A 115343-nucleotide genomic window follows, 5' to 3' on the forward strand; every position below is an offset into this window, starting at 1 on the left:
CATCATCATTCACCCCAAAATTACTTATTTTCACAGACGCTTCTTTAAGCGAGATACGCAGCAGCATGGTTGCGCTCAGCTCTTTTTCACTGCTCAACCTGATCTGTTCGGTTCTACCTGGTGCGATTTGCTCAATGAAATGATTCAACAAATCATTTTTATCTTGGTTATCTGGCACGATTTCAAATTGACCAAATACAACGGCACTGCGGTAGTGCGCACTATGGTGAAATGCAGAGCGAGCCAGTACCCACCCATCGAACAATGTAAAAGTGAGACAGGTTTGATCGCCTTGTTTGAGTGTACGCAGCAGTCTGCTGTTGTTCGCGCCATGAATATAGACAAACTCTCCCACACGCCAGGCCAGCATCGGAATCACCACCGGCCCAGACTCATTGGTGATCGCGATATGGGCAATCAAACTCTCATCGATAATCGCATGCAGTTTTTCAACTTCGGAGACCGCCTTATGTGCGCCTTTCTTTATTTGTGTTCTTTTCGTACTTGATAACATTACTGCTCTCCTTGGCGTCATCCCAAAGTTGGGACCTCAATCTTTTTTTATCAGTGTCGAGTTGCAATGTACCGTCTAACTGGTAGTTTAAAGAGAGCCAGTTTTAAACAATGGATGGATCCGGTTTGTCTTTGATTGATGTGGGTGATTTATGTGTAAGTTCAGCCAATGGAACGCTGCAGCAATCGGTGTTTTTTGCGATTAGGGAAAAGATCGTCAAAGGTCTTTGGCCTAAAAATGGAAAGTTGCCTTCTACACGTAAACTATCTCAAGAACTCAGTCTGAGCAGAAATACGGTTATATCGGCATACGAACAATTAGTTGCGGAAGGGTATCTGATTAGCCAGCAGGGCTCGGGGTTTTATGTCGCAGTAGAATTACCCGAACAGTATTTGCCGGAAAAGGTGTCGGTTAAGTCCGCAAAAGCTCCTTTAATAAAATATGACATTAACGCGCCATTTGCCCCTGGAGTTCCGGACTTGGCCGCGTTTCCTAGCGCCCGATGGCAGAAGTATCTGAATCGTCATCTGACGCGGACGTCTTTGCTTGGTAATCAACATATCCAAGGAAGCTGGTCACTTCGTTGTGCTTTATCGGCTTATTTAGCTTCAAGCCGTTCGGTTAATTGTACCCCTGAACGAATCATCATTACTTCTGGAGCTCAACAAGCGCTGAGTATTGCAACAATGGCAACTCTGAATCGAGGCGACAAGGTATTGATGGAGCAACCTGGCTACGCTCAAATGCGCAAGTTAATTCAGTTTCAGCAGTATCAATTTGAACCGCTGTTGGTGAAGGAAAAGTATGGATTCGATATTGATGTGGTAACGAGCAGTGATGCGCATGCTCTCTACATCACACCAAGTAATCAGTACCCAATGGGCACCACTTTGAATACCGAACAGAGAGGGAAGATCATCGATTGGGCTGTTCAGAATTCGTCCTGGATTTTAGAAGACGACTACGACAGTGAATTTCAGTTCGCCCATCGTCCGTATACCAGTCTACAAGGGTTAGCCGCACAAATGGGTAGGGATGATCGCGTTCTCTACGTTGGCTCTTTCAGCAAAGTTATGTTTAACGGTTTAAGGCTCGGATATCTTGTGGTTCCAGAAGCGCTGGTAGATAAATGTTTGATGGTGAAAGATGCGTTAAGTGGCGATTCACCCAGCCACGTCCAAGAGGCAATGGCTGATTTTATTGCTGAAGGGAGTTTGCTGCGCCATATCCGGAAAATGCGACGGGTTTACAAAGCGAAACATGAGCAGATGTGCCTTTCAATCCAAGCGCATTTGGGAACAAAAGTGAGTGTAATAAGCCAGGCTGCCGGACTGCATATAACATTAAAATGGCGAACGGGCATTGATGAACTGACATGGACGAAACGTGCTGAAAATGACGGCATCGTATTACGTCCATTATGTTACTACGAGCACCCAAGCTACCAAGAGCGTGATTGGAATGGCGTGGTGCTCGGTTATGGCAACGTGGCTTTAAAAGAAATTGATCCGCTTGTACAACGTTTGTCTGAGCTGTTTTAAGGGGTCATTCAATCACTTTTGATTCGCGTTTTGATCTTAATTGCTTCCATGGCAATGACAGCAGGACAAAAATCGTTAGCGCATACAGCATGGACCAACCTAAGCAGACAAAGACGCCGGTGCAAAGAATCAGAGAAATTCCAGCCAGAGCTTTGCCAACGCCTTGCAGCAGCTTGTATGCCGCGAGCATGGCAAGCAGATAAACTAACACAAAAATGCTGTTCGCGAGTTTAAGGAAAAACTCTAAATCAAGTTGAGATAGTGTACCTGCCACACAGGACACAAACAGGATGAAGCCAACCAGCAATGTTGCAGAGGAAGGAACGCCCCGATGCGAGACTTTCGCCAGTTTGCTGTCTGGACGATATTCACGAGCTTGACTCCAGACCATTCGGGACAAGCTTTGAGTGTATAAATTGACACTGGCAAAACAAGCAGAAAAGCCGATCACGCTGATGATCCACTTGGCACTGTCTCCCAGTAGCTGTGCACTTAGCCAAGGTATGGAGGCATTATCAAACTGAGGGGTGCCATAAGCGCCAAACTTTAATATCACAACCGAACATGCCCAATAGGTTGCGCCAGCAACGAAACATCCGACAATAATCGCGATAGGAAAGTCGCGTTGTGGGTTCTTAAACTCTTCGCCCATGTGTGCAAATGCTTCTATGCCGACAAAACACCAAAACATCACAGCAAGCGCTGACGTGATTGGCCAAATCGAGTCGGTTGTCACGGCAGGCATGGTTAGATCAACACTGCTGATTTCTCCTTTCCATAGAAATGCACCAACCAGCGCAAATACACTCAGTGCGATTACTGTTTGCAAACGCCCTGATGACTTTGTTCCTAGCAAGTTAACCAATATCAGCAGCGCGATGGTGAGTACTTGAGCGAATAAGTCATTATTTAGTGGCTCAGGCAGAAGTTGTTTGAGAAAACCCGAGGCAAGTGCGATAGCGGCTGGGATCCCCACCGGGATCACACTGACAAACAGCCAGGCAACACTACTTTCTAATTTTGCATTAAAGGCCTTTCGGACGAAGAAAGCGGTGCCGCCAGCGTTGGGATATCGCTTACCTAATTGAGCAAACGTCAGAGCAATCGGGCAAATTGCCGCGAACAGTAATATCCATGCCCAGAGTGAAAAATGCCCTGCAATACCTGCCGCAATCGCCGGTATCATAAATAGACCTGTGCCCATCAATGTGGTGGAAAGTTGGGCGATGCCGGATATAAGTGAGATGTCTTTTTTGAGCTGTTCCATGCTGGTCTCTGACGGTGTCGAACTAAGGGAAGTCTAAGAATAAATGAGTTCTCAAATACAAAATGCGTTACTGCACCGCCAATATGACGGTTGTTTCAAATAATTCCAACAAAATGTTGGTTTCTTATGCATTTAAAATCGTTATAAAATGAAGAAAATAAGGAAGAAGCGGTAAGTTTATGGACAAGTTTGATCACAAGATCATTGATATCCTCCGGCACAATGCTCGGCTGTCAGTCACTGAAATCGCAGAAAAAGTGAACCTCTCTCGCTCGGCGGTGACGGCTCGAATTCGTAAGCTCGAAAATGACAAAGTTATCTTGGGTTATCATGCAGAAATCGCCTCTAATGAAGGGGATTCAATCTGCGCTTATTTTGCTCTGAAGTTCGATACCTCAACCTCAACGTACTACTGCGAATCTTACGCAAATGAGTTATATAAAATTGATGGGGTGAAATGGTGTCATGCCATTAGCGGAGAAACCGATATGATGGTCTTTGTCGAGGTTCCCAACATGAACCGACTGAATGAGGTCAGAGACCAAATTCAACGCTTTCCCGAGCTTCGCCATCTCATGACTCATACTGTATTAACCGAGTTTTTTAATACCACTGGGAATAAGTTCGTTAAGTGATCGGCAAAGCCAGACGTAAGTACCATTCAATCGGATAAACAATGCTAAACCACATCAATTTAAACTTGCTGAGATCCTTACATGTTTTGCTCGAAGAGTGTCATGTAAGCCGCACTGCGCAGCGACTGAACATCACGCAGTCTGCGGTGAGTCGTCAGTTGGCTCAACTCCGCGAGCTGTGTGGTGATCCGCTTCTTATTCGCCAGGGTAATCAGCTGATTCCTACCCCAAGAGCGATAGCACTAAAAGAAAAACTGGATGCGTTACTTGCGGAATTTGACCATCTTTTGGATGACAAGCCATTTGAACCTAAAGACTGGCAGGGAGAACTCGTGATTGCGTCAAGTGATTACGTTGCCCAATATGTTCTACCGGATATTGCGTCGCACCTCAGTGAGTTCGCGCCACAACTTGATATGGCTTATCGGCTTTGGCAGCCAGACTTTCTGGACAAACTGCATGAGCTCGGCATTCACATCGCTTCTTCTATGTACCCCTCCAAACCAGAAGGCGTATCGAGCATCAATATCGGCTCGGATAATTCGGTTTGTCTGATGAAAGATTCTCATCCGCTGGCTAAGTGTAAAAGTATCAGCGCGAAGCAACTCGTCAGCTATTCGCACATTAAGGTGACGGGAGGTGGTGACAAGGACTCCAGTGCTGATCTGGCGTTAAAAGAGATGGGTCTGGAGCGTCATATCGCATTTAAAGTGCCTTTCTTCTCTGCAGCCGTAAACAGACTGGTAACGAGTGACAACCTTATGGTCGTGCCGGAACATATTGCGCTGAACCTTGCCAAGCATTGGCGTTTAGTCAATAAGCCACTGCCTTTTGCAACCCAGACACATGAATATTGGTTGATGTGGCATCCAAAATACGACACCGATCCTGCCCATCGTTGGGTTAGAGAACAAATTCGGACAGTGATGAAGCTATCGGAATACTCTATTCATTAAGTTATGATTTCAAGTCATGACCTTTATGAAAAACTTTGATTTCTATTTATACCCCTTCACTTGATAGATTGATACCAAATGAGGAGAGGATTTTATGACACTAACAGTTTGGCTATCACTTTTTACCGTATGTTTGTTGGGCGCTATGTCTCCAGGGCCTAGTTTGGCGATTGTCGCTAAACACGCTTTGGCTGGTGGCCGTCTTAATGGGTTGGCGACAGCGTGGGCACACGCATTTGGTATCGGGATATATGCATTTATTACTCTGATCGGCTTGGCAGTAGTTTTACAGCAAAGCCCGCTACTGTTTAAAGCGATCAGCTTGGCGGGGGCAGCGTACTTGGCCTATTTGGGGTTTAATGCTCTGCGTTCGAAAGGCGGTGTAGCGGCTAAGCTTGAATCTGGGCAGGAAACCACCGTTGCACAGTCGGCAAGAGAAGGCTTTTTTATTTCTATTCTCAGTCCTAAAATTGCACTGTTCTTTATCGCCTTATTTAGCCAGTTCGTTGCTTTGGGTAATGATCTGAGTAATCAAATGATCATTGTTGCTACGCCGTTTATCGTTGACGGTTTGTGGTACACGTTCATTACTATCGTACTCTCCAGCTCGCGAGTGGTTGATCGTATTCGCTCAAAAGCGGTGTTGATCGATCGCTTGTCTGGCGTCGTGCTTATGTTGTTGGCTCTGCGCGTGGTTGTAACGATATAAATTTGATTTCCAGAACATAAAAAAGCACCCAGCTTGTTCAAGGCTGGGTGTAAGCAAGGAGTTTCTCAGGAGCTTTGTTAGCTTTTGGGGACGAGGGGGTTGAGAAACACTTTAATTCTCTTATCGGCGAACTTCTTCAAATTCGCCTTCTATCGCGTCTGCTTTTCCAGTATTAAATTCATATTCTTGCTGCATCTCTTTCTGCATGTACTTGACGCGCTTCTCAATACGTTTTCCGGTAATCAGTGCCGCGATGGTCAATGGAATCGCCATGATGAGGCTAAATACTAAAGCAAAAATGCCTGTAATCAGTGCCAGTGCTGTAACGATGATCCGATTCATAAACTTGACCTCTCTATTCGTCTATGTGTTCAGATTACCCCTGTGAATATGAACGAAACATGAACAATCGGGCTCACTATGTCTGAGGAATGTCAAAGTCTGAAGAAAGTTAAATCGTATGAATAAAAAACGCCTGAGGGGAAGCTCAGGCGCATAAATGGGGAGTTAAGATTAGTAGTGCGCTTTCGCGCTTATTATAAAGAACAAATGTTGAGGTATAGTTCGCTACACCATGTGGTTAACGTTGTGGAGCAATGTTCACCTATCGAGGGAATGTTTGGTAACGAACACCCATCATTTGTTCCATACAGTGCACAACTTGGCAGCTGTAACCGAATTCGTTGTCGTACCAGATGTACAGTACACAACGCTTGTCTTGTGCGATAGTCGCTTGACCATCAACTACGCCAGGGTGACGAGAACCAACTAAGTCTGTTGAAACGATTTCAGTTGAGTCTGTGTAATCAATCTGTGCTGATAGCTCAGAATTCAGAGCCATTTCACGTAGGTAGTCGTTCAGTGAATCACGATCCACGTCTTCACCCAGGTTTAGGTTTGCAACTGCCATTGAAACGTTTGGCGTAGGTACGCGAATCGCGTTACCTGTTAGTTTTCCAGCCAGTTCAGGCAGTGCTTTTGCTACTGCTTTTGCTGCGCCAGTTGAAGTCAGAACCATGTTCAGAGATGCACTACGTCCACGGCGATCGCCTGAGTGGAAGTTATCGATCAGGTTTTGGTCGTTAGTGTAAGAGTGAACCGTTTCGATGTGGCCTGAAAGTACACCGTACTTATCGTTCAACGCTTTCAATACTGGTGTAATCGCGTTTGTTGTACAGCTTGCTGCTGAGATGATGGTGTCTTCTTCTTGAATCACAGATTCGTTTACACCAAATACAACGTTCTTGATATCGCCTTTACCAGGTGCAGTCAGAAGCACTTTCTGTGCGCCGTTACATGCTAGGTGCTGGCTTAGACCTTCTGCATCACGCCAAACGCCTGTGTTGTCTACAACAAGTGCGTTGTTAATGCCGTAAGTGGTGTAGTCAACTTCGCTTGGGTTGTTTGCGTAGATGATTTGAATGAAGTTACCGTTCACAATCAGTGCTTTGCGCTCTTCATCAATGATGATACTACCATTGAATTGGCCGTGTACCGAGTCACGACGAAGTAGGCTAGCACGCTTCTCTAAGTCGCCTTTTTTACCACCACGTACAACGATTGCACGAAGTCTTAGTGGGTAACCAGGGCCGCTCTTTTCAATAAGAAGACGAGTTAGTAGACGCCCGATGCGACCAAAACCGTAAAGAACCACGTCGCGAGCTTTCAGAGAAGAATCTGCATCACGAGCACCTTGAAGTGCTGTTTGTAGGAAATCACTTAGTGAAGAAGTGTCTTCGTGCTCATTCCAATACTTAGTTGCCAGATGACCAATATCAACGCGGCTAGACGAAATGCTCATTTCACATAGTGCTTCAATGATAGGCATTGTTTGCTCTAGAGAAAGAGGGCTTCCAGTGTATCTTCTTGCTACGCGGTGAGTTTTGAGAATGTCGATAGTTGTGGCGTTGATAAGCGTCTTACCGAACAGAACCACTTCGATTCCTTTTTCACGATACAGCTTACCGATTAGAGGGGAGATAGATTCAGCAATCGTTTGGCTAGTTTGCCAGTCTTGGAGATATTTCTCTGGACTCATTGTTGTATTGGACCTTTCACGTTTTGGGGGCTAACCATACTCGCCGCTAGTACCTCTACGGTAGAGCGTAGGAGTCTGGTGGTAATGTAATCGGGTTGTAATAATTATGGGGCGGATTCTACGGCTGAAGGGCTTATTCTGCTAGGAAAAATAAACCTAGTGGAAATCACTGTTTTATGGCTTATCTGTGGAGGATTAATGTGACTAAGGCGTCGTATTTAAGGTGTTGACATTTTTAAAAATGCAAACTTATTTTGCGATGATAATGCTTACTATCATGGGTTTTGATTGAAATATAAGATCTCATTTACATAAATATGTGATGTGAATCGATAACGCAACTCTGGAGGTAAACATAAAAGTCTTAATTATGTTCTTTATCAACTGAGACTAATGGATGGGATGAAATGTGCTTCTGAGGTTCAGATTTAATATCAAAAATTTGCATCAAATCACAATATGAACTGGGATTTATAGCGCCAAAAATACCATTAACCATATAAAGATTAGGCTTATTGTTCACGGGAAGAGCAAAATCAGAATGATCATTCGAGCTAGCGAGCCACAAAACGGGTTCAAATTACCAGCCCTGGGAGGAGAGGTTGTTGAGGTTTATCAATAAATCGACGATTAGCTGCGATAAATTCTATATCTCAAGTGACGCTGTCACAATTATGAGTCATAAATTGTGGAACACGTAGCGCAGCGATTCTTTCGCTATCTGGCGTTGTTTATTCAGATAAACCTTGTTTAAATCGATTAGATAAGCTGAAGTCACTTGGCGTTTACGATCAAAATTAGAAGGAAATGACATGTTTAATCTCGCGATTATTGGGACGAACTGGATATCTCAACAATTTGTTGAAGCAGCGATACAAACGGGGGAGTTTCGTCTCAAAGCCGTATATTCGAGAGAGTTTGACAAGGCGCGTTCATTTGGTACGCCATACCATGCGGAGACTTTCTACGACAGTTTAGACGCTTTGGGCAATGATCCGGATATTGATGCGGTTTACATTGCGAGTCCAAATTCACTTCATGCACCTCAAGCGCTGCAAATGCTAAAAGCGGGTAAGCATGTCATTTGTGAAAAGCCGATGGCCTCAAATTACGCCCTTGCACAAGAAATGTTTAAGTGCGCTGAAGAAAATGAAGTCGTGCTTTTTGAGGCATTTATGTCGCCTTATACTCCCAACTTTACTGTGTTGAAAGAAAGCCTGCCTACCATAGCTCCGTTAAGACACGCTACGATCAACTATTGCCAGTATTCCTCTCGCTATCAAAAGTATTTAAACGGTGAGAACCCGAATACGTTCAATCCGGATTTTTCCAATGGTTCGATTATGGACATCGGCTATTACTGTCTGGGTTCGGCAATTGAGTTGTTTGGCGAGCCAAATCAGGTTCAGGCCAGTGCGGTTGTCTTACCATCCGGTGTGGATGGATGCGGGAGTGTGACCCTTGCCTACGATGATTTTAACGTCAACCTTCTGCATTCAAAAGTAAGCGACTCGCTTATTCCAAGTGAATTTCAGGGTGAGCAAGGTAGCGTCCTAGTCGATATGATCTCCACGGGTCGTGGCGTCGAACGCATTCTTCGTGGTAAAGAGAAAGAATTACTGACCCTGCCACAAACCGAAAACCACATGTTTTACGAAGCGAAAGCTTTTGCCGAGCAACTTAAGTTAGGTGTGATTGATGAGAGCACCAAACAACGCTCATTGACGGTAGCAAAAGTCCTGACTGAAGTCAGAAGACAAACTGGCGTTGTTTTTGCAGCGGACAAAACGGCTTGATGTATTATACCAATCGTAGTAAATAACTGGTCATTCTAGCTTGTTAAAATACTCGATAACCGTGTTGAAATTTTTGATTGTAGAATAACTACTTATCGAAAAATTTCGCCTTGTTCTCAAGCATTTTTCCTACGCTATTTCTGAACACTTACTTACTGTGATTGGTATTAGAAGGTTGTATTTAACTCAACGAATGAAGCCCTCAATATAGAGGGCTTCATTATTGTGATATCTGATCTTATTGGTTTATCGACTTAGTACGTTTTATGCCTTTCGGACAGCGATGCGATAGTGCGACGATAAGTGAGATAAGCAGCGATGCCTGCGCAGATATTACCCAGACAAGCACCAAGCAGAAGACCTCTGATTCCCCCAAGCTGAGAACCAACCCATAAACACGGCAGGAAAAAGACGAACAGACGTAACGCCGAAACGGTTAGCGCCGTGTATGACTTACCTAATGCATTACAGATAGAAACCATAAGCATACATACGCCCAGAGAGCCTAAGCTAATCGGGACGATCATCAAATGCATTTCTAACACTTGCTCAACCTGAATATCGCTGGTCATTAATAATGCCAGAGGATTCGCGACAGCAAAGGTAATAACGGCAATTAAGAGCTGGAAGATCAGAATAAACTTAACCGCAATACTCACCAGCGATTGAATATCATCATAGTTTTTTGCGCCAAGTAATCGCCCTACCATTGGCGGTAGAGACATAGTTAATGCGAGTACAGAGACAATGGCGAAAAACTCAAAACGCGATCCCAGCGCCCATGCCGCGACGGCAGCCGTACCAAATCCAGCCAGTAGCTTAGTTGCGAGCATGGAAGACAAAGGAGGTAAGAGTTGGCTTATCATCGCAGGCCCCATGATATTGCCGATGGAACGGACACTCTTAACTACGTTTAGATCTTGCCATTGCGTTGTGGCCCAATGGCTCTTTTTGACTCGTGGAGCCACGACCAAAATACCAAAACTGAACGCGACAATTGTCGCAAGCGCTGCGCCATTAATGCCGAGATCGAAGGTAAATATGAAGATCGGATCGAGAACTAGGTTCACACCGCTGGTGATCATCATCATGGTGCCTGGCAACATGGTATTTCCGTGGGCTCGACAGATGCTGTAGTAAAAGTAGAGGAGGGCACCAGTCCAGGAGCTCAGTAACCACCATGGCCAGTAACTATCGATGATAGGCATAACCGTATCCGGTGCGCTGAGCATGGATAATATCGGGTAACGAAGCAACCAAATTAACACACTGATTATCGCAACTCCTACCGAGCCAATCATTAGAACTAAACCGCCAAGTTGTTTAGCATAGCGTGTTTCATTGGCTCCTAGTGCTTTAGAGATAACCGCTGTTGTTGCGATGCCTAAGCCAACCTGAATACCGATCACGACCATTTGCAGTGGCAGTGTGAATCCTTGTACCGCCAAAGGTAAGACGCCAAGTTGGCCGATAAAAGCACTGTCCACAAGCTGAAAACTCATCAGTGATAAAACACCAAAGAGCATGGGCCATGTCATCGAGAACAATTGCTTGGCTAATGTAGGTTGAGGACTGATCGTAGTTGAGGACATAGAAAGCTTATTCAGTTATTAGGTTTGGGATAACGTTGGTGCAATTGTACACACCACTTTGATCCGTGACAAAAACAAACCCCGAGCAAGTTGTCTTACTCGGGGTTCAAATTATAACAGAACTATTGGTGTTTATTTCTTGCCGCTAGTTTGCTTGTCTTCTTCCGTCAGTTCACGAATGCGACGGCTGATGTCACGACGTGCTTTAGAGATTTCTGCGCTCTTGATGATGTGGTCATCAACACGATCTTCGTAATCTGCTTTCATGTTTTTGATGATCGCTAAGATGTCGTCGTGAGTCATCTCTGGCTTGATGTAGTCTAGAAGGTTTTCTAGCAGGTCTACACGTTTGCGGTTATCACGGACTTTTTTCTCGTTATCAAGAAGCTCGCGTTTCAGTTTGTTCTTGCGACGAGCTTGGCTAACGATTTCAAATACGCTACTCATAGTTCCCTTTCCTAATTTGTGAATATCTTTCTCGATTAAAGCACAACATCCCGTAGCATAACAGTCTTTAGATCAATCACGACGATGAGTTGAACACTTCTCGACCAATCATTGGTTGACAAGCCTTACAGCAAGAAATTATCGCTAGTTTGTGCCAGCTCAGCCTGATTTGGCGTGCCTTCAAAGCCAAGGAAATTTCGTGATTAAAACGACTCATGCACTACTATTTCCGCACTCGAATTGTCGGCCATCGCTCAACAAAACCGGTCTTTGTGAGACTTAGTTTGGATAAATATGTGTTTAACGCTGGGTTAGAATGAATCGATGCGTTGTCATGATTGAGCCTTCACTATATTATCAGCATCATTAAATACAAAATGATGACACTTGATATGGACTCTCGTAACACTGCGGAGCAAGTCGACAGTCAAGATAGTGAACAAGTCACGAGCTCTTTGGCTGAGAAGTTAAAAACAGCATACATCAATGCGCGCAATCAACTCGAAATTACAGAAGTTGAACTCAATCGTTCGAAAATAATGATGATTGATGAAGATGGTAATCTGAGAAAAGTACCTATTCTCTCCGAGCACTAAGACCAAACCCGATTCATAAAAGGAGTCAGGTCTTAGTCTATGCTTTAGCCTGACTACCTTATAACCAAGTTATTTCAAAACCGTTTAGGTTTCAATCTGACACCTTGAAGTGACTTGAGTATAAAATTCAAATGCAAAAAATAATAAGGAATGCATTATGAAAGTTGAGCTAACGGCAATAGAAGCACGAGTAATTGGTTGCCTGATCGAGAAAGAAGTGACGACTCCCGATCTTTATCCCCTTAGTCTGAATGCACTCACCAACGCATGTAATCAAAAAAGCAATCGTGAGCCGGTTATGTCTTTGTCCGAGTCTGATGTATTAGATGCGGTAGATGCGCTGATTGAACGTCGACTAGTCAGTGACGAAAGTGCTTTTAATAGCCGAGTGAGCAAATATCAGCACCGTTTTTGCAATACAGAGTTTGGCGACCTGAAACTGACTGAGCAAGAAAAAGGCATTGTATGTTGCATGCTGTTGCGCGGTGCTCAGACCCCAGGTGAGATTCGCACCCGAACTAACCGCCTGACCACGTTTCGCGATGTTAAAGAGGTGGAAAACGTCCTGGAACACTTAGCGAGCGAAGAAAAAGGCCCATTAGTCGTAAAACTGCCACGAGAGGCTGGTAAGCGTGAATCTCGTTATATGCATTTATTCTGCGGTGAAGTGGATTTCTCTGTGATCGAGACAACAGCGACTGTGTCACCGAGCTCAGATCGTGTTAGTCAGCTTGAACAAGAAGTGGCAATGCTTAGAGAAGAACTCGATGCTTTGAAATCTCAGGTAGAATCTCTGCTTGGATGAGTGATTGTGTCGAACAAGTTTGGAGTGTTTATCTGATACGAAATAACCGGAATGCACTCTATTGTGGTGTAACCAACAATATTGAACGCCGGTTTAAACAGCATCAAGATGGCAAAGGCGCTAAGGCACTAAAAGGTAAAGGGCCATTAGTTCTGGAATGGACCATGAAATTTGATTCCAAGAGTCTGGCGATGAAAGCTGAGTATTTTATTAAGCAGCTAGCTAAAACGAAAAAAGAGCTATTAGTTGAATCAAAAGCGTCTCTTGGCCTAGATGAACACCACAGCTTGATATTTACCGTTCGTCGTTAAACGCCGATAAATGGTCGAATAAACGCATGACACCGACTTACGAAGAGCCGCCGATTCCTATAAGGCGGCTTCTTTTTATCTAAAAGATGCGTTCATAATGTTATGAAATATAATGCAATATTCGTTTGTTATGTAAGACTCATCTGACGCATAATGCATAACGAAGAAAATGTTATTGAAACCAGTACTTAGTGGAAGGTAGATTACAATAGTTCAACGCGCCCAAGTAACGGATGACTCGGCTAGATAATAAATAGAGTGAATTAGACTCGATATAAAACTAATAGAGCAACAGATGAAAAAAGAGTTAATATTCTCCCTTGTATTAGTAGCTGGTATTGCCCCAGCAGCACATCCATCGCAAGTCCTGAATGGATATTGGGAATATCAAGAGTTTCTGAAAGAATTTCCGGAGCAAAAGCAACTAACCAACGCACTGGCTGAAGCTGTCAGAGAAAAACCGATTCCGGTGACTAGCGATAAAAAGCGTGAACTGAAGATTTCTGTCGTTTACCCAGGGCAGCAAATCTCAGATTACTGGATCAGAAACATAGATGCTTTTGAAAAACGGTTAGATAAGCTAAATATTAACTATCAGCTCAATCAGGTTTTTACCCGTCCAAACGCCGATATCAAACAGCAAAGTCTGTCTTTAATGGAGGCTTTGAAAAGCAACTCGGACTATCTCATCTTTACGCTCGATACCACCAGACATCGCAAATTTATTGAGCATGTTTTAGATTCGAAGAAAACCAAACTGATCTTACAAAACATTACGACACCAGTAAGAGATTGGGATAAACATCAGCCGTTTCTTTATGTTGGTTTTGACCATGCTGAAGGCAGCAGAAAACTGGCGAAAGAGTTTAGTCAACGCTTCCCCCAAAACACTCACTACAGTGTGCTTTACTTTTCAGAAGGCTACATTAGTGATGTAAGAGGGAACACATTTATTAACCAGGTAAACCGTGACAGCAACTTTGAGCTACAATCTGCATATTACACCAAGGCGACAAAGCAGTCTGGGTATGAGGCGGCAAAAGCCAGTCTGGACAAGTACCCTGATGTCGATTTTATTTATGCTTGCTCAACAGACGTCGCTCTTGGTGCCGTTCAAGCGCTAGCAGAACTCGGGCGTGATGATATTATGATTAATGGCTGGGGAGGGGGCTCTGCAGAGCTAGACGCCATTTTAGATGGAGAGTTGGATATAACCGTCATGCGTATGAACGACGATACTGGTATTGCGATGGCAGAAGCCATAAAGTGGGATCTGGAAGGGAAGTCAGTACCAACTGTATATTCTGGTGACTATGAAGTCGTCACCACATCAGATTCTCCCGAAAGAATAGAAGCCTTAAGAAAGCGCGCATTTAGATACTCAGATAATTGATGACAAACACATCAACCAGAAAGCGTCGCTCTTTGTCGACGCTCATAACTAAAATTATAATTCTCGTTCTTGCTCCGATAATTTTAGGCATATTCGTTCAGAGTTATTACTTCTCCAAACAGATTATTTGGCAAGAAGTCGACAGGACAAAGCAACAAACTTCTGCCCTGATTCTGAATATTTTTGACAGTCATTTCGCTGCGATACAGATCCACCACGACAGCAATTCTAAAAGCGATGTGGTGCTTGATTTTTATACGAAGCGGGATGAAGAAGCCTTAAATTTCTTTTTTCTGAGCATTGACCAGAGTGATCCTGCACACACGCCTGAAATTCGCTTCCTCACTAACCATCAAGGCATTATCTGGGATGACGGAAACGCCCATTTTTATGGCATTAATGACTCGATACTCGATACTATTTCCAATAGCGTCACATTCACCAATAACTGGTACTACATTACGTCACTAACGCCAATGGGCGCTCGTCATTTGCTGGTGAGAAGAGTTCCCGTACTTGAACCCACAACGGGCGAAGTGATGGGTTACTCCTACAATGTTGTCGTTTTGGACAACAACTTTGGCTTGATGGAAAGGCTGAAAAACGAAGGTAACGTCGATAATGTTGTACTCATCTCCAATAACTTACCTCTAGCCAACTCGTTGGCTGGCGATGAGTCTTATAAAATATTTGATGTTCTGAAACGTAGAGAATCTCAAGAGAAGCTCGACCAACTATTGATTATTAAGACACCAATTGAGGTGAACGCGGCTCATACGGATTTATCACTATTGACGGTTCAGGATAATCAAAGTGTCGTTACCCTGCAGGTTCAGCATCTTTTGGCGATGATGGCTTCGGTTATCGGGATGATCTTGATCGCCTTACTGACCAAAGAGTGGATAGAGAATAAAGTAGCAGAACAGCTTGACTCCTTAATGTCGTACACACGTTCAGCTCGCGAAGAAAAAGGGTTTGAGCGATTTGGTGGCTCAGATATTGAAGAGTTTGATGATATTGGGACGACGCTAGAAAACACTTTTGAAGAGCTTGAAGCACAAAAACGCTCATTCCGTGACCTGTTTAACTTTGCTTTATCGCCGATCATGGTGTGGTCTGAAGCTGGGGTTCTGATACAAATAAACCCAGCGGCGAGAAAAGAGCTGGTGCTCGAAAATGATAATAAAACCATGCCTCCCGTGTTTAAGAGCTTTAAGGAAAAATTACTTCCTCACCTGCGTATGGCATCGCAAGGCGCAACTCTTACCGGAGTGAATGTACCGATTGGCGAAAAAGTGTATCGCTGGAACTTATCTCCCATTCTGGTGGATGGTGACCTCAGCGGTATCATTGTTCAAGGGCAAGACATCACAACGCTTATCGAGGCTGAAAAGCAAAGTAATGTCGCCAGAAAAGAAGCAGAAAAATCCGCTCAGGCTCGCGCTGATTTCCTCGCTAAGATGAGTCACGAAATTCGAACGCCAATTAACGGTATTTTAGGTGTCGCTCAGTTATTGAAAGGAGCGGTTAAATCGCAAGAACAGAGTAACCAGATAGACGTGCTTCGTCATAGTGGTGAGCACTTACTTGCTGTTTTGAATGACATTCTAGATTTCTCGAAAATCGAGCAAGGGAAATTTAATATTCAAAAACACTCGTTTTCCTTTACCGATACCGTTCGCACTTTAGAGAATATTTATCGTCCGATTTGTGAAAGTAAAGGCGTGGAACTGGTCATTGAAAACCAGTTGGATCCTCAAGTTGCACTCTTTACCGATCAGGTTCGCCTCAACCAAATCATGTTTAACCTGCTCAGTAATGCAGTCAAATTTACGCCATCAGGAAGTGTTCGGCTAAGCGCAGTATTGGATCAGTTTGAAGGGGTTGAGAACAGTGTGCTGGTGGTTGAAGTGTCCGATACGGGTATCGGTATCGACCCGAACAAACTCGAGCAAATGTTTGAACCGTTTGTGCAGGAAGAGGAAACGACAACGCGTGAATACGGCGGTAGCGGTTTAGGGCTGACAATCGTCAAAAGTTTGGTCGATATGTTAGACGGTAATGTCCAAGTTTACAGTCAAAAAGGGGTTGGAACGACATTTGTTGTAACGTTGCCAGTGAGAGACCGTGAACGTCTTTTGAGTGAAAATACACCCGACCAACATATCAACCCTGAGGATATGTTTAATCAAACGTTGAAAGTCCTGCTTGTTGAAGACAATCATACTAATGCGTTTATTTTAAAAGCCTTTTGTAATAAGTATGAAATGCAGGTTGAATGGGCAAAAGACGGGCTCGAGGCGATCGAACGGTTAAAGCACCATAGCTATGACTTGATCTTAATGGATAACCAACTTCCGCATCTCGGTGGTATAGAAACCACAAAAGAGATTCGCCAAAACCTCAAACTAGGCACGCCGATTTATGCTTGTACGGCAGATACTGCAAAAGAAACAGGTGATGCGTTTATGGAAGCGGGGGCGAACTACATCTTACTTAAGCCAATTAAAGAAAACGCATTCCATGAAGCGCTATTGGATTACAAACAGCGATTCTTAGTCGACTGGGTATAAGAAACACATCAGCTCCTATCAGGCACAACGCAAGTTGTGCCTTTTTTATTACCTAAGCTCCCTCTGCAACAAACTTCTCTCCTTGAACTTAATGTGATTTTTGTCACAAAGTTATTTACTTAGCATGCTAACTAATTTATATTACTTAGCATGCTAAGTAATTGAGTGTTTGTAATGATTCAAGACATCGACATTTTGAGAGAGCTTTCCGTTGCCGAAAAGTTATCTCGCGTCTCACGTTTATGGAAAATGGTCGCAGACCGAGAGCTTGAGCCACTGAACCTGACGTATCCGCGCTGGACGGCCTTATGGAAGTTACATCGCATGGGGGACAACGTCAGCCAGAAGCATCTCGCGGAAGCACTAGAGATAGAACTGTCGTCATTAATGCGAACCTTAAAATTACTCGAAGAGCAGTCTCTGGTAATACGACGTTGTTGTGAATATGACAAGCGCGCCCGTATTGTCAGCCTGACTGATGACGGTAAAGCTCTTATTACTCAACTAGAGAGCCGAATCTATGAGGTTCGTAGAAAATTACTGTCGGACATTAATGATGATGAGCTTAAGGCCATGGGATTAATCCTAGAGCAAATTGCTCGCAATGCACTCGATACACTTAGCGAATAAGTCAGAAAACCTAAAAAAGAGAAGTTGAATCCTATGACTCCAGACCAAAAGTTCGCGCGCTGGATTAAATATTCATGCGTAGCGTTTGTCCTTGTCTTTGCTTACTTTCTAATTGCCGACCTGGCAATGCCTCTTACGCCTCAAGCAATGGCAACTCGTGTGGTAACCAAAGTGGCGCCTCGTGTTAGTGGGCAAATCACAGAAATCTACGTCACAAACAATCAGGAAATCCATAAGGGTGAAGTACTGTTCCAGATCGATCCAGAGCCTTACCAACTGGCGGTTGAACGTGCTCAGCTCAATCTGGATCAGGTGATTCAAAACAATGACCAGCTGGATGCATCAATCGCCGCTGCTAAAGCGGATGTGGAAGCAAGCAAGATTGTTGCAGAGCAAAAGGTGAGAGAAGCGGCGCGTTTGAATAAGCTGTTCCACCGAAACGGTACTTCTCAACAGCAACTAGATGATGCGCAGAGTAGCGCTACTGCTGAAAAAGCCAACCTGTTAGCAGCACGTGCTCGCCTGAAGGAGCTTGAAGTAAGCCGTGGTGAAATAGGTGAAGATAATGTCAGCGTGCGTGTTGCGCAGAACCAACTCAAGCAAGCTGAGCTCAATTTGTCTTACACAAAAATTATTGCTGAGCATGATGGTATCGTTGCCAACCTTCAGTTGGAAGTGGGTGCTTACGCCTCTGCGGCAAGTCCTCTGGTTGCATTAGTCTCAGATGACGTTGACATCATTGCGGATTTTCGAGAAAAGAGCCTGCGCCACTTTAATCGTGACAGCCGAGCATTGGTTGCTTTTGATAGCTTGCCGGGTGACGTTTTTGAAGCTCGAATCACAAGTATTGATGCTGGCGTAAGTTCTGGTCAGTTCGATGCTGATGGCCGACTTGCCACACCGACAGAGACGGATCGTTGGGTTAGGGATGCACAGCGCATGCGTTTGCATTTAGCGATTGACGATCAAGAGCAGCACTCGTTCCCTGCCGGAGCGCGTGCAACCGTCCAACTGTTACCTGAGAATACGATCTCTGGGTGGTTTAGTAACCTACAGATTCATTTCTTGAGTGCTCTGCATTACATCTATTAATCAGGAGGTGGTATGAAGTTATGGGACCACCCCATGTCTGAGAATGATCTCAGGCAGTGCCTTCGAATCGCCACTGGCGCTACGATAGGCTTTACCGTATGTAAACTTTTCGGCTGGAACTACGGTGTGTTTTACACGGTAACGCCGATGCTGCTGCTCGGCATGGTTCCTGTGATGAGTTTGCATGCGGCTAGGCAGATGATATTTGCCGCCGTAGTTTGTGGCCTGGAAGTTGGTATTCTTGCTGGACTGTTTGGCAGTCATCCATTCATGATGACGATGATTGCTTTTGGATTGTTTCTGTACAAATTTGCTTGTATGTCGAAGGGAAGTTTATTCCTGTTTGGTGCGAGTAGTGTATTGAACCTCAGCATCATGCTGCACTTTTCCAGTTATGTCAGTACTGACCTAAATGATCTTATCTTCAGTAATCTGGAAGCGAATGTCCTTTCAGTTGTTGTTGCGTATTTAGTGACGTTTCTCATCCCAGATGCGGAGCCTCGTCAGCCGCCAGCCAGACCTTCGGAACCGAAGAAAAGCCATCGCATGCGTCATGAAGCCTTGATGGGAGCAAGCATCGTAACTATGTCGTTTCTGGTTTTCCAGGTTTTCGACTTAAGTGACTCTCTGTCGGCACAGGCGACGACGATATTGCTGTTGTTTCCGATGCATTGGAATGGTGCCCTCGGTTATGCTCGTAAAAGAGCGATGGGTACGTTGCTGGGGGTAACATTCGGTATTACCAGCCAGCTAGTACTTTATGACTGGTCAGATACCTTGTTATTCGTCGTACCTCTGCTGTGGATTGGCGCAATGATTTTCAGCTATATGCACGTTAAAGAATCCAGTGGATCCGGAGCGGGCTTTGGTGGACTCACCACGTTAGGCATTTTATTTGGTCAATACTTAAGCCCAGATGGTGATTTGATCTTTAGTGCTCTGTATCGGGTGAGCAGTATCCTGTTTGCCATTGTTGCAACGTTACTCGTGACCTATCTGATACATCGATTCCTCAACAGCTTCGAAGCAACTCGCTTTGGCGAACAATAGCCGTTCAATTTGCTTTTAGCATTAAACGTTAGTTGCTGGACAGAAAGTACTGTTCCAGCAACGCTACTTTCAACTGGTCAGTCATTGCGATTGGCTTGTCAAACTTAATGCCAATGATCCAGCCTTTGGCTAACTTTTTGATGTTTGCAATTAAGCAATGATTGTCGCTGCCTACATAAGCACTAAGTGCTGAATCAACCTTGACGTTATCACCCACTTGGAATTCCGGTTCAAATAAGGTCGAGATGCCAATCCCGGCTATCGAAAAGTCGATCAGGCTTCCGTCGTAGACATGACCGCCATGGTCAATAGTGCAGTCCATTTTCAACTTGTAACGTTCAAATTCGCGCACGGGTTTTGTGGCAAACGTGGTCGGTATTCGGACGAATAAAAGAGGGGATGGGTGGCTAATGTGCATTAACACACTGGATTTGAATGCAACTACGTGCCCGAGTTCGGTGTCAGATACGCCACGAACAACGACATCTGCATTATTGAGTCTTCTAATCGCATGATCTTCCAGAAGCTTTGTTGGAATATCAATAATCAGATAGGCGTTTTCTTTAAAGCCCAAATAAGTTGTAACGTATGAGCTGCTCTTTTGTGGACCAAGTTCCATCTCTATGGATAGCTTAGTTCCTGGTTTCAAGAAATGACTCAGTTCATCTTTCGTGTGCGTTGCTGGCATGTCGTCAAATAATATAATCCCTTATTGTTTGGGAGGCTATCAGAACACCAATTGTTCAGGCAACATACTTTATGTAAATAACTGCCTATTAGAGCTTTTTAATCTCTTCAAACACCACGCTATCCTCGTTACAGTCACAAAAGTGATTGCAAAGTGACCACTCGTCTAATAATTCCATGTTCGCAAGTATCAAACTTGTGGTCATAAAAATCTGTTTAAAAGGCTAACTCATGCTAACGATGAACAGGCGGGCGATAAGGTTGGCTAAGGTCATTTTTCATAAATATCTGGCTCGCGATAATACTGCCACACGTTACTAGCATTAGGGCAAGCCATGTGAGTGTATCGGGTTGCTCACCAAAGATTGGAACCGCCAGCAACGTAGCAATGACTGGAGTTAAAGAGCCAAACGCTGCACTGGCTTCCGCACCAATGATTCGGATCGCGTATATAAAAGTATAGGAAGCGATTAAGCCAGCGCCTACCCCTTGAAGCATGGTGTGCCCGAACAGTTCTTTCCATGGCCAGTACTTCATTGGTGTGACGGCTAAATAGCTGTCTATCCAGCCGAAACCGACCGCGATGATAAGCAGTGCTAACGAGATTATCGCTACAAAGCCAGCACAGACATGAGCATTCAGGTTGGCGACACGCGCGCTGATGGTAAAGACCGCCCACATCAAACTGCCAGTAAGAAATAGTAGATGTCCTTGTAATTGTGACCAGTTGTAATCAGTGCCCGTGTTGGAAAACAAGAAGACAAAGATACCCAATAATACCGTCGTTAGGCCAAATAAACGGTGTTTGCTCAATGCTTGTTGATAAAAGAGAACAGCGATGGCGGAGACAAATAACGGTAATGTGCCGGGTATCAGAGCACTGGCATGAGACACAGGGGCGAGGTGCATAGCGCTACCAACGAGCAGTAAGTAAGGCAGCCCACTCCCCACTACAACGCCTGCTAAGTATTTATTGGGAATAGCGCTAATGGTTTTTCTGTTCTTTAGGACAAAAGGGAGCAAAACCAAGCTGGGAATCAAGAATCTGACTAATGCGATATCGGCTGGTTGAAGTACTGAGATTGCGCCTGCTTTGAGAGAAATGAAAAAACCGGACCAGAGAAGTAAGGTCACTAATATTGCTGCGTATCCCAGAATCATGCTTAACGTATCCAATTTGTTATCGATTTGTTCATTGTCGAACAAAAAGGGCGCTCAGTGGTGGCAAGTTATGACGTGATTTATTTTAATGTTAGTGAAAAAACGCGTATAACGTATAAATATTGATGATATTTGGCAGACAATGAGAAATGGACAAAATAGACCGGCAGCTACTGAACCTGATTCAAAAAGACGCCACTCTGACGACGGCTGATCTCGCTGATCAAGTGGGGCTTTCACCTTCTCCATGCGCAAGGCGAATAAAGCGTCTTGAGCAAGAAGGGGTTGTGAATGGATACCGGGCGATATTATCCCGCGGTAAGGTTGGCATCGCGATGACGGTATTTGTCGAAGTCAGTTTGAATAACCACCAAGCCTCTTCAATTGATGAATTTGAATATTCGATCGTTGAAATGGACGAGGTCATCTCATGTCATGTGGTGTCGGGCGCGTACGACTACTTGTTGGAAGTGGTCAGTAGGGATCTTGAAGGCTATGAAAACTTCACCAGAAAACTACAGAGGTTGGAGAACGTCAAAGACATTCATACCCATTTAGCAATACGAGAAGTAAAGGGGAATGGGAGCCTTCCGGTTTATGCTTGATCAAAAAAGCGAAGTCCGTTTACTGACTTCGCTTTCGAATTCTTTACGATTTATTGGCTATTTTTGTATTGTGATATTTCACAATTGCCGGTCCGTCTATCTACTTTAAATGAGAAAGCAGCTGAATGGTATTCCCTCCCATCGCTCCAAATTGTTTCTCCGAAGATTTTACATAGGTCCAGATCACTGATTGAACCGAATTGTTTTACGTGCCTAACTACTGACAAAAACTTGGCTTTAGTAGTATTAGGGTCTTGCCTGTTACTTAGTCGATTGATAACCATTTTTGTAGCATCATCCCAGCCAGTTGTGACTATTTGTTAAACTTTATTAACGGCTAAAGTAACCAATTATTAGCCACAAGTAAAGCATTATTGTGACCTATGTCTCTTAAAATTATCCAGATTGAATGCAAATGATTCAAATTGGTGCGGCAGATTATGGTGTGGCCGAATTTATGTTTCTTTGATGTTTCGCAGATGTTAAAGCGCTTGCTTCTCTCTCGTAGACTGAGGCTAAACCAAGATAAAGTGAGGATAATTTAGTATAGTCTTCAGCAAGTTGATTCGCATTCGTCTGATACCACTCCGCGGTAATCTGGTTTGACATCTTTTCTGATAACTTACAACTTTGAGCTAATTTCTCCCAACCGTTGGCGGACCACTGAGATTGTGTACTGAGTTTGGTTATTTCACTGGCTTTTTGAGTTAATTCTTTACGGTATTGTATAGATGCGTCCAGCTGAGTTTGGAGCATATCTCGACGAGACTTTACGCGCCAAAGCATCACTAGCTCGTTGGGAGAAACTCCTTGGATAAGAGTGGTCGTTGTTTATGTTCAATCAGAAGTGCGTTGAAGACTTTGACATGCTGATTGTACTTAGACTCTAGCCTGTTGAATTCATTCAGATTATCATTCCATGAAGACGGGGTGCATGGCACATTTGAATAGCATACCGATGGGAAGACGAAAAGCAAAAGTATCCATTTAAGCTTGTTTATCATTATTATTCACGTTAGTTAAGCGACTCTTTTAACTATAGTTTATTGCTGGCGAAGTATAATCAAGTATCTTTTGGGATATTTGCCCAAAATAGAAGGGAAAAGATATGAAGAAAGCGCTTATCGCGATGATGGCTGTATTACTGCTTGGAGGCGCTGGTTTTGGTTACTATTTCTTCTTTATGCAAAAGGATCAGCCAGAACCGACAACAGAAGCCTCTTCTCCTGAAGCTCAAGTAAAAGATGAAGCGTCAAAACCTGTCATGGATTTGGAATCTGTACCGCCTGAAACGACTGAGTATTACGTGATTGAACGTCAGGTTAGCGCGTACAACAAACCAGACCATAACGCGTTAGTTGTTGATACGATCTACAAAGGGGAAAAGGTCGTCGTTTTGGAAAAGTCTAACGGTTGGTATCGCATCTCCGATTATCTCGTTTATGAGGACGGCGGTGAAGAAACGGCGGAATGGTTAGATGCAAAAGGGCTGTCGGATGCTGAACCAGTGATTAAAGAGCAAGAGCGCTTAGAGATACTCGATGGGTATTTACAGAAGTCAGACGATTTAAAAGACTATCTAGAAATATTTCGCAACAAGACACAACTGCTGTTGGACGACAATACGTGTGAGCCAGAAGATTTCACAGAACTTGGCGGGTGGGTTCGTTCTGTGACTTACAAGCAGCGAAATGTGTACTTCATATACTGTGGTGGTTTAGAGCAGGAAAACAAAATCTATCTGGACGTCAATAGTGGCGAAATATTCTATCGTTAGATGCAAGGCGTTTACGTAATGGCAAAGATGGAATCAGAGATTTAGATCTTTTTAGTTGTTCAGCTTGATCAATAGGCATACTATCATCGGGCCGGGTGAGTAAACTCGGCCGTGTTTTGTTTTAGTGAGATTTCATGCCTCTGATTTATCTTAGAAAGCTATTTTTTCTACTGCTTGCAATGGTATTACTGCCAGTGCATGTTTCGGCTGCCCAAGCAGATCAGAAAGCTCACTTACCGCATTTCAGTAAACTGCAGCCTTTTGTAGCAGCAAGCACATCCCCAATTTCAGACGATGATTTTTCTGAGGCGTCAGAAGAGTCCACGCGCGCGCCGGTATCTGAAGGTCATGCAAATTCAGATTCGTCGGCGATATTTAATTCGCAACGTTGGCTCTCTCATGTCCGAGAAGGGCTTGATGAAGAAGATGTCGATTTTGTCGGCGACCTCAATGCGCCTTTCTATGCGGATGTTGGCTATAGTTACAGCCTGATCAATATTAACTGGCGTCAAAACCAGTCCATTTTTCATCATTTCACAAGCGACTATCGCCTTTCTGGTTGGAAAGAAACCAACGCGATGTATGTTGCTCTCAATAGTCAGTTTTCTGCCTAAACACCATCACTTTGCACATTCTGTGCAATCTCAACACGACGACGGTATTCATCAGAACAGATCTGTGTTCTGAGCATTCTTTATCCTGGATTATTTTCTGGGCGTAGGTTGTCGTGTCTTGACTCTATCAAAGTAAATCTTCACCTAAGGGTGAGGGGATGATGTTTATATGAAGAAAACACCAAAACCAGCCAAAAGTAGAAAATTACTAAACCACTATTCTGCTTGGAAATATGTCGTGCTTATTGCGACAATCATTATTCTAACGCTGAGTGCCATTCCGACCTGGTTTGGCGAGCAGCCATCGATCCAAGTGACCTTCGCTGACCCAAACCAGAGTGAAATGTCACTGGTACAACTCAATCAATTGTTCAAAACGAACCATATTTCTACCGACAGAATCATCGAAAAGGATGGCAAAACAACCATCGTTTTTGGCAGTGAAGACGCACAAAGTAAAGCTCGTGCTCTACTCAATAAACAGTTGGATAAAGAGGACAGTATCACCTTCTCGTATGTCTCTGTTGCGCCAGAATGGTTGAGCGAGATGGGCTTTAACCCGATTAAGCTGGGCCTTGATCTTCGTGGTGGTGTGCAGTTCCTGTTGAATGTTGATGTAAATAAAGCGTTCGAAGAGCAAAGAGACGCACTGCTCGATGAGATCAAAGCTGACCTGCGTGACAATCGAACACGTGGCGTTCAGGTTCGCGCTGAAAGTGGTAATCGTATTGCCGTCAACAGTGAGAGTGAAAAGGCACTCGCTGAGGTAAACCAGTTCTTGCAGCAAAATTACCCAGGCTGGGTAGCAAAAAGCTCAGTAAGAGGATTCGTGCTGGAGCCTAGTGAGCAAAATATCCAGGAATTCCAGTCCACGACGTTACAGCAGAACCTGAAGATCATGCGTGGTCGAATTGAAGAGTTGGGTATTACGGAAGCACTTGTTCAGCGTCAGGGTAAAGAGAGCATTCGTATTGAGCTACCTGGAGTTCAAGACCCAGCACAAGCGAAAAATGTGATTGGTGCAACGGCAAGTCTGGCTTTCTATGAAGTGAAAGACGCAAGCAAAGCGCAAAGCAGTCAAGATTTGGTATTGAAAGACAATGATGGTCGCACCGTGACACTGAGTAAGCGTCCGGTCCTGACTGGTGAGCACATTGTGAACGCTCGTGCTGGTGTGGACAAAATGGGCATGTCAGAGGTAAACATCTCGCTTGACCATGCTGGTGGTAAGAAAATGAGTGACTTTTCTGCTACCCATATTGGTAAGCCAATGGCGACGGTTTACCGTGAATACAAGACGAATGAACGCGGTGTAACCGAGCGTAACGAACGTGTCATCAGTGTTGCGACGATTCAATCTCAGCTGGGCAGCCAGTTCCGTATTACTGGTGCAGGAAGCATGGATGAAGCACAGCAACTGGCACTTTTACTGCGAGCTGGCTCTCTGACCGCACCGGTCACCATTGTTGAAGAGCGCACCATTGGTGCTTCTCTTGGTGCCGAAAATATCCAAAATGGTTTTGCGGCACTGGCTTTAGGTCTAGGACTAACGCTGACGTTTATGGCGCTTTGGTACCGCCGTTTAGGTTGGGTCGCGAATGTGGCTTTGTGTGCCAATATGGTTTGTTTGTTGGGGCTGATCGCTCTGTTACCGGGCGCAGTTCTTACTCTGCCGGGCATCGCAGGTTTAGTGCTTACGGTCGGCATGGCTGTCGATACTAACGTGATTATCTTTGAACGAATTAAGGACAAAATGCGCGAAGGCCGAAGTTTTGCACAGGCTATCGATCTTGGTTTTGACAGCGCATTTGCCACCATCCTTGATGCCAATATTACTACCATGATTACCGCTGTGATTTTGTACGCGATTGGTAACGGTCCGATCCAAGGCTTTGCTTTAACGCTAGGTTTGGGTCTGTTAACCAGTATGTTTACCGGCGTATTTGCTTCTCGAGCAATGATCAACTTAATTTGGGGGCGCGATGCCCGTCGTGATGTGAGGGTTTAATCATGGTCAAAATATTACAGCAGCATATTCGTAAAATTCGCTACTTTACTACCTTAGTTTCACTAATTTTAACTGTGATTGCGCTAGCCGCATTAGGGATGAGAGGGTTAAACCTGGGCCTCGATTTTACTGGCGGGATGGTGACAGAAGTTAAAATAGACAAGCAGTTAACCAATCAAGATTTGCTCAGTGCATTACAGCCTGAATTGGGTGAATCGACATCTGTGACACGTTCTGGAGAAGAAGGTCGATGGGTTATCCGTTATTCAGCGCCAGAACAAGGCCAAGAGCTACCAAGTGTTGCGGATGTATTAAAGCCAATTTCGCATCAGGTCGATGTGGTCAGTAACAGTATCGTTGGGGCGCAAGTTGGTCAGGATCTGTTTGAGCAAGGTGGTCTCGCGCTGCTTGTTTCGGTATTAACCATCCTGGCTTACTTATGTTTTCGCTTTGAATGGCGTTTAGCCAGCGGATCATTATTCGCCCTCGCACACGATGTGGTGCTTGTATTAGGTTTCTTTGCGATTACTCAGATGGAATTTAACCTCACCGTTTTTGCCGCAATTTTGGCGATTCTTGGTTACTCTCTCAATGACTCGATCATCATCGCTGACCGAATTCGAGAGCTGCTCATCGCGAAGCAGAGCTGGAAAACAGAAGAGATCAATGATCAAGCTGTCATTGCGACATTTTCTCGTACCATGGTGACATCCGGAACCACATTAATCACAGTCGGGGCATTGTGGATCATGGGTGGAGCTGCGTTGGCCGGATTTTCTACTGCTATGTTTATTGGTGTTCTATCTGGCACTTGGTCGTCTATTTCAATTGGTACCGTTTTACCAGAGCGATTGAAATTGGAGCCAAAACATTATTTGCCGGTAGAGATTGACACTGCGCCTTAATGCATATTTGTGTTTATAGCTAAGAGAAAAACGCCACTCGTTCTGAAGTGGCGTTTTTTATTTCATGGGAATGGAAATACTATTGTGGGAGACAGAGAAACTATTTGGGAACGCTATTAGAGCGCTATCAGAAGTTAGCGCTATACCATTAACTCATTAATAGCCAAACTCCAACACCCATCATCAAAGTGCCAGCGACGCGATTCATAAGACGTACATTTTTTGAATGACCTAATACACGCTTTAAGCCTTTTCCTCCCGTTGCATAAAGCGACATGCAAATGAATTCAAACATCAGAATAATGGAAATTAAAACGGCCAATTGAGGCGCAAGTGCAGCATTCTGATCAATAAATGGTGGGAGTAGAGAAATCATAAAAGCCCAGCCTTTTGGGTTCGCAATCGCAGTTACGAAACCTTGAATGACTAAATTCCAGTTGCCCTGAGGCAAGGCGGATTCTGTCTCTAGATTGATTGCTAGTTTGCCTCGGGAGCGCCACATTTCAATGCCTAGGTAAAGCAAATAGGCGCCGCCGATAAATTTAAGGACGATAAACAACCACGGATAATTAAGCATAATTGCCGCTATGCCCAGCACTGCTGAGATCGACACAAGGGCAACCCCTGCGAGCTCACCCATCATCATCCACAATGCGCGGCGATACCCGACACTCATTCCTAACGTGAGTGCAAGTGTCATACACATCCCTGGCGTAATAGAGACGAAAAAGAAGGTAGGGATGAACATACTAAGCAATGTCATATTCATAGGTGGTATCGATTAGCTAATAAAAGGACGACTCACAAAGATAGTGCAAAGTCGTTACAGATGCTACTACTAACTTTTAATCACTTTTATATTTATATTATTGAACTCAATTAATTATATTAAAGTAAAATACATCAATGTTTAATCAGCGCGTCATATTAGTGCGCTTGCACCAGCTCGGAGCGAAGGTTTTAATTTGATTGTTATAGTTATAAATTAATTATTAGTAATAGTTCTCTTTTACAGTTCATATTCCAAGTTTAATTACGATACTAAAGAGGCTGTTTTAAACGTGTTAAACGTTTACATTAATATAATCAATAATTAATTTTGAACTAATACTCTATTTTTTGTTTATAAAACTCTTGGTAAATATTAAATATGATCTTATTTCACTAAATGGTGTAATTTGTTCTTGTTTTTATAAATTATTGATTTTTATGGTTTTTTGTGGTTTTCGTTTGAGTTTGTCTACGATTTAATTTCATTTTAAAACAATGACTTATATTTAATTGCTAATTATTTAACAATTATTTAACCTTTCATTGTTTGTGAGATCTAAATCAATAATACGAAAATAGACTATAGTATTATTTGAAATGTAATACTTATGGATTAAATTAAAATAAAAGGCGTTAAAGGATTTCTGCCGAATAAATTATTAAACAATTAGATTTTGTAATTAGTAGTTTGATTTATTTTCCGATAAAGAATGGAGTCGTCAATGAATAAAGTCGCTTTGATCACCGGGTCAAAAGGCGGAATTGGTTCCGCAATTTCCTCTCAACTCGTCAACGATGGCTATCGTGTCATCGCTACTTACAACACTGGCAACTATGAGTGTGCGTTGGAGTGGTTTAACAGCAAAGGGTTTACCAAAGATCAGGTTCGCCTTTTAGAGTTAGATGTTACCGACACTGCTCAGTGTGCAGAAACGCTAGCCCTTTTGCTTCAAGAAGAGGGGACGCTTGATGTTGTTGTCAACAACGCAGGTATCACTCGTGATGGCGTCTTTAAGAAGATGACCGCAGAAGCTTGGAACGATGTAATCAATACCAACCTGAATAGCTTGTTCAACGTTACTCAACCAATTTTTGCAGCAATGTGTGAAAAAGGTAGCGGGCGCATCATCAATATCTCGTCGGTTAACGGTCTGAAAGGGCAGTTTGGTCAAGCAAATTACTCGGCTGCGAAAGCAGGCATGATCGGCTTCTCTAAGGCATTGGCTTTTGAAGGCGCACGTTCAGGCGTTACCGTTAATGTGATTGCTCCAGGATACACAGGGACACCAATGGTAGAGCAAATGAAGCCAGAAGTGTTGGAATCGATTACTAATCAGATTCCAATGAAGCGTTTAGCGACACCAGAAGAAATTGCAGCATCTGTTAGCTTCTTAGTGAGTGATGCAGGCGCATACATCACCGGCGAAACACTGTCGGTGAACGGCGGCCTTTACATGCACTAAGGATAGAGATAGAGATGATGGAAAAAGTTTATATCGTAGCAGCAAAGCGTACACCTATTGGCGCATTTGGTGGAAGTTTAAAAAATACTTCAGCAGGCAATCTGGCAGCAGTCGCAATTAAAGGGGCGCTTGAAGCTGCAAATCTCGGAAGCGACAAGATTGATGAAGTGATTGTTGGTAACGTCGTTAGTGCTGGCCAAGGGATGGGCGTAGGTCGTCAGGCAGCAATATTTGCGGGTATTCCGGAGTCTGTACCAGCGTATGGCGTCAACATGGTTTGTGGTAGTGGCATGAAAACCGTGATGGATGCGGTTTCTCACATTCGCAGCGGTGATGCTCAAGTGGTTGTTGCTGCAGGCGTTGAGGTGATGTCTCAAATCCCGTTCATCGTTCCTAGTAGCGTCCGCGATGGGAATAAAATGGGCAATATGGAACTGAAAGATCTGTTGATCACCGATGGCCTAACGGACATTTACAATCAGTACCACATGGGTGTGACTGCGGAAAATGTGGCAAAGGAAGTGGGCATTAGCCGCGAGCAGCAAGACGCGTATGCTTTAGCCAGCCAACAGAAAGCGGTTGCCGCGATTGAAGCAGGCAAATTCAAAGATGAAATCGTACCGGTTGAAGTAACTCAGCGCCGTGAAACGATTATTTTCGATACAGATGAATACCCTAAGGCAAACGCGACACTTGAAGGCCTGAGCAAGCTTCGCCCGGCCTTTGACCGTGAAGGTACAGTCACAGCGGGTAATGCATCAGGAATCAACGATGGTGCGAGTGCGATCATCGTGGCATCAGAAAGCGCGGTTCAAGCTCATGGTTTGACACCTCTGGCTGAGGTTGTCAGTTATGCGCAGTCAGGTATCGATCCAAAGATCATGGGGCTAGGGCCAGTCGAGTCAGTGAATAAAGCGCTCAAGAAAGCAGAGCTTAATATTCAGGATATTGATGTATACGAGCTGAATGAAGCCTTTGCCGCTCAGGCTCTTGGGGTGATTCATCAGTTGGCGGAAACAAACCAAGTTCCAGTCAGTTCGATTCAAGATAAAGCAAACTTTAATGGCGGTGCGATTGCATTAGGTCACCCACTTGGTGCCTCTGGCAACCGAATTCTGGTCACTTTAGTTCACGAACTTCATAAGCAGGACGCCCAATACGGTGTAGCTTCACTGTGTGTGGGTGGCGGTATGGGGACAGCTGTCATTCTAAAAGCAATTAAGTAATTTTTTTAAACGGACATTTATATTCATTTATCTAGGAGATACACCATGTACACTGATTTTTTCAAAACATTCAGCGATCAAACAGAAAAAACGCTAGAACCTTACTTGAAGTTTAACAAGCTTGTGACTAAAAACGTTGAAGTACTAACTGAGCTTCAACTTAACGCGATGCGTACGTACAGTGAAATGGGTATTACGCAAATGAAAGCAGCGTCAGAAATCAAAGACGTGACTTCTTTGACTGCGTTCAATAGCCAGCAGCTAAGCGTACTGACTAAGCTTTCTCAACAAATGATGGATGACAGCAACAAGCTGCAAGCTATCGCAAAAGAATTCAAAGAAGACGTTGAGAAAATGACTTCGGAAAATCTTAAGACTGTTACTCCAGCGTAATTTGTCCGATTCTCGCCGCCCCTCGATTTGGGCGGCGTTGTTTTTTCCGAATATAGGAGTAAGACTATGTTTCAACACTTCTTTTCGGACTATCTTGTAAAGCTTCAGGAAACCAATCAACAATGGTGGCATGATTTCGAAGTCAACAAGGCAGTCGTGAATTCTCCTTTGAACAAGGCTATGCAAGAAGTGAACTTTGAGGACACTGCCAAACTGTTTGAACAAGCTGCCAATCAACCTGCTGCTATTCTTAAGCTGCAAGCTGAATGGTGGGAGCAACAACTGCAAATCTGGCAGAACGTTGTTCTGGCAGGTAACAAGACGCAAACAATAGAAGCAGAAAGGGGAGATAAGCGTTTCTCTCATGAGGATTGGCAAAATGAGGCGATGTATAGCTTCATCAAGCAATCTTACCTTTTGTTCAGTAAAACGTACTTGGACACCATCGAGTCATTAGAAGGCTTAGATGAGAAGGCAAAAGAGCGAATTATTTTCTTTTCCCGCCAAGCCATCAATGCCCTCTCCCCATCTAACTTCATTGCGACCAATCCAGAGCTTTTAAAACTGACACTTGAACAAAACGGTCAAAACTTATTAGTAGGTTTAGAGCAGTTTAAGGAAGACGTTGAGTCGAGCGCGGATATTTTAAAAATCCGTATGACCAACAACAATGCTTTCCGTGTTGGTGAAGATGTCGCCACCACGGCAGGTGATGTGGTTTTCAAAAATGAACTGTTTGAGCTGATCCAATACCGTCCGGTGACGGAAAAGGTGAATGCAACGCCATTGCTGATCGTACCGCCGTTCATTAACAAGTACTACATTCTTGATCTCACCGAGAAGAACTCGATGGTTCGCTGGTTGCTGGAGCAAGGACACACTGTATTTATGATGTCCTGGCGTAATCCCGGTAAAGAGCAAGCGAACGTTGAGTTTGGCGACTATGTTACTGAAGGTGTGGTAAAAGCTGTCGCAGCGATTGAAGACATTACTGGTCAAGAGCAAGTCAATGCAGTTGGTTACTGTATCGGCGGGACCGTTCTTGCAAGTACTGTTGCCTACTATGCGGCGAAGCGCATGAAGAAACGCATTAAATCCGCGACCTTCTTTACGACGCTTCTGGATTTTTCTCAGCCGGGAGAAGTGGGGGCCTACATTAATGATGTCATCATCAGTGCGATTGAAGCACAGAACAACGCGAAAGGTTACATGGATGGCCGTTCTTTAAGTGTGACATTCAGTTTGTTGCGTGAGAACAGCTTGTACTGGAACTACTATGTGGACAATTACTTGAAAGGCAATAGTCCGGTAGATTTCGACCTGTTGTACTGGAACAGCGATAGTACCAACGTGAGTGCTGCCGCGCATAACTTCCTGCTTCGAGAGCTCTATTTGGAAAACAAACTGATACAAGATAAAGGCGTGAAAATCGGCGGCGTTTGGATGGATCTGAATAAGATTAAAATCCCAAGCTACTTTGTATCAACCAAAGAAGACCATATCGCACTATGGCAAGGCACGTACCGTGGCGCTCTGAACACGGGTGGTAACAAGACGTTTGTACTAGGTGAATCTGGGCACATAGCAGGTATTGTCAATCCACCGTCTAAGGGCAAGTACGGCTATTGGTTGAACGATACGCTAGAAGACTCTGCAGAGGAATGGCTAAGCAGTGCTGAACGTAAAGATGGGTCCTGGTGGACGCATTGGAACGAATGGCTACTTCAGTTCAATCCAGAAGAGCAGGTTGAACCATTCCCTGTTGGCTCTGAAAACAATCCTGTGATTGATGAAGCGCCGGGAACCTACGTTAAACAGGTATTGCCTGTGAAATGACCTTAAATGGTTATGTTTCCTTCCGCATTATTATTTTGGCGATACTCTTGGCGGCCCTCGTGGTCGCTTTTTTTTATCTGGTCCGGCGTAAAACAAAACAGCGCTGAGATTATCCCAGCGCTGTTTAATGGTTGATGCATGAACAAGTTTGGAACATGGTTGCTTTCGGGTATCCATGCATTGCGTTGTTTGGATTACAGGTTCTTGTCTTTACCCAGCGACAACACCCATAGAGAAACGGCAGCGACGCCAACAAAGCCAGACAAGATGATTACTGGCATTGCGCTGTATCCAAGGATGTGCCAAATCACAGATTCGAGTGTACTCATGGTCAGTTCTCCTTATTGCCAGCCTTCTACGCCGTGCATATCAGGTAATTTGTGTGCGATACCTTTATGACAATCTACACAGGTTTTATCGCCTGAAGCCAACGCTGTAGAGTGTTGAGCAGAAGCACGAGAGCCTTGTTGTGAATAGTCCATATAGTCGAACTCGTGGCAGTTACGACATTCTAAAGAGTCGTTTTTCTTCATACGAGCCCATTCACGTTCTGCCAAATGTCCACGACGTTCCTGGAATTTCTCTGGCGTATCGATAGTGCGCAAAACATAGTGAGCAAACAACTCTTTTGAAGCCTGAACTTTACGTACGATCTTATCTGTCCACTCATGCGGAACGTGACAGTCTGAACAAATCGCTCGTACCCCAGAGCGGTTTGAGTAGTGGATAGTCTCTTTGATCTCAGCAACAATTGGCGCGTGGCAACCAGAGCAGAACTCTTCGGTGTTTGTCGCTTCCATTCCCGTGTTAAATGCGCCCCAAAACAGCAGACCGCCAGCAAAACCGAGGAATAAAACCACACCAGCGGCAGCTTTGCTTGGGCTCTTCAGTCTATTCCAAAACGCTTTAAGTATTTTCATAAGTAACCTCTTAGCACTCGCGTTTCATTTACTGAAGCGAATCTACAGCTTGGAATTCGTTTTCCACTAATGGCTTCGCATCCGTTTGCGGAACGTGACACTGCAAACAGAAAAAGCGACGAGGAGAGACATCGGCAAGCACAGCGTCTTGACGGTTAACATAATGGGTTACGCTGATTTTTGTCGCGCCTGAGTCTTTCGCATTTTTCCAGCTATGGCAGGCAAGACATTTATTCGCGTTTAAAGACACCTCATAGTTACGAATACTATGTGGAATCAGCGGTGGCTGATAAACAAAGCTATCCTCAACGATTTGATCTTTTGGGAAGTCTTTAAACTCGTCAGCAGGGCGAGTATCTTCAAGTTGAGACATGCCACGCAAAGATTCTAGTCCACCAGTACCACCTGGGTTGTTTAACTCAGCTTGTGCAATGCCTGTCACCAAAGCACCTACAGATAAAAGTGCGACAAGTAATTTTTTCATCGTTTCTTCTCCGCCTTTAAGGCTTAAGTTCTTTTTCAGGCCGCCGCGTGGGCGGCCGTTTTATTCGATATCTGAAGGGTTAAGCAATCTTAGTGATTTTGACCGGGCACTTTTTGAAGTCTGTCTGTTTTGACAGTGGGTCAGTTGCATCAAGGATTAACTTGTTAATCAAAATACGAGCATCAAAGAACGGTACGAATACCAAACCTTGTGGAGGGCGGTTACGACCACGCGTTTCTACACGTGCACGTACTTCACCACGTTTATTGGCGATCAGTATTTCTTCGCCGCGACGAACATTACGTGCTTTCGCATCTTCAGGATGCATGTAGCACACCGCATCTGGAACCGCTTTGTAAAGCTCAGGAACACGGCGAGTCATGGTACCAGTGTGCCAGTGTTCAAGAACACGGCCTGTACATAGCCATAAATCGTATTCGGAATCTGGCATTTCTGGTGGCGCTTCGTATGGCGCGGAGATGATCTTCGCTTTACCATCTGCGTTGCCATAAAAGTCCCAACCAGAGCCTGCTTTCGCGTATGGATCAGAGCCTTCTTTAAAGCGCCATTGCGTTTCTTTACCATCAACCACAGGCCAGCGTAGGCCGCGTACAGTGTGGTAAACATCGTAAGGTGCTAAGTCATGGCCATGACCGCGACCAAAGGTAGCATATTCTTCGAACAGGCCTTTCTGAACGTAGTAGCCGAAGTGATGAGAATCGTCGTTTAGTTCACGTGCTTCTTCGACAGGGAACTTGTCGACCTGACCGTTTTTAAACAGCATGTCATACATGGTTTTACCACGGTATTCAGGTGCTTTTGCGAGTAACTCTTCTGGCCATACTTCTTCCATTTTGAAGCGTTTCGCGAACTCCATGACTTGCCATAGATCCGATTTCGCTTCGCCTACCGTACCAACTTGTTGATACCAGGCTTGAGTACGGCGTTCTGCGTTACCGTAAGCGCCTTCTTTCTCAATCCACATTGCGGTAGGAAGTACTAAGTCGGCCGCTTGCGCAGTCGCTGTTGGGTATGGGTCAGACACTACAATGAAGTTTTCTGGGTTACGGTAACCAGGAAGACGCTCAGTGTTAATGTTCGGACCTGCCTGCATGTTGTTGTTACATTGAACCCAGTAACAGTTCAATACACCGTCATTTAGCATTCGGTCTTGAAGAACCGCGTGGAAGCCTGGTTTTGGTGGAATCGTACCTTCAGGCAGTTTCCAGATCTTCTCTGCGATTTCACGGTGTTTAGGGTTTGCTACTACCATGTCTGCTGGCAGACGGTGAGCAAAGGTACCCACTTCACGCGCAGTACCACAAGCTGATGGTTGACCAGTCAATGAGAATGGGCTGTTACCCGGAGTCGCGATTTTACCGGTTAGCAAGTGGATGTTGTAAACCAGGTTATTCATCCATACGCCGCGAGTATGCTGGTTCATACCCATAGTCCAAAGTGACATCACTTTTGTGTTTGGATCCGCGTATTGCTTCGCAAGTTCGATCAGTTTCTCTTTTTCTACACCAGAGATTTCCGATGCTTTCTCAACGGTGTACGGAGCAACAGACTTTTTGTACTCTTCAAAAGAGATAGCAGTCAGTTTGCCTGAGTTTGGATTTTTGGCGGCTTTTTGTAACGGATCGTCATCACGTAAGCCGTAACCAATATCGGTGTCTGCTTGAGTGAAGTTGGTGTGCTTGTTAACGAAGTCCCAGTTTACCGCGTCATTTTCGATGATGTAGTTGGCGATGAAGTTAGCGATCGCAAGGTCAGACTGAGGATTGAAAATGTAGCCATGGTCCGCCAGCTCAAATGAACGGTGGTAGTAGGTAGAAAGGACGTTAACTCGAACATGAGGGTGGCTCAGGCGACGGTCAGTAATACGTGTCCACAGTACAGGGTGCATTTCTGCCATGTTAGAACCCCAAAGAACGAATGCATCTGCGTTCTCGAAGTCGTCGTAACATCCCATCGGCTCATCAATACCAAAGGCGCGCATGAAGCCAACTACCGCAGAAGCCATACAGTGACGTGCGTTCGGGTCGATGTTATTTGAACGGAAGCCTGCTTTCATCATTTTTGCTGCAGCGTAGCCTTCCATTACGGTCCATTGACCAGAACCGAACATACCGACACTAGTTGGGCCTTTTTTCTCTAGCGATGCTTTCCACTTCTCAGCCATCGTATCGAAAGCGACATCCCAAGAAACTGGCGTAAACTCGCCATCTTTGTGGTATTTGCCATCTTTCATGCGCAGCAATGGCTGTGTCAGACGGTCTTGACCGTACATGATTTTAGACAGGAAATAGCCTTTGATGCAGTTCAGGCCTTTGTTTACCGGCGCTTCTGGGTCACCTTGTGTAGCGACCACTTTGCCATTTTGCGTACCAACTAGAACAGAACAACCTGTACCACAAAAACGACAAGGCGCTTTGTCCCATGTGATTTTGCTCTGGTCAGAGCTGGCAATCAGGTTTGCGGCAGAGGCTGGTAATGTAATACCTGCTACAGCAGCAGCCGATGCAGCCGCGTTTGCTTTCACAAACGCACGTCTTGTCATTTTCATACTTCACCCTCAATTTGGGAATGTTGTGTTCCAGTGTCTTGGTTATCTGTTTGTTCAAGTTCAGTCTCAATTTGGTGGTAAACCAAGACGGTACTTAAGACATTCGGTAAATTATTAATCGCATCGATAGTATCGGTAATGAATCCCTGGTTTTCGGTCTCCAGCACCACAACGATTTTGCCTTCTGGACTGTCACCGTATATCTCGGCGTTTTCATACGCTTCGATCTGGGCCTTGATCTCATCCAGATGCTCAGGCAGTACGTGTACTACCAAACTTGAAATATGCACTTCATTTAGAGACATATCGTTCTCTCAGTTATTGCCTTTCTATGTGTACGGATCAGGCTGTTATATTGCTCACATTGATGGATGAAGTAGGGCACACAGAGACACATGCGCCACATCCGTTACATTCATCAAGGTTTAAATTTGGTTGCGCTACTTTCCCAAGCTCCAATTTGAACTGAATCGCCATTGGGTCGCACATATCACCGCAGCTGCGGCATTCAACGTTTTGTTTTGCTAAACAGTTGTCATTTATTTGTGCTTTTGCCTGCCAAGGTTGCTCTGTTTCTGCTAAAAATAGTGGTTCGGGACAGGCATCTGCGCATTGATAGCAAAACGTACATTCATCAATGCTAAAGTCGACCGAAGGGAAGCTGCCGTCACTTTTAGTTATAATTTTAGTTTCGCAGACATCGATACACTTACCGCATCGAGTACAACCATCTGTAAACTGCTCAGGTTGTGATAACCAAGGTAAGCGTACTGCATCATTGGTGTGCGTTTTTCTTGCAAAGAGTCTTCTTCTTGAAAGGTTTACCACTTAACCACCTCAATGCGGATGTTCATCTTAAAATTTGGTACTCAAATAAGCTTAGCCCACAATTTTCATTAATAAACTGTCATTAACGCTAACGAAATTGTAGTTTTTGACATATTCGTATAAATACCTCCAAGGGGTTAATTGGGGGGTAATATTGTTTTAGATCAATTAATTCTGTCGCGAGTGATCACATATTGAGGACGCTGAAGCGTCACGGGCTCACTGCATAAGCCAGTCGGACAATAAAGTAAGGAATTCAGATTGTTTAAAAATGTGAAAAAGTCGGTAACTGGGACGATTGCATCTGCAATGCTGATCATTCTGCTGTTATCGATTGCTACCACTGGATTCGCTATTTTCACGCTCGCGTCTAGCCTTAACGATGCTGAAGCGGTGAACGTTGCAGGGTCAATGCGCATGCAGAGTTATCGGTTGGCTAATGATATTCAAATCCAGTCGCTAGATTACTCGGATCATATTGAAACTTTTGAGCGTTCGATTTATTCACCTTCGATGAAAGCGTTGCAAAACTGGTCAGTACCTGAAGACATTACCCAAGACTATTACGGATTAATTGCTCGATGGCATGAACTCAAATTAGTTCTGAAGCGAGAGGATCCGAGCGACTATCAAATGTTGGTTGCGGGGTTCGTTGCGCAGATTGATGCGTTTGTGTTTAAGCTGCAAAGCTTTTCAGAACAAAAGTTGATCAACTTAGCGTGGGTCGGTGGCCTTGGTCTTGGCGGGATTCTGTGCGCAAGTGTCTTTGTGGTTCTCTTTGTCCGCCGCGAAGTGGTTAAACCGTTGCGATCTTTGGTCGTCGCGAGTGAGCGGATTAAAAACCGCACCTTTGATATTTCGCTTGAAGTTCAAAGCAATAATGAAATGGGCATACTAACACGTACTTTTAACCGTATGGCTACCGATCTTGGCAAACTCTACCGAGGGTTAGAAAAAGCGGTTGACGAAAAAACTCGTAAATTGCAGCAGGCGAACCAGTCTCTCGAAGTGCTTTATGATTCATCAAAAGAACTGACGGCTTCACGAATCGGCCAGGATAATTTTCAGGCTATTTTACAGCACCTTGCTAGTCTGGAAGGTATTAAGGCGGTTAAGCTCGAGATCGAGCAGGTGGGGGAGCCAAATTGGATTCTTGCCGAGGGGGAAGAGTGCTGCCATGACTGCGATGAAGCGTGCCACGCAGATCCGCTCGTACTTGATGGAGAGCACTTAGGGTACTTGTATTGGAAGGCAGGGCTGCCTTGCCCAAATGAAACGCTAATTGAAAACTTTGTACAGATTCTTTCCCGAGCAGTTTATTACAATCGAGCTCAGCGACAAGCGGAACAAATATTGTTGATGGAAGAGCGGGCTACCATCGCGCGTGAACTGCATGACTCACTGGCTCAGGCTCTCTCTTACCTGAAAATTCAAGTCGCTTTGCTTAAGAGAAGCGTGAAAAATTTGCCGGATGAAAAGGCAATATCACAAGCGAATCAGGTGATTGCTGAGCTGGATACGGGGTTATCGGCTGCGTATACTCAGTTAAGAGAGCTACTCACAACCTTCCGATTAACAATAAAGGAGGGGAGTTTTGGGCAGGCATTACAAGAAATGGTTGCTACATTAAATGAACAAACGGCGACTAAGATATCCTTAAACAACCGTCTTTCTTCAACAGAATTAGATGCGCATCAACAGGTGCATTTACTGCAATTGATCAGAGAAGCAACCCTGAATGCGATAAAGCATGCACAGGCGGATAATATTGTTATTCAGTGCCTAGATTGTGACGGCAAGATCACCGTAACAATAGAAGATGACGGAGTAGGTTTTGATCATCAAGACCAAAAAATTAATCATTACGGTATGAGTATCATGCAAGAGCGAGCAACAAGACTGCATGCAGATCTTTATGTAGTCGCGTCGAAAAACAATGGTTGTACCGTAACACTAGAATTCCAACATAGTAAGGAAGTAAACATTGACAGCGTGTAAAGTAATGCTGGTGGATGACCATCCACTAATGCGACGTGGTATTCAACAACTTTTAAGTTTCGAGCCAGAGTTTGAAGTTGTTGCAGAAGCGAGTAACGGCGCGGACGCTGTTGCTAAAGCGCATGAATTGGAACTGGATTTAGTGCTTCTTGACCTCAATATGAAGGGAATGTCTGGTTTGGATACGCTGAAAGCCTTGCGAGCTGACGGGTGTGAAGCGCGCATTGTTATTTTAACGGTCTCGGATAGCCCGGCGGATATTGATGCGATTGTTCGCACTGGTGCCGATGGGTACTTGCTTAAAGATACTGAGCCAGATGAGCTAGTAGAGCTTTTGAAGCAGGCTCATAGTGGTGACAAAACATACAGTCAGGAAGTAGCAAAGTATCTTAGTGAGCGCGGCGAGCAAGAAGACGTATTTGATGCGTTAACCGAACGTGAAAGCCAAATACTCAAAGAAGTGGCGAAAGGGTTTCGAAACAAACAAATTGCAGACCGTCTATTCATCTCAGAGTCGACAGTCAAAGTGCATATGAAGAGTTTGCTCAAAAAACTAAAAGTCCCTTCTCGCACAGCGGCTACTGTTCTCTATTTAGAACGTTTTGGCGATAGCAAGTAGCAATGATCAAACCCGCCTCTATTATGCATAGAGGTGGATTTTCAATAATCTGGGCGAATAGAGTACAAGTCGCTAATATGCTTCCCACATCCTAAATAAAATTCATAAGCCGAGTCTTTGTTCTCGGCGTCAACCATCATGCGGAACATTCTTCCCTGTTCAAAATATAGAATTTCATATTCTACACAGTTATCAAGTTGCTCAACGGCAGCCATACTTAGCCTCCATAAACTATCCTAGAATTATTCAAGCAAATTATATGCCGTTTAGGGAGCGCTATTCGATTTGTTTTTTAGCCAACCAATACGCTCTAATTCACTTTTTTGCGGATAGTAGTGATCAAAAAGTTCTTTTCAAACTCTATATTCTATTAGGGTGACAACAAATATTTGTCACATCAAGGTAAGTTTGCCGCAATATTAAGTGATACCACTGATTATAGAGGGTAAACAAAAGAAAAGGGAATTCGGTAAGTGATTAAATTACATGACGTATCTAATAAAGTACTTCGGTACAGCCTTATATTGATTTCCATTTTTGTCCTGGCTGGTTGTACTAAAAAGTTTTTCTATAACAATTTAGATTGGTTTGTCCTCGAATATCTGGACGATTATGTCACACTCAACCAAGAGCAAGAAAGTTTGCTAGAAGAGCGGTTGTTATTCTTAGCAGAGTGGCACAAGCAAGAAGAGCTGCCTCGTTATGTCGACCATTTAAAGGAAATGGAAACCATGACAGAGGAAGATATTACGTTAAATTACTTACAGCAAAGCCGAGAAAGATTCCGAGAGCATTATAACCGCATTATTAGTAAGGTCGCGCCCGAATTGTTCTCATTGAGCTTGTTATTAACGCCGCAGCAGCAAGGTGAGTTTTTACTTAACGTACGAAAGGACTATAAGAAGAGAAACGCTAAATATGCGGATAAGACAGAAAAGGAAGTGAGAAAGATTGTTTTTGAAAATACGGAAGAGTGGGTGACAGAATGGATAGGAGAGCTAAATGATGATCAACAACGCTATGTGACGCAATTTTCTAATCAAGTTATTCTCAATAGCCCTTTATGGCGTAATTATCGAGCATCAATATATCAAGAGCTCCAATATATGTTCGACAATAAATCCAACAGTGTTATTTATCAGAAAGTGTTCATGCAATTAATGTTTGAGCCAGAAAGTTTTTATAGTGACCAACTATCTCAAAATATGGATCACAATCTCGCGCTGGTGGACCAACTCACCCTTTCGCTCTCTAAGTCCATGACGGAAAAGCAGTGGAACCATTTTCGCGGCGAGGTTGCTCAGTGGCGTGAGTTAGCACAGGAGCTTCTCGATTGAACGGTAGGATTAGCTCTGTTTTTAAATAGAAAATGATTCAAAGCAAGTTCTTATTCTACGTTGGGCGTAACATGCTAAGAAGCCTAGAGTAATGAGAATAATTATGAAGCATTTAGTTGAAAGATTTCTTCACTACGTCACGTTCAATACCAAATCAAACCCCAAAGTGACGACCTGTCCAAGTAGTCCGGGGCAGCTCGTTTTTGCACAACATTTAAAACAGGAAATGATTAACCTCGGCTTAAATGATGTTGTTTTAACGGACCATGGTTACCTTATGGCGAGGTTACCTTCTAATGTGAATTACGATGTGCCCGCTATCGGTTTTATCGCGCATATGGATACTGCGCCAGATGCGTCCGGTAAAAATGTTTCGCCTCAGTTTGTGGAAGACTATCAGGGGGGCGATATTGCGCTGGGGCTCGGTGACGAAGTGTTATCACCTGTTCAATACCCTGATTTGCATCAGCTTCATGGTCACAACCTAATCACGACCAATGGCAAGACCCTTTTGGGCGCAGATAATAAAGCAGGCATCGCGGAGATATTATCGGCCATTGCGATGCTGATTGAAAACCCTGATATTCCTCACGGCGATATTTGCATTGGATTCACGCCCGATGAAGAGATCGGTCGGGGTGCTGATAAATTCGATGTTGAAAAGTTTGGTGCACAATGGGCTTACACCGTTGATGGTGGTCCTCAAGGTGAACTTGAATATGAGAATTTCAATGCAGCGACCGCTGACGTTGTTTTTCACGGAGTCAGCGTTCACCCCGGAACCGCAAAAGGAAAGATGGTCAACGCGATGAACCTGGCGGCCAAATTTCAGGTTCAGATGCCGGAAAATCAAACGCCCGAAACCACAGAAGGTTATGAAGGCTTCTACCACCTTAAATCAGGCAGCCTTGGCATTGCTCATAGTGAGCTGAGCTATATTATTCGTGATTTTGAGCGAGAAGGTTTAGAAAGTCGTAAAGCTTTTATGCGTCAGCTCGTCGATGAGATGAACGCCGGTCTGAAACATGGTTGTGTAGAAATCAAAATCACAGACAGTTACTACAACATGCGTGAGATGGTCGAGCCTTATCCGCATATTATCGACCTTGCAAAGCAAGCGATGGAAGCATGTGATGTTGAGCCTCTGATTAAACCAATACGAGGCGGAACCGATGGGGCTCGTTTGTCGTTTATGGGGCTACCCTGCCCAAATATCTTTACTGGCGGATTTAACTTTCATGGTATCCATGAATTCGTGTCAGTAGAAATGATGGAAAAATCGGTATTGGTGATCGCCAAAATTGCAGAGCTGACGGCGAAGAAATACCAAAAGTGATAGTAACTGCCGCGAACAAATAGAAACAGCCCAGACGATATCTGGGCTGTTTTGTTTTTAGTGTTACTTTAAATGAAGGTTAACGAACGTCTGTTCCTTCAATTTCGATTTCTTCTAACGGCAGCCAGTCCACTTCTACGCCAGCTTGATCGAACATATCTTGACTCACCTGAATCTTATCTCCCCAGCGAGACAGAAAATCTTCTGATTGCTCTGGGCAATGTACGCGTGAGATGCCAGTCTGAATAATTTTTGCCGCGCAGTTAGGGCACGGAAAATGCGTGACCCAAATGTCACAGCCGTCTAAATCACGCTTAGAAAACAGAATAGCGTTTTCTTCTGCATGCAGTGTTTTTAAGTATTTGAGTTCTCGCTCATCGGTATCCACGCTGTCGGAAACCCCGTGTGGATAGCCGTTAAAGCCAACAGAAACGATACGGTTTTGCTTAGTAATTACTGCACCTACTTGTGTGGAGGGATCTTTACTCCAAGACGCCACCAACTCGGCCATTTGGTAAAAACGTTTCGCCCATTTAGAAATCATGTACATCCTCTCGATCGAAGGCTTTGAAATATCGAAATGATAACTCATTTTGTTGTAAAAAATAGTCAAAAAACGAGTGCTGACGCTTAATTGCTCACTTTTCATCGTTCTGTCAGGTAAGGGAGTCTGGTCGACAGGCTCTAGATGTTGGTGAAGGAGGAGAGAAAAGTAGTCATACACTGCGTTGATGTTTGATGGATTTTCATACTTCAGGATTAATAAAGATCATAAAAAAATTTCCATCGCATCACGTTAATTTTACTTGGTTTCATTTAATTACAATTAGAAACGATTTGCATAATTTATGTAGGAGAATTCGCACTCTACAGACGGTAAGGTTGAAGGGTTTTTTAATAATATCCTGTTCCATAAAAATGGTAAATACATGCAAAAGAAAACACTTGTCGCACTAATAGCGGCCACTACTATCCTTGCAGGATGCGGAGAAGTGAAAAATACCCAGGGAGGGAGTCAGGCTCCTCTCGTTGTGACACAGGATGTCATTGTTATCGACTATCAACCAAGCAAGTCGTATATCGGCCGAATTGAAGCGGTAGAAGATACCAATATTACCGCTCAAGTCTCAGGCTATCTGAAAGCGCGTCATTTTGACGAAGGGCAAATGGTAGAAAAAGGCCAGTTGCTTTATACCATCGAGCCTTCTTCTTTTGAAGCTCAGGTAGCAAGTGCGAAAGCAGCATTGGCGCAGGCTAAAGCGGCACTTAAGAAAGCAGAACTTGATCACCAACGCGGGAAAAACTTGCTTCCTCGCGGCAGTATTTCTCAGTCAGAGTTTGACGCTCTGACTGCGGCGCTATTAGGTGCCAGAGCGGAACTTGAAGCAGCTAACGCCCAGTTGAAATTAGCGGAGGTTAACCTCTCTTATACCCAGATTCGTGCACCATTTAGCGGCCGTATTAGTGATACCAAAGTAAGTACTGGTGATTTGGTTTCTCCATCATCAGGGGTGTTGACCACATTAGTTAGCCTTGATCCCGTTCACACCTCATTCAGTGTCAGTGAGCGCGAACGTCTGGCGATGGGTATGGACAAAGTAAAAGGGGATGGCTCCGCGGAATCCAGTAATGTAGAAGTACAGCTAGAGCTGGAAAATGGAGAATTCTTTGAGCACTTAGGGCAACTCGATTTCTTGGGTAACCGCATTAACACCCAAACTGGCACGATTGCGATGCGAGCGATTGTCACCAACCCTGATCATAAGCTATTGCCGGGTCAGCACATCAAAGTGAACTTGCGCGATAAGAACACAAAAGATGTGATTGTCGTGCCACGTCGCGCGGTACAAACGGATCTGGAGGGAGACTTTGTAATGATCACCACCGAAGGTAATGTGGCTGAGCGACGTAACGTTGTGCTGGGGCCGCAAGTAGAGCAAGGGATCATTATTCGTGATGGTCTGGATCAAAACGATTCGGTGATCACACAGGGCTTACAGCGTGTTCGCAATGGCGTAGAAGTGAGTATTCAAACTCCGACTGAAGATAAGCAGTAGGGGGCAGAATGCTAAGTCGTTTCTTTATACAAAGACCTAAGTTTGCTCTGGTCATTTCCATTATTTTGACCTTGGTGGGGGCTATCTCATTAGCCATCCTGCCAGTTGCAGAATACCCACAAATCAGCCCACCTTCAGTTAGCGTGTCGGCGTACTACACCGGAGCAAGTGCTGAAGTTGTCGAACAAGCGATTGCCGACCCGATAGAAACCTCGGTGAACGGTGTAGAAGACATGATTTACATGTCTTCGAAAAGTGCCAACGATGGCTCTTACAGTTTGAACGTTACTTTCGATGTTGGAACCGATCCCGACATGGCGCAAGTTAACGTTCAGAATCGAGTGTCGCAGATTGAATCCAAATTACCACAAGAAGTACGCATGGTAGGCGTGACGGTTAAAAAGCGTTCGCCTGATCTTCTGATGGTGCTGAACTTCTATTCTCCAGACGGCAAGTATGACGACCAGTTCTTGATCAACTACATTAACTTGAATGTAAAAGATCAGCTTGCGCGAGCTAAAGGGATCAGTGAAGTTAACGTGATTGGCGGCGGTGAATACGCGATGCGAGTCTGGTTGGACCCTGAAAAAATGGCCAATCTCAAGCTGACAACATCAGATGTGTATTCTGCGTTGGCCGAGCAAAACGTTCAGGTCGCGGCTGGTCGAGTAGGCGCCGCGCCATACAATAACCCGCAAGAAGTACAGTTCAACCTAGTGACAAAAGGCCGTTTGGAGAGTGTTAGCGAGTTTGAAAATGTCGTACTTCGTGCCAATTCCGATGGTTCAACCGTTTACTTAAAAGATGTCGCACGAGTAGAACTGGGTAAAAAGTTCTACGACGGTAATGGTCAGTTCCGTGGTCAAGACGCGTCTATCGTTGCGTTGTCCCTTCAGTCAGATGCCAATGCGCTGGAAAGTGGCCAAGCGGTAATGGAACTGCTTGAGCGTTTGAGTAAAGACTTCCCAGAGGGTATGGCGTACGAAACCAGTTATGACACAACGGTGTTTGTTTCTGAGTCAATTAAGGGGGTCGTCAAAACACTGATAGAAGCGATTTTATTGGTTATCGCTGTTACGTATCTGTTCTTAGGCAGTGCGCGTGCCACGTTGATTCCGGTGGTCGCGATTCCTGTGTCGCTGATCGGTACGTTTGCCATCATGCAAGTAACAGGCTTTACCATTAATACGGTTACTCTGTTTGGTTTGATTCTTGCGATTGGTATCGTGGTGGATGACGCTATCTTGGTTATCGAAAACGTGGATACAACCATGGCGAAGGATCCAACCATTTCACCGCGTAAAGCCACTCTGCTTGCGATGAAAGAGGTAACTGGGCCAATCATTACCTCAACCTTAGTGCTTCTTGCCGTGTTCCTTCCGGTGGCAATGCTTCCGGGCATTACTGGCATCATGTATCGTCAGTTCGCGCTGACTATCTGTATCTCGGTAGTGATTTCATCGATTAATGCGTTAACGCTTTCTCCAGCGTTATGTTCATTGGTGCTAAAGCAAGGTGGTGGCAATACCGCAAACTGGTTCCAGGCCTTTAACCGTGGTCTAGAGCGTGTGACCCAAGGCTATGGTCAGGTTGCAGTCTTCCTGGTGAAGAAATCACTGTTGCTCGTGACTTTCTTTGTTGTTGCAGTTGCGGCGGTATCTTTCTTTGCCAAGACAACATCCACAGCATTTGTTCCTCAGGAAGATAAAGGGATCTTGCTGGTGAATGTTCAACTACCAGATTCTGCGTCATTGTCTCGTACTGAAGAAGTAACGCGTGAGCTGATGCAAATGGTCGAACAGGAACCTGGTGTTGACGGGGTGACTGTCGCAAACGGTTATTCATTCATGACGGGAGCTGCTGCTTCAAATGGCGCTTCGATGTTCATTAAATTGCACGACTGGGAGACGCGAAACGCCTTAGACGGAGACCACTCTGCCAATAGCATTGCTAACCGTATCAACGGTCTTGCTGCGATGAAATTACCACAGGCAGTAGTGTTTGCGATGGGGCCTCCTGCGGTTCCGGGTATGGGAGCAGCGTCGGGCTTTGAATTTGTGTTGGAAGATACCTTGGGACGCAGCCGTACCGACTTGTCCATGGTGATGGGTGAGATGATTCAGGCGGCAAACCAAGCGCCGGAAATTGCTTATACCTTCAGTACATTCCGTGCCAACGTGCCGCATTACTACGTTGATATTGATCGTGAAAAGGCGCAGCAACTCGGTATTTCACTGTCTTCAATCTTCCAGACACTGCAAGGCAACTTAGGCAGTTTGTATGTGAATGACTTCACCATGTTTGGTAAGAACTTCCGAGTGACCATGCAAGCGGACAGCCAACATCGTAGTAGTATGCAGGACTTAGAACGTTTCCACGTGCGTACGGCTGGTGGAGATATGGTTCCGCTAAGCACACTGGTTAGTTATGAGCAGGTGTTTGAGCCAGATGTTGCATGGCGCTACAACATGTACCGCAGCGCGATTATTCAAGGCCAACCAGCACCGGGTTATTCGAGTGGTGACGCGATCGCAGCCATGGAGCGTGTCGCGGCAGAGGTTCTGCCTCAAGGTTACACCTATGAGTGGACGGGTATGGCTTATCAGGAAGTGCTGGCTGGCAATCAGGCTATCTATGCTTTTGCATTGGCACTGATCTTCATTTACCTGTTCATGGTGGCACAGTATGAGAGCTGGAGTATCCCGCTGGCTATTATTCTCGTCGTGCCAGTTGCAACACTCGGTTCTTTCCTCGCACTGAACTTAACTGGAACGCCGTTGAACTTGTATGCGCAGATTGGTCTGGTTCTGCTGATAGCCTTAGCCGCGAAGAACGCGATCTTGATTGTGGAGTTCGCTAAACAAGAACGCGAAGAAAAAGATGCGGACATCGAGAGTGCGGCGGTGAAGGGTGGTACATTGCGCTTCAGAGCGGTAAACATGACGTCGTGGTCATTTATCTTGGGTATTTTCCCATTGATTTTTGCGGCTGGCGCCGGGCATGTGAGTCAGAACTCTTTGGGCATTTCCCTGATTGGCGGCCTGTTATGTGTGCTTCTTGCGGGTACATTCCTGATCCCGGGTTTCTATGCTCTGGTTCAGAAACAGCGTGAGAAGGTGCATGGCGGCAATACTAAAATGGTCCCTCTTGATGATGAGTAGTGATGATCAAATGTTGGTCATCGCCCTTTAAATGAAAAAGCCCGAAGTGTCATGCACTTCGGGCTTTTTATTTGGAACTATCTTAGCGGATTAGGCGACACGAGTTTTAAACTCTGCAACGGCATCATCCATATCATGCGCTTGAGCAGAGACGGAATCTACTTCCAGCAAACACTCTTTTGCTGATTGCATATTATTTTCTGAGATCACATTGAGCTCATTGATTGAGTCGCTAACCTGATTCATCACAATACCTTGCTCCTCAATCGCAGAAGCAATACGCTCCGAGTTCCCCTGAATCGTATGCATGTCAGTGATAATTTGTTGCAGGCTAGCGTCCAGCTGCTCAGAGGCACTCAGCGTTTGTTGCCCTTGATCGTTACACTGGTCGATATCGGACACGACGGCCGACATTTGCACCTGAATATCGGTGACCACTCGCGTTATTTCTTCAGTAGATTGATGCGTACGACTGGCCAGTGCTCGAACTTCATCAGCAACCACGGCGAAACCGCGACCTTGCTCACCAGCACGCGCAGCTTCGATAGCTGCATTAAGCGCCAGCAGGTTAGTTTGGTCTGCGATTTCCTGAATGATATTTACCGCGCCTCCAATCTTATCAACATGCTGATTTAAGGAGCTGATAGATTGCTGGCTGTTAGATAAAATGCCACTCAGCTGGCCAATATTCGTCACAGTGGCTTCGACGACTGTACGTCCTTGCTCTGCATTGTTGGCGGCTTGATGAACGCCTTCTACAGCAACAGACGTACTTTCCGATATTTCACCGATGGTCGCGACCATCTGTTGAACTGCTGTCGCCATAGAGGCGGTGTGATCGGTTTGAGTGTGAAATTGCTCCATGACGCCTTCAAGTTCACGGTGCATATTGTCGGTGCTTGCGGTCAGTTGCATCGACTTCTCTTGCGTGTTCTGAATTAAACGCTCAAGTTTTTCCAGCAGATCATTAAGGTGATGGCTGATATCAAACAATTCATCTTTACCCGCTAGATCGGAGCGTATTGATATATCGTTGCTCTCGCTGATGGTCTTTATTGTTGTTAATAGGCTACTTACGCGAACGTTAATTGATCGAGATATTTGCCAGATAAGCACAAATAGAACGATCAGTACCAGAGCCGTAATGACTTGCTTAATGGTGCTCATACTCTCTTCGCGCTGAGTGGCTGCAGAATCAATCATCGACGAGAAAGTATCGAACTGCGTTTCTACTGCATGAGAGAGTGCTCGAGTCTCACCAAGTAATCCTTTGTTGTAAGCGACCCCAATGATTTGTTTCTGATTGGCAAGTTGCTTTGCAACCTTCAGCAGTTCCGGTGCATCAATACCACCTAGCGAGTTAGGTTCGAATTGACCTGCCTTTACCGCGTTATCAAAATGAATAAGTGCCAGAATCTGCTGGTGGTCGGCAAGTTTTTTCGAATCGAGCAATAGCGGTTCATATCGCCCTAAAAGTCCACTTTCACTGTTAAGACCATATTGTTGAGAAGCGGAAGCCAGAGTCTGAAATCCTCTTTGGTAAGCCAGCAAGTCGGTTCTTAGCTGGTGACTTGATGGGAGGTCATAATGCGTCAGTATTTCAGCAAGTTCCTCTTCAAGTTGGATAAATAGGTCAACATTGTCGTTAAATTTTTCTAAGTATTTTAAATCGCTACGAAGAAGAAAGTCTTTCTCATTACGTCGCAAATTTAATAAGCGAATTTCCAAATCACCCACATGCTTAATGGCGTGGTTAAGTTCATTACTCTGGTTGGCGAAATGAGATGAGGTACCCAAAAGGGTCACAATGCCTAAAATGGCGATAGCTCCTAGGAAGTAGAGTTTTTGCCGAATAGTCATATTGTTTTTTCCTGAAAAATTGCTCGGGCGTATTGAGCTGCCGGTGAGGTGAGGATGAAATTTTTACTTTGTTATCTGCTTTTGCTTAATACTGTACTTTCTTACGTTGCTGCTTTTTAGTGCCCTGCTTGTTTTTACTGTCAAGGCGACGACGTTGTGAAGCGCGGGTCGGTTTAGTGTTAATGCGCTTCTTCTTTTGTATAGCAGCAGATTCAATCAGTTCTTGCAGCCGATTCAGTGCGTCTTCTTTATTTTGTTCCTGCGTGCGAAACTGTTGTGCCTTAATAATAATCACGCCATCTTTTGTGATACGGTTGTCTGAAAGCTCGAGTAATCGCTCTTTGTAAAACTCCGGTAAAGTTGAGTGACGTATGTCAAAGCGCAAATGAATTGCAGTCGCTACTTTATTAACGTTCTGCCCACCATTTCCTTGAGCTCTTATTGGGGATAACTGGATTTCCCATTCCTGAAGTGTGACGGAGTTCGAAATTTTGAGCATGATAAGAGAATGCCGATAGGGACGATTGAAAGAGCTGATAAATTAACATTACAGATGTAAGAATAGAAGAAAAGACATGAGCACGATTGATTTCAGGCCATATCAGGGGTTCATCTTCGATATGGATGGTACCTTGCTTGATACGATGCCGGCCCATCTTGCTGCTTGGCAAGCAACCGCCGACCGGTTCGATTTTCCATTTTGTCAGGATTGGTTCCATAGTTTAGGTGGTATGCCGAGCTTTAAGATTGTCATTGAATTAAATAACAAACATGGGTTATCACTTGACCCTAAGCAAGTTTCTAAGTTTAAGATGGAAACCTTCGCGGCGATGGAATTGCACGGTGAGATTATCCCTTGTACTAACGTCGTGTTAGAAGAGTATCGCGGTTTTAAAAAAATCGCAGTAGGGACGGGGAGCCAACGCGACAGTGCGATGCGTTTACTCAGTCATGCGGGTCTGTTAGACAAGCTGGATACAGTCGTTACTGCTACAGATGTTGAAAATCATAAGCCGTTTCCAGACACATTTCTTATGGCGGCAGAACAACTCGGTTTAGAAGCGTCAGGTTGCCTAGTTTTTGAAGATACGGAGTTGGGTAAGCGAGCTGCACATGCGGCAGGGATGGATTGTGTCATGGTCGACGGTGATGAGCTGGTATTCTTCGCTAAACCGTAAATAAATGAGAAGCTTAACCGAGAGCCATTTGTAAATTGTGTGATTGCCATTAAAAAGGGGTGCGTTTGCACCCCTTTTGTCAATCAATATACTGATATCACTGAGCTTATGGTTGAACCATTTCGATTACTTCGTACTCGAATTCTGGAACCACAACTTCAACACGACGGTTTAGAGCGCGACCTTCTTTAGTGCTGTTGTCAGCTACTGGGTTTTCTTCACCCATGCCAGACACAGTCAGACGGCCTGCATCAATACCTGCTGCTGTTAGGTAATCAGCAACCGCTTGAGCACGACGCTCAGACAGTTTTTGGTTGTACGCTGCTGGACCTGAGCTATCAGTGTAACCTGTAATCTCTACGTTAGCTTGAGGGTATTCGTTCAAGTGTTCAACGAAGTTGTCAAGACGTCCAGTCGCTTCAGGTGTAAGTGTTGCACTATCAAACTCAAACGTACCTGAACCGTACTCTTCTTTGTGAGTTTTCATAACTGCAACTGGTTCTGGCTCTGGCTCTGGCTCAACTACGGCCGCTACTACAGGAGCAGCTGCGAATGTGTAGTTAACACCAACAGAGAAGAAGTTCGCATCCATATCGTCCCATACGTCATCAGACATATCTTGGTAACGTTGGTACTCAGCGCGTAGGCTTAGGTTTCGGTTTAGAGCGTATTCAGCACCTAGCGAGCCTGTTGGAACGAAATCTTTTTCGTCACCAGACATCATGTAAGCACCACCGATCTTAGCAAACAGGTTAAAATCGTCTGAAAGAGGTAGGTTTAACTTAGGTGCAAGAGTCATTGCCCACAGGTCGCCATCGATAGTATTAGCGCCTGCAGCTGTCTTGAAGTTAGCTTCGTAGTTACCTAGGAAGTCTACACCGTATTCAAGATCAAAATATTCATTAAAGCCATAGCCAACGTGCATTCCGGCCGCGAATGCTTCATCATCACAAGGGCTGTTTAGATAGCAAGCATCATCGAGTGTACTCATGCCCACTTTGCCCCCGATATACATTTCAGCTTGCGCAGTGTTCAAAAGAGCGCTACCACCAGCTACCACCGCTGCTACTGCAATTGCTACTTTGTTCATAATGTTTCCTTGTATTGATTGCATATTAATTTATACGTCGTGTTATCAAAATTAAAGAAAAAACCAGTTATTATAGGAAATTAGTTTATTAGTTAATTCATTTCATATCAAGCAACAAAATATAAGAACTAGCTATACTTTTCTGTATTCAATACCTCACAAACTTCTGATATTTCTTACATTGTAGTAAAGATTTTCAAAGGTATAAGAAAATATATGATAATTTTGAACTTTTTTCCGTAAATAAAAATTTACACTGTGTTTGATATTTAACACTGGTAGATTGTTTGCATTTATTTGCAAAAAGTGATTGAAAGTCTATGGCTAAGCCGATAAGTTACTTGCATCGAAAGTCAAAAATGAACCACAGCCCTTGTTGCTGCTTGCTTTATGAACAATATTGCAATGCTCTTAGTTAGCAAAAAGCTGGGTCATTAACAACAACCAGGATGTAGAAGTAATGTTTCAAACTGATGATGTAAGAATAAATAGAGTAAAAGAACTGTTGCCACCTGTTGCAGTTTTAGAGAAATTTCCAACCACTGAAACCGCTGCTTCAACTACTTTTGATTGTCGTAATGCTATTCATAACATCTTGGAAGGAAAAGACGACAGACTGCTTGTTATCGTGGGTCCATGTTCGATCCATGATCCGCAAGCTGCTGTTGAATACGGTAAAAAGCTGAAAGTACTTCGCGACGAGCTAGGTGAGCAGTTAGAAGTTGTGATGCGAGTCTACTTTGAAAAGCCACGTACGACCGTAGGTTGGAAAGGACTTATTAACGACCCGTACCTAAATGACACATACAAACTGAACGATGGTTTGCGTATCGGACGTAAACTGCTTCTTGACCTCACTGATATGGGATTACCAACAGCCAGTGAGTTCCTCGACATGATTACGCCTCAATACGTTGCTGATCTTATTAGCTGGGGCGCGATCGGCGCACGTACGACAGAATCACAGGTACACCGCGAGTTAGCATCAGGTTTGTCCTGTCCGGTTGGCTTTAAAAATGGTACAGACGGAAACATCAAGATTGCAACTGACGCAATTCGTTCGGCAAGTGCGTCTCACCACTTCTTATCGGTAACCAAATACGGCCACTCTGCGATTGTTGAAACCGCAGGTAACCCAGATTGTCACATTATTCTGCGCGGTGGTAAGGAACCAAACTACAGCGCGGCTCATGTTACCCAAATTAAAGATGAGCTAGATGCAGCAGGTCTGCCTAAGAAAGTGATGATCGACTTCAGCCACGCTAACAGCTCTAAGCAGTTCAAGCGTCAGATGCTGGTATCGGATGATGTATCAGAGCAGATTGCTGGTGGAGAAGATGCTATTTTTGGTGTGATGATTGAATCGCATCTGGTAGAAGGTCGCCAAGATCTTGTTGATGGTAAGGCTGCAACTTATGGTCAGTCTATCACTGATGCATGTATCGGCTGGGAAGACACTGAAGTTGTGTTACGTCAGCTTTCAGATGCAGTGAAAGCGCGTCGCAATAAGTAACACTCCTTAACCTTATATACTTATAAAGAGCCAGAGGTCGATGCCTCTGGCTCTTTTTATTTTTTCCTGACAGACATACCGATCTGAATACACTGCAGTTTGGTTATTCCCGCGTAAAAACTGCTTAGCGCCTGTGTTTTCTTAACGGCTTGGCTTGTCCTTTGAGTGCATGCAATTGCGTAAATTTCTCTGTGTTTACTCTTAAGAAAAGTGAGGACTTGCCGTTAAAGAGTTACCCGTAGAGGGTCGTGAATCAAATACTTCGTAATAGCTCAACAAATTATTACCGAATGATAACTAAAAATGTGAGAAGCATTGTCTATGTCAGTCAATTCAAATAGCAAAACTCAGGAGACTCTGGTCGGAGAGTTTGAGGAACTGGTATCAACTACGAATTTGAAAGGTGTTATCACTTACTGTAACGACGCATTTTGTCGTGTTGCAGAATATACAAATGAAGAGTTGATCGGCCAAAATCATAACATCGTGCGTCATAACGATATGCCAAAAGGGGCGTTTGGTGACATGTGGGCCCGTCTTAAGCAAGGTAAGGCGTGGCGTGGCATGGTCAAAAACAGTACTAAATCTGGTGGATATTATTGGGTTGATGCTTATGTCACGCCAATATATGAACATAATCAGGTCGTAGGCTACCAGTCTGTGCGTGTTAAGCCAAAACGTGAATGGGTTGATATTGCTGCTAAAGCTTATAAGAGTATGAAAGCGGCAGAGAAATCTGGTCGAACTTGGTCTTTAAAGATCAATGAATCGTTACGCTACGCTATTTTGCTTGGTGCACTGAGCGCACCAGCTGCTGCTTACGCTCTGTCTGCTGAAGGCCCTTTAGCTTGGATCGCCAGTCTCTTGCCTGCTGGTGTGTTAGCCCTGCTATTTCGCCAAGAATTGATTGATACTCCTCAACAACTTAAAAAATTACAGAAGCAGTATGACAGTGTTAGTAGGCTCATATACTCGGGTGATAGCGCGTTCTCTATAGCGGATTTCCATATCAAAATGCTGTCAGCACGTATTCGAACAGTGCTGGGGCGTATGACAGACTCCGCTTTACCGTTACAAGAGTGCGCCGAAGATCTTAGCCAGACAACGGCTGAAGTGCATGATGCGCTCAATCAGCAAAATATCGATATCCATAGAGTCCGCGATGCCATGCAAGAGGTTGAAATCTCAGCAAACTCTGCTTCATCCACAACCAATGATGCACATTTATTGATTGATGACACGCTAAAATCGTGTTTGATGGCAAAAGAGACCATCATTCAGACCCACAGTAATTTGACCCAGCTGAGTTTACAAGCTGAGCAAGCCACTGAAACGACGTATAAATTAAGTGATCAGGCACAAAAAGTGAGTCACTTGATGGAAGAAATCGGTGGCATCGCTGATCAAACCAATTTGCTGGCATTAAATGCGGCGATTGAAGCAGCAAGAGCGGGTGAGCAAGGTCGTGGCTTTGCCGTAGTAGCGGATGAAGTAAGAGCACTTTCTGGCCGTACTTCTAATGCAACCGAGCAAATACAGGCGTCCATCTCTACCATGTTGTCGACCATACATAGCTGGCAACAAGACATTTTGGCGAATAAAGAGCAGACGGATACGTGTTCTGAAGTTGCAAAACAAAGTACGGTACGTCTATCGGAAGTCGAACAGATGATGCAGACCATGAGCGGCTTAATGGTTGATGTGGCTCAGACCGCGGATAATCAGTTAAAACTGGCGAGTGACGTGAACTTGCATATCCAGTCTATCGCCTCGACGGCGGAGCAAAACCTGGCGGCGACTCATTCTGTGGAGAAAAACAGCCTGCAGCTAAAAGAGCAGGTCAAAGATTTCTATCAACTGGCGCTTCGATTTGAAGATAAGCCGTCGTAAGAATTCTCGTTTATTCAGACAATAAAAAGCCCCGCTGTATTAGCGGGGCTCTGTTTTTATAACAATTGCTTGAAAGCTAATCTTTGATTAAGCAAGCAATTCTTTCGCTGTGTTTACTACGTTTTCTGTAGTGAAACCGAACATCTTGAACAGTTCGCCTGCTGGTGCAGATTCACCGAAGGTAGTCATACCGATGATCTTGCCGCCGAAGCCTACATACTTGTACCAGAAGTCTGCGATGCCCGCTTCGATAGCGATACGCGCTGTCACGTCTGATGGCAGTACTGCTTCACGGTAAGCTGCGTCTTGTTTGTCGAATGCATCTGTTGATGGCATTGAAACAACACGTACTTGCTTGCCTTCTGCAGTTAGTTGCGCTGCTGCTTCAACCGCTAGCTCAACTTCTGAACCTGTTGCGATAAGGATAAGCTCTGGCTTGCCTTCGCAATCTTTCAGGATGTAAGCACCTTTCGCGATGTCTGCAACTTGCTCTGCAGTACGCTCTTGTTGTGCTAGATTCTGACGAGAGAAGATAAGTGCTGTTGGTGCATCTTTACGCTCGATAGCCAGTTTCCAAGCCACTGCTGATTCAACCTGGTCACATGGACGCCATGTGCTCATGTTTGGAGTCAGACGTAGAGAAGCCATTTGCTCAACTGGTTGGTGAGTTGGGCCATCTTCGCCAAGACCGATAGAGTCGTGCGTGTAAACCTGGATGTTCTGAACTTTCATCAGAGCAGCCATACGCATTGCGTTACGCGCGTATTCCATGAACATTAGGAACGTTGCGCCGTAAGGAACGAAACCGCCGTGTAGTGCGATACCGTTCATGATTGCAGTCATACCGAACTCACGCACACCGTAGTGGATGTAGTTACCTGAGAAGTCATTCGCTTCAAGAGACTTAGAGCCAGACCACATAGTCAGGTTAGAAGGTGCAAGGTCAGCAGAGCCGCCCATGAATTCAGGTAGTAGAGCACCAAACGCTTCTAGCGCATTTTGAGATGCTTTACGTGACGCGATGTTTGCTGGGTTTGATTGAAGATCAGCAATGATTTGGTTCGCTTTCTCTTCCCACTCTGCAGGCAGTTCACCGTTTACGCGGCGTTTAAATTCAGCTGCCAGCTCAGGGTATGCTGCTTCATAAGCTGCAAATTTCTCGTCCCACGCTGCTTCCTTAGCTGCGCCTGTTTCTTTCGCTGACCATTCTGCGTAGATTTCCTGCGGAATTTCAAAAGGACCGTACTCCCAACCTAGTTCTTTACGTGTTGCTGCGATTTCTTCTGCACCTAGAGGCGCGCCGTGACAGTCGTGTGAGCCTGACTTGTTAGGAGAACCGAAACCGATGATAGTTTTAGTACAGATTAGTGTCGGACGAGGGTCTGCTTTAGCTGCGATAATTGCTGCGTTGATTGCTTCAGGATCGTGACCGTCTACCGCTGGGATTACGTGCCAGCCGTACGCTTCGAAACGCTTAGGTGTATCGTCAGAGAACCAGCCTTCAACGTGACCATCGATAGAGATGCCGTTGTCATCCCAGAACGCGATCAGTTTGCCAAGACCTAGAGTGCCCGCCAAAGAACATGCTTCGTGCGAGATACCTTCCATCAGACAGCCGTCACCCATGAATGCATAAGTGAAGTGGTCAACGATGTCGTGGCCTTCTTTGTTGAACTGTGCAGCAAGTGCTTTTTCAGCCATTGCCATACCAACTGCGTTAGTGATGCCTTGGCCTAGAGGACCTGTTGTTGTCTCGATACCTGGCGCGTAGCCGTACTCTGGGTGACCTGGAGTCTTAGAGTGAAGCTGACGGAAGTTTTTCAGATCGTCGATAGATAGCTCGTAACCGCTCAAGTGCAGTAGAGAGTAGATCAGCATTGAGCCGTGGCCGTTTGAAAGTACAAAACGGTCGCGGTCTGCCCATTCAGGGTTAGATGGGTTGTGGTTTAGGTGAGAGCGCCAAAGAACTTCAGCGATGTCAGCCATACCCATAGGTGCACCTGGGTGGCCAGAGTTAGCTTGTTGAACACCATCCATGCTTAGTGCGCGGATTGCATTGGCAAGATGTTTACGATCCATAATAGTTACCGAATAAATTTAATTCTAGGAAAGGAAAATTAAGAGGGGAACGCAAACGTTCCCCTTTTGTGATTCTGTGTAATTACAGCTTAGCTGCGATCATGTCTTCAAGTTTACCTTGGTCAATCGCGAAGTTACGGATACCTTCCGCAAGCTTCTCTACTGCCATTGGGTCTTGGTTGTGATCCCATAGGAACTCTGAATGAGTCATTGGCGCTGGGCGCTCTTGAGTGCCTTTAGAGTCAACTAGCTTCTCAACCACTTCGCCTTCAGCCGCTTCTAGTTCAGCAAGTAGAGCTGGAGCGATAGTTAGACGGTCACAGCCTGCTAGTTCTAGGATTTCACCGATGTTACGGAAGCTTGCTCCCATTACTACTGTGTTGTAGCCGTACTCTTTGTAGTAGTTGTAGATCTTAGATACAGATAGTACGCCTGGATCTTCTGAAGCTTCGAAGTCACGACCTTCCTTCGCTTTGTACCAGTCCATGATACGACCAACGAATGGAGAGATTAGGAATACGCCAGCTTCAGCACATGCACGAGCCTGAGCGAAAGAGAATAGAAGAGTTAGGTTACAGTTGATGCCTTCTTTCTCTAGGATTTCAGCAGCGCGGATACCTTCCCAAGTAGAAGCCAGTTTGATAAGGATGCGGTCGTTAGCGATGCCAGCATCGTTGTACATTTTAACTAGCTGACGTGCTTTTGCTACGCTGCCTTCCATATCGTAAGAAAGACGTGCGTCAACTTCTGTAGAGATACGGCCAGGGATAGTTTTCAGGATTTCTTTACCGATGTTTACAGCAAGCATGTCACAAGTGTCTTGAACTTGTTGAGCTTTGTCGTCGCTCTGTGATTTTGCATACTCAATTGAAGCATCGATTAGAGGAGCGTACTCAGCAATTTGAGCGGCTTTCAGAATCAGAGAAGGGTTAGTTGTTGCGTCTTCTGGCTGGTATTTTTTGATTGCATCGATTTCACCAGTGTCAGCGACTACAGTCGTCAGTTTACGAAGTTGCTCTAATTTGTTGCTCATTCCGATCATCCTATTTCATTGGGCTCATACTTTGCTGTCAGTATGAAAAGTGCATTTGCAAGCGCGTTAGCCAGCGGAAGTAGAAATCTGTTCTGCTCACTAACTTTTAACTTTTCAGCGTTTGAACATTTGTTGTGAACATTTGCTCTAACTCTGAGTAAATGATGCCTCCATAATTATCTGATCTGTGCTAAAAGTCAATTGTTGATCTGGGGGGAAAGTGACATTCATCAATTATTTTTTCCCGCCTTGGCCCACTATTATCGAGATAAACGTTTGCCCATATAGCACATGGCTTATAAGGGCATTAACGAAGCCCTATTTTAATCTGAGAATTTGTTTTTGTGATGAGCAAATGTTGAAGTGAAGGGCGGGTGTGACATATGCTACGCTCGTGAGCGCTTGTAATGGCGTTGAGTATTTGCTCGAGTGAAGGGCACAGATAAAATACAAATCAGGTTGAATATGAGTAAATCTATTAACGATGTATCTGATGAAAGTACCGATCTTCTGACTGAGATTTCGGTTGCTTACTACCAAGATGGGGCAACACAAGAAGAGATCTCGAAAAAGTTTGCTGTTTCCCGCGCGAAAGTGGGACGTATGCTAAAGCAAGCAAGAGATGAAGGCATCGTGGAGATCACAGTTAAATATCACCCGGTATTTAGCGCTAAGATTGAGCAAAGGCTGATCGAACGTTTTGGCGTGAAGCGCGCCTTGGTGGCTTTAGATCAGCCAAGCGAAGAGCAGCAAAGGTTACAAGTCGCTGGGCTGGTATCTAAATACATGGCGAGCACGCTACAAAATGGTACTGTAGTGACGGTGGGTCAGGGGCGCAATGTGTCTGCAGTCGCGCATCACGTAGGCGTTATCCCTCAAAGAGACGTTAAGTTTGTTTGTGGTATCGGCGGTATTCACCCACGTGGAGGCATGTTTAACGCTGACCATATTTGCCGTCAGTTCGCCAAAAGCTACGGCGGCACATCAGAAACGCTATATGCACCAGCCTATGCAGAAAACCGGGAGCAGAAACTTGCTTTCATGCAAAACGCGACGGTTAAGCAGACTCTGGACCTCGCACGTAAAGCCGATGTGGCTCTGGTTGGAATCGGCGACATGAGTGAAAACAGCTATATGGTCGATCTCGGTTGGTTTACCGCAGAAGAAGTCGTGCAGTCGCGAATGATGCAAGGTGTCGTTGGAGATTTCGCGGGGTACGATTTTTTCGATATTAATGGCGTATCCGCAAAGACGGTGATGAGCGACCGTATTATCGGTCTTGGCATTGATGAATTCCGCTCCGTTTCTGAAGTGATCGCTATTGCTGCCGAGAACAGTAAACCTTTGGCATTACTCGGAGCTTTAAGAACTGGCGCGATTGACGTTATTGCCACTAGCGTGAGTAATGCATTAACGGTACTCAACCTAGATGAGCAAATGAACGGCAAAACAGTATCGGATATTTAGTACGAATAATTTGCGATTAATGCAATACGGTTGCGAGTGTTTAGAAATCACTCGCAGCCTGATTTCCTTCCTAAGTTTAAAGTATTCCTCGCGGCTCATTGGAACCCGATTAGCTCGGAGTAAATTATGAACAAGACACTTTTTTATTCGTTGATGATGGTTTTATATTCACTTGTGCTATTTAAATAAATCGGAATTTACGGTTCGTTCTAGTGATCGTTAAAATGATAATTCAATGATAATTCATTGATTTTAAATATGACTTATTCAATTCTATCACCTTGCTTATCGCCTTTCTGATCACATAATTCTTGTTGCAGTGTGCATTTTTAATGATTGCAAATTGAAGCAAAGTATATAAATATTAGCCCGCACTCGCAGTTCTCCATGGTTGGAAGAAGAACAATTTTCATTGTTTTGTTGCGAATTCAGTCAGGTTAGTCGTCGTGTTCTCCCACGCATTCTGGCTGCGATAAAGTACAGGGAAAGTTTCAATCCGTTTCTGAGTGGCACACAAATAGCGCACAAAGCTCTCATTTCATCTCATTCTCGTTTGCTATTTCTCCCTGAGCACACCATAACTTTATGAAGTATATCCAAATGACTTCAAGAAACAGGGTCAGAGCGTTGCCGTTTCTGCAACTCAGAGATCTCAGGTTATTTGGCTATAACAATCAATCTAAAAGAACAAGGAGCATTTATGTACCAAGCACTAAGGAATGGGCTAGTGGCACTTGCTGTCGTATTTTCAGCATCAACGATGGCGGAAAATTACACTATTGGTACCGGTAGTCAAAGTGGTACTTATTACCCGCTAGGTGGCATGTTGGCTAAGATTTGGAGCGAGAACTTACCGGATTTTAATATGCGCGCAGAAGTGACTGCGGCCTCTGTTGAAAACACCATTAAAGTTTCTACCAACAAACAGCTTGCTGGTATTGCTCAAGGCAACGTTGTGCTGCAAGCGTATGAAGGCACGAAACCGTTCCCTCGTAAGATGGACGTTGCGGTGTTGTTTGCACTTTATCCAAATGCTGTGCAGTTCATTGTTCCAGCTAACTCAGACATTAAATCGGTTGCTGATCTAAAAGGTAAGCGCGTTTCTCTTGGTGCTCCGGGCTCAGGTACTCGCGTTAGTGCAATCAATATCCTAAACACATTGGGTGTGACAGAAGACGACATCAAAGCTCAGTCTCTGAACTACACTGCGACCACTAGTGCTATCGCGAACAACCAGATTGATGCTGGTGTCATCGTTGGTAGTGTCGGTGTTGGTGCAATCACTGAACTGGCTCTGACTCGCGACATTCGTGTACTAAGTTTCAGCGATGAAGAGCTGAAGAAAATTGCGGCAGATCACCCTTCTTATCTAGAGCTTGACGTGCCTGCAGATGCCTACAACAAAGTGCCTGCATTTAAGGTGCCAGCGGTTTGGAACGTTTTGGTTGTGAATAAAAACATGAGCGAAGATATGGCTTATGAACTGACAAAAACGACGTTTGAGCACATCGATGAGATTCGTCAGGTATTGGGCGTAACTAAGTTCACCACCATCGAAAATATGACCAAACTGGACGGTGTTCCTCTACACCCAGGTTCTGAGAAGTACTTTCAGGAACAAACCAAGTAAATCGTATTAAAGAAGTAAAACCAATCCACTGCGGCACTTGTCAGTTTTCAATTTGAACGCATGCTCAAGCGCTTAAGTGGATTGAGATAAAGTTACATGGAGTAAGTGATGAGTAAGATTCATCCGAGTAACCAGAAAATTACCGACGTGATACTTTCGATAGCCGCCGTTGCGGCTATTGCTTTATCTGTCTTTCAAGTTTGGCAGGGGATTGTCGCCAGCCTATCGGCGCCAGTATTTCGCCCAGTTCACGTCAGTTGGGTCTTAGCGATTGCATTCTTGGTTTACCCGACCTTCAAGTCCCGACATTCTCTACCTGTTTACCTGACAGGACGAGTGATTGATTTTGTTCTCGTTGCGCTAACATGCTGGGCTTCCACCACTATTGCCATGTTTGACTACGATGACATCAGTTTCCTGCTTGATGGTTTAGGCTCGGTGGAACAAGCGGCGGGCGTTGTTTTAATCGTAATGCTGCTTGAAGCGACAAGGCGTACTGTCGGGCTGGTGATGGTAGTGATCGCAGCACTGTTTTTAGCCTATGCGATGTTTGGTGATGTGTTACCCGATAACGTCGCGAGCAAAGGGTTCTCTGTAGAAGAGATTGTTCGCTTCCACATCTATTCGACCAATGGTGTTTATGGTGCACCACTAGCGATTGCAGCTGGTGTGGTGTTCATGTTTGTTCTGTTTGGCGCGTTCTTGCAGGTGACTGGTGCTGGCCAGTTTTTTATCGATATGGCATTTGCATTGGCAGGTAAATATCGAGGTGGTCCGGCTAAAGCGAGTGTGGTTGCTTCAGCGGCTCTCGGATCCATTTCTGGGTCAGCAATCGCAAACACCGTAACCACAGGTGCGTTAACCATACCGATGATGAAAAAGCTCGGTTATAAGCCAGAGCAAGCGGCGGGCATCGAAGCGGCTGCATCGACTGGTGGGCAGATCATGCCACCGGTAATGGGGGCGGGGGCGTTTGTCATGGCGCAGTTTACCGGTATCCCATACAGCGATATTTTATTGGTCTCTATCGCTCCGGCTATTTTGTACTTTGCCTGTACCTTGCTCTATGTGCACCTGATGGCCTGTAAGCTAGGTCTTCAGGGGATGACGGTAACTGAGCAGATTTCTAAAGTGTTGAAAGATGGCTGGCACTATTTACTGCCGCTTGTTCTGATCACCGCACTGCTAATGATGAGCTACTCTCCAGTGTTGGTTGGGTGTTTTCGGGTGTGTGGCAATCCTGTTAGCGGCGATGACGCGTAAGCATAGTCGAATCAGTCTCAAACTGTTTATTGAAGGCTTGAGAGAAGGTGCGTTTCTGGCTATCCCTATTTCTGTCGCCTGTGCAACCGCTGGTATCGTGGTGGGTGTCGTTGGTCAGACAGGGATTGGTCTGCAGTTTACGCAGTTCCTGATCGCAATGTCGGGTGGCCACTTATGGTCGGTATTAGCCTTGATTGCGGTTGCTGCCGTGGTTCTCGGAATGGGGTTACCTGTAACGGCGGCCTACATCGTTCTGTCAATTATGGCGGTTCCTGCCCTGATGGACTTTGGCCTGGGAGTACTAACCGCGCACATGATTGTCTTCTGGTTATCGCAAACTTCAAATGTGACGCCGCCAATTGCGCTGGCTGCATTTGCGGGGGCGGGGATTGCGAATGCATCACCTATGCGTTCTGCGGTGCAGGCATTTAAACTTGCTCAGGGCTTTTTCCTCATTCCGGCAATGATGGCCTTTTCTGGCCTGATCTGGATTGAAGGTGAACCGATGCACTTTGTGATTGGAGTGATTTCGACAATCAGCCTTTTTGTCGCCTTTGCGGGTGGTATCGAAGGGCGTCTGTTCTCGCCATTACAATACTGGCAACGTGGTGTTTTACTGGCGATGGCTTTAGGTGTGCTGTTTATGTCAGACATTTACCGATTGGTAGCGCTCGCTGTGATCGTCGTGATCTGTATGATCAACTATCGTCAGCCGGACAAACCGGCTTCTCAGGCATCATGATGAGAAAGTAGTGATATTACTTGTATCTAAATGAAGAAAAACCGCCGTCATTTGAGGGCGGTTTTTGTTTTCACTGTTATGCAGTTTCGTGACTCGTTTGTTTGCTAAATTTCAATTGGCAAGTGAAGGCTTGAACCCCACTCCGTCCACGAACCATCGTACACAGACACATTTCGCAGGCCTAATTGATGCGCGGCTAACAACAAAATACAGGCAGTAACGCCTGAACCACAGCTGAATATAAGGCGTTGGTCATCTTGAATCGTAAGATCACTAAAAACTTGCTCTAATTCCGAAACGGGTTTGATGTGACCATCCGTCATCAGCTCCTGAAATGGTAAACAGATTGAGGTTGGAATGCGTCCGCTGCGAAGGCCAGCACGTGGTTCCGGTACTTCGCCTAAAAAGCGCGCTTTAGAACGTGCATCAATGATATTTGCGCTTTGATTTTTTGAGTGTTCGAGTACGGTTTGCGCGTCTAAGAACGCCTCTTCAAACAGAGCCCCGGTAAATGTACCTAATTCAGAAGGTGCTGAGAGTGAATCTACGATAGGGAAGCCGCTGTCTATCCACGCAGGTAATCCGCCATTGAGGACTTTTACGTTATCGTGTCCCATCGCTTTGAACATCCACCATGCTCTAGGTGATGCAAGCGTTCCAGAGTTATCGTAGACGACGATAAGATCATCTTTATGCAGGCCAAGCTGTTGTGCGCTGGTATTAAATCCATCTTCAGTCGGCATCATATGTGGCAGCGTGGAATCGGGTAGACAAAAGTCGTTGTCATAGTCAAAACGCAGTGAGCCAGGAATCCATTTATCGGTGATCTTCTTTCCCTCAGAAGGGATTTGGAAGCTTATGCTTGCGTCCAATATTTTCACATTGGGTTGGCCTAACAGGGCACTTAATTCCTTCGCGTCAATCAATGTTTGCATCGTTAAATCCTTATTATTAATACCCATATGATCTGGAGACACGCTAATCGCAACGAACAAATGAGAATGACTGTTCAATGGTTGTTTCTGTGGCTTGACTTAATGTTACCGTCGAACCGACAGGGCATACCACTGATGTTGGAACAGAAACGCGTTGTTGGCCAGTCTCGGGTGAGTTGATCGTCAGGTAGCGACGCTGACCATCTAAAGATTGTGTTAGCGTGTTATTTATTACGGTTGCCGTCACGGTTCTCTCTGTGTTTGGAGCGGTTAACCAGAGAAGCAGTAAAACGGCAGTCAAGCTGATTAAAACCAAAATGTATTTTTGGGGATTGTCCAAGATTGAGTTCCGTATGTTCAAGCCTGAGTAATCTTACTGTTTTACAGGAAAATAAATGTCTGTTCAAAGTTGGATGCCGCTTTGCGCAAAAATCGCTTTCGTCCCATAGCAAAAAGCTCAACGATAGGTTGAGCTTTTGAATGTTATCTCGCTAATTACAAACCGGGCAGGTTGGCATTTTCATTAAATTCATCTCTCGCCAGGACATACTTAGCGCGTCAAGTATAAGTATTTTGCCTTTTATTGGCCGACCGTAATTGGCGATCACTTTAATCGCTTCCATCGCTTGCACTGCGCCGACAATGCCAACCACTGGTGCCATTACCCCAGCCTCCACACAGCTTAAAGCATCACTGCCAAACAGGGCACTTAAGCACTGATAACAGGGTTGTGCTGGATCATCGTACGTGAATACGCTTACCTGACCTTCCATACGGATCGCTGCACCGGAGATTAACGGCGTTTTCGTTGCGAAGCACAGACGGTTAAGCTGGTTACGCGTCTCTACGTTATCCGATGCATCCACAACAAGCGTATGTTGTTCAATCAGGGATTGCATTTCTGCATCATCAAGACGCTTGGCAATGGCATCAATGGCGATGTGAGGGTTAAGCTCTCGTAGCGCATCGCGGGCTGAATCAACCTTGTTACGACCGATATCGACATCGTGATGCAGTACCTGACGCTGAAGGTTAGACAGCTCGACAATGTCATCATCAACTAATGTCAGCTTACCAACACCCGCAGTCGCAAGGTATTGACTTGACGCACAGCCCAGCCCGCCAGCACCAAGAATCAGGACTGAGCTCTGCTTAAGTGCTTCCTGCCCGTCAAAATCAAACTGACGCAGAATGATCTGGCGGTTGTAGCGCAGCATTTCTTGATCAGAAAGAATATCCACGGTGCAATCCTAGTAAAGTGTTGAGTTGAATAGTTGAATGTTTACCGTCTCACCGATTTCAACTCGGCCACGTTCGCGCTCCAGCACAACAAAGCAATTGGCTAAACTCATTGAGCGAAATGCACCAGAGCTTTGGTTTCCTGTTGTTTCTACAACGAACGTACCGTTTTCTAACGAATAAATCCCGCGCTGGTAATCGGCACGTCCCGGTACTTTCTTGAAAGCGGTCTTAGTGATCGCAGGGATGGATAATGGCTCTTTCCACTCTGTATGCCCGGCTAATTTAGCCAGCATTGGTTGAACCAAAACATACATCGTCATCATTGAAGACACCGGGTTGCCCGGAAGACCGCAAAACCAAGCTATGGAAAGTTTGCCAAAAGCAAAAGGTTTACCCGGTTTAATCGCCAGTTTCCAGAAGCCGATTTCGCCCAGCTCTTCAAGAATATCTTTGGTGTAATCGGCTTCACCTACACTCACGCCACCCGATGTGACAACCACATCCGCCAGTGTTTGCGCTTGTTCAAATGTCGCTTTAAGAGTTTCTGGACAATCAGGGACGATGCCAAGGTCTACTGGCTCGCAACCAAAGTTTTCGATCAGAGGTTTAATACCGTAACGGTTGCTGTCGTAGATTTGACCCGCTTCAAGCGACTCACCTAATGGTTTTAGCTCGTCACCGGTAGAGAAAAAGGCCACTTTTGGTTTACGCACGACAGTCACATGACTCACACCTAAAGAGGCGATCATTGGAATATCGCGAGGTGTCAGGCGTGCGCCTTTGGCGAGTACGATATCACCTTGCTGGATGTCGTCACCTGTAGGACGGATGTTGTTCTGAGGCTCTACATCGGTTTGGTTAAACTGGATCCCAGAATCCGTTACTTCCGTGTTTTCTTGCATGATGACGGCATCACAGCCTTGCGGTATTTGTGCGCCCGTCATGATGCGAACACACGTGCCTTGCGGCCATTCGCCTTCAAATGGCTGGCCTGCAAATGACTTTCCGGCTAAAGGCAACGTTGATGACGCTTGCAGATCTTGAATACGGATTGCATAACCATCCATTGCGGAGTTGTCGAACGGAGGTACGTGAATTGGAGATAAAATGTCTTCGGCAAGTACATAACCCAATGCTTCAGCGAGTGGCAGAGACAAAGTCGTTTGGATTGGTTTGATTTGCGATAGCATCTTCTCCATCGCTTCTTCAATTGGCATCAAGCCAGGTGCGTCGCAGCAGCCCATTGAGATAGTCCTATATTCTTATGTTTTGAGGCAACTTTATCATAAAGTGACAAAGCCCACCGATAAAATATGGATGTAATTATTCAAAAATCCGAGTATCCTTGTCACCCATCCAAAAGGGGTAAAAAGTCCTCGTGGAGTCGAGAAAACCGCTCAGTCTATTTTTGTTATGTGTTTTGGATATAAATCACTAAACTGAGCGACCGAAGCGCAAACGGAATGAATCAACGAGAAATGTGTTTCAATCTGAGAGCGGCAGTTATGAAAGAGGAAGTGTAATGTCAGGTCTTAGCGAGTCAGCGAAGTTAGTAAAAGAAGCGCTAGAGCAACGTGGATTAGAAACGCCAATGCGTCCTAATAACGTAAGCCGTGAAGAGAAAAAGGAAAAGATCGAGTACCACATGCGTGAGATCTTAGGCCTCCTTCAGCTTGACCTTACGGATGATAGCCTAGAAGAAACACCGCATCGCATTGCAAAAATGTACGTGGACGAAATTTTCTCTGGTCTGGATTATTCGAACTTCCCGAAAATCACTGTTATCGAAAATAAGATGAACGTGAGTGAAATGGTTCGTGTGAAAGACATCACTGTGACCAGCACTTGTGAGCACCACCTTGTGACAATAGATGGTAAAGCCGCTGTAGCGTATATTCCTCGTGGCAAAATCATTGGCCTGTCGAAGATTAACCGAATTGTACGCTTCTTTGCTCAGCGTCCACAGGTTCAGGAACGTATGACACAGCAGATTCTTATCGCGTTACAAACGCTTCTTGAGTCTGACGATGTGGCTGTGACGATTGACGCGACGCACTACTGCGTGAAATCACGTGGTGTTATGGACGCAACCAGTGAAACGACGACCACTGCGTTGGGAGGCATCTTCAAGAGCAACCCAGCGACACGTGCCGAATTTCTGCACGGTTTACGATAAATCGAATTGAAGAAAAAAGGATGGCCGATGCCATCCTTTTTTTATGCTTGTTTGGAGCGGGATCTGACAATTTCTGGCCAGTACATTTTCACATAGCCTGCCGACACCCAAACGACCAATACCGTAGCAATACTCAGCTCTAAAAAGCCAAAGTCATGCAGCCAATTCCATTGCGGGTGTGATTCTGCAAAAAATGTGGTTAATCGGTGCATGGCAATTGCACTGATAACCGACGGGAATGTGACCGCGGCTATAGACGGTTGGAACTTCAATCGCAGTAGTCGGAAATAACACAGGTAAATCAGCAAGGTCATTGTGATGGCGATACCCGCTAACGCTCCTGTGAGGATTGGGTCTGGCTCAGGGAAGTTCACTAAATATGCCGCGAGAGATAAATTAACTGGTGCTGCCATAATCGCAAGTGTAGGGCGTGCCTTTCTTGGTAGAGAGCCGAAGAAAACTAAGCGGTATAGCACTAGGGGTAGCATAAAGAAATAAATGCCGATACAAATAAGCGCGACGGTTTCTGAGAATACGTTGTGTCCGAACTGGGAACCAGCAAGCGAGCTACTGATGATCCCAACAGGATAAAGGAACCAGCTCGGAACAATATTCGACATTTTAAAGTTAGTGAGCTGAAAACCGAAAAAGAGCATCATCATTGAAAAATGAAGCAAAAGTGCTAGAAACCACACTGGATAAGCAATAATAGGTGAAACAGAGGCAAGGTAGTCAGTCAGGATCAGCAGCGCCATACTCATCGGAGCCATTAAACTCCCGCTCAATGGATTGCGAATATCGACCATGAACAAGCGAGGATTGGTTGCATATTTGATCAGCACCGGAGCAAGTAATAACGCGCCAAGTAACGAGAGAAATGGTCGAATCGGTTCTCCGATAGCTGGAACGTAAAGCGCCCAAGCTTGACCTAAACCAATAATACCAAGTGCCAACGCTGCCTGAGAGGGCGGGACACTATAAAACTGTACAAGTCTTCTCCAGTTCAAATCTACTCCGAAATGATTCTATTCGTATGAAACATTAATACCAGCCTGGCTTTCTGAAAAGGGTTTACCTGAAAAAATATCTCAGTGTCTATTTTTTGCTCAGGTTAAACAAAGCCAAATGTCATGGAACAATTGCTCTATCAGGCGCGAATACTAGCAAGTTTTATTGGTAGTTACTCATAAAGGTATAGGGGAACGATCATAGAATGGCAATTTTGTGAGTTTGGTATCGAATATTTGGTAAAAGATGCAAAAGTAGCAGGTAATCGGCTCCAAACAACCCTTCCGGATAAAAGATTATTTGGAGCGAAATGGGGACTAAACGCTTAAGACGCTTGATTTTCTGGTAGATCTTGTTGACGTAGCTTGTCATTTTTAAGCGTACGACGAAGTAACTGACTGTATATCGGTTGTCCGCCTAGTAACTGGGCAATAATTACTGCGCCCAGACAGGTAATGATGAGCGGTAAAATAAGGTAGTAGTTATTGGTCATCTCGATAACCAGCAGAATGCCTGTGATTGGAGCACGTACTGTCGCTGCAAATAAAGCGCCCATGCCTGCGATCGCAAACATGCCCGGTTCAATATCTAGGGCTGGTAGCAGCACTTCTGCACTAGCACCAAATGCATAACCAAATAAGGTACCCAAAGCGAGCATTGGCGCGAAAATACCGCCAGGCGCACCAGAGCCAAAACAAAGTAATGTTGTTACAACACGGCCAACAAACAGCAGCACTAACAGTGTGATGGAGTAGTTCCCGTTGGTTACGTCGGGGATGAGTGCGATGCCGCCACCCGTCAATTGTGGCACGTATAAAAGCAGTAAACCGAATACACCACCTAGAATCGATCCTGTAATAAGGTAACGCTTACGATCGTTTTTGTGGATAGCCACAAAGCTATCTTGAGCGATGGTGATAAGTTTATTGAAGATAACGCCGAATACACCAAACAAAGCCCCTAGTAGTAGGAACAGCCAAAGAGATTGTAAGGCTGGTGGCTGATACTGAGGCATGGTGATCACTGCATCTTGGCCATTAATCGCCCGAAACACAATGTTAGCCATGATGGCGGAGATGATCACCGCACGAATGGAAATCAATGAATAGCGAAATTGAGGGCGCATCTCTTCAACGACAAACATGATGCCTGCTAACGGCGCGTTAAACGCCGCGGCCAAGCCACCTGCCGCGCCTGAAGCGAGCAGAGAGTGCCTTGTGTCGTCATCTTTTACGCGGAAAATATCTGTCACCATTCGACCGACAGCACCACCCATTTGTACCGTTGGACCTTCACGGCCTAATACCATGCCTGACCCTAGCGCACCCATACCACCGAAAAACTTCACCGGTAGCACGCGCCACCAACGGACTGGACGAATATTGTCCATCGCGCCTTCTATTTCAGGGATGCCGGAACCTGCAGCCTCGGGAGCAAAACGGTGAACAAGGAAGTAACCAACAAAAGCCAACATGGCGCTAATAAGTACGGCTGCCAGCCACAGTGGTAACATGCTACCAATTTCACTTTTTAGCCATTCGGTACGAGTTTCAGAAACGAGGTGGACGGCATGTTCGAAGTAAGTTCCGACAACGCCAGCAAGTATGCCTACGATAGCGGCCATTAACAAAACCGATATTGGTGTCGACCCTCGAGAGATAAACTGGTTAATCGCATCTTTCGGCACGTGCGCTAACACAGACTTCACAATTCTCTCTCTCTTGGTCATTCACGGTTTCTCCTGCTTCTGTTTGATGGGACGGAGGAAATTATACGCCCGGAAGAGTCTAGACCTAATCGGCAAAGTTGCAATTTAGCTTTCCACTATTGGTAGCTCAAAGATTCTGACTCGATAGTATTCGCAAATATTGTGCTATTGATCTCATATCTCACGTTGTTTTTTTACAGAGAAAGCTTGTTTTCTGAGAAAAATGAACCATGCTTTAAGTGTAAAGCAACATGACTGCTTCAGAAGGAGGGATGTGACGTTTTACTCACAATTTGGATGGATTCAAACCCTACGGTAATTCCTCGTTTTAAGTTTGGGATGCATCTGTAGACTTCCCGATTCGCACACTCACGATTGAGTAACGAGGTAGAGGCGCACTTGAAATGTGCGCCTTCTTAATGTCTGTCATCTTGAATTTTTAGAGTTTATTTATTGCACCCTGCTTGATAATTTTTCATTCCACGTTAATGTTTTGCCAACTGTTGCTGCCTTGATAAAACCCAATGCGTTTCTTAACCCTTTTCTTAATTTCCTTTTGTAGTGCTTTATTGCCGCAGTCCACCTTGGCGATGGATAATCATTGGTGGCACAGCGTATTGTCTGATCAACCCTTGGATCAGGTAAAAAGCACCATTCAAAAAGGTGGCCTTTGGTATCGGTGTGATACCGAATGGAACGATTCGGAACCGTCTGTTGATACGCTTTGTTTAGACGAATTTAGCTACTACCACCAGCATTTGTACGGTGAAATTATTTTACGTCAGGAAACGGCAGAATTTGTTTTTTTGGCGCAATTCCAATGGCAGAGCTGGAACGACCTAATTCTTAACTTAAGAAAAGATGGCTTGGTAATAAAAAGTATCCATTTTGATGATCAAGAAATGGATGTGCTTAGCTCGCTGAAAAATAAGTCAGCAGACGATGTAGATAAAGAAGTCATCTTAATGATGAATCGTTACCCACCAGAAGCCAATCGGAGAATTCAGTGGGTAAGATCAAGTGAGTTTCAATCAGCGTCTCCAAGTTTGGCGGTGTCGCTGATTAGTGATGGTGAAATGATCACGCTTCGAGTTACGCGCTTTTAGGCTCGTGCTGATTTTTGTTCTCATGATGTAATGAGAGAAACGTTGCCATCGCAGACTCATCTAAAAAGCCATCTGCTTTTTTATGTGAGCGCAGATATTGGTAACCAGCGATAAGTTTACGATGTATCTCTTGCTCATCTTCTGGCAGTGTTTCGTTCATCACGTGTTGAAAAGCGACTTTATACGCCTCCAAATCCACCACTTCAGCGCGGCGATAAAGGTACCCGCACCCTGTAGCCAACCATTCAAGAGAGCAGTTTGCTCGCATCGCAATTTGGTTCGCTTTTGTTAGGCTCGGTTCACTACCTTTTAAATATTTTCTAATCAAGGCTTCTGACACTTCAACACGGCGTGCAAACCCGCTGATGCTTTCTTCGCCAATTAAAGTCGATAATCGTTGGGCAAAAGACATATTTCGTACTCCAGTTCGAATTGCGAAAGTTTACCCGTTGAGACAGCGCGAAAACAAGACTAGGATGAAAACAGATTAAATAAAGGAGAGAACCAATGGTTGCAAAAGTAGTGACTGCACCAAGTGGCCCAGAATTTTCAGAACTGGTTCAAGGATATTGGCGCGCTGTAGATTGGGGAATGACGGCTCAAGAGCGTTTGACCTTCCTTAAGCAACATGTGGAGCTAGGTATTACGACGGTTGATCACGCCGACATTTATGGTAACTACGAGTGTGAAGCGCTGTTTGGTGAAGCATTAACGTTGGACAAAAGCGTTCGTGAACACATTCAGATCGTAACCAAGTGTGATATCAACTTATGTGGTGATAAAACGCCAGAGCGTAAAATCAACCATTACGACACGAGTTCTGCGCACATTTACCAATCGGTGAACAACTCACTTGAGCGTTTAAATGTCGACGAAATCGACGTTCTGCTTATTCACCGCCCAGACGTTTTGATGGACGCTGACGAAGTGGCAGAAGCATTTTCAGAGCTGCATAAAGTGGGTAAAGTGAAACACTTTGGTGTCTCAAACTTTACGCCGCGTCAGTTCGAGTTGTTGCAATCGCGTTTGGGCAAACCACTCGTGACAAACCAAGTGGAAATCAACCCACTTAACTTTGAGGTTGCGCACGATGGTACGTTGGATCAGATGCAAATGTTGCGCACTCGTCCAATGGCTTGGTCTTGCTTAGGTGGTGGCTCTATTTTCAGCGGCGATAGTGAACAGGCGATTCGTGTACGTAATGAGCTAGAAGCCATTCGTGAGGAAGTCGGTGCGGCCAGTATTGATCAGGTGATTTACGCTTGGGTTCGTCGCCTGCCTTCTAATCCAATCCCAATTATTGGCTCTGGTAAGATTGAGCGCGTTCAAACGGCTGTTGATGCATTAAACATCGAGTTGACTCGTGAACAGTGGTATCGCGTTTGGGTTGCATCTAAAGGACACGGTGTGCCATAGAGCGCCCTCACAGCATCAATAATTGTATTAGGCATCCACATTGGGTGCCTTTTTTGTATACTTATTTTGTGTGCTTGTGACGAAGAATGTGGTTATGGACTTTAATCTTGCTTTAAAACTTTATACAGCAGAACAAGTCAAAAATGGTGAAGTGATTGCTGCGCAGATGGCTGGCGTTTCAATGTATAGCTTGATGCAACGAGCTGGGATGGCCGTTTACGAGCAATTTCTGCATCTCTACCCCAGAGCAAAGAATGTATTGGTCGTTTGCGGTAAAGGCAATAATGGTGGAGATGGTTATGTTTTTGCTTCTCTCGCTAAGCAAGCCCAACTCAATGTGAAGGTATTTCAGCTTGGAGATACTTCTTCGCTTACTGGCGATGCTCGCTGTGCTTACGAAGATTGGCAAACCGTTGATGGCCAAAACAGCAGCTGGGATGACTGGAACACCGCATTACTTGAAGCGGATGTCATCATCGACGCAATACTGGGGACAGGGTTGAGCGGTGAAGTGAGAAAAGAGTATCGCCGCTATATTGAGCAAATTAACCAAATTCGGTGTCCGGTTATTTCGGTCGACATTCCCTCAGGATTATGCGCTAACACTGGCTCTGTGTTAGGTGATGCCATATACGCAAACCACACGGTTACTTTTATCGGTGTCAAACAAGGTTTAGTGACGGCCCAGGCGAGAAGTCATGTGGGTGAATTGCACTTTCGTGGCTTGGGCGTCAATGTAGAGTTTGACTCTATAGAAGAGGAGAGTGCGTTAGGTATCGATCACCAGGTCATCCCTCGACTTTTACCTCCACAAAAACCAACCGCTCACAAAGGCGATAACGGTAAATTGCTTTGTGTCGGTGGCAATCTTGGAATGTCTGGTGCGATTCGCTTCTGTGCTTCGGCTGCTGTGCGCAGTGGGTCGGGACTGACTGCAGGGATAACCCATCCAACGAGCCTAATGCCACTGCAAATCGCTTGCCCGGAAGTGATGAGCCAAAGTATTACCGCTGATGAGTTGCGGAATACCGAAAATGAACTCACTAAGCGAATTAGATGGGCTGATGCGTTAGTTTTTGGCCCTGGGTTTGGCGACGATGAGTGGGCATACCAAGCGTATCAATATTTGTCACAGCCGCATAAACCCAAAGTCGTCGATGCCGACGGGTTGAATATACTGGCGATGCTCAGTCAGCGTTACGATGGCACGTTGGTGTGTGACAACCAACGAGTGATGACACCTCACCCGGGAGAAGCCGCGCGTTTGTTAAATGTGACCACGCAAGACGTTGAACGTGACCGGTATTCAGCCGCTAGGCAGTTGCACGAACGATTTGGTGGCGTGGTGGTACTGAAAGGCGCTGGGACGCTCATTTATGATGGCATACGAATGTATGTCTGTCTGGCTGGTAATTCGGGGATGGCAAGCGGAGGAATGGGAGATGTGCTCTCCGGTGTTATTGGTGCGTTGCTGGCGAAAGGTATACCAATCTCTATCGCTGCCAGATTAGGCGTTATGATCCATAGCCACGCGGCGGATATCAATGTGAGCCAATATGGAGAGCGAGGGTTGTTAGCCAGTGATGTCGTAGAAACGCTTCGCGTTGCCATGAATCCATGAAATTTTGGTCCGATTTTGTGAAAATCTTTGTATTTCAAGCTGCCGATTACGCTGTTACTTGCGTGGAATTTGATGGATTTGAGATATGAAACGTCTGAATCTGGTCACTGAGACGCAACGGTTTGCGCAATCGATTTAGAATTGCGTTATCTTAACTTGTTGAATTTGTTAAATAAGAAAAAGATTTGATGGTTTTAGAGGTGTTTTTGATATGCGATTTTCAAGATGGTAACACAAAAAAATTTCAAATATCAGACTTGTAGGAAATAAATCACAGCCTATAATGCTGAAAACCGGAGCGTCTGCCAACGCTCCGGTTTTTTTTGTGTCCGAAGAACAGTGAACTCGTCTGCCAACGACTTCACTACGCACTCTGAGATGACACATAGACATATGAATCAAGGAATTACACAATGCGTATCGAACAAGAACTTAAGTTAGGTTTCAAAGATGTACTGTTTCGCCCGAAACGTTCTACCCTTAAAAGCCGTTCTCAAGTAAATTTAACCCGCGATTTTACATTCAAGCATAGTGGTCGTCAATGGTCTGGTGTGCCTGTAATTGCAGCGAACATGGACTCGGTTGGTAGCTTTGAAATGGCTACTGCGTTAGCTGAGCATGGTGTAATGACAGCAGTGCACAAGCACTACACAGTGGAAGATTGGGCGGAGTTTGCGAAATCAGCAGACAAAGCAACGCTGAACAACGTGATGGTGTCTACCGGTACGTCGGATGCAGACTTCCAAAAAACCAAAGACATCATGGCACTTTCTGATGAGTTCATTTTCATCTGCGTTGATATCGCCAATGGTTACTCAGAGCACCTCGTTGAGTATGTAGAACGCGTACGCGCAGAATTCCCAGACAAAGTTATCTCTGCTGGTAACGTTGTTACTGGTGACATGTGTGAAGAGCTAATTCTTGCTGGCGCAGACATCGTTAAAGTGGGTATTGGCCCAGGTTCAGTCTGTACGACACGCGTTAAAACCGGTGTTGGTTACCCGCAGCTTTCTGCAATCATCGAATGTGGTGATGCGGCGCACGGTCTTGGCGGTATGATCATCGGTGATGGTGGTTGTTCTTGCGCGGGTGACGTTTCTAAAGCATTCGGTGGCGGTGCAGACTTCGTTATGCTTGGTGGTATGCTGGCTGGTCACGAAGAGTCAGGCGGTGAAGTTATCGAGAAAGATGGCAAAACCTTCATGAAATTCTATGGCATGTCTTCTCAGTCGGCTATGGACAAGCACTCAGGTGGTGTGGCTAAGTACCGTGCAGCTGAAGGTAAAACCGTACTATTGCCATACCGTGGTAGTGTTCACGGCACTATCCAAGACATCCTTGGTGGCGTGCGCTCAACCTGTACATACGTAGGCGCAGCAAAGCTTAAAGAGCTAACGAAGCGTACGACTTTCATCCGCGTGCAAGAGCAAGAGAACAACGTATTCGGTAAAGAGTAAATCGACTGAATATCGGAAAAATCGAAGAGTTAAGAGCCGTATTTTACGGCTCTTTTTTTGCCCTAAATTTGCCTAGTGGCGACGAAGTGGCGACAGAGCTCTAAAAATTTTGTGGCGACAGGCTATAAATTGCTAAGAGGGTTACGGGTAATAGCTTCAGATAAATGGTCGGGAGCGAAGTGTGCGTATCGCATTGTCATCGAGATATCAGCGTGGCCTAGTACATCGCGCAGAACCAGAATGTTGCCGCCGTTCATCATAAAATGGCTGCCTTTTAATTGTGCCGCTTCGTTCCAACGCGCACCAGTGGATAAACACAGCTTAACAATTTCGAGCATGTCAGTTCGTTCGTGTTGGCCTACGAGTGAAAGTAAATCGCGGATTTGTTCTGTAGTGAGGAAAGCCATATTACGTTCTGATTCTTTAAATTGTAAATCTTCATAAGAATAATTTGGTCAACAGGCTGTTGACTAAATTCCACTGCCCAATATCGTTTAAGACAATGTAGACTGAAACCTTTTTAAAGGTGTTAAATAGGAAGTTTACTTCATGCGTAAATCAGATAAGAAGGTAGAGAATCTAATTAGAGATGTGTTGACCGAAGTTTGTGAAGATACGTTAAAAGGCTACGATGGTTTTCTTTGGGTGACTCATACGGTCAAATTCTCTTCTTTTCCACAAAGCTTAGAAATAGTCTGCGTATTTGAAACGAATCAAGATAGAGCAAACTTTTTAGCGGGAGAGGGGCACCAGCATGTCTCAACAACTATCCAAAAGGCGTTTAATAAGGTAGGGGTGCAATTAAAGAATGTAGGTAAGCAAATCAGTTACGATGCACAGCAAAAGCGTGAGTACAGGTGAATTAGGGCTGGAGTGGGCATCTAAGGCTTTATTTACGAGTTTTGATATAAAGCCTGAAGACTAAGCCTACCTTCTTAGTCAGGACGACTAATTCATGTTCACTTAAATCCAGGGCTATGCCTGAGCCTCCTTGGACAAACTCACCTTTGCCCCAAAGCTTCTCAGGACTGTTCTGATGCTGAATTTCTAAGGTTGCAGTTTGACCTAATTCAAGTTATCCGAATGGCTGTCTGCATATCAACCTTAGAAGTCTTGGAGTTTTCCGCTAAAGAGGATTGCTGGTAATTACGGTGCAGTCTAGTTGGCTGAAATAGTCTTTTGCGACGGTATTGTTTGGAGAGCAGATTAAATAATCAACATCTTCAGACGTCATAAATGGGTACGGGGCTAATGCCTCAATTTTGTCCTCAGTACACAACGTAACAATAGCTCCAGCTTTAGACGCTGCATGGCGTTTGAATTCACCATCCTGATAGTGAATAGCGCTGAACCCCGCTTCTGATGACCAACCACAAATCCCCATAAAACAGAGATCAAATCGAAATTTGCTTAATGCTTCTACGGCTGTAATGTCTATGGCACCGCCAACTGCATAATTAAGCTCACCACCGATAAGAATGGTGCGAATATGTTGTCTTTCCAGTAGTCGGGTAGCTATCGCAGGGCTATTAGTCACGACAGTTAAGCCTATATCGTTAGGCAACAGGCTTGCGAGCAACATGTGAGTGCTGCTGGCATCTAAGAAAATGACTTGTTCGGCTTTGATAATGGTTAATGCTGCTAGCGCTAGAGCTTGTTTTTCGCTATTTCTGTTTCCTAGGCGTTGCTCTTGTGTCCCTGTCGGTGGTACGAGAGACAGTACTCCACCATGAATTCGTTTACACAATCCTTCATTGGCAAGAAAACGTAAATCTCGACGAATAGTGGCTTCGGTTGTTCCAAGTTGCACGGCTAAATCGGTCGCCATTACTTTGTTATGAGATTCCAGTAAATTCAGGATTAACTGATGACGTTCTTCTGGTGAAAATTTTTCCATTATCATTTTCTATTCATGAGCTAAGGCAATCATTATAAACAAACACGCTTTATGTTCATATCTGTTCGTTTACACTTGTCGAATTTCGAGATTTAAGTGGTTACGCCTTTCGTCACGCCCACTTAAAGAGACCGATTATGATTTTCTTTGGAGTGCTAGGAACTGTAAAATCGTGTGCATTACACCATCCTCATCATTCGAACGGGTAATATAGTTTGCCGCCTCTTTCGTTTCCTCAAAAGCATTACGCATAGCAAAGCTAAAATGAGCACGTTCCATCAGCTCAATATCATTGAATCCATCCCCAAATACCATGGTTTCAGCTTCCGTCGCTCCGACGATGGATTGTAGCCTTTCAACGGTGGTTCCTTTGTGAACGCCTGCATTCGCAATATCGATCCATGCGGCTTCCGAAACAACGATATAGGCTTGTTCGTCAAAGTGAGAAAGCTGAGGACGGATTGTTGGGCACTGTTTATTCTCATCATAAACAGTGATCTTAACGAAGTCAGAATCAATATCTTCATATGAATCGACCAGTTTTACCTCGGCATAAGAACGTCTCACTAAGGTGCGTAAATGCTCGGGTGTATCTCGTTTGATGGCTGCAAATTCAGGAGTACATGCAATCACAATATGTGAACCTTCGATAGATTCTAATTGCTGAATGATATTAAGACCTAACGTATTGTTGAGAAGAGATTGATAAATAAATTCTCCCTTGTGTTTGATACGAGTAGCACTGTCTCCGAGTATCCAAAAATCTTTGCTTTGCTCACCAAATAGTTCTTCAACACGTTCAACTTGCTTGCCAGTGCAAGGGGCAAATGTCACACCATGCTCCTGCATGCAGGTGACCACCTCCTGAAACAATTCACGGTTGTAATCCCCATGACTGTTTAGAAAAGTGCCATCCATATCAGTGATAATCAGTTTAATCATTATTGCATTTCCCATTAATTTAATCGGCTTTACCTAAACAATAAAAACACAAATGAACATTAATATCAATATTTGAACATTTATTTTGCCCTAAAGCGTTCATTTGTGTTTGCTTTTGTGTATGCTTCCTTCCGAGCAATACTTGATGGTTTGACAAACTAAAGATAGTCAATTTGTATGGAGAGTTGTGCAATGGTAACGATGCAGGACGTTGCAAATTATGCGGGAGTTTCTAAAGCAAGTGTATCAAGAGTGGTGAACGGCTTCGCGGTTTCTCCTAAAGTGGCTCAAAAAGTAACAGCTGCATTGGAGGAACTTGGCTATCGTCCCAATGTGCTCGCAAGAGCACTTACAACAAAAAAGAATTCAGTGATAGGAGTTATCATTTCTGAGAGCCTGAATAATGCGCCTGTTGTTACAGAGTTTCTTTCTCAGCTCTTGGAGAGAATGAGTCAATTGAATAAACCACTGATAATGTTGAATGACAAACATGAACACTTCTCTCGTTTGAAAGCCTTTCAGACATTGATAGAGCAGAGGTGTGAAGGGATTGTTCACGTGTCCACTGGCAATAATCCTTACCTGGATTCCTCATTATTTGAGTCACAACTCTGTGGCGATATTCCAATGGTTGTTATTCAAAGTAGAAAAGAACCAACCAGTTCTCGTCTTCCCAGTGACGAAAATTTGCTTGTGAGTACTACCGATGACGGCGTTATAGTGAATTCGATAAAACGGCAATCTTTGTCCATAAGTGAAAGTATTAATCGCATCACCTCAGTTTTTTCAATTTAGGCAAGGTAATGATTTGTGAGTGAATTTCAGAAAATGCTCTCTGGAGAGCTATATAATCCAAGTGATAACAATTTGAGTCTAATGCGTGCCCGGGCGAGGAAATTGATTGATAAATTTAATCATTCTTCCTTTGAGGAAGAAGAAAGCCGTTTGAAGCTACTGACAAGCTTACTGGGCAAAGCGGGTGACAATATCTCGATTCATCAAAACTTTTATTGCGACTACGGCTGCAATATCTATGTTGGCTCCAATTTTTTCGCCAATTACGATTGCGTCATTCTGGACTGTGCCGAAGTACACTTTGGCGATAACTGCCTGCTGGGGCCCCAAGTGGGGATCTATACCGCGACACATCCACTCGACCCAATTGAGCGAGCTAGTGGGCTAGAGTCTGCAAAGCCGATTCACATAGGAAATGATTGCTGGATAGGTGGGCATGCGACGATAAACCCTGGTGTCACTTTGGGCAACAATGTGGTTGTTGCCTCCGGAAGTGTGGTCACTAAGAGTTTTGGTGACAATCTGGTCATTGGTGGTAATCCCGCTCGCATTATTCGCGAACTTCAATGTTCATCGGTCACTACACCAGAAGCGAAGGAAGCGAAATAATGAAAACATATCCATATGTTGGTGACGTGGTATTGAATGAAGCTCAGATTCAGGAAGGAGTAAAACAGGTTGCTCAAAAGCTTCATCAACGATTCGATGATGCTGTCGTGATTACCGTTGTCCCTGGAGGAATATTATTTACGGCTGACCTTGTCCGCCAGTTATCTTTTGATATCAGTATGGACTATATATCTTGCCCGCATACCCCCGGAGATAGAAACAATCGTTCCAAAATTGAGTATCATCAGAACATCAATATTAAGGGAAGAGATGTCATTTTGATTGATGATGCGATTGAATCCGGAGGGACAATGAAACGCCTGACTGAGCATTTAATCAACAATTTTGATATTAAGTCTTTATCAATAGCAACACTGTTTGTGAAACCCAGTCGAGTAGATATTCCAGTTCCTCAATACTTTGCTTATGAAATGAAAAGTGATGAACTGCTGGTAGGCTATGGTCTACCTTGGCAAGATAAGTCCCGAAACCTACCTTTCATATCTAAAGTGATTTAATTTCTACCAAACACAAAAGGCTTTTCTTTATCTCTGAAAAGCCTATGCCCCTTTATTCTTTAGATATAGCACCTTCTAATATAGGGGCAGTTGAACCTTCCCTTACTTTTCTTTATCCAGTAATTCAGTAGGACTTAAATCTACTTGCAACGTTCTTCTACGCTTGTAACAAATGGACTGACAATGAAATGAAAGCTCCTTTCTTTTAGCTTTTCCTCAATGCTCTATATGCGTCATCAATTCTAAAAATACTAAAAGTTCTGTATTTATTGGGATTGAACTTGAATTTCCAAGGGTAAACACACGGGATATAAGCGTATCCATAACGTAATGTTATTAATTCTCGGTCAAAAACGTTGTTTGTTGCTTTGTTAAGGTTTGGTTACTGTTTGGTGGTGTTTTAGATCAACTATTCATTGTTGATTTAACGACTTCTGGATTAATTAAACAAAGGCGAAACTCATGAAATTTATTGGCATATATACACCGGTTATCACACCTTTTAGTAACGATGGCAGCATTGACTTTGAGGCTTATTCAAACCAAATCAAATATTTAGTAAACGCAGGTGTTCAGGGGCTTGTAATTGGCGGAACGACAGGCGAGTACTATGTAGAATCACTGGATGAGCGTATTAAGCTTTTACAAGTAGCAAAAGAATTGGCTTCAAATGACGTTCATGTTGTGTTTGGTACAGGCTCAATTAACCCAGAAGACTCTATTATCTTGGCGGAAGCAGCAGCAAAGTACCAAGCGGACGCTATTTTAGTCGCGACTCCTCCATACTCACTTCTGACTCAAGAAGAACTGGCCATTCACGCTCTCAATGTGGATAAAGCTGCCAATCTACCAGTTATGCTCTACAACTATCCAGACCGCATGGGCGTAAACATGGAGAAAGAATTCTTCGATATTGTTTTCTCTAAGTCTTCGAATTTTGTCTCTATTAAAGAAAGCTCAGGTGATATTAACCGTCTACACATGTTGGTTAGTGATTACCCTGAGTTGCAGGTATCATGTGGTATGGATGATCAAGCGTTGGAGTTCTTCGCATGGGGATGCCAAAGCTGGGTATGTGCAGGTTCAAACTTCTTACCCGGTGAACACCTAGCAATGTATGAAGCGTGTGTCGTTGAAAAAGATTTTGTAAAAGGACGCAAGATAATGGCCGCAATGATGCCATTGATGAGTGTTCTAGAGCAGGGCGGAAAGTTCATTCAGTGTGTTAAGCAAGGCGTAGAAATTGATGGTCGTGTTGCAGGTCAGGTACGCGCTCCACTTCAAGGTTTGACGGAAGCAGAAAAAAGCCAGCTCGCTGACGTGGTAAGTACTCTCAAAACAGCTATTTCTTCACTTTAATAGAAACTGAGCATCAAGGAGGATGAATATGTCAGAATTACTTACCCCTAGAGATTATCTTGATATCGCTAAACGATTGTCAGTACCGACACAGAGTTTTATTGATGGTAAATATTGTGCTGCTGTTTCAGGCAGAACCTATACCACGTCTAATCCAGCAACCGGTGAAGTCATCGCTCAGGTATCATCATGTGACGAAGTCGATGTAAACAAAGCGGTTTCGGCGGCAAAAAGAGCCTTTGATGATGGTGGGTGGAGTCTCTTACATCCCCAAGAACGCAAGTCAATTCTAAAAGAATTTACCAAACTGGTAGCTGAACACGCCTCAGAACTCGCGGTTATGGAATGCTTGGACTCGGGTAAGCCGATTCAAGACTGTGTCACTATAGATGTTCCTGAGTTTATCCACACTTTGGATTGGCACGCAGAAGCTATCGATAAAATTTACGACCAAACTGCACCTGTTGGTTCAGATGCTATGGCTATGATTGTTCGTGAGCCAATTGGTGTTGTAGGGGCTGTTTTACCGTGGAACTTCCCTTTATTAATGCTCGGATGGAAGATCGCTCCGGCCTTAGCTGCTGGCTGTTCAATAGTCGTTAAACCAGCAGAGCAAACGTCATTGACAGCAATTCGTATTGCTGAGCTTGCTCACCAGGCAGGTATTCCTAGTGGTGTCTTTAGTGTAGTGACAGGATCTGGCGCTGATGTCGGTGAGCCACTTGGACGCCACCCTGATGTAGATATGATAACTTTTACAGGATCAACGGTAACCGGGCGACGTTTTCTACAATATTCCGCTGAGTCAAACTTGAAAAAAGTGGTTCTAGAACTCGGTGGCAAGAATCCTTGTATTGTTCTTGATGACGCAGAAAACTTAGAAAAAGTAGCACAGCATGTATGCGCAGCGGCATTTTGGAACATGGGTGAAAATTGCTCCGCTGCATCTCGCTTAATAGTTCAGTCTAACGTTAAGCAAGAGCTGTTGGACTATATCCTTAAAGAAGTTGAACAATGGAAAATGGGGTCGCCTATTCATCCAGAAAACCAATTGGGAGCCATGATTGATAGCCGCCACTTTGACAAAGTGATGAGTTATTTAGAAATGGGCAAGCAGAAAGGTTATACCATTCTAACCGGTGGCAATAGCCACGATGGCGTGTTTATCGAGCCCACTATTTTTGATGGTGTAAGTAATCTAGATGATATAGCACAAGAGGAAATATTTGGCCCAATCTTATCTGTTATAACCGTAGATTCCGTTGAAGAGGCGATAAAAGTCGCCAACGAGACCAGCTATGGTTTAGCTGCTTCAGTGTTTACTTCCAATAGTGGTCGTGCATTACGTGCTGCACGTTCGATCAAAGCTGGTACCGTAACCGTAAACTGCTTTGGTGAAGGTGATATTACCACCCCGTTTGGCGGTTATAAGCAATCTGGGTTTGGTGGCAGAGACAACTCTTTGCACGCTCATGATCAATATACAGAACTGAAAACCATTTGGGTTGATCTGACCCACGACCTGTAATTGTCTATTAATCCCTTAAACAGAGTTTGCTCAGTGGCCGCAGTTCGTGGTCACTGAGCAAGGGTTTGTAAAGCTAGCATGCGAAAAGGATATACGTATGCAAAAAAATGTTAATGTAAAAAAATTGCCAACGGATATGGGTGAAGCGGCTTGGAATTCAATTTTGGGAAAACAAGCTTCCTACTCTTCGATTGACAAAAACCATTGCTATGACTGGGTCATTGTTGGAGGAGGCTTCGCTGGACTCGCGGCGGCTCGTCGACTCAGTCAGTTACTGGGTACTAGCGAACGCATCGCGGTTTTGGAAGCAAATCGTTTAGCTCATGGGCCTGCGGGACGAAACAGCGGGTTCATGATTGATTTACCACACGAACTGAACTCGGAAACCTACTCTGGCGGAATGACCGATGATCTTAGGAAAATTAAATTAAACCGAGTTGCGATCGATTTCGCTAAAGAACTTGCAGCGGAATACGAATTTGACAAAAAGATATTTGATCAGTGTGGAAAGGTAACGGCAGCATGCACTGAAAAAGGACAAAAGCACATAAGTGCTTATACAAAACACCTTGATGCGTTAAACGAAAAATATGAGCGCTTATCTGACACTGATTTAAAAAAATGGACTGGTACAGATTTCTATTCTCAGGGGTTATTCACGCCTGGCGCTGTGATGATTCAACCTGCCGCTTTTATTCATCAAAGTGCTGCTGCGTTACAGGGCAAAGTGGATATTTATGAGAACAGTCCGGTTCTCGAAATGACACTGGGTGACATGCATGTATTAAAAACACCTAAAGGCAATGTTTCTGCAAAACATGTCATACTTGCTGTCAATGGTCATATTCAATCGTTTGGTTTTTATCCTCGCCAATTATTGCATGTTTTCACCTATGCTTCGATGACTCGAAAACTCACTTCTAAAGAAGTATCCCAGTTGGGGGGCGCCTCGGACTGGGGGGTTCTACCAGCTGACCCATTAGGCACGACTGTTCGACGGATTTCTGATTACCAGGGCTCTGGGGATCGTATTATTATCCGAAATCAGGCTACATTGAATCAGTCGATTGTCGCGTCAAAGAGTAATATGGAACGCGCTCAACTATTACAAGATACGTCATTCAAAAACCGATTTCCGATGCTGAAAGGCGTCGATATGGAATACCGTTGGGGCGGCAGACTATGTTTATCGTTGAATTCGGTTCCGGCTTTTGGTGAAGTAGAACCCCGAGTGTTTTCTGCGAGTTGTCAAAATGGTCTGGGCACAGTTCACGGAACGTTATCTGGCATGATGGCAGCAGAACTAGCGGTATTAAAAAGCTCACCTAATCTTCAAGAGTTTATACAACATGAAATGCCTAAAAAGTTACCTCCTGAGCCATTCCTTTCTTTGGGAGCAAATATGACAATGCGATGGAAAGAGTTTTTAGCTGGCAAGGAGTTATAGGAACTACTTAATAGGTACAAACAGAACTTCGCATATTTTCCTAAATTTAATTATTCTATTTGCCAATCACCTACTTCGGTAGGTGATATTAATTTCACATCTGGAGAAGTCATACTTATGCTTGGCAGTATGCCTATTCGATAGACGGTGTACGTGAGTGGTTATTCAAACAACATAAATAGTACTGAAAGCAAGCTGATATTTTAAATTTAGCAATAAAAAGTATATATAAAATTATACTTCCCGTACCGAAGCAGGCTTTTCAATGGAAGAAAAGCCAGGCAGCATCGTGCGTTGTTTTGATGTTATTCGCTAAATTGACGTTGAATATCTTCACATGCCTTCAGCCAGGCCTTAAAGCCCCCTTCAGCTTGAATAATCTCCTGAGCTGTAAGAGTAAATGTGCCAGGTGTCGCAATCGAATTATTAATATCGCTGAGGCTTTGCTCAAGCTTATAATCGGCTAATCCCGTTGCCCCTCGTAATGTATGAGTCACAAGCGCTCTCGACTGCTCAACTGTCAATCCTTTACTCTGAAACCACGCACTTAATTCCGCCATAAAACCAAACACAACCCCGTTCATAACAGCTGCAACACCTGCAAGGTCATAGTCTGCTTCAGAATCAAACACCATTAACTTTCCTATCGGATTAAGTATCGACTGCGCGGTAGAATTTTGAGGAAACAAAGGCACGACGCCTTCACCAACCTCTACCGATGCTAAAGGTTGTGTTCTGACAACGGTTGTATTGGGTAGTAGAGCTTGCAATCGTTGCAGTGAAATTCCCGCTATGCATGAAATAAGCAAATGATCTGAGGTAGGGACTATTTCAGCGACTAAATTTTTCAACTGGTCAGGACGTACCGCGAGTAAAACAACCTTACATTCATCTATAACATCCTGATTACTCAAGGCTATATCACAACCATAGGAGGATTGGAGAAACTTTGCTCGCTCCTGATTGCGAGGTGATAACACTATCCTTCGCTTGTCCCCAGCACGACGAAGTGCTGCCACCGTATAGCTAGCAAGATGTCCTACGCCTAAAATGCCCAACGATTCAGCCATGTATCCCTCCATGTTTTGTTCGGTATCCAAAATTTTATCAATAGATTATTCAAAGAGAATGATGAAATAAAAATATTTTTCAATGAGTAACCCTGCATTTGCGTAACACTAAACTATCGGCGCTAGCGGGTAATCAATTGCTATCCATATAAGAAGTAATTTTAGAGATGTCATAAATGAAAATGGCAGGCTGTTTAATAACCTGCCATTTTCATTGTGACTAATCAATGTAGCCGAAAAGTCTCGGTAAATACAAGGCGAGAGGTGACCAGTAAGTGGTAATAAGCATGACCGGCAGTGCCGCAAAAAACATAAAGCCTAACGCTGGCTTAATCACCTGTGACATCCCCACGTTACCAATACGGCAAGTCATAAAGAGGATAGGCGCCATAGGCGGACTATTACAACCAATGACCACACTTGTACCTACAATTGCAGCGAAATGTACTGGATCAACACCGATATGTACCATAACAGGAAGCAACAAAGGACTGATTATCGCGACAACACTGACATCATCCATAATCATCCCAAGCAAGATTAGAAAGATATTGACGACCAGGAGGATCATGAGCTTATCTTTGAATAGATCCATCAGGACTTCAGTTAGCTCCTGAGGCACCCTTTCAAATGTGAAGATTCTGCTCGCAACAAATGAGAACACCAGTATGACCATAATCACACCCGTCGTTGAAGCTGCTTCAATAAAACAACGCCCCATCTCTTTCCAGTTGAGTTCTCGATATACGAACATCCCTACTGGGATAGAGTAAACAACAGCAATCGCCGCCGCTTCTGTTGGTGTGAATACCCCCCCATAAATTCCCCCCAATATGATGATAGGCAAGATTAAAGCGGGAAGCGCTTTCCATCCGGTCTGGCGGATATGTTTAACACGAGAATTAAACGGTAGTTTTTCAGCGGCCGGATCTGGGTGATTTCTCATTTTCAACCAGTTCATGATGCACAGCATGACAATTAAAAGGATACCGGGTCCAATCGTTGCCAAGAAACACGCAGCCACCGACTGTCGCGTTACAACCGCATAAAGAATCATGGTTATACTGGGGGGGATAAGTAGCCCGAGAAGAGATGATATACCTAGCAGAGCACTTGTATATTCAGGTTTATAACCATGCTTTTTCATCGGCTCAATCATTATGGTGCCTATGGATGCAACCGCAGCAGATGCGGTGCCTGATATAGCACCGAATATACCGCATGCTACAACCATGGAGGTACCCATCCCACTACGTGAGTTGCCGACTAAGGCTTCTACAAAATTGACCAACCGTAATGCCAAGCCACCCGCCTGCATAAGATATCCAGTCATGATAAACAGGGGGAGCGCTAAAAGAATAAGTGAGTTAACTGACCAGAATCCTGTCGTCATCAGTGATGACACGTCCACGTCGTATATTATTGAAAGAACAAGCGTCATCGCAGCAAACGAAAACACCACCGGTACACCGATCATCATAAGTATGACGACGGCAGCAATTGCGACTAATGCGCCCATAAAAACACCTTTAATCCCTTATGGTCATTTTTATTCTTTAAAGTTAAATTGATTTTCTACTCAGCATCTTTTCAAGATCGACAAAGAAATCTCGGATCAGATAGAAAATGAATAGAACACTCGCAACAAACAGACTGCTTTGAGAGATATACCAAGGCAGATGAAAGACGGTCGTCGACTGTCCTTTTCGAATCGCCCAATCCAGCAAATCATAAGCCCATATTGAGAAAATGATGGCCATAGCCAGGGAAATCGCCGTTGCTAAAAGATGGAAGAAATTAATAATTGACGTTTTTTTGCATATCACCTGGACGAAATCAGCGGTCAGGTGTGAACGTTCACGGGAAGCTAAAACAGCACCAAGCATATAAAGCCACATGGCACACATCAGAACAATCTCTTCTAATCCGAAGACTGGCTGGTCCAACAATGCACGCGTTATCACTCCATAGGACATCATGATTGCTACAGAAGCGCTGAGGATAATAACGATGGGTTTCATTAATAATGCTATCGCTACATCTAGCTTCGATATCAATGAGAGCATGCCACTCATAAACTACTCCTTGGGTTAGAAATAAGATAGTCGGCGTAAAGAGCCGACTATCTACTCTCGAAATTGAGGAACAAAATATTCAAACGATTATTCAGGAACCGAAGCGTTCGCTCGAATTTTATCCATCAACTCTTTACCAAGCGCTTCTTCTGCGACAGGCCATACATCTGCTCTTACTAATTTAACCCACTCGGACATCTCTTCAGTTGTCGGTTCTATATACTCCATACCAGCTTCCTGAGAAGCCTTGATCCATTTTTCGTCTTCAGCTTTAGCGTCGACAAACTGCTTATCAATCACGGTTTGAGCAGCATTAGCCACGATTTGCTTGTCCTCTGTATCCAACTCTTCCCAGGTATCGTTATTCATCAGTAGGGCATAAGAGGAGAAGTTATGTCTTGAATGAACGTAGTAATCAAGCTGATCACGGAAGTACTGGTAATCCCAATAGATGACATTGCTTGAGTCACCATCGACGACGCCAGTTTGGATAGCGGTGTAGACTTCGGCCCAATCGATCGGGACAGCTTGGAAGCCCATCGCTTTCATCGTCTGCGGTAAAGGAAACACCGGCTGAGAGCGTACTTTCATGCCTTCGGCAGACTTGTAACTGGTCGCATACTTACCTTTGGTCGCAATCCCCCCAAATCCTTCTGGGTAAGGACCAAAATAGTGTAAACCGATATCAGCATAAACAGGGCCCAAGATATTCTTCAACCAACCATCTTCGCCATATGCTTTAAGTGCATCTTCCCAGCCCAATGTGAGGTAAGGAATATAGTTCACAGCTAGACGTTCGTCGTAAGAAGTTTGTGGCCAAGTCAGCATCATCTGAATATTGCCTTTAACCAGCTGGTCAAAAAGTTCTTGCTGACCGCCAAGTTCACCTTGGTAGAAAATGTTAACCTTCATTCGGCCTTCGGACTGCTCTTCAATCTGCTGCGCCCACATTTGCATTGACTTACCTGAAGCAGAATCCCGGTCACCTGATTCAAGGGCAAGATTAAACTTGTAACTTTGATCACTCGCAATTGCATCTACAACACCTGTTAAGGAAAGCGCTGTGGATATAGCAATCAGTTGCGTTGTTTTCAGTAGCTTATTCACTTTGATTTGCATACTTCTACTCCATTTTGTTTACTAATATTTCGCATCCGTGCGTACAAGCTCGAGAAATACTTAATCTGCAAAGCACTCATACTGTTATTTAAATGTCTTCCAATTTACCAACCTCTATCTTTCAACCTTGCTTTTAGATGCAAGGTACAATAGATATTTGTTGTTAAACTGTTAATACATTATATTAACGTTACAAAAGCACACTCAAATGTTATATTTTTAGTGCTTACGATAACTTGTAGTTATTAATTGAAATTGTTTTATGTCACACAGCACCAATGCAGGAAAGAGGGAGTAGAAGTAATAAGTGCTAGAAGCCAGCGCGATAGGCTTTGTCAATAAATGGTTCAAACTGGCTAGCAAAACTCGCATCTGTGTAGCTAATAGTCAGCTTGAGCTGAGAGATGAATCATCATGAGCTGATTGAGAAAGCTATCAGAACATTACGTATCAGAACTCCAGCCCTAAAACGTAATGTTGAGATTAATCTAGATAAGGTAACAATAGGCTTGAAGTACTTTTAACCTTTAAAGTTAAAAAACTACACTGATGGAGGCAAATATCCGAAGGCTAACTCTGACAAAATCCAATCTCTAAAAGCTATCAACGCCGGTTCGGTAGATTTTTCTTCGCTGTACGCTAGGTAGTGGCATTTCTCTTTGTATCTCGCTTCTAAATCGCCAATCTTTACAAGCTTTCCTTGTTCGATCAATTTGTACACTAAGTGATGCCAGCCCAAACAGATGCCGTGCCCTTGAGTAGCCATATTAATCAATAAATTGTAATCGTTTGAGGTAAAGCTATAACCATTTTTTAATTGAAATGGTTGCTGCACCTCTGCAAACCAGACTTCCCAATCAACGTGCTCCGCTAACTGTGCCCTCCCAAAAGGACTTAAATTCAATAGCATTGATTCATCTAGAGACTCAGGGGGCTGAATATCAGGGTGACTCTTCAAGTACTCTGGTGAACATACTGGATAAATAATGTCATGAAAAAGAGGTTTCGATATATAGCCATTAGGAGATGTAGAAGACTTACTTATAAAGAAATCTGGATGGGCATCCGGTTCCAAACTCAAGATACTGTTGGTTGTTATTATATTTACATTAATATCTGGGTGTAGTGACATGAATTTAGGCAGGTGTAAGGAAAGCCAACACGTTGAAAATGCGGGCGAGCAACAAAGCGTCACTTCCTTCCTTTGCACATTTTGATTCTCAATTCGTTGTGCAACTTGTGCAATATTAACAAATGATAAGTAAGCAGCATCATAGAATATATTTCCGGCTTCTGTTAACTCAATAGATCTCCCGACTCTATTAAATAACTTAACTCCTAAAGCATCTTCTAATTCTCTAATTTGACGGCTTATCGCTGCTTGAGTAACACATAGCGATTCTGCAGCAGACGTGAAACTTTGATATTTTGCGGCTGCCACAAACGATTTTATTGCTCTCAATGAAGGTATTTTCATTAGGATTTTGTCTGGTTCTACATGCTTTGCCATATCCTCTAGTATCTCCCTACACCAATAAGATTGAGCACTAACTTCCTTTTACATATTACCAACAAACCATATATCTCTTCATAGGACAACGCAATAGTTTAGATACCGCCATCGCTAGCAAAGAGAGCATTGCTAAAGCGGTTCGAGGGCGCTGATAAGCGCCAAGCATGATAAAAAACGGTGTTTAGGACGAACTTACAGTAAATCTATTACTTCAAGTTATGCTTTGTGCGTACTAAATGTTTCTCGCGTAGAAATCTACATTTCATTAACATGATTTACGAAGTTATACGTTAGAAGGTCAGAAGTAACAAAGAAATAAAATAATCACTATATAAAAATATTATTTCAGTACATGTTAACCAATAAAAATTATATTTATATAACTTAAAAAGTTTAACGCCAATTAAAGAACGAAGTTTGTTTTCAGAAAATAAGTAGAGATATTCATGAACGCTAAATAAGGAAGTTACATCAATATGTGTAGGAGAACACAATGAATATAGAAACGTTTGTCAACCATATAAATAGCGCAATTTGGGCTATGCCCATTATTTTATTGCTGCTGTTTGTTAGCCTAGCTTATATGATAGCAATGCGTTTTGGAACATTGACTAAACCTAGATTACAGCTTCGATTACTCCGAAGTGGAGGTGAATCCAAGGATGGTATATCACCGTTTGAAACATTTTGCTCAGTTGCTGCTTACCGTATCGCCGTCGGAAATATAGGCGGAGTATGTGTAGCCATTATGTATGGTGGTCCTGGCGCTGTATTATGGATGCTCATCACCTCGCTAATCACTTCCGCACTAGCGTTTGCAGAGAATAGCCTGGGTCAAGTTTACAAAGTTCGACAAGATGGACAATATCGCGGGGGACCTTACAACTATATTGAGAGTGGTTTAGGCTGGAAACCCGTTGCTGTACTATTTGCTGTTCTTGCAGTAATCGGTGTACCACTGTTCGTAAGTGGTGCTGGTGCGAATAACATTGGAATGGCTTTTGAGAATAGTATGGGTATTAGCCCGGTTATTTCAGGTGCGATCGTCTCGGCCTTACTGTTCCTTGTGATTTCAGGTGGTATTCGTCGTATTGCAAAGTTTTCAACGCTTATTGTGCCAGTCATGGCTGCTTTCTATTTTATTATCACTTTAATCGTCTTAGGTGCTAATTTACATGCTATTCCTGACACACTAAAACTGATTTTATCTAGTGCACTTGGAAATGACGCCGCTTTTGGGGGATTGTTTGGAAGTGCATTGGTTTATGGGGTAAAGCGAGCTGTTAACTCTAGTGGTGCAGGGATGGGTGAAACTCCGGCTACAGCTGCTACGGCTGAATGTAAACATCCAGCCGAGCAAGGTATGATTAATGCGTTTACCGTATATATTGATGTTGCAGTGTGCTTATGTACTGCTTTCCTCATTCTCATAACAGACTGTTTTAATGTGATTGGTAGTAGCGACTACCTTTACATAGGGCAGGGTTCACAAGTTATGGCCGAACAAGCGGCTGCCAATAGCGTTGGCGTAGTATGGGTTCAAGAAGCAGTAAACTCAGTAATGCCAGACTTTGGGGGAATCATTGTTGCCGTCTCTCTACTTTTCTTTGTATTTTCTACTTCTATTGCTTACTACTATGAAGGTGAATCGGGACTGGCCTATTTAGCTCGTAACCTAAGCAACAGTGTTCGTGAAAAGATGATTTGGGTATTACGAGTATTGATGTGTGTAATGTTTTTTATGTGGTTCAACGTAACAGCTGGAATGGCATGGGCCGTAAGTGAAATTGGACTTGGTGCGATGATTTGGCTAAATGGTATCGTCCTCATCTTTTTATTCCCGCAAGTTATCAAGGTGTACAATGACTACATAGCCCAACTAAAATCAGGTAAAGAACCTCATTTTAACCCTCAAGCTGTAGGGATAAAAAATGCGGATCTATGGCTAGAAATTAATAAGTCACAGATTGAAAAACCTCAGAGTAATCGTGATCTAGAATTCGGTAACAGAGAAATAACGAAAGGTTCGGTACTACAACAAGCCGCAAAATAAACTCCTCTACTGTAAAGCCAAAGCCAACGTAAAGGTAATTACGTTGGCTTTGGCCACTAACATTCTGACCTATATAAATAGTTAATTGAAGTCGTTCATATTATCAGCCCTATTATTTCTTTCGAGTAATTCCTATGTCACAGCACAATAATCAATGTCAAATCACCAACAATCAGCAAAAGCAATTTCATATAGGTTTTGTAATACAACCAAATTTTTCTTTGATGGCGTTTACAGCGGCCATTGATTCATTAATTACCGCTAACTTAGTGCATGAACAAACTTTGTATAATATTCATACATTTGGTGTTGATTCTCGCAAAGTCTTAAGTGACATCGGTATTGAAATCGTGACGGACTCAACTATTGAATCACTAAATTTACATAATCGAGGAACACTCGACTGGCTATTCGTATGTGGTGGATACCGATGCGATACAAGCTGTGTTGATATTTTGCAATCTTGCTTAGGTTCAGTGGATAACCAGAGAGTAAGGTTGGGGAGTATTTGGAATGGAACTATTGCACTGGCGCATGCTGACGCTTTAAGTAACAAGACCGTATCAGCAGTTCATCCAAGCAGTCATAATTTTATTCGAACTAATTTTCCCGAGCTTCAACTGTCCTCGCATACGTTTGAAGTGGATGAATATCGCGCCAGTTGTGCAGGACCTAATAGCGCAATGGAGATGATGTTAAATATTATTGAAAGTCATTATGGTAAGCCTCTTGTTCGGGCTGTAAGAGAAATTTTAAGTTGTGACCAAGCATCGGAAGGCCGTCAGGAAGTTCGTTCCCGTTTAGGGCACGAAGTGATAGACAAAGAGATACCAGACACGTTGAAAGAAGCGGTATCGTTAATGGTATCAAATGTAGAAGAGCCTTTGACTCCAGATGAATTAGCTACATGTCTTTCAATATCAAGAAGGCAACTTGAGAGGTTGTTTCAACTTCACCTAGATACATCTCCATCACGTTATTACATCCGCTTTCGTTTAGCTCGTGCACATTATTTATTGGAAAACAGTCGTGAATCAATTATTCAAGTTGCGTTAAGTTGTGGTTTTGTAAGTAGTAGCCATTTCAGTAACTGCTTTAAAGATTATTTCAGCTATACGCCAACACAGCTTCGTCAACGGATCAGAAATTAAATAAAGATACATAAGGTATTGAATATACGATTTTTTAGGAAATACCTGTGTTGATAAAGCGCTTGTAATACCCCAACATAAATTGCTAATCGAAAGCAAAAGATGTTGATTGTGATTTCATCCTACATTCGGGTACGACTAGGCTGACTATCAGTGAAAAAATAAAATACAAAACAGCGTTTAGTCATTGTGACCTTCTTCCCTCAATCTAGTCTTCATCAAGCCTTAGAAATTAATCACTTGTTTAAATATTGATTAATTTATGTCATATCGGTTAGTTAGCGAACTCTCTATAATTAATCATACGTTTAATAATGAGAGTTAACTTGTGACAGATACCAGCAGGAAAGCAGGTCGTCCCAGCGATAGCATTGATGCTAGACAAAAGCTTATCGACCACGCCCGTGAACTCTTTACTGTTATGGCTTACGACAAGGTGTCAACCCGCATGATAGCAAACAAGGCGGATGTCAATGTCGCCATGATCCGATATTACTTTGGCAGTAAGGAAGGCTTATTTGAAACTATGCTGCGAGAAACACTCAAGCCGATGAAAAAACAAATGGAACTCATGGTGAAAGAGAGTTCGCAGAAAAACTTTCTCGACATTATGCGAACCTACTATCGTGAAATGTTTAAAGCCCCTCAGTTTCCACGCTTGGTATTTCAGGTTATGCATATGAGTAACTCTGGTACACAGCGTAAGCTACTTGAAAAGGTCTTCACCGATATTAGTCAACCGATGCAAATGGTGATGTTTGATAGACTTATCGAGAATAACATCTTGAAACCTGATGTCGATCCTAAGCTATGCAGGGTGTCTTTTATCAGCTTAATGGTGTTCCCTTTTATCGCCCCTCAGTCGCTCCTTGCCATTCACGGGATAGACCTTTCTGAAGAGTTCCTTAATCAATTGTTAGAGCACAACATAAATCTGATGACAAATGGCATGTTACTACTTAACGACCTTCAGGAACAAAATCTATGAGAATTAATAAGAAATTACTGTTCTTTCCGGCGCTTGCCATAGGGGTAGTCACGTTAGTGCTTGCCATAAAACTCAAGCCCGATTTGCCTATTAAGCCAGCAAGTGATCGTGCACGTTTGGTTGATACTGTCCCGTTACAACTCCGAGCAATGGCGCCACAAGCGATTGGTTATGGCAAAATTACGCCCAAGGTCGAATGGAAAGCCATCGCTGAGGTGGCGGGCAAAATCGTCTACCGTCATCCCAAACTCGAAAAAGGTCAGATTCTTCAAGCAGGAACAGAAATACTGCGTATTGACCCACTCGATTACGAACTAAAATTAGTCCAAGCTCAGGCGGATCTAAAATCTGCACAAACTTCTCTCGCCAAGCTAAACCAAGAAGAACAAAACTTAGAGGCGACGCTAAAAATTGAGCGCAATCGTTCAGTAATCGCTAACAAAGAGCTAGCGCGTAAACAAAATCTACGTGCAAAAGGGCTCACCTCCCAATCGGATGTGGATCAGCAAGAGCAAAGTGCGCTTTCACAACGCAAGCTGGTTCTCGATATTGAAAATCAAATCGGTCTGATGCCCGCCGAAAAACGAGTCGCTGAAGCTTTGGTCAAAGTTGACCTGTCTAAAGTGGAAGAAGCGCAACGTTCACTGGAAAAAACCATCATTACTTTGCCCAATGATCTGCGTATTGCTCAAGTTGATATAGAGCAAAATCAGGTCGTTAATCTGCAGCAAACCATGGTAACCGCACATGGCATGGACGTGATGGAAGTCGAGGCTCAACTCTCTATCCATGATATGCACACGCTCGCCTCAAGTATTGGTGAGTTTAATCGTGATGCATCAGGTATCCCCCAACCAGATATGACCTTTATTGACGCAAGCATTGAACTGAGCAGCGGTAATATGAAAGCGACTTGGCCTGCGAAAGTGAGCCGTATCAGCGAAACCGTTGATCCAAATCAGGCTACTGCGGGTGTTATTCTTGAAATTCAACAAGATTACCGCCATCTGAACCCAAGATCGCAACCACCACTTGTCAACGGCATGTTTGTAAGAGCCTTTATCGAAGGACAACAAAACCCAAGTTGGGTGATCCCAGAACGTGCATTGCACGGCGATAAAATCTATCTCATGGGTGAGGACAATAAATTGGAGATTAAGCCCGTGTCGGTGCTCTATCGTCGCGACAACCAAGTAGTGGTTAAGGGGGCGTTAGAGCAGGGGCAAAAGCTAATTCTCAACGATCTGCTACCAGCGATTAACGGGATGCTTCTCAAAGAGGTTGAAAGAGGTCAAGAGGCGTCACCACAATGATTCGATTCTTCTCTAAACACCCGACAGCCGCAAACCTACTTATGCTTAGCCTGTTGGTTATGGGTATTACATCACTCTTCAACATTAAGCGGGAAACCTTCCCAGAATTCGACCCTCCTTACATAATGGCAGGTGTCGTCTACCCCGGCGCGTCTCCGCAAGAAGTGGAAGAGAGTATCTGTGTTCGAATGGAAGATGCGGTTGATGGACTTGCTAATATCGAAGAGACCCAATGTGAAGCCATTGAGGGATCGGCAAGACTGATCCTCAAACTTAACGAGAAAGCTGATATCGGGCGAATGTTGGTCGATGTGCAAACTCAAATCAACTCGATCAATGATTTTCCTCAGGAGATTGAGTCTCCTGTGGTACAGGAATTGGACTGGAACGAACCTGTTGTTGACGTCGCCATTACCGCAGATACAAGCTGGCCGGAACTGAAAGCCTACGCAGAACAGCTTAAGAGAACATTAAAACTCGACTATAACGTATCTCTGGTTGATGTGGCGGGATTTTCTGACCATCAGTTTCGTGTAGAGTTAGACTCGCAAGCCATGCGTCAACTTGGCTTGAGTGTCGGTGATATTGCCACTCAAATTGGTCGCCAGAATATTAAATTGCCAAGTGGTAATGTTGAAACACCAGACAAGAACTTTCTGATCCGTTTCGATGAAAGACGTATTTCACCGCAGCAACTTGAATCGATCGTCGTTGGTTCTGGACCAAACGGTTCACAGATTCGACTTAAAGACATCGCAACCATTACCGACCGCTTTGAATTAGATGAACAGAAGGTTCTCTTTGATGGTCACCCTTCAGCTCTACTTAAAGTCAGTAAGAACAAAGAAGATGATGCGCTTCGAATCAAGGAGCGTGTCGCTCAGTTCGTAGAGCATCAACAAGCGATCGCCCCAGACGGCGTCAAACTAGAACTCACCAATGATCTCTCTTCTGTACTGTGGGATCGTTTAACCATGATGGTTCGCAATGGCTGGCAGGGTATCGTGCTTGTGTTCGCCACCATGTGGTTGTTCTTTAGCCTTCGCTATTCATTCTGGGTTGCAGCGGGCTTACCCGTTGCTTTCCTTGGCGGACTATTCCTGATGGTGCAGCTCGGGCTTTCAATCAATATTATGTCATTGGTCGGTCTGCTTATGGCGATCGGTATTATGATGGACGATGCGATTGTTATTGCTGAATCCATCGCCGCTCATCTAGATAGAGGAGAAGATGTCGATAATGCCGTCATCAAAGGGGTGAAAAAAGTGTTACCCGGCGTTGTCTCTTCTTTCCTTACAACGGTATGTATTTTTGGTAGCTTGCTGTTTTTGCAAGGCGAAATGGGAGCCGTGCTCAAAGCCGTTCCACAAGTGCTGATTCTCGTTCTGACGTTGAGTTTAGTTGAGGCTTTTCTTATTCTTCCCAACCACTTATCGCATTCACTGCATAAAGAGAAGAATGAAAAACCCCCAGCGAAATTTAAAAAGAAACTCCTCGATGGCTTTGAGAACTTTCGCAATAAAACCTTAGTCAACGCAGTGGAGAAAGTGGTTGAATTTCGTTATGCCTTCCTCGGTGCTGTCTTAGCCTTATTGTTTATCTCAGTAGCAACGTTGGCTGGAGGCTTACTCAAGTTTCAACCCTTCCCGGAGCTCGATGGTGATATCGCCGAAGCGCGTATCATTCTGCCACCGGGCTCATCACTTTCTCAAACCGAGGCCGTGGTTGATAAGATCGTTGCGTCTGCGCAAAAGTTAGACAAAGAATGGACGCAAAATGTCGAAAACGGTGTGCCACTTATTGAACATATTACTAGCCAGTTTAATGCCAATGCTGACGCTAATGAATCGGGGCCACATATCGCCACCGTTCGACTTGATCTACTCGGTGCAGAAAGTCGCAATACCGTCATAGATGATTTCATCGCCGCTTGGCGCCAAGATGTTGGTGAACTGGCCGATCCCATTTCCTTGGTCTTTAAACAGCCAACGATGGGGCCAGGTGGACGCGCGATTGAAATCCGCGCCAAACATGATGATCTAGAGGCGCTCAAATCCGCCTCAATCGATATCCAGCAATATCTCAACGAATTCGATGGCATACACGGCGTGCTTGACGATATGCGAATGGGTAAAGAAGAGGTGTTAGTCAAACTTCGTCCGGGCGCAGAAACTTATGGTATCAACGGACAATTGGTTGCTAACCAGCTGCGTGCAGCCTTTTTTGGTCAGACCGCGGATGAGATTCAGGTCGGAGTAGAAAATATCTCGATTGAAGTGCGTCTCGATAAAGTTCAAGCGGGCGACTTACAACAACTGGCAAACTTCCCGATCATCATGTCGGATGGCAGTCAGATACCACTTGCAACCATTGCGACGTTAGATTTTCAACGCAACTATGTTCGAATTCAGCGTATTGATGGTTTAAGAACCATTAGCGTATTTGGTGATGTCGATAATACCAAAGCTAACTCAACAGCGATCATCGCTCAATTCCAACGTGATGAAGCGCCAAAACTGGTGGCGAAATACCCGGGGTTACGTTTTGATTTTGAAGGGGAAGCCAAGGATGCCGCTGAAACGGGCGCGTCAATGGGCAAAGGTTTCCTACTTGGCCTGTTCGGCGTGTTTGCCATACTCAGTTATCAGTTCCGCAGCTATCTGGAGCCCGTCGTAGTCATGCTAGCTATCCCACTTGCCTTCATCGGCGTAGTTTGGGGGCACATATTGCTCGGTCACTCACTTAGCATGCCAAGTATGATGGGCTTTGTCTCTCTAGCTGGCATCGTGGTCAACGATTCTATATTGCTCGTGCAGTATATTCGCCATCACGTCGATGAAGGAGACAGCGTTCATGACTCTGTGGTGAAAGCGAGTCGCGAACGATTCAGAGCGGTGTTTTTGACCTCAATGACCACGGCTGCAGGTTTACTACCTTTACTGACAGAAACCAGTTTGCAAGCTCAGGTCATTCAGCCTTTGGTTATCTCGATTGTGTTCGGTATCTTTGCCTCAACCTTACTGGTGTTATTTATGATCCCTGCGGCTTACTCTGTTCTCGCCGACTTCGGACTGGTGCATAAACACGAGGAAATTTAATTAAACAAAGTGGGTCCTATCAATCCACTACTCGTTATATGAGAATTTTCAGAGGCATCGTTGTCTGTGGCGCTTAGTTAAAAACTACGTCATGCGATGTCACTTGGTTGGTAGTATTTCGGTTGTTGGGATTGTTTCGTAGCAACCAGATTTAAAAAATTACTCGATTAAAGGCAAGCTATGCAAGATTATATATTTCCATATATACACAGTATTTTAACGGTTTTCGGAATTCTCGTATTTTTGTTTGCAGTAAAAACCAATCGGTACTAAGAACATTAGTAGGCGTCCAGTTCTTTTTTGTTGTTATCCACACATGGGAAGAGTTAAAGTTTCCGGGTGGATTTACCGAGATGATGCAAGAAACCATAGGGTTCACATTAGCTAATCAAAACTTTGGAGAATTGGTTCTGGCGATAGCAATAATACTGTTGTTTATTGCAGCACTCATTTTTCCGAAAAATGGGTTCCTTTTGATGATCCCAATGCTTTTAGGCTTATTGGAAGTCATTGGGCATACCGCTGCAATTTGGATGTTTAACCGCCCATTTCCCTATACTACGGGTCTAGCAACCGCCGCCTTACTTATGTTTCCGTTATCTGTTTACGGTATTCGGTATGGGATAAAGAATAACTTGGTGAAACCGACAGACTTTGTGTTTTCTATCATGAGCATGTTTGCGATTTTGATGGTCAGTCAAATGATTGTTGTAGAGTCATCAGCTATGAATTATTTAGACTTTTTGCAGAACGTTAAAAGCACGTTGTAAGGAATAAGAGAAGCTATTCAGACTTTTCAATACTAAAAGTTATTAATAGGTTGCTAAATTAGCAAAGTCACTGACACACAAAGTGCCCAGAACCTTTATGGCGGGCAGTTCTAAATCAATCTTGGCTGACTTTGGCTGTGACGTTTTGTCTTTCTGGCGTAGCTCATACATTTTTGAACGCTAAGTCTTTAGAGAAAGCTGCATATGCTCTTAAAATTAAGATTGAGGTTCAAGGAGCCAAAGGAGTAATCAATCGGATTACGAAAAAGATATTGAGAAAGAGAAGTTTGTTATTATTTGCTCAGGATGTCGTGGCTAAAGAGCCCTACGAACGTATTTCACGCTAAGAATGATTTGATTTTTTATCTTTAAGCTAAACTATTTTCCAACGTTTAGTTGCCCGTCGGTAATTACTAACATCGAAGAACTGCATTTTCTTTGCAATTTGAACATCATCCAACTTCTTCATTTCTTGCAGATAAATGGCGTGTTGGCGATTTACCTCTCCCAAAAGTGAGCGGTAGGTACTACCGTGATTTTTGAGTCTTCTTTTCAGGGTCGCAGGGCTCATACTCATCATTTCAGACATATCATTGAGAGATGGAACCTGCTGCTGATCTTGTCGAAGTTGATCACGGATATAACTCAGCAAACCACAAGGTCGTAGGGATGCTGTTTGTTCAGCCACCTTGTAAAGTGTTGAAGATCGATGCGATATGGTTAATTCCAGACATTCTTTGGGAAGGTGCATTGAAGCCATTGACTGCCTGAATTCCACTTTGCCCCAGTAAACATCGTACTGTTCCTGCCAGCATGGTGCGCTCCAGTCGACTTTTGTAGACCAGGGGAGATTTTGATCTGCGCGCCAATTGGTGACAGAAATAATAGATGTAAAGACATACTCAATTAACCACCGACGGTAAGTGATGCGCGCCCCGGAACTCAATGAACTGGCTTCACCAAAAGGATCTTCTTCAAATAAATAGAGACCTGTTTCATCCACGCGTTCCCGAAGTTTGAGCAGCGGAAAGTAAATCTCAGAATAAGCCACGAAATTTCCAATCAATTCTCTGACCGTTGCTGCATGGACGATAAGGTGACTCGAATCTGAAAAAGCGCCGGGAATAAGCTGTTGTCCAGACAGAAAACTCAAGTCGGGAAACTGCTCCAGTTTGGTCATATTATGAATCAGGCGAGCAAGTTGGGTGGGGCTCACCATTAAATCACGCTCAATCAAGTCTTGGTAAAAGATGCCTGTATTTCGTAGCGCGTAGTGCATATTGACCCCTCTGTTGCTGAGCAGATCAAGCAACAAAGCGATATGGTGTCTTGCAGGCACTACTTTATCATTTCGCTCAGTCCATTGCGGTACCAGAGCATGACTTGCTTTCACGCTGATACCTTTAGATGCTTTGTACGTGGTTAAAGGGTTTCATGGAGTCCTGAATCAGTTTTTGAGCGGACTGCGGTGTATGGGCAGGTTCATGGCTTTGGGTCAGGCTCCATTGCCAATCAAGTTCAATGAAACCGCCGGAATCCAGATAGAAGACAAAACTATTCAGTAACCCTTCTAAATGCCGGGCGAATTGTGATGCCTCACTTTCATTACAATTTTCCATCAGAATCAGATAACGGTATGCAGCGCAATGACACACTAAGTCATGACTTCGGGCGGTGATAAATAACAGTTCTGAAATTGAGATGGTTAACCGGCTTACTTCATTAAGCGATAAGGAGTGAATGAGTTGGCGCTCATTGACTAAATGAATCGCTAACAGAAAAGTGGGCTCGTTATACGTGGGGATCTGCTTGGTTCGGGTTAGCGCCTGGTACAGATGTCGAACATCAGGAAGGCGATAATGCTCAGCATGAATGGGTGTTCTTGGATTGAGCTTGCGTCGTTGAGAAATATAATTATTGATGACCAAAAGCTCTTTGCGCCATTGCCAGAAAGCGTAAGTCACTATGCCTAAGCCAATCAGCATGCATTCCATTAAGTTGCCGACAATCGTATAAGACTCAAGCCTGATAAATTCGTCGATAAAATCTTGAGATAGGGACAGCAAAATACAGATAAAGCCAAACGAAAAATAGTTGGTAATCTTTCCCGGAGTTCGGGTTGAGAGGATTACGAGCACCCACACCAGCACCATAATGGTCGAAGAGCCTTCGCCGACAATGTCTAGCCAGTCTAACTGAGATTGCGGTTTTACATACCCATTGACGTAGTTAAAAGCGAACAGAGCAGTGAGAGACATAACCAGTATCACTAGCCAAAATCGGTGGCAGCGGAGTCCGTAAAAGATATCGAAGAGTCGGTAATTGAATTGTGTAATTAGGTTTTTTATTTTCATTAGAGAGTGTGCAGGTCAGTAAAATACGCCTTTTAGGCGTGCAGATTGATAAAAGTCCAAAAAGCTCAGGTGACCTATCTTCTCATATCAATGTGACAAATTATTGATAGAAGCAGTACGACATTACGTAGTGTTATTCTTAGTCCGAAAAGCTCATTATTTCAGGTGGACTTATATAACCCATTGATATTAAATTATAATTTTATTTTTTGTCATAAATCTTTCACGCTTTCCTCCTAGATTCTCTCCTGACTTAAATACATGGAGAGAAAAATGCGTCGTTCAATACTGAGTTCACTCATCGTTGCTGCACTGCTAAGTGGCTGTGACTTGGAAGATACCGAAACCGTTTATGTCGAAGCTCCGAGTGCTGGTGCAATAGAAGCTGAGTTGTTAACAACATCAGCAACTTCTAACACTAGTTACGACGACATCGGTGATTCAGCCTACTGGATTAATAGTGACAACCGTGAAAACAGCCTATTGTTTGTCACGCTGGAAGGTGATGGACTTGCTGTCTATAACCCCTCGGGCATAGAGATAGAAAAGCTAGAAGGGCAGGAGATCACTGGCGCGGATATCCGATACGATATCAGCGATGATAACGGTGAATCGGTCGATTTGCTCGCGCTGGCACTACCCGATGACAACAGTTTTGGCTTTTATTCGATTGGTTACGATGATGGTGTAGTTCTTGACGAGGTTGGTACGCTTTCGACAGAGTATTCTGCCGAAGGAGTTTGTCTGCATAAAAATACAACCAATGGCGAGCTGTTGCTCACGGGCGTTACTGAAGACGGTGTGGCACTGCAGTACAAATTAAAGTACGAAAATGGCGAGATCAAAAGTGTTCTGACCGATGATAATGGCACACCTATCGCAGTACGTGAGCTCGATGTGGGTGGTGAGTTAAGTGCTTGTATTGTCGATGATGAAACCGCGACCTTGTACGTTGCCGAACAAGATGTTGGCGTGTGGGCTTATGGTGCGGATCCTGAAGATATTAACTCTCGACGCATGGTCGATGGTATTGAGTCTCTGGGTAACCTGCAAGAAATAGAAGCTTTAGACCTTCTGTACATGGCTGACGGTAATGGTTATCTGGTTGTAGGTGATGAAGGCAAAGGAATGATGCTATATCGACGTGATGACTGGCAACTTGCTGCCAATATTCATCTAGACGGCGTTGCTGAGATTAAATCGCTTAGCATTGCAGATGACGGTCTTTGGGTAGCGAATTCAGAAGCCGATGAGCCGGTTTACGAGAAGCTAAGCTATGAAACGCTTAATCAAGCAAATTCGATGAGCAATACTCAAATCTCTCAGGTACTGAGCCCAGAAAACCTAAGCTCGACGGGTATTGCATTGGTTAAAGTGATCAGTGAAACCGACCCTGTGGACGATGATGGTGATGCGGCGGACGATCCCGCGTTTTGGTTCAATGACAGTGCACCGGAAAACAGCCTGATTATTGCGACCAATAAGCAGGGTGGTTTAATGGCTTACGACCTGAATGGTGCAGAACTTCAATATCTCAATGAAGGGGAGCCAAATAATGTCGATATTATCCAGTCTGTGACAGATACAAATGGTGACAGCTTTGCATTAGCAGCGGCGAGTAATCGTGAATTTAACACCATCGCGCTGTACAAAATCCAAGAAGCGACGGAGAGCCAGAATCCGATTGTGACGCCGGATGCAATAGGTGAGAACACACATCAAGAGGTGGCTCAGCTAAAATCTGAACTTAACGAAGTATATGGTTTGTGTACTTATCAGTCTTCAGACGGTACGCCATATGTCTTTATTAACGGCAAGAGCGGGGACATTGAACAGTGGCGTCTGACAGTTCAGGAAGCTGGCATTGAAGGTCGTATTGTTCGTCGACTCAAAGTCGATAGCCAACCAGAAGGCTGTGTTGTCGATGCTACAACAGCAACCTTATACGTAGGAGAGGAAGACGTTGGAGTGTGGAAGTTCTCGGCCGATGAATCTGCGGCAACTGACGGTGAGATGATCATTGAAGTGGATGGAAAGCAACTCGTTGCCGACGCTGAAGGTATCACTATTTACAATAACGGAACGGTTAACTATTTGATTGTGTCGAGCCAGGGCAATCACACTTACGCGGTATACAATATTGATGAAGCTTATCAATACGCGGGTAGTTTCGCGCTGGTGGCAGATGACGAGAATGGTTTGGATGGAGCTAGCGAGACGGATGGGATTCACGCAGTTTCAAGCTCGATAGGTGATCGATTCCCTACCGGATTTTTCATTGCTCAGGATGGCTTCAACGTCAATGCTAATTATGAGTATGAAAATCAGAACTTCAAGATTGCGGACTGGAATGCAATTCAGTCTGCACTTGAAAAGTGATTTTTAACAAAATCGGATTTAACGTTTGTGCTAGCCATACTTTATGGCTAGCAATTCTTGCTTTTGGTCACGTTGTCGTTAGCACTAAGGAAAAATCAATTGGTGCGTGAGAAAAGATACGAGTAATGAAAAGTTAGATAAGTCCATAGTTACTCAAGAAAAGCGTCAAGAGCTTGAGTAGGCTGGCGCGTATTTGGATCCCATGCACCTAAAGTATAACCTTGCCAACTATATGCCTGTGGCTCCCAGTAGAAAATCCCAATGCCTTTACCTTGATTAACACTACGTACTTTTTGGATCATATCGGCAACGATAGTCTTTGCTTGAGGCTCATCCCAAGGCACACCAATTTCAGTGATCATCACTTCCGTTCCGTAGCGCTCGACCATATCATTGAGATTAGAGAGGCATTGATTGTTTGCTTCTTGCCAAGTAAGGCCAGTAGCATTCTTGGGATAGGAAGATGCGCCAATAACATCCCACCAAGCACTGTTGGATTGTAAGTCATCAAGAATCCACCGGAAATTAGCATTGTCGTGACAGTTGGCTAAATGGACGATGACCTTAGCGTCTGGGAATACTTCTTTGGCTGCGTTGCGTCCGCTATTAAACAACCATGCATAGTTACGCATGTTGCTTGAAGCCATTCCTTCATTCCATAGCATTCCGTTGTTGGTTTCATTACCGACTTGAATCCATTTTGGTGTGATACCTGCAGCTTTTAAGGTGTTGAGTGAGTCTCTAGTGTAAGACCATACTTGTCCCATTAAATCTTCGAAGCTCAGTTGTTGCCATGCTGCGGGTTTCCACTGGTTACCTGGATCGGCCCAAGTGTCGCTATAGTGGAAGTCAATCATCACATCCATATTCGCGTCTTTGGCCCACTGAGCTTTGACAATTACATCATTCAGTGAGCTGTAATAACCATCACTGGGGTTAACCCAGACACGAAGACGCACTGCGTTCATGCCATGGTCTCGTAATATTGAAAGGACATCTTGTCGATAGCCCCAATCGTTGTAGAACTCGTAGCCACTGTCTTCCATCTGAGTTATCCAACTAATATCCGCACCTTTAATAAAAGCGTGAGAATAGTTTGAGGCCACTAATGAGCCGAAGATAGCTAGTGTTTTTAGAGTATTGTTCATCGTTTCACCGTTTTTATATATTCACGTTTTGATTATTTTTAAACGTAAATAATATAGCAACGGATTTTAGTGTTGAGGTGGTATATAAAAGTGTTAGTGATTACTTTTATAAGGTGATTTACGTAGTTGTGATTTTGGATAAATTATCTAAGTAAATTTACTTAGATAATTGTGATTATGATCCATCTATAAATTTATTAAGTCAATTTTATCATCCGTGATGTATTGAAGAATCATAAATTAGCTCGCAGTTAGTTAATTTTAAAACTGTCTCGCCATATGAATTCATGACCAAATAAAACAGTCTTGTTATATTTCCGACCACTCATTTTTTCAATAAACATATCTATTGCGACTTCTCCCATTTCAAACGGGAACAGTCGCATTGTAGTAAGGCTTGGACTCATATGTCGGGCTGACGAGATATCATTGGTTCCGATAACTTGTATGTCCCCTGGAATAGTTAACCCCGCCTCATAAATGGCTCGATAAACACCAACAGCCACCATGTCTGTCGCGGCGTAGACCACGTCGGGAAGTTCATTGAGTTGTAGCATTTCTTTCATTGCTTGATACCCCGACTCGATGCAATACTCTTTACTCACTTTACATAGCGCATCGTGGTACAAGCCTTTTTCTTTGGTGACTTTACGAAAAGTATGTAAGCGCTCCTCGTTATTGCCAATAAAAGCAGGTCGTTTACAACGGCTTTTTAAGACATTTTGCATAACGTCATTGGACAAGGCTAACCGGTCAATTAACACTGCATCGGTTTTGCTACCTAAAGGATTTGAGTCAACAAATATAATATTGTGGTTAGCTTGATATAAGGTATCTACAACATGTTTGGAGAAATGTCCGACTGCAATGACGGCCGGAGCGTTTTCTATTAGATTTATATTGGTATCAATCTGGTCTAAATGTAGTGTTCTTAAATCGACGCCTTTTTCTAAGCAACGATTTTGAATGCCAGCACGAATAGAAGTGAAATACGGGTCATCTATTTCCTGTGTCGGAGTCAAAAAGTTCAACATAACAACATCACGTACGCCAGTTGGCTCATTCGTTTTGGTTACTTCATGATGAACAAACTGTTTTTTACTGCGTTTAGGGGATTGATAGCCAAGAGACTCTACTGCCTCCAAAATGGCCCGTTTTTTGTCTTCACTTACAGACAAAGTAGGGTCGTCGTTAAGAAAGCGAGAAATAGTGGAAGTAGAAATCTTCGCTCTTTGTGCAATGTCTTTAAGTGTAGCCAAAAGATTACCCTATATTGTTTTTATCGGACAGCTCTATCATGCCAAAGAGCATTTTGAATGCTCTTTGGCGTTAAAACGTTAATGCGTTGATTGTACAGAATCAAATGTAATGACGTTTCCATCAGGTTCAAAAATGTGTAAATGGGAAGGTGATGTAAATAGCGGAATTGACTCACCAGACTGTACTTGTGTGTCCCCATGATGAAGGTATTTGAAGTCATCCACGCCGCCACATTGGCCAAAGATGTAAGTCATGCCTCCCAGTCTCTCGACCACTTCACATTGGAATGCAAGTGTGATCATATCTGGATTTGTCGTGAGGTGTTCTGGTCTAATACCTAACGTTAGATTTTTACCTATTTCAACCTGAGCTGTTTTTATCGGTAAAGTGATTGAATGACCCACATCCAGACTCACTGTTAAGCTCGTTTCATCCCAAGCTTCAACGGTACAAGGAAGAAAATTCATTTTAGGCGAGCCAATAAATCCGGCAACAAATCTGTTAACAGGGTTATGGTAGAGATCCATTGGTGAGCCAACTTGCTCAACTTTACCATCACGAAGCACGACGATTTTATCTGCTAATGTCATGGCTTCGACTTGGTCGTGCGTTACGTAGATCATGGTTGACTTAAGTTCTTGATGTAGCTTTGCAATATGTAGACGCATATCCACACGTAATTCTGCATCAAGGTTTGATAGAGGCTCATCGAATAAAAACACTTTAGGATCTCTCACGATAGCACGACCGATAGCAACGCGCTGACGTTGGCCTCCTGACAGTTGGGCTGGTTTACGATCGAGCAGATGTTCTAACTGCAGAGCTTTACCGACCAACTGCACTTTTTTATCTCGTTCTTCTTTAGGTACTTTGTTTACTTTTAGTGAGTAACCCATATTTTCTGCAACAGTCATATGTGGGTATAGCGCATAAGACTGGAACACCATCGCCACCCCTCGTTCTGATGGTGGAGTGTCGTTAACGACATTGCCCGAAATAGATATTGCTCCATCACTGATGTCTTCCAGACCGGCAATCATACGCAAGAGCGTTGATTTGCCACAGCCCGATGGGCCAACAAACACCACAAACTCACCTTCTTCTATTGACAAGTTTACGTTGTGAATGGTTTGGGTATCGTCAAAACGTTTTACGACATTGGATAATTGGATCGAAGACATTTTAAATTCCTCTTAAATGATAATAAATAAAGTGTGTGATCTAATTCGTCTTTTATTTAGTAAATTTTATTTTTACTTGTTTGTTTTATCACAATAACTGCTAGCTAAAGTGATTAAAATCACACCAATGAATAACCTGTATGGAAAAAATAACACAAAGGAGCATATTTGCACCATAAATTTTATTTTTTACCAAAAACGAAAGGCGTGAAATTTTATGGATAATAATAAATTTAGTAAAAAACTATCTGCTCTCGCAGTTACTGCTCTATTTTGTTCGCCGATGGCGTTGGCGCAGCAGTCCTTATTAGTCTGGGAAGACATTCAAAAGTCTTTTGGTAATGAAGAAGCGGTCGCAGCGTTTGAAAAACAACACGATGTGAAAGTGAACGTGCTTGAAATGCCATATGGCGGTCAGGTCGAATCGCTACGAATGGACGGTCCGGCGGGCACTGGTCCTGACGTCGTCTTGATTCCACATGATCAGATTGGTGGGGCGGTTATCCAAGGTTTACTTGCTCCAGTTCAGGTCGATAAAGTCGTTACCGATACATTTAGTCAATCTTCTATTAACGCATTGACTTACAATGGCGTGCTATACGGCTTGCCAAAATCCGTTGAAACCGTATTTATGGTTTACAACAAAGATCTTATTTCTGAACTGCCAGAAACGATGGACGAAATATTTGAGCTATCTAAGAAGTTTCGCGAAGAAAATAAATACGGTTTGCTGGCTAAATGGGATGAGCTTTATTACACCTACGGAATTTTAAACGGTATGGGTGGTGATGTTTTCGCTAAAAAAGACGACGGCTCGTACGATCCTAATAAAATATTACTGAATACTCCAGGGGCAGTAGAAGGCGCGAAATTCATTCAGAAGTTCTATGACTCTAAAGTATTCCCTACAGGCATCATTGGTAATAACGGGCTTAATGCTATCGATTCACTATTCACGTCGGGCAAAGCAGCGATTGTTCAAACTGGTCCTTGGGCGCTCCAGCCTTACAAAGAAGCAGGGATCAACTACGGTGTAGCCCCTCTTCCAAAATTGCCATCTGGTGAGCAAATGGGCTCATTTATGGGCGTGAAGAGCTACAGCATTTCCACTTTCTCGAAAAACAAACCTTTAGCTCAAGAGTTTATTACGTTCGTCAATAATTATGATAATGCCAAGCGCCGCTTTGAGCTAACTGGAGAGGTTCCGGCAGTGAAAAAATTGGTGGACGATCCTGTTATCAAGAATGACCCAGGAGCAAGTGCTGTAGCGATGCAATCCATTCACGCTACGTCTATGCCTTCCATACCAGAAATGAACGAAGTGTGGGGCCCTGCGAACAGCGCGCTTCAGTTGATTGCAACCAATAAACAAGATGCGAAAAGTGCACTCGACTCTGCGGTAGACAGCATCAATATGCAAATCGAAGCTAACCACGCAATGATGGGTCAATAATTCAAAGATATTGTTCTGGTGAAAGCAATTGTCGGCCCTAGTTACTCGTCTGGGGCTGACAGACGCCAGAAGTTTTCCGAAATGGAGTTGTAAGTGATGTCTGACATGAGTGAACATTTTGAGCATAACTCGGGGCTATATCGATCCCAACGGTTTACTGCCTCCTTACTTGCGCTAATTCCTGGCTTTGGCCAGTTTTATAACCGACAGTTTGTAAAAGGCATGATGTTCTTCATCCTGCTAACAAGTTTTTATACAGTAACTCGTGATTTTATTTCCCACGGTATGTGGGGTCTTGTAACACTTGGCGAAAACCTACCAGAGGACAACTCAGTTTTTCTACTTGCAGAAGGTATTATTGCTTCGCTAGTGGTGGTATTTGGTTTAGCGGTTTATGTACTCAGCATTAATGACGCCTACAAAAACGGTCAACGGCTTGATGAAGGCCGTCCATTGAACTCACTGCGTGTTCAGTATCGCAATGTTATCAATGCTGGCTTCCCGTATCTGATGATAAGTCCGGGTTTTATCCTTTTAGTCTTTGTTGTTGTGTTTCCGATCATCTTTGGTTTTGCGATTGGTTTTACCAACTACAACCTGTACAACTCACCACCTGCGAAGCTGGTTGACTGGGTTGGATTGAAGAACTTCTTCAACATTTTCCAAATTAACTTGTGGCGTAACACCTTTATCGATGTGTTGCAGTGGACAGTCGTTTGGACATTAGTTGCATCAACTTTGCAATGCACAGTCGGGGTTCTGTTGGCGATTCTGGTTAACCAAAAAGACCTTAAATTTAAGCCTCTGATCCGTACAATCTTTATCCTTCCTTGGGCGGTACCTGGCTTTGTTACCATCCTTATTTTTACCGGGATGTTTAACGACAGCTTTGGTGTCATCAACAACGTGATTCTCGACTTCTTCGGTATTGAGCCTAAAGCTTGGCTGACAGACCCATTCTGGACGAAAGTCGCGCTCATCATGATCCAAACCTGGTTAGGTTTCCCATTTGTATTCGCCATGACAACGGGGGTTCTACAGGCGATCCCTAACGATCTTTATGAAGCTGCGACGATGGACGGTGCAAGCAAATTTCAGCAGTTAAGAACTATCACTTTACCGCTGGTTCTGTACTCAATCGCTCCAATTTTGATTACTCAATACACGTTTAACTTTAACAACTTCAATATTATTTATCTATTTAACAATGGGGGGCCTGCTGTCATTGGTAGTAACGCGGGCGGCACCGATATCTTGGTGTCATGGATTTACAAACTGACGATGTCTTCATCGCAATACGGTATTGCCTCTGCCATCACTTTATTACTGTCGATTTTCGTTGTGGGCATTGCTCTTTGGCAATTCCGTATGACCAAGTCATTCAAAGAAGAAGCGAGATAACAACATGAGTATTAAACGTAGTAATCGCATCCGATTGACATTGAGTTACGGCCTGATTTTGTTGGTAGCAGTGATCATTATTTACCCGTTAGTTTGGACGGTTGGTGCGTCATTCTATCCAGGTAATAGCATCATGGGTGAGTCCATTTTCCCTGAGAACCCGACTCTGAGTCACTATGCCACTTTGTTTGCTAATGACAAAGTAGCTTACCTGACCTGGTTCTGGAATAGTTTGAAAATCAGCTTTTTGACCATGGTGCTAACGCTGATCAGTGTGTCATGTACGTCATATGCGTTTTCACGCTTTCGCTTTAAAGGCAGGAAAAATGGTCTAATGCTGTTCCTTCTTTTGCAGATGATCCCGCAATTCTCCGCCCTAATTGCGATATTTGTCTTAGCGCAGATGTTGGGCTTGATTAATAGCCATCTTGCATTAGTACTGGTTTATGTTGGTGGCATGATCCCGATGAACACGTATTTAATGAAAGGTTACTTGGACGCGATACCTAAAGACCTGGATGAATCAGCAAAAATGGATGGTGCGAGTAATATCCGTATTTTTTTGGAAATTATACTGCCTATTTCAAAACCAATTATTGCAGTAGTAGCCTTATTCTCTTTCACGGGGCCTCTAGGCGATTTTATTCTCGCTACAACCATTCTAAGAACGCCTGAAAATTATACGTTACCTATCGGTTTATATAATTTGGTCGTAGAAAAAATGGGGGCAAGTTATACCACATATGCAGCGGGTGCTGTGCTTATTTCAATACCTGTAGCGCTTCTTTATCTATCACTACAAAAATACTTTGTATCTGGCTTAACAGCAGGTAGTACAAAAGGCTAATACTAGAGAGAAAGATATGAATACAAAATTTAAGGTTGCACTTATTAGTGCGGCAGTGGCTTTGGCTGGCTGTCAATCTGTAAATACTTCAAATAATAATAACTCTGATATTAATGCTGATGCAGATAATATTGTTATAACTGCTCCAACACTGAGAGCTGATTTTATACGTGGTATGGATATCTCCATGTTGCCTGAAATAGAAAAATTAGGTGGGAAATATTACCAAGATGGCAATGAAGAAGATCTGATTAAAATATTAAAAGATAGTGGGGTTAATTCTATTCGCGCACGTTTGTGGGTAGACCCAATGTCAGCCACTGGTGATGTATTTGGTGGCGGTAATAACACGTTAGAGCGTTCCATTGAGCTTGGTAAACGTGCTCAAGAAAACGGTATGTCATTCCTGCTTGATATCCATTACAGCGACTTTTGGGCTGACCCTAAAAAGCAACAAAAGCCAAAAGAGTGGGAGCAACTTACGTTTGAGAACCTAACACAGAAAGTCTACGACTATACAGCAGAGGTGATGAAAGCACACCAAGCTGCGGGTGTTGTGCCAGATATGGTTCAAGTTGGTAACGAACTGAATGGCGGTATGCTTTGGCCAGAGGGTAAAAGTTGGGGGCAAGATGGTAAGGAGTTCGACCGCCTATCACTTCTTTTAAAAACCGGCATCCAAGCGGTGCATGACAACGACAGTGGTAAAGACATTCAAATCATGTTGCACCTCGCTGAAGCGGGTGACAATGGTCTTTTCCGTTGGTGGTTTGATGAAATCACCCAGCGTGGCGTAGATTTTGATGTGATTGGTATGTCTTACTATCCGTGGTGGCACGGTCCAATCGATAAAGTAAAAGCCAATATGAATGACGTCATCAGTCGCTACAACAAGCCTGTCGTCTTAGTCGAAACGTCTTTCCCGTTTACCACTGAAAATGGTGATTCGTTAGGTAATAGCTACTCCGAGGCGGGGCCGATTGAGGGGTACAGTGTGTCAATCGAGGGCCAGGCGCAATACCTGGCTGACATCATGACGCTGCTGAATGAACTGCCTAACGAACAAGGTCTGGGGATTTATTACTGGGAACCTGCATGGTTACCAATCGATGGGGCAACCTGGTCAACGGGCGCTGGCATGGACTACAGCGGGGACAAATGGGACATGGGCAACTCATGGGAGAACCAAGCACTGTTTGATTTTGAAGGCAACGCACTACCGTCATTGAAAGTATTTAAAGGTCAATAATGAACAATAAAAAACACATCATTCCCAAGATAAAAGGCTTGCTCCATGGAGCGGATTACAACCCTGAGCAATGGTTAGACAGACCAGATATTTTAGCCAAAGATATTGAACTGATGAAGCAGACGAATTGCAACGTTATGTCTGTCGGTATCTTCAGTTGGTCTGCTATTGAGCCTGTTGAAGGCGAGTTTCAGTTTGAATGGCTCGATAACGTACTGGATAACTTGGCAGAAAATGGGATTTCTGTATTCCTGGCGACACCGAGTGGTGCGCGTCCTGCCTGGTTGTCTGAACGATACCCTGACGTCCTGCGAGTTAACAGCGCACGTGTTAAACAACTGCATGGAGAACGTCATAACCATTGTTACAGCTCACCGAATTACCGTGAGAAAGTAAGCATCATGAACGCTAAATTGGCTGAACGTTACAGTCAACATCCTGCGGTGATAGGCTGGCACGTTTCAAACGAATATGGAGGCGATTGTCACTGTAATTACTGCCAAGAAGAGTTTCGTTTGTGGCTGAAAAACAAATACGGCTCCCTATACAATCTCAATAAGCTGTGGTGGAGTGCGTTTTGGAGTCATACTTACACCAATTGGGAACAAATTGAATCACCATCTCCCGTTGGTGAGAACTCCGTTCACGCACTGAAGTTAGATTGGAAACGATTCTGTACTGACCGCGTCTCGAACTTCTGTGAGCACGAGAT

98 protein-coding genes and 4 pseudogenes (1 of these 102 running past the window's edge) are annotated in these 115343 nt (G+C 44.2%); 59 read left to right on the forward strand and 43 right to left on the reverse strand.

The window, feature by feature from the left end; genetic code table 11:
• Window positions 1-514: pyridoxamine 5'-phosphate oxidase family protein (locus tag L9Q40_RS03945; RefSeq protein ID WP_498792146.1), on the reverse strand; the 514-nt coding region annotated here is incomplete at its 3' end.
• A gap of 110 nt (window positions 515-624) precedes the next feature.
• On the opposite strand from L9Q40_RS03945, the gene pdxR reads away from it, so the two are divergent.
• Window positions 625-2055, forward strand: coding sequence for a MocR-like pyridoxine biosynthesis transcription factor PdxR (gene pdxR, locus L9Q40_RS03950; protein WP_498792148.1), 1431 nt, complete (start codon window positions 625-627; stop codon window positions 2053-2055).
• A 4-nt stretch (window positions 2056-2059) separates the two neighbouring features.
• Here pdxR and yjeH read toward each other — a convergent pair whose 3' ends face one another.
• Window positions 2060-3322, reverse strand: a complete 1263-nt coding sequence (yjeH, locus tag L9Q40_RS03955; protein WP_498792150.1) for an L-methionine/branched-chain amino acid transporter — start codon at window positions 3320-3322, stop codon at window positions 2060-2062.
• A 179-nt stretch (window positions 3323-3501) separates the two neighbouring features.
• On the opposite strand from yjeH, the gene L9Q40_RS03960 reads away from it, so the two are divergent.
• The 3 genes from L9Q40_RS03960 (at window position 3502) to L9Q40_RS03970 (ending at window position 5622) form a co-directional block, all read left to right on the forward strand.
• Window positions 3502-3957 (forward strand): Lrp/AsnC family transcriptional regulator, encoded by a 456-nt coding sequence (locus L9Q40_RS03960; protein ID WP_014233760.1) that lies wholly within the window; start codon window positions 3502-3504, stop codon window positions 3955-3957.
• 41 nt (window positions 3958-3998) lie between these two features.
• Window positions 3999-4913, forward strand: coding sequence for a LysR family transcriptional regulator (locus L9Q40_RS03965; protein ID WP_014233761.1), 915 nt, complete (start codon window positions 3999-4001; stop codon window positions 4911-4913).
• Between the two features lie 94 nt (window positions 4914-5007).
• Window positions 5008-5622 carry a LysE family translocator gene (locus tag L9Q40_RS03970; protein ID WP_020334140.1) on the forward strand — a complete coding sequence of 205 codons (615 nt, stop codon included), beginning with the start codon at window positions 5008-5010 and terminating at the stop codon, window positions 5620-5622.
• A 120-nt stretch (window positions 5623-5742) separates the two neighbouring features.
• Here the strand turns inward: L9Q40_RS03970 and L9Q40_RS03975 are convergent, their stop codons facing one another.
• Both L9Q40_RS03975 and L9Q40_RS03980 read right to left on the reverse strand, forming a co-directional pair.
• Window positions 5743-5964 carry a hypothetical protein gene (locus L9Q40_RS03975; protein ID WP_434171507.1) on the reverse strand — a complete coding sequence of 74 codons (222 nt, stop codon included), beginning with the start codon at window positions 5962-5964 and terminating at the stop codon, window positions 5743-5745.
• A gap of 262 nt (window positions 5965-6226) precedes the next feature.
• A complete protein-coding gene (locus tag L9Q40_RS03980) occupies window positions 6227-7660 on the reverse strand; it encodes a glyceraldehyde-3-phosphate dehydrogenase (RefSeq protein WP_498792154.1) in 1434 nt (477 codons plus the stop codon).
• An 812-nt stretch (window positions 7661-8472) separates the two neighbouring features.
• Between L9Q40_RS03980 and L9Q40_RS03985 the strand changes: the two genes are divergently transcribed.
• Window positions 8473-9456, forward strand: a complete 984-nt coding sequence (locus L9Q40_RS03985) for a Gfo/Idh/MocA family protein (protein WP_498792156.1) — start codon at window positions 8473-8475, stop codon at window positions 9454-9456.
• Window positions 9457-9710: 254 nt separating this feature from the next.
• Here L9Q40_RS03985 and L9Q40_RS03990 read toward each other — a convergent pair whose 3' ends face one another.
• Complete coding sequence (locus L9Q40_RS03990) at window positions 9711-11048, reverse strand: MATE family efflux transporter (RefSeq protein WP_065297793.1); 1338 nt, start codon at window positions 11046-11048, stop codon at window positions 9711-9713.
• Window positions 11049-11180: 132 nt separating this feature from the next.
• Window positions 11181-11495: a DUF496 family protein gene (locus L9Q40_RS03995; RefSeq protein ID WP_020334143.1), complete on the reverse strand. Its 315-nt coding sequence runs from the start codon at window positions 11493-11495 to the stop codon at window positions 11181-11183.
• 392 nt (window positions 11496-11887) lie between these two features.
• On the opposite strand from L9Q40_RS03995, the gene L9Q40_RS04000 reads away from it, so the two are divergent.
• The 8 genes from L9Q40_RS04000 to L9Q40_RS04035 all read left to right on the forward strand — a co-directional run bounded on the left by L9Q40_RS04000 (window position 11888) and on the right by L9Q40_RS04035 (window position 19945).
• Window positions 11888-12091: a hypothetical protein gene (locus tag L9Q40_RS04000; RefSeq protein WP_417877906.1), complete on the forward strand. Its 204-nt coding sequence runs from the start codon at window positions 11888-11890 to the stop codon at window positions 12089-12091.
• Window positions 12092-12248: 157 nt separating this feature from the next.
• Window positions 12249-12896, forward strand: coding sequence for a YceH family protein (locus L9Q40_RS04005; protein WP_498792159.1), 648 nt, complete (start codon window positions 12249-12251; stop codon window positions 12894-12896).
• Window positions 12893-13207 carry a GIY-YIG nuclease family protein gene (locus L9Q40_RS04010; RefSeq protein WP_014233770.1) on the forward strand — a complete coding sequence of 105 codons (315 nt, stop codon included), beginning with the start codon at window positions 12893-12895 and terminating at the stop codon, window positions 13205-13207. Before L9Q40_RS04005 ends, L9Q40_RS04010 begins: the two co-directional genes overlap by 4 nt.
• Window positions 13208-13502: 295 nt before the next feature.
• On the forward strand, window positions 13503-14600 hold the full coding sequence (locus tag L9Q40_RS04015; RefSeq protein ID WP_498792162.1) for an autoinducer 2-binding periplasmic protein LuxP: 1098 nt from the start codon (window positions 13503-13505) through the stop codon (window positions 14598-14600).
• Window positions 14600-17173, forward strand: coding sequence for a quorum-sensing autoinducer 2 sensor kinase/phosphatase LuxQ (gene luxQ, locus L9Q40_RS04020; RefSeq protein ID WP_498792164.1), 2574 nt, complete (start codon window positions 14600-14602; stop codon window positions 17171-17173). Before L9Q40_RS04015 ends, luxQ begins: the two co-directional genes overlap by 1 nt.
• A gap of 174 nt (window positions 17174-17347) precedes the next feature.
• Window positions 17348-17803 (forward strand): MarR family transcriptional regulator, encoded by a 456-nt coding sequence (locus L9Q40_RS04025; RefSeq protein ID WP_014233773.1) that lies wholly within the window; start codon window positions 17348-17350, stop codon window positions 17801-17803.
• Between the two features lie 33 nt (window positions 17804-17836).
• Window positions 17837-18895, forward strand: a complete 1059-nt coding sequence (locus L9Q40_RS04030; protein WP_498792166.1) for an HlyD family secretion protein — start codon at window positions 17837-17839, stop codon at window positions 18893-18895.
• A 12-nt stretch (window positions 18896-18907) separates the two neighbouring features.
• Window positions 18908-19945: a DUF2955 domain-containing protein gene (locus tag L9Q40_RS04035; RefSeq protein ID WP_498792168.1), complete on the forward strand. Its 1038-nt coding sequence runs from the start codon at window positions 18908-18910 to the stop codon at window positions 19943-19945.
• A gap of 28 nt (window positions 19946-19973) precedes the next feature.
• On the opposite strand, the gene L9Q40_RS04040 is transcribed toward L9Q40_RS04035, so the two are convergent.
• Window positions 19974-20633: a PilZ domain-containing protein gene (locus tag L9Q40_RS04040; RefSeq protein WP_498792170.1), complete on the reverse strand. Its 660-nt coding sequence runs from the start codon at window positions 20631-20633 to the stop codon at window positions 19974-19976.
• A 233-nt stretch (window positions 20634-20866) separates the two neighbouring features.
• Entirely contained in the window at window positions 20867-21793 is a 927-nt protein-coding gene (locus L9Q40_RS04045) for a DMT family transporter (RefSeq protein WP_065301608.1), read from the reverse strand.
• Window positions 21794-21942: 149 nt separating this feature from the next.
• Here L9Q40_RS04045 and L9Q40_RS04050 point away from each other — a divergent pair, with 149 nt between their 5' ends.
• On the forward strand, window positions 21943-22398 hold the full coding sequence (locus L9Q40_RS04050; protein ID WP_020334155.1) for an Lrp/AsnC family transcriptional regulator: 456 nt from the start codon (window positions 21943-21945) through the stop codon (window positions 22396-22398).
• Window positions 22399-22836: 438 nt separating this feature from the next.
• Here the strand turns inward: L9Q40_RS04050 and L9Q40_RS04055 are convergent.
• Window positions 22837-23402: pseudogene (locus tag L9Q40_RS04055) on the reverse strand (ATPase).
• Window positions 23403-23506: 104 nt separating this feature from the next.
• On the opposite strand from L9Q40_RS04055, the gene L9Q40_RS04060 reads away from it, so the two are divergent.
• The 4 genes from L9Q40_RS04060 (at window position 23507) to secF (ending at window position 27702) form a co-directional block, all read left to right on the forward strand.
• Window positions 23507-24175 (forward strand): SH3 domain-containing protein, encoded by a 669-nt coding sequence (locus tag L9Q40_RS04060; RefSeq protein ID WP_498792172.1) that lies wholly within the window; start codon window positions 23507-23509, stop codon window positions 24173-24175.
• A gap of 134 nt (window positions 24176-24309) precedes the next feature.
• Window positions 24310-24789, forward strand: a complete 480-nt coding sequence (locus L9Q40_RS04065; RefSeq protein WP_020334158.1) for a hypothetical protein — start codon at window positions 24310-24312, stop codon at window positions 24787-24789.
• Between the two features lie 169 nt (window positions 24790-24958).
• The gene (gene secD / locus L9Q40_RS04070) at window positions 24959-26797 is read left to right on the forward strand and encodes a protein translocase subunit SecD (RefSeq protein WP_498792176.1); all 1839 of its coding nucleotides are present in this window, start codon (window positions 24959-24961) and stop codon (window positions 26795-26797) included.
• Between the two features lie 2 nt (window positions 26798-26799).
• Entirely contained in the window at window positions 26800-27702 is a 903-nt protein-coding gene (gene secF / locus L9Q40_RS04075; protein ID WP_498792178.1) for a protein translocase subunit SecF, read from the forward strand.
• Between the two features lie 148 nt (window positions 27703-27850).
• Here the strand turns inward: secF and L9Q40_RS04080 are convergent, their stop codons facing one another.
• Window positions 27851-28471: a LysE family translocator gene (locus L9Q40_RS04080; protein ID WP_024372999.1), complete on the reverse strand. Its 621-nt coding sequence runs from the start codon at window positions 28469-28471 to the stop codon at window positions 27851-27853.
• A gap of 724 nt (window positions 28472-29195) precedes the next feature.
• Here L9Q40_RS04080 and L9Q40_RS04085 point away from each other — a divergent pair.
• From L9Q40_RS04085 to phaC, 4 genes are all read left to right on the forward strand, one after another.
• Window positions 29196-29936: an SDR family oxidoreductase gene (locus tag L9Q40_RS04085; protein ID WP_014233785.1), complete on the forward strand. Its 741-nt coding sequence runs from the start codon at window positions 29196-29198 to the stop codon at window positions 29934-29936.
• A gap of 17 nt (window positions 29937-29953) precedes the next feature.
• Window positions 29954-31162: an acetyl-CoA C-acetyltransferase gene (locus L9Q40_RS04090; RefSeq protein WP_031779209.1), complete on the forward strand. Its 1209-nt coding sequence runs from the start codon at window positions 29954-29956 to the stop codon at window positions 31160-31162.
• 45 nt (window positions 31163-31207) lie between these two features.
• Window positions 31208-31555 (forward strand): phasin family protein, encoded by a 348-nt coding sequence (locus L9Q40_RS04095; protein ID WP_014233787.1) that lies wholly within the window; start codon window positions 31208-31210, stop codon window positions 31553-31555.
• A 66-nt stretch (window positions 31556-31621) separates the two neighbouring features.
• Complete coding sequence (phaC, locus tag L9Q40_RS04100; protein ID WP_014233788.1) at window positions 31622-33391, forward strand: class I poly(R)-hydroxyalkanoic acid synthase; 1770 nt, start codon at window positions 31622-31624, stop codon at window positions 33389-33391.
• Window positions 33392-33585: 194 nt separating this feature from the next.
• Here phaC and L9Q40_RS04105 read toward each other — a convergent pair whose 3' ends face one another.
• The 6 genes from L9Q40_RS04105 to napF form a co-directional block, all read right to left on the reverse strand.
• A complete protein-coding gene (locus L9Q40_RS04105) occupies window positions 33586-33720 on the reverse strand; it encodes a TIGR02808 family protein (protein ID WP_014233789.1) in 135 nt (44 codons plus the stop codon).
• A gap of 12 nt (window positions 33721-33732) precedes the next feature.
• Entirely contained in the window at window positions 33733-34311 is a 579-nt protein-coding gene (locus L9Q40_RS04110) for a NapC/NirT family cytochrome c (protein ID WP_014233790.1), read from the reverse strand.
• A gap of 28 nt (window positions 34312-34339) precedes the next feature.
• A complete protein-coding gene (locus L9Q40_RS04115) occupies window positions 34340-34795 on the reverse strand; it encodes a nitrate reductase cytochrome c-type subunit (RefSeq protein ID WP_014233791.1) in 456 nt (151 codons plus the stop codon).
• A 79-nt stretch (window positions 34796-34874) separates the two neighbouring features.
• Entirely contained in the window at window positions 34875-37364 is a 2490-nt protein-coding gene (gene napA, locus L9Q40_RS04120; RefSeq protein ID WP_020334163.1) for a periplasmic nitrate reductase subunit alpha, read from the reverse strand.
• A complete protein-coding gene (locus tag L9Q40_RS04125; RefSeq protein WP_014233793.1) occupies window positions 37361-37669 on the reverse strand; it encodes a chaperone NapD in 309 nt (102 codons plus the stop codon). The genes napA and L9Q40_RS04125 overlap by 4 nt, the downstream gene beginning before the upstream one ends.
• A gap of 37 nt (window positions 37670-37706) precedes the next feature.
• Window positions 37707-38192 (reverse strand): ferredoxin-type protein NapF, encoded by a 486-nt coding sequence (gene napF, locus L9Q40_RS04130; protein WP_498792182.1) that lies wholly within the window; start codon window positions 38190-38192, stop codon window positions 37707-37709.
• A 261-nt stretch (window positions 38193-38453) separates the two neighbouring features.
• Here napF and narQ point away from each other — a divergent pair, with 261 nt between their 5' ends.
• Window positions 38454-40190 carry a nitrate/nitrite two-component system sensor histidine kinase NarQ gene (gene narQ / locus L9Q40_RS04135; protein ID WP_498792184.1) on the forward strand — a complete coding sequence of 579 codons (1737 nt, stop codon included), beginning with the start codon at window positions 38454-38456 and terminating at the stop codon, window positions 40188-40190.
• A gap of 4 nt (window positions 40191-40194) precedes the next feature.
• Entirely contained in the window at window positions 40195-40809 is a 615-nt protein-coding gene (locus L9Q40_RS04140) for a response regulator (RefSeq protein WP_020334165.1), read from the forward strand.
• 41 nt (window positions 40810-40850) lie between these two features.
• On the opposite strand, the gene L9Q40_RS04145 is transcribed toward L9Q40_RS04140, so the two are convergent.
• A complete protein-coding gene (locus L9Q40_RS04145) occupies window positions 40851-41024 on the reverse strand; it encodes a hypothetical protein (RefSeq protein WP_014233797.1) in 174 nt (57 codons plus the stop codon).
• Window positions 41025-41282: 258 nt separating this feature from the next.
• Here L9Q40_RS04145 and L9Q40_RS04150 point away from each other — a divergent pair, with 258 nt between their 5' ends.
• Window positions 41283-42146 carry a DUF6279 family lipoprotein gene (locus tag L9Q40_RS04150; protein ID WP_498792186.1) on the forward strand — a complete coding sequence of 288 codons (864 nt, stop codon included), beginning with the start codon at window positions 41283-41285 and terminating at the stop codon, window positions 42144-42146.
• A gap of 103 nt (window positions 42147-42249) precedes the next feature.
• Window positions 42250-43482, forward strand: a complete 1233-nt coding sequence (gene pepT, locus L9Q40_RS04155; protein ID WP_118120627.1) for a peptidase T — start codon at window positions 42250-42252, stop codon at window positions 43480-43482.
• A gap of 79 nt (window positions 43483-43561) precedes the next feature.
• Here the strand turns inward: pepT and L9Q40_RS04160 are convergent, their stop codons facing one another.
• Complete coding sequence (locus L9Q40_RS04160) at window positions 43562-44026, reverse strand: dCMP deaminase family protein (protein WP_014233800.1); 465 nt, start codon at window positions 44024-44026, stop codon at window positions 43562-43564.
• Window positions 44027-44411: 385 nt separating this feature from the next.
• Here L9Q40_RS04160 and vmeY point away from each other — a divergent pair, with 385 nt between their 5' ends.
• Window positions 44412-45539, forward strand: a complete 1128-nt coding sequence (gene vmeY / locus L9Q40_RS04165) for a multidrug efflux RND transporter periplasmic adaptor subunit VmeY (protein ID WP_498792191.1) — start codon at window positions 44412-44414, stop codon at window positions 45537-45539.
• 8 nt (window positions 45540-45547) lie between these two features.
• A complete protein-coding gene (gene vmeZ, locus L9Q40_RS04170) occupies window positions 45548-48700 on the forward strand; it encodes a multidrug efflux RND transporter permease subunit VmeZ (protein ID WP_498792193.1) in 3153 nt (1050 codons plus the stop codon).
• A gap of 90 nt (window positions 48701-48790) precedes the next feature.
• On the opposite strand, the gene L9Q40_RS04175 is transcribed toward vmeZ, so the two are convergent.
• Both L9Q40_RS04175 and arfB read right to left on the reverse strand, forming a co-directional pair.
• Window positions 48791-50560, reverse strand: a complete 1770-nt coding sequence (locus L9Q40_RS04175) for a methyl-accepting chemotaxis protein (RefSeq protein ID WP_498792195.1) — start codon at window positions 50558-50560, stop codon at window positions 48791-48793.
• A gap of 85 nt (window positions 50561-50645) precedes the next feature.
• Window positions 50646-51059 (reverse strand): alternative ribosome rescue aminoacyl-tRNA hydrolase ArfB, encoded by a 414-nt coding sequence (arfB, locus tag L9Q40_RS04180; protein WP_422833842.1) that lies wholly within the window; start codon window positions 51057-51059, stop codon window positions 50646-50648.
• A 76-nt stretch (window positions 51060-51135) separates the two neighbouring features.
• On the opposite strand from arfB, the gene L9Q40_RS04185 reads away from it, so the two are divergent.
• Window positions 51136-51738, forward strand: a complete 603-nt coding sequence (locus L9Q40_RS04185) for a beta-phosphoglucomutase family hydrolase (protein WP_498792197.1) — start codon at window positions 51136-51138, stop codon at window positions 51736-51738.
• 106 nt (window positions 51739-51844) lie between these two features.
• Here L9Q40_RS04185 and L9Q40_RS04190 read toward each other — a convergent pair whose 3' ends face one another.
• Window positions 51845-52828, reverse strand: coding sequence for an OmpA family protein (locus L9Q40_RS04190; protein ID WP_498792199.1), 984 nt, complete (start codon window positions 52826-52828; stop codon window positions 51845-51847).
• A 460-nt stretch (window positions 52829-53288) separates the two neighbouring features.
• Between L9Q40_RS04190 and aroG the strand changes: the two genes are divergently transcribed.
• The gene (gene aroG / locus L9Q40_RS04195) at window positions 53289-54341 is read left to right on the forward strand and encodes a 3-deoxy-7-phosphoheptulonate synthase AroG (protein ID WP_014233807.1); all 1053 of its coding nucleotides are present in this window, start codon (window positions 53289-53291) and stop codon (window positions 54339-54341) included.
• Window positions 54342-54662: 321 nt separating this feature from the next.
• The gene (locus tag L9Q40_RS04200) at window positions 54663-56231 is read left to right on the forward strand and encodes a methyl-accepting chemotaxis protein (RefSeq protein WP_498792202.1); all 1569 of its coding nucleotides are present in this window, start codon (window positions 54663-54665) and stop codon (window positions 56229-56231) included.
• 87 nt (window positions 56232-56318) lie between these two features.
• On the opposite strand, the gene tkt is transcribed toward L9Q40_RS04200, so the two are convergent.
• Window positions 56319-58310 carry a transketolase gene (tkt, locus tag L9Q40_RS04205; RefSeq protein ID WP_020334176.1) on the reverse strand — a complete coding sequence of 664 codons (1992 nt, stop codon included), beginning with the start codon at window positions 58308-58310 and terminating at the stop codon, window positions 56319-56321.
• Window positions 58311-58392: 82 nt separating this feature from the next.
• On the reverse strand, window positions 58393-59343 hold the full coding sequence (gene tal / locus L9Q40_RS04210) for a transaldolase (protein WP_014233810.1): 951 nt from the start codon (window positions 59341-59343) through the stop codon (window positions 58393-58395).
• Between the two features lie 465 nt (window positions 59344-59808).
• Here tal and L9Q40_RS04215 point away from each other — a divergent pair, with 465 nt between their 5' ends.
• The 3 genes and pseudogenes from L9Q40_RS04215 to L9Q40_RS04225 all read left to right on the forward strand — a co-directional run bounded on the left by L9Q40_RS04215 (window position 59809) and on the right by L9Q40_RS04225 (window position 64445).
• The gene (locus L9Q40_RS04215; RefSeq protein WP_014233811.1) at window positions 59809-60810 is read left to right on the forward strand and encodes a sugar-binding transcriptional regulator; all 1002 of its coding nucleotides are present in this window, start codon (window positions 59809-59811) and stop codon (window positions 60808-60810) included.
• Between the two features lie 700 nt (window positions 60811-61510).
• Window positions 61511-62440, forward strand: coding sequence for a TAXI family TRAP transporter solute-binding subunit (locus tag L9Q40_RS04220; protein WP_329354937.1), 930 nt, complete (start codon window positions 61511-61513; stop codon window positions 62438-62440).
• Window positions 62441-62548: 108 nt separating this feature from the next.
• Window positions 62549-64445 (forward strand): annotated as a pseudogene (locus L9Q40_RS04225) (TRAP transporter permease).
• Between the two features lie 104 nt (window positions 64446-64549).
• Here L9Q40_RS04225 and L9Q40_RS04230 read toward each other — a convergent pair.
• From L9Q40_RS04230 to moeA, 4 genes are all read right to left on the reverse strand, one after another.
• Window positions 64550-65380 (reverse strand): sulfurtransferase, encoded by an 831-nt coding sequence (locus tag L9Q40_RS04230; protein ID WP_498792206.1) that lies wholly within the window; start codon window positions 65378-65380, stop codon window positions 64550-64552.
• Window positions 65381-65423: 43 nt separating this feature from the next.
• On the reverse strand, window positions 65424-65720 hold the full coding sequence (locus L9Q40_RS04235; RefSeq protein ID WP_065303364.1) for a hypothetical protein: 297 nt from the start codon (window positions 65718-65720) through the stop codon (window positions 65424-65426).
• A gap of 151 nt (window positions 65721-65871) precedes the next feature.
• Complete coding sequence (gene moeB / locus L9Q40_RS04240; protein ID WP_118120618.1) at window positions 65872-66621, reverse strand: molybdopterin-synthase adenylyltransferase MoeB; 750 nt, start codon at window positions 66619-66621, stop codon at window positions 65872-65874.
• 9 nt (window positions 66622-66630) lie between these two features.
• Window positions 66631-67866, reverse strand: coding sequence for a molybdopterin molybdotransferase MoeA (moeA, locus tag L9Q40_RS04245; RefSeq protein ID WP_498792208.1), 1236 nt, complete (start codon window positions 67864-67866; stop codon window positions 66631-66633).
• A gap of 278 nt (window positions 67867-68144) precedes the next feature.
• On the opposite strand from moeA, the gene folE reads away from it, so the two are divergent.
• Window positions 68145-68798, forward strand: a complete 654-nt coding sequence (gene folE, locus L9Q40_RS04250) for a GTP cyclohydrolase I FolE (protein ID WP_014233818.1) — start codon at window positions 68145-68147, stop codon at window positions 68796-68798.
• Window positions 68799-68839: 41 nt separating this feature from the next.
• Here folE and L9Q40_RS04255 read toward each other — a convergent pair whose 3' ends face one another.
• Both L9Q40_RS04255 and clcA read right to left on the reverse strand, forming a co-directional pair.
• A complete protein-coding gene (locus L9Q40_RS04255; RefSeq protein ID WP_498792211.1) occupies window positions 68840-69805 on the reverse strand; it encodes a TDT family transporter in 966 nt (321 codons plus the stop codon).
• 326 nt (window positions 69806-70131) lie between these two features.
• Window positions 70132-71535 (reverse strand): H(+)/Cl(-) exchange transporter ClcA, encoded by a 1404-nt coding sequence (gene clcA, locus L9Q40_RS04260; protein WP_014233820.1) that lies wholly within the window; start codon window positions 71533-71535, stop codon window positions 70132-70134.
• A 596-nt stretch (window positions 71536-72131) separates the two neighbouring features.
• Between clcA and L9Q40_RS04265 the strand changes: the two genes are divergently transcribed.
• Window positions 72132-72620 (forward strand): hypothetical protein, encoded by a 489-nt coding sequence (locus tag L9Q40_RS04265; RefSeq protein ID WP_498792213.1) that lies wholly within the window; start codon window positions 72132-72134, stop codon window positions 72618-72620.
• Here the strand turns inward: L9Q40_RS04265 and L9Q40_RS04270 are convergent.
• Window positions 72607-73032, reverse strand: coding sequence for an XRE family transcriptional regulator (locus L9Q40_RS04270; RefSeq protein WP_243977797.1), 426 nt, complete (start codon window positions 73030-73032; stop codon window positions 72607-72609). The genes L9Q40_RS04265 and L9Q40_RS04270 overlap by 14 nt on opposite strands.
• Window positions 73033-73127: 95 nt before the next feature.
• On the opposite strand from L9Q40_RS04270, the gene L9Q40_RS04275 reads away from it, so the two are divergent.
• The 3 genes from L9Q40_RS04275 to L9Q40_RS04285 all read left to right on the forward strand — a co-directional run bounded on the left by L9Q40_RS04275 (window position 73128) and on the right by L9Q40_RS04285 (window position 77114).
• Window positions 73128-74036, forward strand: a complete 909-nt coding sequence (locus L9Q40_RS04275; protein WP_498792216.1) for an aldo/keto reductase — start codon at window positions 73128-73130, stop codon at window positions 74034-74036.
• A gap of 94 nt (window positions 74037-74130) precedes the next feature.
• Window positions 74131-75657, forward strand: a complete 1527-nt coding sequence (locus L9Q40_RS04280) for an NAD(P)H-hydrate dehydratase (RefSeq protein ID WP_498792218.1) — start codon at window positions 74131-74133, stop codon at window positions 75655-75657.
• A gap of 413 nt (window positions 75658-76070) precedes the next feature.
• Complete coding sequence (locus L9Q40_RS04285; RefSeq protein WP_014233825.1) at window positions 76071-77114, forward strand: GMP reductase; 1044 nt, start codon at window positions 76071-76073, stop codon at window positions 77112-77114.
• Between the two features lie 122 nt (window positions 77115-77236).
• On the opposite strand, the pseudogene L9Q40_RS04290 reads toward L9Q40_RS04285, so the two are convergent.
• Window positions 77237-77569, reverse strand: a pseudogene (locus tag L9Q40_RS04290) (hypothetical protein); the annotation flags it as partial.
• Window positions 77570-77663: 94 nt separating this feature from the next.
• Between L9Q40_RS04290 and L9Q40_RS04295 the strand changes: the two are divergent.
• Window positions 77664-77975, forward strand: coding sequence for a Fis family transcriptional regulator (locus L9Q40_RS04295; RefSeq protein WP_268668758.1), 312 nt, complete (start codon window positions 77664-77666; stop codon window positions 77973-77975).
• Between the two features lie 265 nt (window positions 77976-78240).
• On the opposite strand, the gene L9Q40_RS04300 is transcribed toward L9Q40_RS04295, so the two are convergent.
• A complete protein-coding gene (locus L9Q40_RS04300) occupies window positions 78241-79011 on the reverse strand; it encodes a DeoR/GlpR family DNA-binding transcription regulator (RefSeq protein ID WP_498792222.1) in 771 nt (256 codons plus the stop codon).
• A 135-nt stretch (window positions 79012-79146) separates the two neighbouring features.
• Complete coding sequence (locus L9Q40_RS04305) at window positions 79147-79953, reverse strand: HAD family hydrolase (RefSeq protein WP_498792224.1); 807 nt, start codon at window positions 79951-79953, stop codon at window positions 79147-79149.
• A gap of 192 nt (window positions 79954-80145) precedes the next feature.
• Between L9Q40_RS04305 and L9Q40_RS04310 the strand changes: the two genes are divergently transcribed.
• The 6 genes from L9Q40_RS04310 (at window position 80146) to L9Q40_RS04335 (ending at window position 86209) form a co-directional block, all read left to right on the forward strand.
• Window positions 80146-80748, forward strand: coding sequence for a LacI family DNA-binding transcriptional regulator (locus tag L9Q40_RS04310; protein ID WP_422833875.1), 603 nt, complete (start codon window positions 80146-80148; stop codon window positions 80746-80748).
• A 15-nt stretch (window positions 80749-80763) separates the two neighbouring features.
• Window positions 80764-81357: a sugar O-acetyltransferase gene (locus L9Q40_RS04315; RefSeq protein ID WP_327194646.1), complete on the forward strand. Its 594-nt coding sequence runs from the start codon at window positions 80764-80766 to the stop codon at window positions 81355-81357.
• Entirely contained in the window at window positions 81357-81875 is a 519-nt protein-coding gene (locus L9Q40_RS04320) for a phosphoribosyltransferase (RefSeq protein WP_422833879.1), read from the forward strand. The genes L9Q40_RS04315 and L9Q40_RS04320 overlap by 1 nt, the downstream gene beginning before the upstream one ends.
• 462 nt (window positions 81876-82337) lie before the next feature.
• Window positions 82338-83234: a dihydrodipicolinate synthase family protein gene (locus L9Q40_RS04325; RefSeq protein WP_498792227.1), complete on the forward strand. Its 897-nt coding sequence runs from the start codon at window positions 82338-82340 to the stop codon at window positions 83232-83234.
• Between the two features lie 28 nt (window positions 83235-83262).
• Entirely contained in the window at window positions 83263-84762 is a 1500-nt protein-coding gene (locus L9Q40_RS04330; protein WP_498792229.1) for an aldehyde dehydrogenase, read from the forward strand.
• A gap of 97 nt (window positions 84763-84859) precedes the next feature.
• Window positions 84860-86209 (forward strand): NAD(P)/FAD-dependent oxidoreductase, encoded by a 1350-nt coding sequence (locus L9Q40_RS04335; RefSeq protein WP_498792231.1) that lies wholly within the window; start codon window positions 84860-84862, stop codon window positions 86207-86209.
• A gap of 305 nt (window positions 86210-86514) precedes the next feature.
• On the opposite strand, the gene L9Q40_RS04340 is transcribed toward L9Q40_RS04335, so the two are convergent.
• From L9Q40_RS04340 to L9Q40_RS04360, 5 genes are all read right to left on the reverse strand, one after another.
• Window positions 86515-87279 carry an NAD(P)-binding domain-containing protein gene (locus L9Q40_RS04340; protein ID WP_498792232.1) on the reverse strand — a complete coding sequence of 255 codons (765 nt, stop codon included), beginning with the start codon at window positions 87277-87279 and terminating at the stop codon, window positions 86515-86517.
• 220 nt (window positions 87280-87499) lie between these two features.
• A complete protein-coding gene (locus L9Q40_RS04345) occupies window positions 87500-88798 on the reverse strand; it encodes a TRAP transporter large permease (protein WP_498792235.1) in 1299 nt (432 codons plus the stop codon).
• Window positions 88799-88841: 43 nt separating this feature from the next.
• Window positions 88842-89354: a TRAP transporter small permease gene (locus L9Q40_RS04350; RefSeq protein ID WP_498792237.1), complete on the reverse strand. Its 513-nt coding sequence runs from the start codon at window positions 89352-89354 to the stop codon at window positions 88842-88844.
• Between the two features lie 87 nt (window positions 89355-89441).
• Window positions 89442-90473 carry a TRAP transporter substrate-binding protein DctP gene (dctP, locus tag L9Q40_RS04355; protein WP_498792239.1) on the reverse strand — a complete coding sequence of 344 codons (1032 nt, stop codon included), beginning with the start codon at window positions 90471-90473 and terminating at the stop codon, window positions 89442-89444.
• A gap of 541 nt (window positions 90474-91014) precedes the next feature.
• Window positions 91015-91983: a LysR substrate-binding domain-containing protein gene (locus L9Q40_RS04360; protein ID WP_498792241.1), complete on the reverse strand. Its 969-nt coding sequence runs from the start codon at window positions 91981-91983 to the stop codon at window positions 91015-91017.
• 496 nt (window positions 91984-92479) lie between these two features.
• Between L9Q40_RS04360 and L9Q40_RS04365 the strand changes: the two genes are divergently transcribed.
• From L9Q40_RS04365 to L9Q40_RS04395, 7 genes and pseudogenes are all read left to right on the forward strand, one after another.
• Complete coding sequence (locus L9Q40_RS04365) at window positions 92480-94039, forward strand: alanine/glycine:cation symporter family protein (RefSeq protein ID WP_498792243.1); 1560 nt, start codon at window positions 92480-92482, stop codon at window positions 94037-94039.
• A gap of 134 nt (window positions 94040-94173) precedes the next feature.
• Window positions 94174-95190, forward strand: a complete 1017-nt coding sequence (locus tag L9Q40_RS04370; protein WP_498792245.1) for a GlxA family transcriptional regulator — start codon at window positions 94174-94176, stop codon at window positions 95188-95190.
• 328 nt (window positions 95191-95518) lie between these two features.
• Window positions 95519-96178, forward strand: a complete 660-nt coding sequence (locus tag L9Q40_RS04375) for a TetR/AcrR family transcriptional regulator (RefSeq protein ID WP_498792247.1) — start codon at window positions 95519-95521, stop codon at window positions 96176-96178.
• Window positions 96175-97491, forward strand: a complete 1317-nt coding sequence (locus tag L9Q40_RS04380) for an efflux RND transporter periplasmic adaptor subunit (protein WP_498792249.1) — start codon at window positions 96175-96177, stop codon at window positions 97489-97491. Before L9Q40_RS04375 ends, L9Q40_RS04380 begins: the two co-directional genes overlap by 4 nt.
• The gene (locus L9Q40_RS04385) at window positions 97488-100589 is read left to right on the forward strand and encodes an efflux RND transporter permease subunit (RefSeq protein WP_498792250.1); all 3102 of its coding nucleotides are present in this window, start codon (window positions 97488-97490) and stop codon (window positions 100587-100589) included. The genes L9Q40_RS04380 and L9Q40_RS04385 overlap by 4 nt, the downstream gene beginning before the upstream one ends.
• A gap of 239 nt (window positions 100590-100828) precedes the next feature.
• Window positions 100829-101359, forward strand: a complete 531-nt coding sequence (locus tag L9Q40_RS04390) for an HXXEE domain-containing protein (protein WP_498792304.1) — start codon at window positions 100829-100831, stop codon at window positions 101357-101359.
• A gap of 131 nt (window positions 101360-101490) precedes the next feature.
• Window positions 101491-101685 (forward strand): annotated as a pseudogene (locus tag L9Q40_RS04395) (PTS fructose transporter subunit IIA); the annotation flags it as partial.
• A 47-nt stretch (window positions 101686-101732) separates the two neighbouring features.
• Here the strand turns inward: L9Q40_RS04395 and L9Q40_RS04400 are convergent.
• Both L9Q40_RS04400 and L9Q40_RS04405 read right to left on the reverse strand, forming a co-directional pair.
• Window positions 101733-102752, reverse strand: coding sequence for an AraC family transcriptional regulator ligand-binding domain-containing protein (locus tag L9Q40_RS04400; protein ID WP_268668777.1), 1020 nt, complete (start codon window positions 102750-102752; stop codon window positions 101733-101735).
• A gap of 10 nt (window positions 102753-102762) precedes the next feature.
• Entirely contained in the window at window positions 102763-103617 is an 855-nt protein-coding gene (locus L9Q40_RS04405) for a hypothetical protein (RefSeq protein ID WP_065301433.1), read from the reverse strand.
• A 369-nt stretch (window positions 103618-103986) separates the two neighbouring features.
• Between L9Q40_RS04405 and L9Q40_RS04410 the strand changes: the two genes are divergently transcribed.
• A complete protein-coding gene (locus tag L9Q40_RS04410; protein WP_498792253.1) occupies window positions 103987-106092 on the forward strand; it encodes a phytase in 2106 nt (701 codons plus the stop codon).
• Window positions 106093-106241: 149 nt separating this feature from the next.
• Here the strand turns inward: L9Q40_RS04410 and L9Q40_RS04415 are convergent, their stop codons facing one another.
• From L9Q40_RS04415 to L9Q40_RS04425, 3 genes are all read right to left on the reverse strand, one after another.
• Window positions 106242-107240 carry a glycoside hydrolase family 53 protein gene (locus tag L9Q40_RS04415; protein ID WP_498792255.1) on the reverse strand — a complete coding sequence of 333 codons (999 nt, stop codon included), beginning with the start codon at window positions 107238-107240 and terminating at the stop codon, window positions 106242-106244.
• Between the two features lie 251 nt (window positions 107241-107491).
• Window positions 107492-108499 (reverse strand): LacI family DNA-binding transcriptional regulator, encoded by a 1008-nt coding sequence (locus tag L9Q40_RS04420; RefSeq protein WP_498792257.1) that lies wholly within the window; start codon window positions 108497-108499, stop codon window positions 107492-107494.
• Between the two features lie 78 nt (window positions 108500-108577).
• Window positions 108578-109681, reverse strand: coding sequence for an ABC transporter ATP-binding protein (locus tag L9Q40_RS04425; protein WP_498792259.1), 1104 nt, complete (start codon window positions 109679-109681; stop codon window positions 108578-108580).
• Window positions 109682-109898: 217 nt separating this feature from the next.
• Here L9Q40_RS04425 and L9Q40_RS04430 point away from each other — a divergent pair, with 217 nt between their 5' ends.
• The 5 genes from L9Q40_RS04430 to L9Q40_RS04450 all read left to right on the forward strand — a co-directional run.
• Window positions 109899-111134: an extracellular solute-binding protein gene (locus L9Q40_RS04430; RefSeq protein WP_065301428.1), complete on the forward strand. Its 1236-nt coding sequence runs from the start codon at window positions 109899-109901 to the stop codon at window positions 111132-111134.
• Between the two features lie 96 nt (window positions 111135-111230).
• Window positions 111231-112535, forward strand: a complete 1305-nt coding sequence (locus tag L9Q40_RS04435) for a sugar ABC transporter permease (protein WP_498792261.1) — start codon at window positions 111231-111233, stop codon at window positions 112533-112535.
• A 4-nt stretch (window positions 112536-112539) separates the two neighbouring features.
• Window positions 112540-113382 carry a sugar ABC transporter permease gene (locus L9Q40_RS04440; RefSeq protein ID WP_065301426.1) on the forward strand — a complete coding sequence of 281 codons (843 nt, stop codon included), beginning with the start codon at window positions 112540-112542 and terminating at the stop codon, window positions 113380-113382.
• 16 nt (window positions 113383-113398) lie between these two features.
• Window positions 113399-114631, forward strand: a complete 1233-nt coding sequence (locus L9Q40_RS04445) for a glycoside hydrolase family 53 protein (protein ID WP_498792263.1) — start codon at window positions 113399-113401, stop codon at window positions 114629-114631.
• Window positions 114631-115343, forward strand: partial view of a beta-galactosidase gene (locus L9Q40_RS04450; protein WP_498792265.1) — the start only. The gene runs 1354 nt beyond the window's last position; only the first 713 of its 2067 coding nucleotides appear in the window; its start codon is at window positions 114631-114633; its stop codon lies beyond the right edge, outside the window. The genes L9Q40_RS04445 and L9Q40_RS04450 overlap by 1 nt, the downstream gene beginning before the upstream one ends.

Origin of the sequence: Allocatenococcus thiocycli (assembly GCF_921292965.1) — a bacterium.
Lineage (GTDB): Bacteria > Pseudomonadota > Gammaproteobacteria > Enterobacterales > Vibrionaceae > Vibrio > Vibrio natriegens.

What these genes read in the sequence shown, in the direction of transcription:
- pdxR (WP_498792148.1), top strand. Translation starts at nt 625, where the DNA reads ATGGATGGATCCGGTTTGTCTTTGATTGATGTGGGTGATTTATGTGTA.
- yjeH (WP_498792150.1), bottom strand. Translation starts at nt 3,322, where the DNA reads ATGGAACAGCTCAAAAAAGACATCTCACTTATATCCGGCATCGCCCAA.
- L9Q40_RS03960 (WP_014233760.1), top strand. Translation starts at nt 3,502, where the DNA reads ATGGACAAGTTTGATCACAAGATCATTGATATCCTCCGGCACAATGCT.
- L9Q40_RS03965 (WP_014233761.1), top strand. Translation starts at nt 3,999, where the DNA reads ATGCTAAACCACATCAATTTAAACTTGCTGAGATCCTTACATGTTTTG.
- L9Q40_RS03970 (WP_020334140.1), top strand. Translation starts at nt 5,008, where the DNA reads ATGACACTAACAGTTTGGCTATCACTTTTTACCGTATGTTTGTTGGGC.
- L9Q40_RS03975 (WP_434171507.1), bottom strand. Translation starts at nt 5,964, where the DNA reads ATGAATCGGATCATCGTTACAGCACTGGCACTGATTACAGGCATTTTT.
- L9Q40_RS03980 (WP_498792154.1), bottom strand. Translation starts at nt 7,660, where the DNA reads ATGAGTCCAGAGAAATATCTCCAAGACTGGCAAACTAGCCAAACGATT.
- L9Q40_RS03985 (WP_498792156.1), top strand. Translation starts at nt 8,473, where the DNA reads ATGTTTAATCTCGCGATTATTGGGACGAACTGGATATCTCAACAATTT.
- L9Q40_RS03990 (WP_065297793.1), bottom strand. Translation starts at nt 11,048, where the DNA reads ATGTCCTCAACTACGATCAGTCCTCAACCTACATTAGCCAAGCAATTG.
- L9Q40_RS03995 (WP_020334143.1), bottom strand. Translation starts at nt 11,495, where the DNA reads ATGAGTAGCGTATTTGAAATCGTTAGCCAAGCTCGTCGCAAGAACAAA.
- L9Q40_RS04000 (WP_417877906.1), top strand. Translation starts at nt 11,888, where the DNA reads ATGGACTCTCGTAACACTGCGGAGCAAGTCGACAGTCAAGATAGTGAA.
- L9Q40_RS04005 (WP_498792159.1), top strand. Translation starts at nt 12,249, where the DNA reads ATGAAAGTTGAGCTAACGGCAATAGAAGCACGAGTAATTGGTTGCCTG.
- L9Q40_RS04010 (WP_014233770.1), top strand. Translation starts at nt 12,893, where the DNA reads ATGAGTGATTGTGTCGAACAAGTTTGGAGTGTTTATCTGATACGAAAT.
- L9Q40_RS04015 (WP_498792162.1), top strand. Translation starts at nt 13,503, where the DNA reads ATGAAAAAAGAGTTAATATTCTCCCTTGTATTAGTAGCTGGTATTGCC.
- luxQ (WP_498792164.1), top strand. Translation starts at nt 14,600, where the DNA reads ATGACAAACACATCAACCAGAAAGCGTCGCTCTTTGTCGACGCTCATA.
- L9Q40_RS04025 (WP_014233773.1), top strand. Translation starts at nt 17,348, where the DNA reads ATGATTCAAGACATCGACATTTTGAGAGAGCTTTCCGTTGCCGAAAAG.
- L9Q40_RS04030 (WP_498792166.1), top strand. Translation starts at nt 17,837, where the DNA reads ATGACTCCAGACCAAAAGTTCGCGCGCTGGATTAAATATTCATGCGTA.
- L9Q40_RS04035 (WP_498792168.1), top strand. Translation starts at nt 18,908, where the DNA reads ATGAAGTTATGGGACCACCCCATGTCTGAGAATGATCTCAGGCAGTGC.
- L9Q40_RS04040 (WP_498792170.1), bottom strand. Translation starts at nt 20,633, where the DNA reads ATGCCAGCAACGCACACGAAAGATGAACTGAGTCATTTCTTGAAACCA.
- L9Q40_RS04045 (WP_065301608.1), bottom strand. Translation starts at nt 21,793, where the DNA reads ATGATTCTGGGATACGCAGCAATATTAGTGACCTTACTTCTCTGGTCC.
- L9Q40_RS04050 (WP_020334155.1), top strand. Translation starts at nt 21,943, where the DNA reads ATGGACAAAATAGACCGGCAGCTACTGAACCTGATTCAAAAAGACGCC.
- L9Q40_RS04060 (WP_498792172.1), top strand. Translation starts at nt 23,507, where the DNA reads ATGAAGAAAGCGCTTATCGCGATGATGGCTGTATTACTGCTTGGAGGC.
- L9Q40_RS04065 (WP_020334158.1), top strand. Translation starts at nt 24,310, where the DNA reads ATGCCTCTGATTTATCTTAGAAAGCTATTTTTTCTACTGCTTGCAATG.
- secD (WP_498792176.1), top strand. Translation starts at nt 24,959, where the DNA reads ATGAAGAAAACACCAAAACCAGCCAAAAGTAGAAAATTACTAAACCAC.
- secF (WP_498792178.1), top strand. Translation starts at nt 26,800, where the DNA reads ATGGTCAAAATATTACAGCAGCATATTCGTAAAATTCGCTACTTTACT.
- L9Q40_RS04080 (WP_024372999.1), bottom strand. Translation starts at nt 28,471, where the DNA reads ATGAATATGACATTGCTTAGTATGTTCATCCCTACCTTCTTTTTCGTC.
- L9Q40_RS04085 (WP_014233785.1), top strand. Translation starts at nt 29,196, where the DNA reads ATGAATAAAGTCGCTTTGATCACCGGGTCAAAAGGCGGAATTGGTTCC.
- L9Q40_RS04090 (WP_031779209.1), top strand. Translation starts at nt 29,954, where the DNA reads ATGGAAAAAGTTTATATCGTAGCAGCAAAGCGTACACCTATTGGCGCA.
- L9Q40_RS04095 (WP_014233787.1), top strand. Translation starts at nt 31,208, where the DNA reads ATGTACACTGATTTTTTCAAAACATTCAGCGATCAAACAGAAAAAACG.
- phaC (WP_014233788.1), top strand. Translation starts at nt 31,622, where the DNA reads ATGTTTCAACACTTCTTTTCGGACTATCTTGTAAAGCTTCAGGAAACC.
- L9Q40_RS04105 (WP_014233789.1), bottom strand. Translation starts at nt 33,720, where the DNA reads ATGAGTACACTCGAATCTGTGATTTGGCACATCCTTGGATACAGCGCA.
- L9Q40_RS04110 (WP_014233790.1), bottom strand. Translation starts at nt 34,311, where the DNA reads ATGAAAATACTTAAAGCGTTTTGGAATAGACTGAAGAGCCCAAGCAAA.
- L9Q40_RS04115 (WP_014233791.1), bottom strand. Translation starts at nt 34,795, where the DNA reads ATGAAAAAATTACTTGTCGCACTTTTATCTGTAGGTGCTTTGGTGACA.
- napA (WP_020334163.1), bottom strand. Translation starts at nt 37,364, where the DNA reads ATGAAAATGACAAGACGTGCGTTTGTGAAAGCAAACGCGGCTGCATCG.
- L9Q40_RS04125 (WP_014233793.1), bottom strand. Translation starts at nt 37,669, where the DNA reads ATGTCTCTAAATGAAGTGCATATTTCAAGTTTGGTAGTACACGTACTG.
- L9Q40_RS04140 (WP_020334165.1), top strand. Translation starts at nt 40,195, where the DNA reads ATGCTGGTGGATGACCATCCACTAATGCGACGTGGTATTCAACAACTT.
- L9Q40_RS04145 (WP_014233797.1), bottom strand. Translation starts at nt 41,024, where the DNA reads ATGGCTGCCGTTGAGCAACTTGATAACTGTGTAGAATATGAAATTCTA.
- pepT (WP_118120627.1), top strand. Translation starts at nt 42,250, where the DNA reads ATGAAGCATTTAGTTGAAAGATTTCTTCACTACGTCACGTTCAATACC.
- L9Q40_RS04160 (WP_014233800.1), bottom strand. Translation starts at nt 44,026, where the DNA reads ATGATTTCTAAATGGGCGAAACGTTTTTACCAAATGGCCGAGTTGGTG.
- vmeY (WP_498792191.1), top strand. Translation starts at nt 44,412, where the DNA reads ATGCAAAAGAAAACACTTGTCGCACTAATAGCGGCCACTACTATCCTT.
- vmeZ (WP_498792193.1), top strand. Translation starts at nt 45,548, where the DNA reads ATGCTAAGTCGTTTCTTTATACAAAGACCTAAGTTTGCTCTGGTCATT.
- L9Q40_RS04175 (WP_498792195.1), bottom strand. Translation starts at nt 50,560, where the DNA reads ATGACTATTCGGCAAAAACTCTACTTCCTAGGAGCTATCGCCATTTTA.
- arfB (WP_422833842.1), bottom strand. Translation starts at nt 51,059, where the DNA reads ATGCTCAAAATTTCGAACTCCGTCACACTTCAGGAATGGGAAATCCAG.
- L9Q40_RS04185 (WP_498792197.1), top strand. Translation starts at nt 51,136, where the DNA reads ATGAGCACGATTGATTTCAGGCCATATCAGGGGTTCATCTTCGATATG.
- L9Q40_RS04190 (WP_498792199.1), bottom strand. Translation starts at nt 52,828, where the DNA reads ATGAACAAAGTAGCAATTGCAGTAGCAGCGGTGGTAGCTGGTGGTAGC.
- aroG (WP_014233807.1), top strand. Translation starts at nt 53,289, where the DNA reads ATGTTTCAAACTGATGATGTAAGAATAAATAGAGTAAAAGAACTGTTG.
- L9Q40_RS04200 (WP_498792202.1), top strand. Translation starts at nt 54,663, where the DNA reads ATGTCAGTCAATTCAAATAGCAAAACTCAGGAGACTCTGGTCGGAGAG.
- tkt (WP_020334176.1), bottom strand. Translation starts at nt 58,310, where the DNA reads ATGGATCGTAAACATCTTGCCAATGCAATCCGCGCACTAAGCATGGAT.
- tal (WP_014233810.1), bottom strand. Translation starts at nt 59,343, where the DNA reads ATGAGCAACAAATTAGAGCAACTTCGTAAACTGACGACTGTAGTCGCT.
- L9Q40_RS04215 (WP_014233811.1), top strand. Translation starts at nt 59,809, where the DNA reads ATGAGTAAATCTATTAACGATGTATCTGATGAAAGTACCGATCTTCTG.
- L9Q40_RS04220 (WP_329354937.1), top strand. Translation starts at nt 61,511, where the DNA reads ATGTACCAAGCACTAAGGAATGGGCTAGTGGCACTTGCTGTCGTATTT.
- L9Q40_RS04230 (WP_498792206.1), bottom strand. Translation starts at nt 65,380, where the DNA reads ATGCAAACATTGATTGACGCGAAGGAATTAAGTGCCCTGTTAGGCCAA.
- moeA (WP_498792208.1), bottom strand. Translation starts at nt 67,866, where the DNA reads ATGGGCTGCTGCGACGCACCTGGCTTGATGCCAATTGAAGAAGCGATG.
- folE (WP_014233818.1), top strand. Translation starts at nt 68,145, where the DNA reads ATGTCAGGTCTTAGCGAGTCAGCGAAGTTAGTAAAAGAAGCGCTAGAG.
- clcA (WP_014233820.1), bottom strand. Translation starts at nt 71,535, where the DNA reads ATGACCAAGAGAGAGAGAATTGTGAAGTCTGTGTTAGCGCACGTGCCG.
- L9Q40_RS04270 (WP_243977797.1), bottom strand. Translation starts at nt 73,032, where the DNA reads ATGTCTTTTGCCCAACGATTATCGACTTTAATTGGCGAAGAAAGCATC.
- L9Q40_RS04275 (WP_498792216.1), top strand. Translation starts at nt 73,128, where the DNA reads ATGGTTGCAAAAGTAGTGACTGCACCAAGTGGCCCAGAATTTTCAGAA.
- L9Q40_RS04280 (WP_498792218.1), top strand. Translation starts at nt 74,131, where the DNA reads ATGGACTTTAATCTTGCTTTAAAACTTTATACAGCAGAACAAGTCAAA.
- L9Q40_RS04285 (WP_014233825.1), top strand. Translation starts at nt 76,071, where the DNA reads ATGCGTATCGAACAAGAACTTAAGTTAGGTTTCAAAGATGTACTGTTT.
- L9Q40_RS04295 (WP_268668758.1), top strand. Translation starts at nt 77,664, where the DNA reads ATGCGTAAATCAGATAAGAAGGTAGAGAATCTAATTAGAGATGTGTTG.
- L9Q40_RS04300 (WP_498792222.1), bottom strand. Translation starts at nt 79,011, where the DNA reads ATGGAAAAATTTTCACCAGAAGAACGTCATCAGTTAATCCTGAATTTA.
- L9Q40_RS04305 (WP_498792224.1), bottom strand. Translation starts at nt 79,953, where the DNA reads ATGATTAAACTGATTATCACTGATATGGATGGCACTTTTCTAAACAGT.
- L9Q40_RS04310 (WP_422833875.1), top strand. Translation starts at nt 80,146, where the DNA reads ATGGTAACGATGCAGGACGTTGCAAATTATGCGGGAGTTTCTAAAGCA.
- L9Q40_RS04320 (WP_422833879.1), top strand. Translation starts at nt 81,357, where the DNA reads ATGAAAACATATCCATATGTTGGTGACGTGGTATTGAATGAAGCTCAG.
- L9Q40_RS04325 (WP_498792227.1), top strand. Translation starts at nt 82,338, where the DNA reads ATGAAATTTATTGGCATATATACACCGGTTATCACACCTTTTAGTAAC.
- L9Q40_RS04330 (WP_498792229.1), top strand. Translation starts at nt 83,263, where the DNA reads ATGTCAGAATTACTTACCCCTAGAGATTATCTTGATATCGCTAAACGA.
- L9Q40_RS04335 (WP_498792231.1), top strand. Translation starts at nt 84,860, where the DNA reads ATGCAAAAAAATGTTAATGTAAAAAAATTGCCAACGGATATGGGTGAA.
- L9Q40_RS04340 (WP_498792232.1), bottom strand. Translation starts at nt 87,279, where the DNA reads ATGGCTGAATCGTTGGGCATTTTAGGCGTAGGACATCTTGCTAGCTAT.
- L9Q40_RS04345 (WP_498792235.1), bottom strand. Translation starts at nt 88,798, where the DNA reads ATGGGCGCATTAGTCGCAATTGCTGCCGTCGTCATACTTATGATGATC.
- L9Q40_RS04350 (WP_498792237.1), bottom strand. Translation starts at nt 89,354, where the DNA reads ATGAGTGGCATGCTCTCATTGATATCGAAGCTAGATGTAGCGATAGCA.
- dctP (WP_498792239.1), bottom strand. Translation starts at nt 90,473, where the DNA reads ATGCAAATCAAAGTGAATAAGCTACTGAAAACAACGCAACTGATTGCT.
- L9Q40_RS04360 (WP_498792241.1), bottom strand. Translation starts at nt 91,983, where the DNA reads ATGGCAAAGCATGTAGAACCAGACAAAATCCTAATGAAAATACCTTCA.
- L9Q40_RS04365 (WP_498792243.1), top strand. Translation starts at nt 92,480, where the DNA reads ATGAATATAGAAACGTTTGTCAACCATATAAATAGCGCAATTTGGGCT.
- L9Q40_RS04370 (WP_498792245.1), top strand. Translation starts at nt 94,174, where the DNA reads ATGTCACAGCACAATAATCAATGTCAAATCACCAACAATCAGCAAAAG.
- L9Q40_RS04380 (WP_498792249.1), top strand. Translation starts at nt 96,175, where the DNA reads ATGAGAATTAATAAGAAATTACTGTTCTTTCCGGCGCTTGCCATAGGG.
- L9Q40_RS04385 (WP_498792250.1), top strand. Translation starts at nt 97,488, where the DNA reads ATGATTCGATTCTTCTCTAAACACCCGACAGCCGCAAACCTACTTATG.
- L9Q40_RS04405 (WP_065301433.1), bottom strand. Translation starts at nt 103,617, where the DNA reads ATGTCTCTCACTGCTCTGTTCGCTTTTAACTACGTCAATGGGTATGTA.
- L9Q40_RS04410 (WP_498792253.1), top strand. Translation starts at nt 103,987, where the DNA reads ATGCGTCGTTCAATACTGAGTTCACTCATCGTTGCTGCACTGCTAAGT.
- L9Q40_RS04415 (WP_498792255.1), bottom strand. Translation starts at nt 107,240, where the DNA reads ATGAACAATACTCTAAAAACACTAGCTATCTTCGGCTCATTAGTGGCC.
- L9Q40_RS04425 (WP_498792259.1), bottom strand. Translation starts at nt 109,681, where the DNA reads ATGTCTTCGATCCAATTATCCAATGTCGTAAAACGTTTTGACGATACC.
- L9Q40_RS04430 (WP_065301428.1), top strand. Translation starts at nt 109,899, where the DNA reads ATGGATAATAATAAATTTAGTAAAAAACTATCTGCTCTCGCAGTTACT.
- L9Q40_RS04435 (WP_498792261.1), top strand. Translation starts at nt 111,231, where the DNA reads ATGTCTGACATGAGTGAACATTTTGAGCATAACTCGGGGCTATATCGA.
- L9Q40_RS04440 (WP_065301426.1), top strand. Translation starts at nt 112,540, where the DNA reads ATGAGTATTAAACGTAGTAATCGCATCCGATTGACATTGAGTTACGGC.
- L9Q40_RS04445 (WP_498792263.1), top strand. Translation starts at nt 113,399, where the DNA reads ATGAATACAAAATTTAAGGTTGCACTTATTAGTGCGGCAGTGGCTTTG.